This is a genomic window from Telluribacter roseus (assembly GCF_017355915.2).
Lineage (GTDB): Bacteria > Bacteroidota > Bacteroidia > Cytophagales > Spirosomataceae > Telluribacter.
In genome coordinates, this window is the sequence record NZ_JAFEUV020000001.1 from 1 (window position 1) to 115,343 (window position 115,343).

Consider the following 115,343-nt stretch of genomic DNA (forward strand, 5'->3'; position numbering starts at 1 on the left):
AACGTAAGGCCAGCGGATGCTTATTGGGGCCTTCAGGATCAGATCTTGGCCCAGCGGCAAAAAATCAAGCATATGTCAATGCTTAAACGTCGGAAAAATCATATTTTTCAGCAACTCCAAAGAGGATAAAACCTTCTCTTCTCTTTTCACCCGCAGTTGTCCACTTTTCGCTGACGATCTACACCCCACTATCTGTACTCGCAGATTCACTAATTACCTACGTCATGTTCTTTCTTTGTTATATAGAATAGGAGAGAAATTTATCCAACGGTAAGCTACTTAAGAGAAGGAGTTGATTACGAATTATGCATCGCCCCTGTTTTATAAGTTCTTCTATGTACTGAAAGGGGCGCTCTTGGTTAGGACAAGATACCTAATTCTTTGCTACCGCCAGTTTGCAACTGGTGGTACATAATCCTGTAAGCCTTTGACTACACTACTCAGCGGTAACTACTGAAATACTACTATCCTGGAAGGTAGAGATCAATGGATTTGATGGTTTTGCAAGTCACAGACTTGCTTCATTGCCTTAGCCACCAGTTGCAAACTGGCGGCAGCTTAGGTAGCTGAGCGGAGCCAGCTATCTTTCATATTGAGGAGTGTTAGCCTTTCGGCAGCGCCGATATGCTTTATGGCAGGGGAACTACATCTGGAAATGTTACCAGAATTTAGAGTGCTGTATATCTGCCTTCGCCCGAAACCAGTAAGTTTGCCCCGTGAAAAGTGAAACGACACGTATTGATGAGTACCCTTCGCCGCATTGACTACCTGCTGATTGGAATTGGAGCTTTACTAGTATATGGATTAGGCCTATTTCTGCCCATTCTCAATTCGGATCCGGCCTTTAATGCCACCGTAGCTTTGCGTATGTACCAGTCGGGCGATTATGTGAGCCTGATAGACCAGTTTACCCCCTACCTCGATAAACCCCACCTGTCGTTCTGGCTGGCTGCGGCTTCGTTTGAGGTATTTGGGGTATCGGCCTGGGCCTATCGTATGCCCTCCCTTATTGTTTCTATATTGGGTATATATGCTACCTACCGCCTGGGAAGGGAGGCGTATAATAAAGAAGTTGGAAGCCTGGCGGCGGTAGTGCTGGCTACTATGCAGGCGCAGATCCTGGCGAACCATGATGTACGGATGGATGCCCTGCTGACGGGCTTTGTGGCTATCGGGGCCTGGCAACTGTATGAGTACCTGAAGTACGGCCGAATCAGCGGACTGGTATGGGGGGCGGTCATGGCGGGGCTGGCCTTCAATGTAAAGGGCATGGTAGGAGTAGGCGTACTGGGTATTGCCTTCCTGATCGAGGTACTGCACCAGCGGGCGTGGGGGTGGCTTTTCTCCCTCTCAATATTTGCTGCTGTTGTTGCTTTTGCCGTCACCATCAGCCCGGTGCTCTGGGCCTTCTACGTGCAGTTTGATCAGCATCCGGAGCAGGTAATAGCGGGCCGTACCGGCGTGTCGGGCGTGCGCTTCATCCTGTGGGACCAGAACTTCGAACGTATGGCCGGTGGACGTTTTGGTCAGGCCGGTGCCAATGATCCGGTCTTTTTCTTTCATACGCTGCTGTGGGCGGCTTTGCCCTGGCCGCTACTTATCTACGCCGGCTGGATCACCCGTTTCCTGCGGTTCAGGCGGATGGGTGCGCAGGAGTGGCTTACGGGAGGCGGAGCGCTGGCCTGTATGATACTCTTTTCGGTTTCGTCATTTAAGCTTCCCCACTACCTCAATATCCTGTTTCCGCTGATGGCGGTGTGGGTGGCTGGCTGGGTGGTACAGGCCCGGCAGACGAATAATACTAGTCTACTGCGATTTATCAGCTGGACGCAGTTCATAGTACCGGCGCTGATGGTGGTGGTCGCTCTTCTACTAAGCCTGTGGGTATTAAGGCAGGAGGTAGGGCTACTGCAGGTAGTACTTATCGCGCTGGGAGGGGTAGGCCTGGCCTTTTACCTGTATACCATCAAGGATGCTCTCCGGCGGGCGCTGGTGTTTTCGGCGCTGGGGGCGCTGTATGTCAATGCTATTCTGAACGGGCTCATATACCCCGCGCTGGATACTTACCAGGCCGGCAATCAGATAGCGAAGGTGATAAAGCAAAAAGAGGTACCAACCGGCCATGTGTATTTTGCCGAAGGTACCCCCTTATTCTACGATCTTGAGCTGGGTATCGAACGGATCATTCCCTACGTGACGCCGCGGCAGGTACAGGAGCTGCTCCGGAAGAAGCAAGCCGTATGGCTGGTGGTAGCCCCGGAGCGAGCCAGGGCGTACCTGCAGGCAGGAGGCCGGGTCGTGAGCCAGCAGTGCTTCGATGATTTTCACATTACCCGCCTGACGGCTCCCTTCCTCAACCCCGCCACCCGGGCAGGTACCTTAGGTAAGTACTGTCTGGTGGAGCTGAGGCGGTAGGGATTGCTACTTTTGAATTAGTGAAGGGAGGAGAACAACTACTTTCCTCCCTTCCTCCTTTCAACCTTTCCTCCTCCCTACTTGATCATCCCGTACTTGGCCTTGGCCCGGCTGCGCGACATGCCATCAAAGTGCCACCATTCGGTAGGGTTGACGGAGAAGCCGGCCTGGGTCATAGCGCGGCGGAGCAGGGCGCGGTTGGCTACCTGCTGGGTGGTAAGTTTGCCCTCGCGGAGCATCTGCTGTTCGGTGCGGGGGTAGGCCAGCGGGCCAAAGTAGTCGTACTTGGTACCCATGTCGAGGGGCTTTCCGGCCGGGTCGGCTACGGTGAGGTCTACGGCACAGCCAAAGTTATGGATAGAGCCTATCTTGGGATCGGCTACGTACTGCGGCTTTTGTCGCACGGGCATATCCAGCGCATCCCACAGGATGTATTGCACCGAGTTGGGGCGGGCCGCATCGTAGACCAGCAGGCGGTGACCCGGCTTGATTTCGTTCAGCAGCTTATTGGCACGGGCTAGCTTGCGAGCCATATCGGGTTGCATATAGGCGCGGGTCAGGTCGCCGTACACGTCTTTCCCGACAAAGTTATCGGTGGTGGAGTACTTAAGCTCTACCAGTAGCGTCGGATCCACTTTCTGAATATCAACCAGCCCCTGTTCTATCATTTTTTTCTCCAGCTCTGGTATGGTGTCACCGTTTTTACGTATAGGGGTACTAGTGCTGTCGGTGGTATGCTTTTTTGGGCTATCAGTAGCAGGCGCAGTAGTCTGATTTATAGTTTGTTGTTCTTTCGAATGGCTTTGGCAGGCACAGGCTGTCCCCAGCAGTAGGGGTAGGTAAAGGAAGGCCAGAGACTTTAGCATAGAGGTATGATTTGGATTGTTGAATTAGGCACTAAATTTCTTCTGAGAGTACAAGTAAAGCTTCTACTTTTACAAATACTATATATTTATTGGCAAAAATCGGCAAGTTTTGGTTATTATTACTGAATATTTAGTTGATAATAATCACGAACGATGATTGTACAAGAGTGTATACAGAGACTTTAAAAGGCTCGAAGTAGGTCGTTCACACTAATGCACACAGAATGAACAAGATCAGACTCTTACTGGCTGATGATCACCGCGTACTGGTTGAAAGCCTGGCTATGCTGGTGGGAACCATGGATGGAGTGGAAGTAGTAGGAATTGCAAATAACGGGCACGAGGTACTCGAAAAGCTTGAAAAGCAGGAAGTAGAAGTAGTACTCTCAGACCTGCATATGCCCCAGATGGGAGGTATTGACCTGGCGTACCAGGTAAGTAAAAAATTTGCGGATGTAAAGGTACTTCTCCTGACGATGGACGAAGAGCCTGCTATCATTAAAGAGGCACTTAAGGCAGGAGCCAAAGGCTATGTACTGAAGAATGCCTCCCGCTCTGATCTGGAAGAGGCACTGCGAACAATCATGTCCGGCGGGGTATACCTTCACGATCGGATCAGAGAACTGCTGGCTCAGGCAGAGGCCAATGGCAACGGTAATGGCAATGGTCATGATGGTGACGGACTGATAGGTGGCCTTACTACCCGGGAGATAGAGGTAATACGCTATATTATCAATGAAGTACCTACCGCTCAGATCGCGGAGGAGATGTTCATTGCACCGAGTACCGTAGAGACCCACCGACGGAATATCTTCAAGAAACTAAATATACATAGTGTTATTGGCCTTACCCGCTTCGCTATCAAGCACGGCCTGATCAAGTAACCTTCAGGGAATAAATGTGTAGTTTGATGGAGGGTCAACGAATATTTCTTTGTATTTATAATATAATCGATAGGACTGTAGGGGTATGGGGATGTATTTTTTACTATTATTAGTTAATTCGCCCGAAAGTAATTTCTAGTAAAACCTCATCCATCCAACTCCATGAAACACTTTATCCCTCTGGCAGCGTTACTGCTGCTCTGTGCTTGTCTATTTATTGGTTGTAAGAAAAACGGAGATCCGGTGGTACCGGTGGAGACATCCCCCTACATCGGCCTTTGGGCGGGTACTACGAATGCCGGTGACTCTCTGAAATTTACGGTTTCGGATGTACAGGGTAAAATTATGCTGACGGGCTACGATGTAGACGTCAGAATGAAGTACAATGGAAAAGATATAACAATCAAGCAGAAAGAGACTAATTCTGCGGGGTATGCTGAAGTAGTGGATAGTAAGATCAGTTATAAGTTGAATGGGATCGAGATCAATTTCAACTTCACCAGCCCTACTACGCTGGTAGGAGCGTACAGAGGCGAAGTGCCTATGCCTAGCCCAACCGTGATCGAGGGTACGTTTATTGCTAAGAAGAAGTAGCTATAACTACGTATAGTACATAAAAAAGGCCCGGACGCTACACCTCCGGGCCTTTCCTTTTATTATTTCTTTTTGCTGGCTTCTGCCTTGCTGGTTTCTCCCCAGTTGACTCTGAACTTTCCGTCGGTGACGGTGATTTCATCGGTTTCTTTTGTCTTCTTGGTATTGTCATGATCGTGCGGATCACCCGTTACGAGCATACCCCCGCCCGCGGCCGTAATTACCTTTTTTTCCAGGTTAGCCATCAGGCCGTATCCGCTCATGGTAGCCACGGCTCTCTTCTGGTAGTACACGCCTTTCATTTTGGCGTCAAAAGTACCTTCGATGGAGTTATTTGTAACAGAAGTAACAGTGACGGTACCACTCACCGACTCGCCATCATGGAAGCCGTGTCCCATTTTTTTGGTTTCTTCGGTATAGTCTACCAGCGCGTAGCCGTTAGGTAGCTCCTGGGCTTTTTCGTATTTGGATTCCAGCTCGCGCATGGTAAGTACCGGATAGGTACCGGGCTTGAGCTCACCGAAGTAGTACAGTCGGATCCAGAGCTGTACATCAGGGTTAACCTCCATACCGGCAATGGCCAGATAGTTGAAGTCGCTGACGGGGATTTTGAGGCGCTGGGCTTTGGCCTGCCACTCTTTGCCGTTGATGGTAGCCTTAAAGGTGTTGTCGGGTACCTGGGCATACGCTGTGGTACCCAGGAATAATCCTGCTACCAGAATGAAGATGTTTTTCATAGCTATTAGATAATGATTTGGTGGTTATATAACCCGTGTTTCCAGCGAAGTTATGGTTACTTTCAATGGGCTACAACATTCCCGGAGCAAATCTTATCCAGCGGTGTAACTGGCTGATGAGCGGGTAGATAAGTGGATGTTGTGCAGCAGCAGGTAGCTGGTAGTGACCACAAAAAAAGCCCCATCGGTATCTTTATGACCGATGGGGCAATAGAGGGAGCTTACGAAATGACTAGTACCGGTTGATCCTGACTTTGGACAGGCCCGCGTCGTACTTGATGGTGATCTTTCGGGTAGCGGTATCGAAGTTAGGTGAGCGGTAGAGGTTATCTTCTACTTTCTGCAGGTCGTCGAGGTTTCGGATATTCATGGCTCCGTCTATCCTTACTTCACAGCCTGCCGCTTTGGGTACTTCGAGCGTCACCGACGCTACTCCTGATTCTATTTTCACATCCGTATCTGCCTTTTCACCCAGGCGTACATCTACATCAGCTACGCCGGTACTTACCTTCAGAGTTTTTACCTTGTAGTTGCTCAAGTCTATGTCAGCTTTGCCGGCGCCTATACCGATGTCCACGTTCCATACCGGTGCTTCATTCAGGCTCATGGTCACGACATTCTTGACCTTGCCATCCTTGATGTTGATCTGTTCCTGCTCCATCTTGAACTCCACGGTAGCCGTACCATCGGTCTTGTTGCTGCGGATGTTGGAGATAAATCCACCCAGCGACGAACGCGTATCGGCTTCAAAGAGCTTGGCGGTAGTACCTATCAGCTTGAACTCACCGGCTCCACCTTCCAGATTGAAGGTAGCTTCCTGAATAGCGGCATCCATTTCATACTCGTAGTGGTTGGTCTGGGTACGGGTAGGGCGGCTGCGGCGGTCCTCCTCGTAGTCCTGGTCGCTCGAGTCATGATCGTTGTTGTCGTCATGGTCCCAGCGGAAGTCCCAGTTGTTACGATGACGGTCGAAGGCGCGGTCGGTCCGGTACAGGATGCCGCCCAGTACAGCCAGCGCGATCAGCAAGCCGGCCAGGCCGCTGCCGACGCCACTGCGTTCACGCCCGGATACCAGCAGACTGATACCCGCCAGGATGAGCAGCGCCGGCCAGTACCGGAGTACTCCTTCCCAGTCCAGGTCGAGCAGGCCCATGTTGCGGAGGAGCCAGAATACCCCCAGCACCACCAACAGGCCTCCCCATATTATTCCATTTGATCTTCTCATGATAGGTTCAGGTTAGTAATTGGAGTGGGTACTTTTATCCGTACTAAATGTATGGCGAAACAAGAGTAACACTCCCGACACGATCAGGATCACGGGCCAGAAGTACCGGCCAAAATCAATGCTGGAAAGTTCTTCGATCAGAAACATGGAGCCTGCTACAATGAGCATCACGCCCCAGAATGTGTTACGGAAAGTCATGGCTGTTTATCGTTTTTGGTGTTAAAGGTAAATGTATGGGTACCGGGGCAGGAGGTTCGCTACCTCGGTGGAAGTATCAGTAAGTACTAGTTGACCCGTATGGTGGGTTCATCATCGCCGGGGCCCTTGTCCCGGTTCACGTTGGGATCCGTAGGCCAGGTACGATCGCTGGTAGCACTGGACGGTGGCGGAGTTGGAGTTGGGGCCGGAGTGGGAACTACCGGATCAAACGGCTCGGCCGGTGGTGGCGTAATAATGGGCTCGTGATGATCCCGCATGCTTTCCTCGTCCCGCTGGCGCAGCAACAGGTACGCTCCGATGCCGATCAGGGCGGCCGGCCAGAAGTAGTGACGTATGCTGTACCAGATAGGCAGTTCGTCAATAAGCAACACCACGCCCACGGCTACCAGACCGAAGCCCAGGATCTTGGCCGACTGACCGGGCTTGCCCGATGGTGAATCAAAAACGCTGTAGGGTCTTGAAGCATTACCGGGTATGCCACCGGTCGTTTCTCCGGTGGTTGTACCGGTGGTACCCGTACCTGTACCCGTAAAGGTAGTAGTGGTAGTATCGCCCTCAGGTAACGCTACCCACAGGATGATATAGGCTATGATGATCCAGCCGGCATGCGGAGGCAGCAGCAGGGCCAGCACAAAAAGTACTCGAATGATGGCTTTATCAACCCCGAAATAGTCAGCAACACCGGCGGCTACACCGCCCAGTACTGCTTCTCCAGGTATACGACGCAATTTCTTTTCCATGGTATTAGGTTTGGCTATGTTTTAATTTGTATTCAAAGGTAGTAGGTTATGCAAGATACTTCAAGCCGGAACTTTATTATCGGTTCCAGTTGAGGTTGAATGGTAAAATAGTGGGATACTACCTAAATGTCAAATATAGCCGGGCTAATCACCTGGTAGGGCGGAGTGGGAAAAGAAAAGGAGCTGCTGGTGAAGCCGGTAGCGTAAAGGATCAATCTTCCTCGAGGGCTTCCAGAATATCCATCATAGATCCAAAATCCTTATAGCCGGGGCGAATCTCTTCACTACCGCGCAGAGCAACACCTTGTACCGACGTAGTTGACAGCAGATCTTTTACCTCCTGTTCGTCGTTCAGCCCGAAGCCTACCAGGATCGGATACTGGGCAGATAGCTGGTTCAGGAAACCGTTCCATTCGTCGGTAAGTCCGGCATTCTGATCGCTCTCGAGCAGGAAGTAGTCCACCTCAGCCTGGTAGCGGCTCATGAGGGCATCCAGTTCGTCAGCCCCGTAGGTATCTACATTGACCCGGAGCAGCAGGGGCAGTGAAGCCTCACTGCGCAGGTAGGGGAGCAGGTTGGGCTCTTCAACCTGCAGCGCATCTACGGGATACTCTTTCAGGAGCTCAAGCAGCTGCTGAGGCTCCGTCTGCGACGACTCGGCCACGAGCTTAACACCCGCCAGCCACGAGCGTATCTCTTCAAATTTCTTGGGAGCTACATAGTTGGGTGAATCAGCATCCACCGAAAAACCCAGCATATCTACACCCATACCGGCGCAGTAGCGCGCATCGGACAGGTTGGTAACGTTACTTATCTTGACAGTAGTAGAGAGCATTTGTATGTATTTAAAACAGGTACGAGCAGGAGGGACAGATAGAACAAAAACCCTCACCTACTCAGCAAATATCTTTACAAAGCTACACCATCTCCGGCTATTTAGTCAAAGATTCGCCCCGTTATTCGTAACTTTGCAGGCTATTGACAGCAGTACCTGTAGTACGATGAACTTAATCGCTCGGGCCGACTGTTAGTCTCAAACTAGTACTATTTTAATAATACATCCAATCGGGAGGCTTTGAACCTCCGCGGATTATTGACATGAGCAAACACGGACGAATTCTGGTCGCCATGAGTGGCGGCATCGACTCTTCACTGGCGGCGGTAATGCTGCACGAAGAAGGCTACGAGGTCATCGGTATGACCATGAAAACCTGGGACTACGCCAGCAGCGGCGGGACCAAAAAAGAAACAGGTTGCTGTTCCCTCGACTCCATCAACGACGCCCGCAACGTGGCCGTGGAGCTGGGCTTCCCCCACTACATCCTCGACATCCGCAACGAGTTTGGTGACTACGTGATCGATCACTTTACCAGCGAGTACCTAGCCGGACGCACCCCCAATCCTTGTGTATTGTGTAACACGCACATCAAGTGGGACGCGCTGCTGCGCCGCGCCGACCGCCTGGACTGTCAGTACATCGCGACCGGGCACTATGCCAACCTGCGCGAGGAAAACGGACGCCACATAGTATCCAAAGGAGTAGATGTACTCAAAGACCAAAGCTATGTACTCTGGGGGGTATCGCAGGAGAGCCTGAGCCGTACTAAGCTGCCGCTGGGTCATCTGCGCAAGAGCGAGATCCGCGATATGGCGCGTGAGCGCGGCTTTATAGACCTGGTTAATAAATCAGAGAGCTACGAGATCTGCTTTGTGCCCGACAACGACTACCGGGGCTTTCTGCGCCGGCAGGTACCCGGACTGGAAGAGCAGGTAGCGGGCGGAAACTATGTACTGGAAGATGGTACCGTAGTAGGTAAGCACGAAGGGTACCCCTTCTATACCGTAGGGCAGCGTAAAGGCCTGGGTATAGCCCTGGGAAGACCTATATTCGTGACTGAGATTCGTAAGGAAACCAATGAAGTAGTACTTGGGGATATGCCTTCGCTGTACCGCGATGGAATGTACGTCAGCAAGCTCAACCTCCAGAAGTACGCTTCCATCGACCAGCCTCTCGAAACAGTTACCAAAGTGCGTTACAAGCATGAGGGTACCCCAGCGACGGTGATTCAGGAGGAGCCCGATAAAATAAAAGTACTCTTCCACGATGGTGTCAACGGCATTGCCCCCGGACAGGCGGCTGTATTCTACGAAGGCGACGACGTAGTAGGCGGCGGCTGGATCATGAAGAGCTTCCAGCAAACCATAGCCTAAACTACCGGCCCTTCCCCATTGGGGAAGGGCTTTTTTCTTCAATCAGGTTCCAACCAATTTGTCAGGACAAGTATCTTCCTGTAAAATGGACGGAATATATATGAAGAACATAGTTAGGATACTGGCACTGATACTAGCTTTATCAGGCTGTGAAAATGATAAAACACTGGCGCCGGACTGCGTGAAGGCTCAGTACCTCAGGGCTACCGACTCACCCTGCGGCGGTCCTGATAAGGTACTGGTACTGGGTGGAAAGCAGAATATTCATGATCTTTTCCCGGAAACGAGCTGGTCGGACAGCCTCTTCATAACTACTACTGTACCGGAGCAGTACCGCAAGCCGGGGCAGGTGCTGTATTTCAAACCCGAAAAAGCGGCCTCTAAGCTATGTCTGGCTGTATTTATGGCCTATCCCGAAGTAAGGATGTTGAATGTGTCCACTACGTCTTGCCGCTAAGAGGTTTATTCAATTATATACTGCCTGATTGGTGACACTTTCTGAACTTTGTGGTTCTATTAAGGACATTTGAACCCAGATACATGAAGCCTACTGTCACCATAGAATACTGCCCCAAGTGCGGCTGGCTGCTGCGAGCTGCCTGGATGGCACAAGAACTACTCACTACCTTTTCGGAAGATCTCTACGGCGTTACCATCCATCCGGCCGAGGTAGCGGGCCGCTACTCCATCACGCTGGGAGATGAGGTACTCTGGGACCGCAAACGCGAAGGCCGCTTTCCTGAGCCTAAGGAGGTCAAGCAGCTCATCCGCGACCGCATTGACCCCGAGCGTAGCCTGGGCCACAGCGACCGCTAACAGTTCAGCTACCTAAATCCTTCCTTGTGAGGAATCTGATCGCAGGGGCCTTCGTAGCCGATGAAAATATTGATCCAGATGGAGCGGGATAGCCGGAATATAATGGACAGGAGCAGAATAGCCATAATGACTATGCTGACGACCATGGTAGTCGTAGAAAAGTCCCCCAGCAGTACGTTAAGTGCCACCCACACGGATACGAAAAGGGCGGTATTGAGTGCATAGCTCACAAACATGGCTCCAAAGTAGTAACCTGGCTCCGGCTCAAATGACTGCCCGCAGCAGGGACACTTGGGGTGCATCTTCGAAAATTTGCCCGGGCTGAATAGGGTTTTTGGGGGGAACATGTCTCCCTCATGACAGCGTGGACACTTAAAGTTGAATATGCTATATAGTCGAGATTCTTTCCAGGCCATTGTACACTTCTTTTAGTTGTTTAAAAAGCGAAGGTAAAGATTTACCCAACACTTCAAGCCTACCGGCCCACTGTTGCGTGGCGTTGAGCAGTACGCTTGTTAACAAGTTTGATTAAAATCATGCCGAACCTTCACTAAGTAGAATCAATTAGGTAGCTACTCTTTATGTATGCAGTACAAGTTGTTACAGATAGTTTACCTAATGTTAATTACCTATGAAAACAGTTCTTGCTTTACTATTGATGAGTACTCCCTTAATGACCCTGGCGCAAATAAAAAAAGAAGGAGAGGCACCCCGTGTCAAAGTAGCACAGGGTACCCTGGAAGGCATTGATGAGTCAGGGGTGTATACCTTTAAGGGGGTTCCGTTTGCACAGCCTCCGGTAGGGGACCTGCGCTGGAAGGCTCCGCAGCCTCCCAAAGGCTGGCAGGGCGTACGTGAGGCCAAGAAGTTTGGGCCACGGCCTATGCAGCGGGCCGTATTTGGTGATATGAACTTCCGCTCCGACGGCATGAGCGAAGACTGCCTGTACCTCAATGTATGGACGCCCGCCAAGACAGGTAATGAGCGACTGCCGGTGCTGATCTACATCTATGGTGGTGGTCTTATCGCCGGTGACGGTTCGGAGCCCCGCTACGACGGGGAGAGCCTGGCCCGCAAAGGCATTATAACGGTTACGTTGAGCCACCGCCTGAGCGTGTTCGGCTTCATGGCGCATCCCGAGCTGACAAAGGAGTCGCCCAATAAGGCCTCCGGCAACTACGGCTTCATGGACCAGACGGCTGCTATCAAATGGATCAAGGACAATATCGCAGCCTTTGGAGGCGATCCTAATAAGATCACGGTAGCGGGTGAGTCGGCCGGTTCGGTATCGGTGAGTGCGCAGATGGCTTCGCCTATGGCAAAAGGACTGATTACCGGTGCCATTGGTTCCAGCGGATCACTGCTCGGTACTTTGTCGGCTACTACGCTGGCACAGGGTGAAGAGAATGGTGCGAAGTTTATGACCATGGCAGGTGCTAAGTCGCTGGCTGATCTGCGTAAGATGTCGGCCGAGGCGATACTGGAGGTTACGGCCAAACAGGGAGTACCTCGCTTTGCAGCTACCGTGGATGGCTACTATTTCCCAAAGCAACCGCTTGATATATTTACAGCTGGCGAGCAGGCCAAGGTACCTCTGCTGGTAGGCTGGAACTCCGAGGAGATGAACTACCGCTCCATCCTGGGCAAGGAAGAACCAACCGTTGAGAACTACCGCAAGGCCGTGCAGAACCTGTACGCCGCTAACGCCGAAGAAGTACTGAAGCTATATCCCGCTACTACCAACGAAGAGGTTATCAAATCAGCTACTGCTCTGGCGGGTGACCGCTTTACCGGATACAGCAGCTGGAAGTGGGGCGATGTACACGCCCAGACCAGCGGCAAGCCCGTGTTCCGGTACTTCTACACCCGCCCGCGCCCGGTGATGCGTCCCGAAATGGGCGATGCTGTAGCCGGACTGGCCGGAGGCGTGATCCGGGGTGAAGCGGCTCAGGTCAATCGCCCACCGGCTCCTACGGGCGCTGTACACTCGGCAGATATTGAGTATGCCATGGGCAACCTGGCTACCAACCGTGTGTACGACTGGCAGCCCGCCGACTACAAGGTTTCGGAGATATTCCAGCAGCTCTACCTCAACTTTGTCAAGACGGGCAATCCCAACGGGCTGGGAGTACCCAACTGGCCTGCTATCAAGCCTAACCAGGGCTCGTCTATGATTATGATCATTGATGAAAATACCCGACTGGAACAGGATACCACCCGCCCCCGGTTCCAGCTACTGGATAAGCTATCCAGCCGGAAGTAAGGAGTCTATCTTATTGATAAGTGAATAGAGTCATAAAGTATGCGATTAGATGTGTCAGGCTGAGCGCAGTCGAAGCCCTCCTGTATGGACTGGCTTCGACTCCGCTCAGCCTGACAGAAGTTTACAAACTAATTCATTTATCAATAAGTAATATAGGAAGTACCCGGTGCGTAGGTGTCGGGTACTTTTTTTAGGAAAGGATTACCTGTGGGGTCAAACGGTGGTACTGGTACTAATACTTATTACAAATGATTGAAAGACTTTACTTTATCAATGTAATATTTTACAACGAACTCTTGATAAACCCACATATCATTTTCAAGCAAAGAGCTTCTGAGATTTTCTTCTTCATCACTTAGCTGTACTGAGTTTTGATCATTTAGTCGGCCGTTATAACAATGCAAGCGGGCAAACTTAATCTTATTAATTATTTGCCTTTTTCTGTCACTGTCAGGACTATATAGATTAACTGTTTTTTCTATCGTTTTAAATAGGCTCTTAGTATAAAGGAAACAAGCGCCTTCTGCTTCATAAATCTCTTTAAAGTACAAGTAGAGTACTAGTAAAGCCCCTTCTTCTAGCTCGTCCTTATCACTTTGGTTGATTTGTCCATTCAAAAACAAATACTCCCAATAGGGCAAAGTGAGGTGAACGTGGAAGTTTAGGTGACTAGCATATAAGTAACTATAATTCGATAGTTCATGTCTTACAAAACAGAAATCCTTTACTGCCTTTTCAATTTCAAAAAAATTGATTTCTCGTCTTGTTCCATCAATCAAATAGAGCCATAGCTCAGCACTATTAGATGAATATTTATCTTGTTGTCTGTGATTGATCTCCATTGCTCTAACTGCCAAAATCATCTACCCCAATAGAGGCAGGTACCTTTCCTGAATAATGTTGCAGTGGTGCACCGGATGACCAACAATGACAAATCCCAATGCCAGTACCGAAATATCACCTTTGAAGGCTGTCCCTTTCCTCATCAGCATCTCCTCATCAAAGTTCTTGAACATGGATAGGGTAGCGGCGCGAAGTTGCCCCCATTCCTCCAGCAGATCGGGGACTGAGCGTCGGTTGGCCTTAGCATGGCTGGCAAAGAGGTCTTCCTCGAAACCAGGCAGGGTAGTGGCATCGTTACGGGCAAAGCGTAACGCGCGGTAGGTCATGATGCGCTCCGTATCAATGCAGTGCTGCAGGATATCCTTCACCGTCCACTTATCCGGAGCGTAGGTCTTTTCTCCGAGTCGGATGAGCTGGTACGTCTTGACAAACAGGTTCTCCGGGGAGTACTTCTGTAAAGCATCCAGCAGGTCCATTTCGTCAACCAGGTTGATGTACCGGTCAAAGAAAACAGGCAGGGGAGAGATAGCAGACTTATGCATAGTGGAGGTATGGTGTATGTAACTGTTTATTTTGAGATATCAATTTTAACTCTTTTTCCTTTAATTTTCTCGTTTCTGAGTAGCTGCACCACCTGTTTTATTTTTTCTCTCCTGACGGCGACGAAGGAGGTGTGGTCCTGTACCTCTATCAATCCCAGCTCTTCTTTCTTCAGATTTCCCTTTTGGAGGAGCAGCCCCACTATATCTATTTTATTGACTTTATCCTTCTTGCCGGCGCCTATGTACAGGGTACTCCACTCGGTAGGGGGCGGAAGCAGGTCCTGCTCAGGTAGCTCTTCATAGTCCAGTTCCTGAGGCAGATAGGCAGGTACTTCGTCATCAGTCAGGATGAGGTAGGCAGTACCCTTGGCGTGCATCCGGGCGGTGCGGCCGTTGCGGTGGGTAAAAGCTTCCTGACTAGGGGGAAGCTGGTAGTGTATAATATACTCGATCTCGGGAATGTCCAGGCCGCGGGAGGCGAGGTCGGTGGTAATGAGCAGGCGGTGACTGCCATTTCTGAATTTGAGCAAGGCCCGCTCCCGGTCCGGCTGCTCCATGCCTCCGTGAAAGATATCGTGCTCCAGCCCCCTGTTCCATAGTAGCTCGCTGATGCGCTCCACCGCCTCCCGGTGGTTGCAGAACACCAGCGTAGCCTTATTGCCGATTTTACAGATCAGGGAGAACAGCGTCTCGGGTTTTTCGGTGGACTCTGACCGTACGGCTTTGAGCAGCAGATCAGGAGCACTGGTCGTTTCACTGAGGAAGTCCAGCTCCTGGGGATGGTTGATTCCGGTAAATTCCGGGATAGCGCTCATACGGGTAGCGGAGGTAAGTACACGCCGCTGCATACCAGTGAGCTGATTGATGATAAAAGACATATCCTCCTGAAACCCCAGCTCCAGGGCCTTATCAAACTCATCAAGTACCAGCGTATGGATGGTAGACGGATCTATATTCTGGTGGCGGAGGTGGTAGGCAATCCGGCCTGGTGTACCGATCAGCAGGGCGGGGGGCTCTACAAGGCTGTTCTTTTCGATGTAGGTAGGATGGCCCCCGTAGCTACAAAGTACCTTAAATCCGGTACTCATCTGCCGGAATACCTGCTCGATCTGCAGGGCCAGCTCCCGTGAAGGTACCAGTACCAAGGCTTGTACACCGGAGGTACTGGCCAAAAGCCTTTGCAGAACCGGGATCAGAAATGCCAGGGTCTTGCCCGAGCCGGTGGGGGAGAGCAGCACTACGTCATTTTGCTGAGCCGCCCCAATGGCAGCCTGCTGCATGGAGTTAAGGGCTTGTATATTCAGGTTCTCCAGTACCTTCTTTATTGATTCTTCGCTACCAGTCATCTTGATTATTTTTTGAGCCTGCTATGTACGTGCGTAACATCTGATCATTCCGCAGATCCTACAATCACCACAGGCTTTATCCGTAAAGGTAGTGGTTTGTGGCAAGGACGGGAAATGTATTCTTGAACCAGTACCTGGTAGGGTGACTACTGGCAAAGTTTTTTAACTAGTGAGGAGATAAAGAAAACGCACCATTATGCCAGCAGATTCAGTAGTACAACTTTCCCACTTCATGCGGGACAACCAGCTTACCATTTCATTTGCCGAGAGCGCTTCTACCGGTCGATTTGTGTACGATTTTACCAGTGTACCCAATTGTGGTCCTACCGTAAAGGGGAGTATTGTATGCTACGATGTGAGTGTCAAGGAAAGCCTGCTGGGTATTCCCAAGGAGGTCATAGAGCAGTATACGGCCGAATCAGCGGAAGTAACCCAGCACCTGGCCGATAGCCTGAGAGAGCTGATACCCGCCGATATTATCGTAGCCGTTACGGGGCTGGCCTCACCCGGAGGAAGCGAAGCGCCCGATAAGCCCGTAGGTACCATGTTTGTGCACGGGTACATAGGCGACGAGCCTTTCCGCAAGCGGTTTGTGTTTGATGGCGATCCGGATGAGATCATTAAGCAGACCATCGATAGTACGGCTACTTTCCTGCTCGAAAAGGTACAGAACCTTTATGTTTAATGAGGACTCTGGTACGTCCTGCTCTTACCACCAGATAGACGGGGTGAATACGGGAAGAGGCTGTTGTTTGTCAGGACAATAGTTTTGGCTGTGGTACCTCCCAAAGTTGGTGAAAACCTGCTAACTTGCGGGATAAAACTAACGCCAGACCTAACTTCATCTGCATGAAACAAGTGTTTCGCACCCTGGGACTCTTTCTGTTCCTGGGTATGAGTTCTTCCTTTGCCCAAAAGCTTTCGACCCTCACCGTAGAGAAAATCATGCGCGATCCTAAGTCCTGGATCGGTACGTCACCCAGCAATATCTACTGGTCAGAAGATGCTCAGCATATCTACTTCAGCTGGAACCCTGATAAAGCTCTTTCGGACTCCCTGTACAGGTACTCGCTTGCTACCAAAAAAATCACCAAAGTACCTCAGAGCGAGCGGAAGCAACTGCCAACTGCCAGTGGTACCTACAACCGCATGCGTACCCTTAAAGTATACGCTAAGAATGGAGATATCTACCTGCTGGACCGGAAGGGTAATAGCGTCCGCCAGTTAACCAATACCATAGAGGCTGAAAGTAATCCTCTATTCAGCGGCGATGAGCAGAGTGTGATCTTTGAACAGGGCGAAAACCTGTACAGCCTTTCCCTTACTACCGGGCTACTGACACAGCACACGGATTTCAGAGCAGGTAAGAAAAAAGAAGAGCCCAAGTTGAACGAAGAGGAGCAATGGCTGAAGCAGGACCAGTTAACGCAGTTCCAAGTTCTGAAGGAGCGGAAGGAAAAGCGGGATGCGGGCAAAAAGATCAGCGAAGCCGAAAAACCCCACCGCCCTAAAGAGATATACTTGGGCGAAAAGCGGGTAGATAATCCGGTACTTAGCCCCGATGGCCGCTTTGTAACCTACCGGCTGGCGGAGCCGGACAAAAAGGCCAAGCGTACCATAGTACCCAACTACGTGACGGAGTCGGGCTTTACCGAAGATATTCCCGCCCGTACCAAAGTAGGCGCTCCTTTGACCAGTTACGAGTTCTGGGTGTACGATGTCCGGAAAGATACGGCCCGTAAAGTATCTATGAAGCAGATAGCCGGTATATCAGACAAGCCCGATTACCTCAAGGACTACTCTAGGCTGGATTCGGCCTGGAAAAAAGATAAGGAGCGTGATGTACTGGTACATGGCCCTTACTGGTCGGAGGATGGCCGTCAGGCGGTGGTAGTTGTACGCTCACTGGACAACAAAGACCGTTGGATTATGGCGCTTGATCCAGAGAACCTGTCGCTTCGCCTGCTGGATCGTCAGCGCGACGAGGCCTGGATCGGTGGACCGGGCCTGGGTAGTTATCCCATGAGTGCGGGTGAACTTGGCTGGGTCAATAACCAGACCCTATACTTCCAGAGTGAGGCCGATGGCTACTCTCATTTGTATACCATTGATGTAGTAACAGGGCAGAAGAAGCAACTCACCAGGGGAAAGTTCGAAGTACAGAATGTGGTACTATCCAATGATAAGAACTGGTTTTATATCATCACTAATGAAGTACATCCCGGCGAGCAGCATCTGTACAAGATGTCGGTAAATGGTGGAGATCGTACACGCCTGACGCAGGGAACGGGAGCCCATGAGGTAGTGATCTCCCCCGATGAAAACAAACTGGCCGTACGGTACTCCAACAGTACTACTCCCTGGGAGCTGTTTGTGATGGATAATCAGCCTTCGTCCAGGCCTGAGCAGATTACGAAGTCAACTACGGATGAGTTTCGCTCGTATCCCTGGCGGGAGGCCAAGGTCGTTACTTTCAAAGCCGCCGATGGTGCCGATGTATACGGTAGGGTATATGAGCCTAAGAAATCCAACGGTCGGGCCGTGATATTTGTACACGGAGCCGGGTACCTGCAGAACGCCCACAAATGGTGGAGCCAGTACTTTCGGGAGTACATGTTCCACAACCTGCTGACAGACCTGGGCTATACGGTATTGGATATGGACTACCGCGCCAGTGCTGGCTACGGCCGCGACTGGCGGACGGGCATCTACCGCCACATGGGCGGCAAAGACCTCAGCGACCACGTGGATGGTGCCAAATGGCTGGTAAAGAAATACGGGGTGAATCCTAAGAAAATTGGTATTTACGGTGGCTCCTACGGTGGTTTTATTACCCTGATGGCACTCTTTACCGAGCCTGATGTATTTAAAGCCGGTGCCGCTCTTCGCCCTGTTACTGACTGGGCCGCCTACAACCACCCCTACACCGCCAATATCCTTAACGAGCCCCAAGCCGATAGTCTGGCCTACCGCCGCAGCTCTCCTCTCTACCACGCCGCCGGACTCAAAAACCACCTGCTCATCTGCCACGGTATGGTGGATGTAAACGTGCATTTCCAGGATGTGGTGCGACTATCGCAGCGGTTGATCGAGCTAGGGAAGGATAACTGGGAGCTGGCCGTGTACCCTATGGAAGATCATGGCTTTGTGGAGCCATCCTCCTGGACCGATGAGTACAAACGCATCCTTAAGCTATTTGAAGAAAGGCTACGGTAGATTGATCATACTCAGAAAAACAGAAAGCCCGGTGAGAGTGATCTCACCGGGCTTTTTATTTATTATCTACTATATATTAATAATTGGCGTAAGAATAGTCAGGAGTACGACTGGTACGGCTGGCTTCTTTTTTAGCCTTCTGCTTGTCAATCAAGATACCTGTGACAGTACCAGCACCAGCTCCTACGGCTCCACCCAGAATGGCTCCCTGTACCTTTTTCTTAGATACGATAGCACCGGTAGCGGCACCTACCGCACCACCAATAATGGCACCCTTAGCTGGAGTATGCAGACCTTTCTTCTTTTGGGTCTGAGCTACCGGGGCAGTTTTTACCGATGGCTTATACGCATCCGTGCTGGATGAGGTCCGCTCACGGGGTGTCCAGTCATCGTTGACACGCTGAGTTACCTTAGAGTCGCCAGCAACCCGGTTTGATTTTTCGGCTGCGGTGGCTTTGCCAGCTATGGCTACTGACTGCATGGAGTCAATGGCTGCCTGCTTGGCTTTCTGTACATCCAGTTCAGATCTTAGCTTCTGAATCTCAGCTTCGTGCTTAGCTTTGAGCAATTCAGTCTGCATATCTGCAGTGGCTTTATCATTATTTGTGTCCGTTACACCATTACAGGAGAACATCACACTTGCAATTGCTGCTATTACCAATAGATTTTTCATGATTCGTCAGAGTTGGCTCCGTACTCGATCCCGTTTTTGTACGTTAACCAGTATACCGGGTACAGAGCGGTGAAAAATTGGTTATTTGTTAAGCACCTTGTCACACTCATATTAAAAACGAAAGATGCTTAGATTAGGTTCAATTTGTTTAATGAAACTTTATTTATGTTGTGATTTAGCTAACGGTTTGTTTTATTTATTAAAAATTTTAAAATGCCCCGCTATCTAGCTAGCTCACAATTGCCATTCAATCTTTGCTGGCATTAGTTTCTATAAAAACTTCGTTCCAGCTCCTTTTTTCTTGTTTCATGGGGTTTTTGTTGTGTTTCATCAGTTAGATGCTATTCCTGACTACACGTTTAATGCCCATCACAAATTTTTTGTATTTTAATAAGATACGTACATTGACAAGTATGAGTAAACTTGTGGACTTACTGAGATAGAAGTGGTTATCAGAGATAGGGGCTAGACAGTAATTCTGTTTTGGCTTTTTCTGAATATACTGGTAGGAACACCCCATTCGGCTGCTTTTATAGGTAACTACATACCTCATACACGTTGCTACACGAAGCCGTGGTACTCTAATCAGAACACATTCATGAAAAACTGGTATTGGATTGTTGGCCTGACCCTCTGGATAAGCACAAGTCATGCGTTTGCTCAGGAAGCAGCAAAACCTCAGGTCATAGTACTAACGGATATCGAAAATGAACCTGACGATGCCATGTCGCTGGTTCGTTTCCTGTTGTATTCCAGTCAGTTTGATGTAAAGGGGCTGATCGCTACTACTTCTATTCATCAGCGTAATAAGATCGCCGACTGGCGCATTCACCAGATCTTGGAAGCTTACCAGAAAGTACAGCCTAACCTGCTCCTGCACGAGAAAGGCTACCCGACCTATGACTATCTGTGGACAGTAGTAAAAAAGGGACTGCCTGTTTACGGCATGAATGGGGTAGGAGAAGGCAAAGACTCCGACGGCTCAGAGCATATTATCAAAGTAGTAGATGCTACATCCGGTCCTGTGTGGGTGACGGTATGGGGAGGAGCCAACTGCCTGGCTCAGGCGTTGTGGAAAGTAAAGAAGGATCGAAACGCCAGGGATGTAGCTGCCTTTGTCAAAAAACTGCGCGTGTACACGATTTCTGATCAGGATGATACAGGCCCCTGGCTCCGAAGCAACTTTAAGGACTTGTTCTACATAGTAAGTCCGGGTACTACCGAGTTTGGTGTTCATGGCTACTTTTACTCCACCTGGAGCGGAATATCCGGCGAGAAGTTCTACAACTTTGCCTGTGGAGCCGATTCAACACTGGTTACCAATACCTGGGTACACAAAAACATTCAGCAAAATCATGGTCCGCTGGGCGAGCAGTACCCCGAAATTGAATACATCATGGAAGGAGACTCACCTTCGTTTATGTTCTTGATCAACAACGGGCTCAACAGCCCGGAGCACCCCAACTACGGGGGCTGGGGGGGGCGGTATGAGTACTACAAGCCCCTGACCGAGCACTGGTACATACAGGAAGAAACCCGACCTATCTGGACCAATGCCTCAGATAAAGTACTTGGCCTTGACAACCGGTACTATATGGACAACCGGGCCACGATCTGGCGCTGGCGGGAAGCCTACCAGAATGACTTTGCAGCCCGCATGGATTGGTGTATGACACCCTACAGGGAAGCGAATCACCCACCGGTACCCGTCGTAAACAAACCTGCTACTCTTACTGTCAGTGCGGGTGATGTACTGGAGATTGATGCCTCTGCCTCCTCGGATCCTGATGGCAATCCGCTTTCTTTTGAATGGATGCAGTACCTGGAAGCCGGTACCTTGAAAAGACCCCTCAAGCTGGAAGGAGGCAACGAAGCCAAAGTCAGGTTTGTAGTACCGGATGTGAAGGAAGCGCAGACCACGCACCTGATTCTTAAACTCACTGATCAAGGTACTCCCCGCCTCACCCGATATAAGCGGTTAATACTGACAGTTAATCCCAAAAGCTCCAGAAGCGGCTCTTAAAGAATAGGCCTGCCTGTCCCCATACAAGTACTAGATGTTCCTCTTACCTGAGAGGTAGGTAAAAAGAGACGTATACCTGCTTTTGAATCAGAACAATCGAATGTATATCTAAAATTGAATATTCCTTTATGAATCGTCGTCAAGTACTAGCGGGCCTTTCGGCTGCGGCCGGAGCGGCTACCTTACCTCATCTGGCTACTGCCGAGAAGCCCAAACCAGCGGCTCCCTTTACCTACTGCCTCAACATGAGTACCCTGCGGGGACACAAGCTGGGCTTCATGAAAGAAATTGAAGTAGCTTCCAAGGCTGGCTTCCGATCCGTCGAGATCTGGATCAATAGTCTGGAAGATTACCTGAAAGGCGGAGGTACGCTTGCGCAGGCCCGCCGGCACCTGAACGATCACGGCGTAACGGCCGAAGATGCCATTGGATTTGCGCAATGGATAGTCAATGATGACGCCGTACGAGCCAAAGCCCTAGATCAGCTTAAGCGCGAGTCGGAGATGCTGGCCGGGATTGGCTGTAAGCGCATTGCAGCCCCTGCTATGGGAGCCACTCAGGGTGACTACCTGGACCTCAGGAAGGTGGCAGAGCGGTACCGGACTATACTTGAACTGGGCGATCAGACGGGCGTAGTACCTCATCTGGAGCTGTGGGGCTTCTCCAAGAACCTCAGTACCGTTGGAGAGATCCTATTTGTAGCGGCGCAGAGTGGCCATCCGTCGGCTCGGGTACTCATGGATGTATACCACCTACACCGGGGCGGCTCAGGACTGGATAGTGTTAATCTGGTAGGAAAGCCTCTGATCGAGATCTTCCATATGAATGATTATCCATCGACTATTCCGGCCGAAAAACTAACGGATGCTGACCGGGTATATCCGGGAGATGGGGTAGCTCCTCTGGGCAAGCTGTTAAAGTCACTGCGTAATCCTGAGAGACCTGTTATCTTGTCGCTGGAAGTATTCAATCCTACATACTACGCACAGGATGCTCTGCTGGTGGCAAAGACCAGTCTGGCTAAAATGAAGAAAGCAACAGAGGGAATTGTATAAGTGTAGATTTCTATCGGATAGACAGATATAAGTGCATAAAAAAAGCTGATCAGTATTTACTGATCAGCTTTTTTGGTATTTGAGTTAAGAGGTAATCTAGGCCTTGGATTCTTCGGCTGAGCTACGCTCTTCTGTAATTACGTTTACATCTTCGCCATCCTGCTGGTGTTTATCTTCCGCGTGCTTAACAGCTTCCTGATGGATAGCTGCCTCTTCGTTAGAGCGGCGGTTGATATAAGCCTGATAGCTGGTTTCTTTCTCGTACGGACGCTGTCCGATTAGCTTTTCAAGATCACTCTGGAACAGAATCTCTTTCTTCAGTAGCTCCTGAGCAATTTTTTCCAGTGCTTCACGCTTGTCCATCAGCATACCTTTGACATGCTGGTAAGCCGCATCGATCAGTTTGCGTACCTCTTCGTCAATCGCCTCCGAAGTAGACTCCGAGTAAGGCTTTGTGAAGGAGTAGTCAGACTGCTTGGAGTCATAGTACGAAACGTTACCAATACGCTCATTCATACCGTACATAGTTACCATGCTGTAAGCAAGCTTAGTCACTCGCTCAAGGTCACTCAGGGCACCAGTAGATATTTTACCAAATACTACATCCTCAGCGGCACGGCCACCTAATGTCATACACATCTCATCAAAGAGCTGCTCGGTACGGTAGAGGTACTGCTCACGGGGTAGGTACTGCGCATATCCCAGCGCGGCAACACCACGTGGTACGATAGTTACCTTTACCAAGGGGTCAGCGTGCTCCAGGTACCAACCTGCTACAGCATGACCAGCTTCGTGGTAAGCAACAATCTGCTTCTCTTCGGGAGAGATCAGCTTGTTTTTCTTCTCGAGACCACCAATTACACGATCCATCGCATCCTGGAAGTCCTGCATGGTTACCTCATTGCGGTCTCTACGGGCAGCAATCAGGGCCGCTTCGTTACATACGTTGGCTATTTCAGCACCGGCAAAACCAGGTGTCTGAGCGGCCAGTTTCTGCAAATCTACATCCTCGCCCAGTTTAAGTGGCTTAAGGTGTACTTTGAAGATAGCTTCACGACCTACTACATCGGGCTTATCAACCGAAATCTGACGGTCAAAACGACCTGGACGAAGTAGCGCAGAGTCCAGTACATCCGGACGGTTAGTAGCCGCCAGAATGATAATACCAGAGTCTGTGGCAAAACCATCCATCTCCACGAGTAGTGAGTTCAGGGTATTTTCACGCTCATCGTTGGCACCTGGCATAGCACCACGTCCACGCGAACGACCTACGGCATCAATCTCATCGATAAAGATGATACAGGGAGCTTTTTCTTTGGCCTGCTTGAAAAGGTCACGAACCCGGGCAGCACCTACCCCTACGAACATTTCTACGAAGTCAGAACCTGACAGAGAGAAGAATGGAACACCTGCCTCACCGGCTACCGCCTTAGCAAGCAGGGTTTTACCGGTACCCGGAGGGCCTACCAGCAACGCACCCTTAGGAATCTTAGCTCCCAGTTTCTTAAACTTCTCGGGGCTCTTGAGGTAGTCGACAATCTCCTTGATTTCTTCCTTGGCTTCGTCAAGGCCAGCTACGTCATTGAAGGTAATCTTAACCTTGTTTTCGGCATCGAAAAGAGTGGCGCGTGAACGACCTATGTTAAAGATCTGTCCACCGGGACCTACACCTCCTGACATACGACCCAACAGGAAGTACATCACCAGGATCATAATGATAAAGAAGCCCCACGTGCCCAGGAAGCCGGTCCAGTCATTTCGGGTATCGATCTTATACTCTACCTTTTCATTATCCGGAGTCCCCTCCTGCATCTGTTCAAGATCTTTCTTGAACGTCTCTGCTGAGGTAATCTGGAACTGATAGTGCGGGCCAGACTCACCACCAAAGTAGTTGTTTTCCTTCGATATAACCTGATACTTATCTTTCTTCAAGGCATCCGGCTCCAGGGTAACCTCCACCAGCTTATCGTTCACGATGGTTACGCGGGCTACTTCCCCATCAGTTACCATTTTCTCAAAACGCTTCTGGGTAATCTCCCGCAACGTAGACGAGCGATTGAGATAGGTAATCCCCAGGATAGTTGCAATCAGAGCGGCAATTATCCAGCCCTGATACCCCCGCTGAGGACTTTTTGGGTTTAACGGATTTCTTTTGTTATCGTTTTCAGACATTATTTTAGGGCATTAGTACATATAATATTAATGAGAACATATTCCGTACTATGAATGTTCACGCGGAATATATTAAGCAACTGACTCTTCAATGATTGTCAGTTCGGCGTCTCCCCAGAGTTCTTCCAGATCGTAGTACTTACGGCGATCTTTCTTAAAAACATGCGCCACAACATCTACGTAGTCTATTAGTATCCACTCCCGGTTAGTCTTACCTTCCTTATGCCACGGATCGATGCCCGAAGTCTTGTATACTTCTTCCTCAACAGAATCAGCGATGGCGTCAATTTGTGTATCGGAGTTACCCGAGCATATTACAAAATAATCAGCTACTGCATTCTTTACGTTTCTAAGGTCAAGAATAGCGATTTCCTGCGCTTTCTTTTCCATCATTCCTTTCGCCACCAGCTGGCAGAGTTCTTGTGAAGATACTTCTTTATTTTTGCGTTGTTTCATGCGTTAGTGTTACCTGTGAAAAAGATATAAGTGCGTGGCACTTTTTTCCCATTTATAAAAGTAAAAAATAAATCAAAAAAATTGTACGATTCTGTATCTAAAACACTCTTTCTGGGTAAAAAGATTCTTTATCTGCCAACTTGTCATTCTACCAACGACATAGCGGCTGAAATAGTACGTGAGTCTATATTTCCCGAGGGGACTGTTGTCATCACTGATCATCAGACGGCGGGTAGAGGCCAAAGGGGCAACCAGTGGATTACCAGCCAGGGGCAGAACTTTACCTTATCGTTAGTGCTAAGGCCCTCATTCTTACTGGTACACGAGCAGTTTTTGCTGAGCCAGGCAGTGGCATTGGGGGTAAGGGCTTACTTACGGCAGTATACACCTAAGGCACTGGTCAAATGGCCCAATGACTTGTATATAGATGCTGAAAAAGTAGGGGGAATCCTTATCGAAAATGTACTACAGGGTACCTGTATCGCTCACTCGGTGGTAGGTATCGGCCTCAATATCAATCAACAGCAATTTCAGTCGCTACGTTCCACTTCGTTGGGGAAGAGTACAGGAAAAGTTTTCTCACTAAATGAGGAGCTTCCCCAACTTCTGCATTGGGTGGAATCGTACTACCTGCGCCTGCGGGCAGGGCGCAGGCAGGAAATCCGGGATGAGTACCTTCAGTACCTGCTGGGGTTAGAGCAGGAGCGTACCTTCAGGGCCGGAGAAAACGCTTTCTCCGGATGTATAATCGGTATCACAGAAGTAGGAAAGCTTCAGGTACGCTTGGCTGATGGTACAGTGTCCCAGTTTGATGTGAAGGAAATAGAGTGGCTGTGGGAGGGCTAACGCCGCAACATCCACGCCAGGAGTCCGTTGGCAATTGCGCACATGCCAAGCCCCAGCGACTCACGCGCCAGCTCGATGTTCATACTACGCATGCCCATTTCGCCAAACAAGACTCCCTCAAACTGAGCAGGCCATTGTACAATGGCTCCAACCAGGTAGCCTACTGCCAGTATAGCAAATACCCACCACGGCCATAACTCGCGAAGGGCCATGAAGCAGGCTAGGGCTGCAACCGAATAAGTTATAATCCAGATTTCGGAATCGGGATCATTGAACTGAAAATAGGCAAATAGAACGAACAGAATTCCGAAAAATATGGCAATGTACTTCATGTAGGGGTAGGAATAAGAGTGACAATAACGAAATTACTGAAAGTTATTTAGATGAAGCGAGATTGTGGGTTAGGATTTAATTAAATACAAAACTGCGAGCGATTGGACAATCGCTCACAGTTTTGTAAGTACTTTTCCATATTCCTGATTTCTAGCACTCATACCCGTATCATTTGAAACAATGTGCTAGAATGAACGGCTACTCCTGCCCGCAGTACTGAGCAACGGCAGCGGCGGCTTCCTGATAGCCCAGGCGCTGGGCCTGCTTTAAGTTTACGCAAGCCAGGTCTTTTTCATTGGTCTGCCACTGAGCCAGGCCCAGTCCGTAGAACGCCTTCCCAAACTGTGGATCCAGGCCAGTCGCTTTGCGGAGGGCTACGGCTGCTTTGTCATAGGCTCCCTGCCGGTAGTAGGTGTTACCGAGGTTGTACCAGGCCTGGGTGTTCTTGGGGTCGAGCTGGGTGGCTTTCTCAAAATCCTGAATTGCCTGAGGAACCCGGTTCAGCAGAGCCTGTATCTGGCCCCGGTTGAGATGTACATCAGCCGTGTCGGGGGCAAGTTGTATGGCCCGGTCATAATCGGCCAGGGCTGAGTCCAGCTTATTCTGGGAAGTATAAAGCAGGGCCCGGTTGAAGTAAGGCCGGTACAATTTGGGCTCGAGCCGTATGGCCTGTTCGTAATCCAGCAGGGCAGTAGGGTACTCTTTCAGTTCAAAGTAAGCCACGCCCCGTACGTTGAAGGCTTCGGCGTTGGAAGTATTTTTCTCAATGGCTTTATTGAGGTACTCTATGGCTTCGCGGGTTTTACCTTCTTTCATCAGCGACCGTCCCTTTTCGAGGAAGGCATCTGATGACTGCGAACAGGAAATCATTATAAAGAGGGTACTAATAAAAAAAAATAATTGGCGCATGGTAGCTCATTCAAAGTTGGTTGCCACAAAAGTACGACAGAATGATGAGTGAATACTTTTCTCGTTTGGAAAAAGTACTTATCTTTGCATCGGCAAATCGGAACTACCAGCTCCTACTGAATCCCCCAGGTCTTGACCGAAGCAAGGGTAGGTAGTTGTAGCGGTGAGATTCTCGATTTGCCTTTTTTTGTTTCCTTTTGCTTCCCTACATTTGCGGCTATTCGTACAACCATATCCCCAGTTTATTTCATGAAATTTTTTATTGATACTGCCAACCTGCAAGAAATAAAGGAGGCCCAGGCATTGGGTGTCCTTGATGGTGTAACTACTAACCCCTCCCTGATGGCCAAAGAAGGCATCACGGGCAAAAACAACATCATGACCCACTATAAGGCCATCTGTGATATTGTAGAAGGGGATGTAAGTGCTGAGGTGATCTCTACGGATTATGAAGGTATGATCCGCGAAGGGGAAGAACTGATTGAAATAGATGACAAGATCGTGGTAAAGGTACCTATGATCAAAGATGGGGTAAAAGCGCTTAAGTATTTCTCAGGTAAAGGTATCAAAACCAACTGTACCCTGGTATTCTCGGCCGGACAGGCTCTGCTGGCCGCCAAAGCCGGTGCTACCTATGTGTCGCCATTTGTGGGACGTCTTGACGATATCTCAACGGACGGTATGGACCTGATCGAGCAGATCGTGACCATCTACCGTAACTACGGCTACGAAACACAGATACTGGCTGCCTCGGTACGTCACCCGATGCACATCATTCAGTGTGCTCAGTTGGGAGCTGATGTAATGACTGGTCCTCTGAGCGCTATTACTGCCCTGCTGAAGCACCCGCTGACTGATATTGGTCTGGAGAAGTTCCTGGCTGACTATAACAAAGGAAACAGCTAATACCTTATTACGGGACCTGACTTGACCGGGCCTGGGTACAGGCGGCATTATTCTATAATAATCGTATAGCATGAGTTTTTCGACTGAACCTGTCGTAACGCTGGAGCGTGTGGATATATACCAGGGTGAAAAGCTGGTATTGGCTGATGTACACTTCCAGGTTAATAAAGGTGAGTTTGTGTTTTTGATTGGGCGCACAGGTAGTGGCAAAAGTTCATTACTCAAGACACTCTACGCTGATCTGTGGTTACAGACCGGATCGGCTAAGGTGGCAGGGTATGAGCTGCAGAAAATCCGCCGTAATGATATCCCCTTTCTTCGCAGAAAGATCGGTATCGTATTTCAGGATTTTCAGTTGCTCACAGACCGTTCGGTAGAGGAGAACCTGTCTTTTGTACTACGGGCTACGGGCTGGAAAGACAAAGCGGATATATCGCGCCGTATCTCGGAAGTACTGATGCAGGTAGGTCTGAGTACTTCGCCCAAGAAAATGCCGCATCAGCTATCGGGTGGTGAGCAGCAGCGGGTGGTTATAGCTCGTGCTATGCTCAACGAACCGCAGATCCTGATTGCCGATGAACCTACCGGTAACCTGGACCCCGAAGTGGGCGAACAGATTATGCAGGTATTTCAGACGATTAACAACGCTGGTACGGCTATTCTGATGGCGACGCATAACTACGACTTTCTTCGCAATTTTCCCGCTCGAATACTTAAGTGCGAAAATGGAGAGGTAAAAGAAGCCGTTCCCCGCTGATTTAGTATAAGAAATAATAGAAAGAGCGCACCCGAGATTCCGGGTGCGCTCTTTTGCTTTCAAGATAGTTGTCCTTTTTACTTATAGATTTTTATACTATTCCGGTAGCCAGGTTTATTTTCATACCAGTCGGCGCGGATCGAGCCGCTGCTTTGTGCCCACTCGCTGAAGTAGAGGTAGGCATCTGTAATAGGTGTTGCCTCCGCTGGGTAGTTAAATTCCACGGGTAGTTCGATTGCCCACGGCAGGTTGCCAACAGTGCGGTAGTAACGACTGGTGGATGGGTTGGAATTATCCTTACTGGTACCAAAGAGGCTGGTGTTAGCCTTAGCTGTTGGTGCATAATTAGCCAGGTGCACCTCTACCTCCCGCTGGCCATCCACGATGATGAACGGGTTGATCTTCTCCTGACTTACCTTGGCCGGGTCCAGCGGTGTTGTAAAGCGCACGACCAGCTCGAGCTGACCGGGAGTGCCCTGTGGGTTTTCTTTTACCGTATTGAACATCGAGCCGGAGGTACGCTTGATCAGTGGCTCAGGGGTGTCATAAGCGATAATGACCGCCTTGGGCTGGCCGGCTTCGGTCTTGTTAGGAGCCAGTTGCACGTACCCTTTGGTGTGGCTGTACCCCGTGACGCTGGCGACCTCGCTGCTACTGACACCATCGAGCTGGAAGCCGAAGCCATTCTCGTAGGAAGCGCCAATAGCCCGGATGATGATGTTATTTTTTATCTCCACGAGCTTATTAGCGGCGTTGTATACGCGGGTAATGCGGGAGTTGATCACCAGGTCGTTGAAGTCGTAATCACCCTGCGCCGGCCAGAGGTCTTCGAAGCCGTAGGTGGCCCAGCCGGTAGCCGAGGGGTAGTAGGTGTTGTAGGCACGGGTGGGGTCGGTGGGGTAATCATCCTGCGCGTCGGGTACGCCATCTTTATCGGTATCGGCAACTACACTGACCGCGGGAGCGGTGCCGAAGCCTTCAGGATTACAGGAACTGGTAGGTAGGTAATTGCTGCTATTACAGGTAAAGTGGCTACTGCCAATGGAGGACTTGTTGCTTTCTATACCATTCATATCACAATAGGCCACCGCTCCGACCATGGTGGCCGGGGAAGCAATGGTAGAGGTACCTGTTACTTTTATGATTGATCGCACGGAGCCTGTTCCTGTAATGGTACCTTCGTAATTCAGATTTGTGGTACTCAGCATGGCCCCATTGTTACACATCAGATTGGCCTTGCCACTGAGCCAGGTAGTTTTGGCTACTTTGATATAGGAGTTATTGTTGAAAACATTACTTGGGTTGAAATCACCATTAATGACCAGCTTGCAGTTGTTTTCGTTGATGGAGTTTCCTCCTACGTTATAATTTCCTTCTACCAGTATTGAATTGTTGTTGATCAGGTGCCGGTTGTTGGTCAATGATAGCTTTACGGTAAGCTCCCCGTTGTTCAGGTACGTGTTTGTACTGTTATTATTGATAATAAAGTCTCCGTTTACGGTCATCTTACCATAGTTCTCAAAGGAGCCGCCGGTAGAGATATTGCCTGTAAAGGTAAGGGCGTCAGAGTAGTTATGTATGACCGCCGACGGATTATTAAAATTCAGAGCCGATACATTCACCGTTGATCCTTCCAGAAAGTACACGGAGCAGTCGGCGTTTTTTGAAGAACTCAATCCGGTGATGTTAGCGGAGGTGGCACAGATCCTGAGCGTCCCCCCATTCATGGTAATACTACCGCTATAAGTACCTCTGAGGCTGACTACCTCACCGGCATTTACAGTAATGTTGCTCCTGTAGTTGGTAAATGACCGGGTGACTCCCGTCATACAATCGAGGCCTGAGCCTGCCTGTACCCTGAGTGCTACACCAGGAGTGGTAGTTTTGAAATCGGCAGAGACAAATTCGGCTGCCTTTACTTTCCTGACTTCGGAGGCACCAGAGGCACTGATCTTCTCAATGTACAGATCAGTCAGAGGAGCCGGTATCCTGAACTCCAGCTTCAGGGACTGATTGGCCGCTGTCATACCCGAGGCAATCTTCTGCCCGATAGTAGGTAAGTTGTCATACACATTAATGCGGAAGCGTTCTCCGGCAGTGGCGCTATGGCTGACTTCGATATTAAGCTGGATGTCCCGCGTAGAACGGAAGTCAAAGGTTTCGCTAATCCTCAGACTCTGTATCGGGATGGTACTCCCATTGCGGGTGGGGTCCAGGTGTTTTGGGATGCAGCTGTGCAAGGTAGCGGCAAGTAGTACAAGGAGTGTTCGGTAGAGGGCGTTATTCATCCGCGGGCGCATTCATCAGGATTTATCCCACCTAGCTACCGGTGGAGCTACCTGAATAGTAAATAGGAGATTCGTGGTTTAATAAATTATATGAAGGATTCGGTTACGTATCTGCCTGTTCTCAAGCAAAAATGGCGCCATCCTGAACCGGAAAGGCAAGTGAAGAATGAAGGTCCGGCACAAAAAAAAGCAGGTCTTAAAGACCTGCTTTTAGAAATAGGGACATAAACTTTCTACGTCTACTTTGCCTTCATGTGTACAAAAGGAATGATTACCTCTTCCAGCGATACCCCTCCGTGCTGGAAGGTATCACGGTACAGGTTGACGTACTGGTTGTAGTTATTGGGGTAGGCAAAGAAGTAGTCTTCCTTGGTAAATACATAAGCCGTAGATACGTGAGGTTTGGGCAGGAAGAAGCGCTCCGGCTTACGGCAGACAAATACATGGCCGTCGTCAAAGCCAAGGTTCTTTCCGTGCTTGTAGCGCAGGTTGGTGTTGGTTTCGCGGTAACCAATGATCTTCACCGGCTTTTGTACCCGGGTCATACCGTGGTCGGTGGTCAGAATCAGTCTGCCCTTCTTCTCAGCTACCTTGCGGATGAAGTCCAGCAGGGGAGAGTGCTGGAACCACGACCGGGTAATGGAGCGGTAGGCAGCTTCGTCGGGAGCCAGCTCCTTGATCATCTGTACATCGGTACGGGCATGCGAGAGCATATCCACGAAATTGTACACGATGACGTTGAGCTGGTTGTTCAATAGGTTATTGAAGTTATCTACCAGCGATTTACCCTGATTCGTATTCAGAATCTTATTGTAAGAGGCTTTGATGTTCAGCCGGTTATTTTCCAGTTGTTTCTGCAGGAACTCGTTTTCGTAGTTGTTGAGGCCTTCCTCTCCTTCGGGTGTGTTTTCGTCGCTTACCCACCATTGAGGGTGCTTGCGCTCCATTTCGCTGGGCATCATGCCCGAAAAGATCGCATTGCGTGAGTAGCCGGTGGTAGTAGGCAGGATAGAGTAGTAGGCCGACTCCTCTTCGATAGTGAAGTATTCCTGCATGATAGACTGTATTACTTTCCACTGGTCGTAGCGGAAGTTGTCGATGAGCAGGAAGAAAAGCGGCTCGCTGCTGCCCTTCATGTGCGGGAACACCTTCTGCTTCATCAACTGGTGGGACAGCACAGGCTTATCGGCGCGCGGGTCGTTGAGCCAGTCTTCGTACTCCTCTTCAATGAACTTAGCAAAGTTGGCGTTGGCCTCGCTCTTCTGCATGTTGAATACTTCCGCCATACTCTGGTCCTGAGAGGTCTCCAGTTCGAGTTCCCAATAAATCAGCTTTTTATAGATTTCCACCCACTCCTCATGTCCGATGCGGTCCTGGTACTGCATGGCCAGGTTACGAAATTCCTGCTGATAGCTCAGGGTAGTTTTCTCAGTGACGAGGCGCTTGTTATCCAGTATTTTCTTGACCGAAAGGAGTATCTGGTTGGGATTGAGGGGCTTGATGAGGTAATCTGCAATCTTGGCTCCGATAGCATCCTCCATAATATGCTCCTCCTCACTCTTGGTGATCATGACTACCGGTAAGGCCGGGTGCATCTGCTTGATCTGAGCGAGGGTTTCGAGCCCGGTCATACCGGGCATCATCTCGTCCAGAAAAACAATATCAAAGCGCTTTTTATCAACCTGTTCCAGGGCATCAGCTCCACTGTTGACGGGAGTGACCTGATACCCTTTATTGGTCAGGAACATGATATGAGGTTTGAGCAGATCTATTTCGTCATCGGCCCATAATATGTTGTATTGCATGTGAACAGCTGTTAAGGATTCGTTTGGTAGTATATGAGTATTATGTATGATACGGTAATAGCATCTGAACTGATGCAACGTCACAGTTAATTCCTGTTATAGTTGCCAGTATCTATGACGATGGACTTGATCCGGACAAAAATTTCCGTGCCACGCGGTGCAGGTCTTCGGGGGTATCCACACCGTGTGAATCCTCCGGCGTAATTACCGCTTTTATAGTATAACCATTTTCGAGCCATCGGAGTTGTTCGAGAGCCTCAGCTTTTTCGAGTGACGATACAGGAAGCTGCGTAATCTGGGTCAGAATATCCGTCCGGTAGGCGTAGATACCAATGTGTTTGTAGTAGGTATGTTTGCTAAGCCAGTCCGGTTCCGGAAGGCCTCGCATATACGGGATTGGATGCCGGCTGAAATAGAGTACCTGCTGCTGTTTGGTGAGTACGACCTTGGGAGCATTGGGATTAAAGAGCGTCTCTTCGTCCTCAATAACCTTTACCAGCGTAGCCAGCTCGGTATGTCCGTCAAGTACTTCGGCCAGGCGGTCTATCTGGCCGGGATGGATAAAAGGCTCATCACCTTGAATATTGATAACATAGTCGGCTGAGGGATCAATACGCTGTAGTGCTTCAAAGCAGCGGTCGGTACCGCTCTGGTGGTCGGGTGAGGTCATAACGGCCATGCCGCCAAAGCCTTCCACATGGCTGAGGATGCGTTCGTCGTCGGTAGCTACAACGATTTTTTCCAGTTGTGAGGCCTGCGCGGCCTGTTCATACACGCGCCGGATCATGCTCTTGCCATCAATATCAACGAGGGCCTTGGCCGGAAAACGGGTGGAAGCAAAGCGGGCGGGTATGATACCTATTATTTTCACGGTAGTACGTAGTAAGATTTGGGTTGCTCTAAAAAACTTCTAAAATTAATGTATCTTTGTTTATAGCCCAGTAAGGATTTGAGTCGATTAGTAGGAGTCAGATCAGGGAGTACTTTATCTTATAGGAACAACGCTACCGGTAGGTTGTTCAGGGTATGTACTATGGGCCACCACCCGGAATAAATCTGCTGATCGTATTGACAGAGCAATTCTCCCACGTATTTCCCTATGCCATCTGGCGAATCGTACCCCATCCTTCACCGCAGCGCGACGAGTGGGCGGTGGAGTTGCGGGATACTCAACATAAAGAAACGGCTTTTGCTCTGGTAGATCTGGCAGCAGCGGAGCTCCGGTGGCAGGTCAAGCCGGAAGGAACTGACTGGTGGACTACGCTTACCGCTTTTGCGGGGGAGCGGGTGCTGCTGCACAACTACCGCTTTCCGGATATGCCCGAGCCAACGGATCTGCTGGCCGTTTCGACGGGGGAGGGGTTACTGAGTTGGGCGGTTCCCAATCATGTTTTTGTGCGGGCTCTGGATGATACTTACCTGCTGATAGCTACCCGGCAGAACGACAGCGTGCGGTACAAGCAGTGCAACCTGCATACCGGGCAGCTGCTACCGTACCAGGAGGAAGAAAAAATGGATACCGCCGACCAGCCCAACTACCAGGTACCGGTCAGGTATCGGCCACGCGATGTATATTTTAGTACCCTTTCGTCGTTTTTGGATAAAACCGTGAATGTGAAAGAGCCCGTAGTGGTTGATTATCTGGAAGTAAATCCTTATATAGTGTTTTCTTACTACATTTACGAGAAAGAAAAGATAGCACAATACGTATTAATCGTAAACCGGCAGCGAGAGGTGCTTTACCATCAGCGTCTGACCGAGGGGAGAGAGGGAGTGGGTAGGGATACGATGTTTTTGAAGGGAAGTACGCTTGTCTTTTTGCGGAATAATAATGAACTAGTAAGCCTTAAACTTAAACCCTAACATGAAAGATCTGATTCGATTGGCGTTAGTATTGGTATGCTGTTTGTCGGGATGGGAAGCGACCTGGGCAATGGGTACAGCCCGTTCAGCGGAAGCCCGGTTTGACTCAGTAGGAACCGAAACGGTGAATGGGAGAGTGTACATACTGCATAAGGTAAATCCGGGGCAGACTATGTATGCCGTGATGCGCCGCTATAAGACCACGATTCAGGCTATCAAGGATGCCAATCCCGGAATTGAAGATCAATTGAAGTATGATCAGGTAATACGGGTGCCTTACGTGGCGCCTCAAGGGAAGAAACAGGTGGCCAAGGAGGAAGTTAAAGAGCAGAAGCCTAAGGAAGAAAAGGTAGCTGCCGCTACGCCTGAGAAGGCTGCGCCCGCTGCTTCCGGTATTCATAAGGTAGAGGCCGGTCAGACTCTGTATAGTATAGCCGTTAAGAACGGTGTACTTATGGCTGACATTCGCCGGTGGAACAACATGACTTCGGATAATGTTATGCTAGGGCAGGAGCTGATCGTATCCGAAAGTGCTTATCTGGCCCGTCGCCCCAGCGAGGTAGTAACCAATAACGATGTATCGGATTCGGCCCGTGCCAAGGCAGCCGTGCCTCAGAAAGTCGTGAAGCCTGTAGAGGCACCCATGCCTACGGCCCCTATGGCAGGAAAGAAGATGCGCGAAACCGGATTGGCGGAGGTGATTGATACAGATGAAAGTACAAGTAAGTTTCTGGCCTTACACCGTAGCGCTCCCATTGGAACGCTGGTGCAGGTAAAGAATGAGTATAATCAGCAAACCCTTTGGGTAAAAGTAATAGGTCGGATACCTAATACTTCGGTCAACGAAGACATTGTAATAAAGCTCTCGGCCCGTGCCTTTGAGCGGCTTTCACCCGATACCCGTCGGTTCAGGGCCGAAATCAGTTATATAGAATCTAATTAAGAAGTACACCATACTACTCCGAAAAAGCAGAAAACGCTACGGAGATTGCCTCAACAGACACAATGAAACATTCACCCCAGTACAGATCGAAGCGGGAAGAAGAGAGAGCCGCACTTAAGAATACTACAGGCTACAAGGTTTGGAGTGTGATGTTTACGATCATGTACCCCTTTATAGCCATATTTACTTTTCTATTTTCGGGTATTGTAATGTTCTTTTCGGGTATATCGAGGGTACTGGCTTATCTGTTCAGAAGTAATCATGCCAGCCCCCGCAACTAGCCCCGTAACTGCGGCAGTACCGGGGTATATTGCTGAACTGCTTGATAGGAAGTACGAGCAGTACAACCGCCCCGATTTTATCCCCCATGACCCGATCAGTATTCCGCACCGGTTTAGCCTTAAGCAGGATATTGAGATTATGGGCTTCTGGGCTTCTATACTGGCGTGGGGCCAGCGAAAGACCATCATCAATAAGTGTCTGGAGCTGGTTGAGCTGATGGATGGGGCTCCCTACGATTTTATCAGAAATCATCAGGATAGTGATCTGAAGCGGTTTCTGCACTTTAAGCACCGGACGTTCAACGCTACCGATACGCTATACTTCCTCTATTTCTTTCAGGACTTCTACCGGCAGCACGACTCGCTGGAAGAGGCTTTTCTGAGGGGAATGCAGAGTGATGACCAAACCGTCGAGGGAGCCTTGCGGGGCTTTCATGACCTATTCTGTTCATTAGATAATTTCCCCGACCGTACCCGTAAGCACATTGCCACACCAGCCCGAAAGTCATCCTGTAAGCGTTTGAATATGTTTTTGCGCTGGATGGTCCGGCAGGACAACCGGCGCGTGGACTTCGGCATCTGGACGCGTATCAGGCCTGGTCAGCTGGTCTGTCCGTGTGATGTGCACGTGGACCGCGTGGCCCGGCACCTGGGTCTCATCACGCGCCCGCAGACCGACTGGCAAACGGCTATCGAGCTCACAGCTTCACTCCGGCTGCTCGACCCCCAGGATCCGGTAAAGTATGACTTTGCCCTTTTTGGCCTGGGTATCGAGGGATACGTATAACTTCAAACAATAAAATATACAATGGGTTAATGGGGGAACCTAAAAGTCTGCTCCATGAAACCCTATCTTGCCTTTGTTGTTCTGGGGCTTTGTACCCTAAGCTGCTCTTCGTCCTCTACATCACAAAGCAAACAGGCCTCCGACAGTACTGTTTACAGTTACAAAACACCCTCTCCGGATGGTATTGGTAAGGTATACCTAGGAAGGGAAATAGCACGGGTGATGAATTTTGCCGGAGCTGACTGGCTCGAGCGCAACGAGCGCCAGCAGGAGGAAAATACCGAACTGGCCATCCGCGAGTTACCCATTGATAGTAGTAGTGTGGTAGCGGATATTGGTGCAGGTACGGGTTACTACACTTTTCGGATTGCCCCTAGGGTACCTCAGGGTAGGGTGTATGCGGTGGATGTGCAGGAGGAGTCGGTCAGGTTTCTTAAGAGCCGGGCTCGGGAGCTGAATTTTCCAAATGTTGAGGTAGTGCTGGGGGGCGTTAAATCACCTAATCTGCCGAAGGGGGCAGTAGATCTGGCGCTGATGGTAGATGTATACCACGAACTGGAGTACCCACAAGAGATGCTACAGGCGATACGGGAATCACTGAAGCCGAATGGCAGGCTGATTTTACTGGAGTACCGGGCTGAGGATCCGGCCGTACCGATCAAGAGGCTGCATAAGCTAAGTGTAGTGCAAGCTAATAAAGAGTTGAAAGCTAATGGATTTAAACTTGTGCAGCGGGAGGATTTTCTGCCCATCCAGCATTTTCTGGTTTATCAGAAAGTGGAGTGATTTTGGAACTCTTGCTGAATATCAACAAAAAACAGGCGTGAAGCAATCTGCTCCACGCCTGTCGTATTTTATAAATCAAAATTATTACATACTGCCATTCATAAACTCAATCCAGTTGATCGAGAACAGGGGCTTGTCCTTGGCGTTGGGATTCTTGAACACAAAGAACAGATTACGACGACGGTTATCGGCCGGTACTGAAAGTGGTATGTTTGTTTCACCACCAAAATCAGTAGCTATGGCAGTCTGGCCAATAGACGGACCCGTGGGTGAATCAAGACGTACTTCCAGCGTTCCTCCGACAGTCTGAGCACTCGTAGAGATCGCAAACACTTTCAAGTTCTGGATGCCCGTCAGGTCGATGTCATCGTAGCTAATATAGCTACCATCCTTCAAACCTACTACGATTTCACCACCTTCTTCTGGAAGCTTAAACTTGAATACATCCTTACTACCTTCATAGAGGCTAGCCTGTACACGGGCCGGGCGCAGAGCTATTGAGCTCATACCGGTCATGGGACCAATCTGTCCGTTGCCCTTGTCAGTATAGGTAGCTGTAAAGATATATGAACCGTTTTTGGCCTGTGCTTTGGGAACAAAGTTACCCTGCAGAGCCATTTGACTTTCAGCTTTTTTGTCGTTAGCCAGTGACAGGATGTATCTAACCATGTCTTCGGCTTCATCCTGCTTCAGTTGTGGGTGAGCGCTCATAGCCTGCTCGCCCCATACACCACCACCACCTTTGATCACCTTCTCAGATAGTCTCTTAAGGGCGTTGCGGTCACGCTGGTACTTCTTGGCTACTTCCATGTAGGCAGGTCCTACGGATCTCTGATCCAGTGAGTGACAAGCCTTACAGTCGCTAAGCTCGATCAAACGACGACCCGTTGAGAATCCGGTGCCAGTCTGATGTCCCTGAGCCAGTACAGCTTTGTCAAATCCTTCCATAAAGTTAACATTGAACATCACGTCTTCAGTTGGAATCGTACCTTTATCCAGGCTACCATCTTCCTTATCGGTAACTTTTACCTGATACTCTACAGGCTTGTCGGCCCAGTAGAAGGACTTGTTGCCTTTGATAGCGATATCAACCTTAGGTACCTCATTGCCTACCTTGATGATCAGGTTGGTAGTACCGCTGTTGCCGGCGGCGTCAGTTACTTTCAGGGTAGCCGTGTACTCACCAGGCTTAGAGTAGGTGAATTTAGGATTAGCCTGGGTGCTCTTAGGTAGTCCTTTGCCAAAAGTCCACTCATACTTGATGGCGTCACCATCGAAGTCCTTGGATCCTTTTGAAGAGAAAGTCACCGCCAAAGGTGCCGCACCTACTGCCTTGTCCACTTTGGCTTCGGCTACCGGCGGACGGTTACCTGCATTGTACGTGATACGCGACAGACGGGCATCATCATTCTGAGCAAACCAGTTGCTGCCGTATTCCAGCATGTACAGTGATCCATCCTTCGCAAACTGCATATCCATAGGGTGGCTGAAGCTGGCAGTTGGCATGAACTTCTCCATCATTACGAAATCACCTTCCTTGGTCATCGTTACCGGATTGATCCAGTTACGCATCCACTCGTAAGCAAAAAGCTTTCCGTCGTAGTAACGGGGGAATTTCACCTTGCTGTCGGCGTAGTCGTCGTAGTAGTACACCGGACCAGCCATAGCGTTACGACCGCCTTTGCCTACGATAGGACCAAAGTCAGGAGATTCGGCATAAGGATAGTAGATAAATGCCTTCTGAGCTGGTGGTAGCTCTCTCAGACCCGTAATGAGCTTGGATGGGTTGATAGGCTTAGCAGGATCAAAGGCTTTACCGGAAGTACTATCGGCAAAGTTGAAGTCGCGGTAAGGTTTGTTATCACCTACAAACAGAGGCCAGCCGAAGTAACCCGCTTTACGAGCCTGGTTGATCTCGTCGTGTCCACGTGGACCGCGCTTAGGATTATCTTCACCGGCGTCAGGACCTACTTCACCCCAGTAGAGGAAGCCGGTACGCTGGTCAACCGAAATACGGTAAGGGTTACGGTTACCCATTACATAGATTTCGGGACGAGCTCCTTTAGTACCCTGAGGGAACAGGTTACCTGCCGGAATGTCGTAGCCACCATCGGCGCGAGGCTTGATACGCAGGATTTTACCACGCAGGTCATTGGTATTGCTTGATGATTGCAGTGCGCTGTATTTCTCACGGCCCGGCCGCTGATCGATAGGGGCGAAGCCGTTCGAGAAGAATGGGTTGGTGTTATCACCGGTAGAGAGGTACAGGTTACCTTCACGGTCCCAGGCGATAGAACCACCCGTGTGGCAGCAGTCGTTCTGTCCACCGATGCGGTGCTCAGCTACGTTCAGAATCAGCTGCTCGGTATCCATGCGCAGCTTGTTGTTTACATCATCCCACTTCACACGTACCAGGCGGTTGTTGGTATCAGGCTTTACGGCCGAGTAGTACAGGTACACCCAGCTATTGTCTTTGAAGTTAGGGTCAATGTTGATACCCATCAGACCGTACTCACGCTCGAAGTGAACCGGAATGTTGTTGATCGTCTGGGTGCTGTTGGTTTTAGGGTTGTACATCTTCACGGCACCTTTACGCTCGGTAAAGATTACTTTGCCGTTGTCCAGTACTACCAGCTCAGTAGGCTCGTCCAGCTTGTCTACCAGTACAGTTTTGGTGAAGCGGTTTTCTTCGGGGCGTGACTTGGTATAGTCAAGTTTGCCAGCCATTACGTACTGCAGACCACCCATCAGGTGCTTCTTGAACACCGGATCGCTGAAGGTTTCGTCGGCGTGTCCAAAGTTGGTGTAGAAAGCCTTACCACCGTCAAACTCATGGTACCAGGCCATAGGGTGGTCATCACCCATTTTACCTTCTTTGTACGTCTTCTCATCAATCTTCACCAGTACTTTTACGTCCTTATTGAAGTTTTTGAAGTCGTAAAATTCATCCTTTACTTTCCAGCGGTCAGGGAAGTCTTTCATGGACGGGTGATCGCGGTTAACCGCAAAAGCTTCGCCCGTCTGTACGTTGGGGTTACCAGGGTGGCTGGCAAAGTAAGCTCCTGAGAGTTTGTTGTACCAGGGCCACTCGTATTCGGTATCAGTGGCGGCATGAATACCTACATAACCTCCACCAGCCTGTATGTATCTTTCAAATGCAACCTGCTGTTCATCGTTCAGCACATCACCGGTTGTGCTCAGGAAAACTACGGCATTATACTTTTTCAGATTCTGATCAGTAAAAAGAGCGGAGTTCTCGGTAGTATCTACGGCAAATCCATTCTCTTTACCCATCTGCATTATTGCCGCTTTTCCCGTAGGGATAGAAGCGTGACGGAATCCCTGTGTCTTTGAAAACACAAGTACCCGCTTTCCGGGGGAGGCGTTCTGGGCGGCCACATCATACCCGCTTAATGCAAGCAGGCACATGCACATAGCCCATAAGGTCCCCTTTACATACTTTTTAGAAAGGTCACACATTGTTGTTAGGACTGATTAGGTTGGTTTGAAAATCTTCCAAAGTTACTATTCAAAACGTTACGTTTTGTAGAAATCTTGTGATTTTTCAGTGAGTTAAAAAACAAAAAAACTGCCGTTAGTATAAGAACTGCAGGTTCTGGTTCTACTTGCTGTATTTTTTACAGTTACTTTATACGTTCCAGCCGCAGCTGTGGTGCCGAAATACCCTCCGGCGCTACTTCCAGTACATCTTTGTCTAGCTTCAGAATGTTCCAGGCGGTAACGGGTGCACAGTCTACGTAGGGGCAGCTTGCCCAGTCGGTAAAGGCTATCCTGCCGGCGGAGTATGTGTAGGCAGTGGGGCTGCAGGGAATTCGGCAGGGATCGGTAGTCAGGGTGTTGTTCAGGTAGTAGCTGATCTTTCCGTCGGCCTTGAACTCTACCTCTATCTGTTCGTAGTAGGTACCGGCCACCGATGTCCAGGCGGAGTCTTTGGGCTGAATGGCTGTATACTTCCACCGGCCGGCTAGCGGCGTGACCAGCTCCTGAGCCTGGCAGCTTACCAGCACGAAAGCAATCCCGATGATCAATGCAATACGGTACATAGCTGACAAATTAGTTTAGAAACTGTATTCTCGGGTCTTACCCCCCGTTACCTGAACCGTACGATTGATGCAATTGGCGCCACAGTACTGAAATACGTAGTTGCCGTGGTTGAGGTTCATGAATGTAATCTGCTGGGGGCTGCTCGTGACCTCCCCCTCAGAGATTGGTAGTACCGATCCTGCCGTATAAGCCGACTCGGTGTACAGGGCATACCGGACGTTGGAGGCATTGAGCCGGATGAGCAAACCACCTTCCAAGGGTTGAGGGTCAGACTGCTGACAAGCCACAGCACTTGCCAGGAGCATCAGGATACTCAGTGTACTTTCAAAAGACATGTAACTATTACTCTTATAATACGATGATTAGATACTTATACTGTTAACAAAGATCGGATAAAGTACCTATTGGTTGAAAGGAGCCCGAATATTAGTGAAAGAATTAAAGGGAAAGGAATAGAACAACTGCAATGGGGGCCAAAAAAAGGCCAGCTCTGGGAGCTGACCTTAGGTTTATTCATGGATGGATATATAGTCAGATGTTCTTAATTACTTTCGTACCCGGCGGACCGTGAATGGTACACAGATGTTGGCCGGACAACATTCTTCTACTACCACAATAACCGGGCAGCAGCCTTCGGCCGGACAGGTACCCTGCGAAGCGGTATAGGTATATTCGTACGATCCCAGCTCCGTTTCGGTAGCGACATAGGTGTTGCCGGTACCTACCTGCTCGGGCGTTCCGCCCTGTTTTTTACGGAACCATACTACCCCTGTGTACTGCGCCGGAATGGAAAGCTCTACGCTTACTGCCTGTCCTGCGCAAAGCTTGATAGGTACTGTGATACACTGGCGATCGATGTCGTCTTCGCTCTCTACTCCGTTGCCGGGAGTACTATCCACATCTTCCTGGTCCATTTTGGTAATCTCCGCGGTATTGAAGAATACCCCTTCGCCCACCACTCGGGCTACTACTTTAAGGGTAGCAGTATCACCCACGGACAGGCTGGCAAATGTCCATTTGCCCGTAGCAGCGGTGTAGTCGCCGGAGGCAGTGGTGTGACTTACGTACTGCAGGCCTGCGTTGAGTAGGTCCGTTACTTCAATGCCGGTGGCGGTGTATTCGCCTTCGTTCCATACTTTGATAGTAAAGGTTATGTCTTCGCCCTGCATTACGATTCGCTTATTGACTGACTTACTCAAAGCCAGGTCATATACCTTTTCGCAATCAATGACGGTAACCGCTACCGTGTCGGCGCAGCCATTAACGGTGTAGGCAAACTGGTAAGTACCCAGACCGGTAAGACCCGTAACCTTTCCACTGGCATCTACGGCCACGCCCGCAGGCGATCCCACCACGCTCCAGGTACCTGCTCCAGGGCTACCGGTAAGTTGGGTAGTACCAGCGCTTGAGCATATATTGGTAAGATCGGCACCGGCATTGGGCTTAGGCTTGGTAACAAACTGAGGCGCATCGTAGATGGTGCGGCAGCCGGTACCCGTGTTGATGATCATGACAATGCCGCTGAAGTTGGCCGGTACGTACAGCACGGTATCTTTTCCTCCACCGGCTATGCCGCCGAAGGTTTTAACGGCTTCCACCGGCTGGGCCTGCTGGCATTTTCCGTCAGTAGCCCCTTTCGCGAAGTGTATCCGGAACGAACCCGCGGACTCTAAATTGATACGGACAGGTACTTCGGCAGTGCCTTCGCATACCGGTTCGGCCGTAATAGTAGCCTTAGGACTTGGCAGTAGTACGATGGGAGCGCAGGCCTTGGGCTTACAGTTGGCGTCGGGTGGATTATTCAGGATCGCGTAGATATAGCAGGTCATCGCGGTCAGGCGGTTGTTGAAGGTAAGACTGACGCCGGATAGCTGCACCGCTCCGTTGGCATCGGGCTTGGCCGTGCCCAGGTAAGCTCCCCCCTCGTAGGGATTATCAACCGGATTTTCAAAATACACAAACCGGACGGAGTCGGACGTAGTGGTATTGACTTTGACGGTTACGCAGCCGCCGTTACACACCTCACCCGGGGCAACCTCAATATCGCTGATCGTTATGTCACAAGGCGCCTCACAGTCCTTGGTCTTGACAGAGACGGTATCGGCGCAGCCGTTAACGTTATAGGCAAACTGGTAGGTACCTACATTAATCAGCCCCGTCACGTTACCATCGTTATCTACCGCTACGCCCGGAGGGGTACCTACCACGCTCCAGGTACCATTGCCCGAGCTACCGGTAAGTTTGGTGGTACCGGTACTGGTACATACATCTACTATATCAGTACCGGCGCTAGGCCGGGGGGCGCGGGTAAATTGGGGGGCATTGTAGATAGTCCGGCAGCCGGTACCGGTGTTAATGATCATGATAATACCGGTAAAGTCTGCGGGTACGTACAGGGTGGTGTCTCTTCCTCCTCCGGCTATCCCTCCGAAGGTTTTTACGGTACCTGCCGGCTCAGGTTGCTGACAGGTACTATTAGTAGTGCTGGCTGCAAAATGAACCCGGAACGAACCCTTGGAGTGAATCTTGAGGTGAATGGGTACCTGCGTGTCGTTACCGCAGATAGGAGATGCCGAGATCGTAGCTTTAGGGCTGGCTAATACTACTACCGCCTCACCGTCAAAGGGTCGACACGTTGGATCAGAGGGCTTCTCGTCCAGAATGGCGTATACATAGCAGGTCAGAGATACCGTATCGTTGTTATCGGGGAGGCTGATACCCGGAGCATTCAGCGGAAATTCGGCTACCCCTTCGGCATTGGGTTTGGCCTTGCCAATAAAGGTCCCATCTACATACGGGTTATCTGTAGGACTGGCAAAGTAGACGAAGCGTATACTATCGGTGGTATTAGTGTTTACTTTCAGCGTTACGCACTCCTCGTTACAAATCTCGCTTCTGGATATCCAGAGGTTGGTAATGGTAATGCCACAGGCGGCGTCACCGGAGGTACTGAACTGGGCGGTAGAGCCAGATACTTCTACTTTGCCTGCTCGTACTGTCTTTTGGGTACCATTTGAGATGAGGGCAGTGCTAGTATTCGAAGGGTTTGAGTACGAGGAGTTTCCCAAGAGTAGAGCCCCTGCCAAAAAGTAAATAGCAAGTATCCTTCTAAGAACATGTTGGAACGGTACTTTGGAAACAGGTAATGGTTTTTTCATAATGAGCAGGTGGATGTATTAGTGGTAGTAGTAGTATGTGTGCTATACGTGGTTGGTAAGTGCCCAGTAACCCGACCCTGCTATCCTTTATTCACTATGTTACTCGAGATTGTACTTCGAAAAAAGCTGGTTAACTAATATAAATAGTAGTTACAGTATCAGAAATGATACAAGCATGCGCTACTGCCTGTCAGGAGAGACAGCAGTACATCTGATCGAAAAAGAGGAGGTTTATACAGCAGCTATCGTAATATAGGGTGATAGGCTACAACAGCATACTGATCAGACTATTCTAAAGCAAGGATAGTACCAAAGTGTACAAATAGGTACAGTTATAATTAGTCGTCAGATACTAACTGGTTTATTTTTAGTCAGTTTCTATTGAGATAATCTGGCGGGATGTAGCAAGGGGGCGGACGTCAGAAGGAAGATGTACCCTATGTATAGGGGCTTATAGATACCAGCAAAAAAAGTGCCATTTTGGTTAAGGAGGGGCTTAAAAATAAAAGAGTCGCCGGAGGCAAATAGCTCCGGCGACTCTTTCACTAGTACTATATAAAAGGTATTACTCCAGGCCCAGTACCTTGCGGTTGAACGCCTCATCGGCACCTGTACCGGCAAAGTCGTCAAATGCTTTCTCGGTAACCTTGATGATGTGGTCCGCGATGAAAGGAGCACCTTCGGCAGCACCCTGATCAGATGACTTGATGGCGCACTCCCACTCGAGCACGGCCCAGCCGTCGTAGTTGTACTGTGACAGTTTAGAGAAGATGCTTGAGAAGTCAACCTGACCGTCGCCCAATGAGCGGAAACGACCGGCACGATCCACCCAGCCCTGGTAGCCGCTGTACACGCCCTGCTTACCCGAAGGATTGAACTCAGCATCCTTAACGTGGAATGCCTTGATACGCTCATGGTAGAAGTCGATGAACTGCAGGTAGTCGAGCTGCTGTAGTACAAAGTGGCTGGGGTCGTAGTTGATGTTAGCCCGTGGGTGGTTATCTACCGCCTCCAGGAACATCTCAAACGTAACCCCATCGTATAGATCTTCACCGGGGTGTAGCTCGTAGCATACATCAACACCCGCCTCATCAAAAGCATCCAGAATAGGTCTCCAGCGCTGACCGAGTTCTTTGAAAGCCGTCTCGACCAGACCCGCCGGGCGCTGTGGCCAGGGATACAGGAAAGGCCACAGGAGGGCACCCGAGAAGGTAGGGTGTGACTTAAGACCCATGTTCTGGCTGGCCTTGGCAGCCAGCTTCAGCTGCTGTACGGCCCATTCCTGCTGCTCTTTGGGGCTGTTGGCCAGCTCAGCCGGTCCGAATCCGGCAAACATGGATGCGTAGGCCGGGTGTACAGCCACCAGCTGACCGTGCAGGTGCGATGCCAGTTCCGTTACTTCTACACCGATGTCGCTTAATCTTCCTTTCAGATCATCGCAGTAGCCTTTGCTCTCGGCAGCCTGCTTCAGGTCAATGAGGCGGCTATCCCAGGTAGGGATCTGGATACCCTTGTAGCCCAGATCCGCCATGTACTGAGCAATAGTGTCCAGTGAGTTGAAAGGAGCTTCGTCGCCCAGAAATTGAGCCAAAAATATAGCAGGACCTTTGATTGTTTTCATGTTATAGAGCGAATTAGTGAATTAGTGATTGAGTGAAAAACTATCCATTATGAAGAGCCTGTATTACTACGGGATTTGGCCAAAATCTTCAAGAGCTGATAACCTTCATCGAGCAAATCGTGTAGTCGGTGTTCAGGAAGTATGTCTGAAAAAACAAGCATCTCCAGCCAAAAGAGAGATTCATCTAATTCCTCAATTACAATACTTATTTTGGCATAAAACTCATTCTGGCTTCGTGCCCGTCTGACTGCTCTATAATTGGCAGCTGACGAAGACGAAGAGCGAATCAGTTGCTTCCCGAAGTGTTGTGACTCGTATGATGCGGGAAGTGCCCTGAACACCTGTATGCAGCGAAGAGTGAATGTTTTTAAGCGCTGTTCAATACTATCGGCAAATTCACCTTTCGATAAACGTAGCTGTTCCATTCACTCATTCGCTCAATCACTCATTTACTCAATCTCCACCCACGCCTGGTTGCGGTTGCTTTCCAGGATCTTCTCACAAATGAGAAGCTCGCGGTAGCCATCGGCGAAGGTGGGGAAGGTGGGATTCTCAGGCTGCTTGCCGGCTGCGATGGCGGCGTACACTTCCTTAAACATCTGCTTGGAAGTATCAGGGAAGCCTTCGTTATGACCACCGGGGAAGCTGATCACCGAGCGTGCCTCAGGGTGTACCAGCGACGGGTCGCGCATGAGTGTCTCGTTGTAGCCGTCGCGGTTACCGATCCACATTTCGTTAGGTGCCTCGGAGTTCCATGCGAAGGTCTTGCGTGAACCCGCAATCTCCAGTTTCATCTGGTTTTTACGACCGGCTGATACCTGCGATACCGTAATGACGCCGCGGTTGCCGTTGTCAAAGCGGAGCAGTACATTGGCGTGGTCTTCGGTATTGATGGGTACATCGGCATAGTCTTCGGGCTGAAGCATCTTGCCTGAGTAAGTCTCCACCGGCTTTAGAGGCTTCTTACGCGTCTTATGAATGGTATTAAAGTCGGCCATCACGGCTACGGTCTTCAGGCCGGTGATGTACTCAATGATGTCCATCAGGTGAGAGCCAATATCGGCAATAGCGCGTGAGTCACCTGACTTGTCAGGCTCGAGGCGCCAGTTGTAGTCGGTTTCGTAGAACAGCCAGTCCTGCAGGTATGAGCCAATGATTGAGTATACCTCACCCAGGTCACCCCGCTCACGCATTACTTTCATCTGACGGGCCAGCGGGTAGTAGCGCAGGTTGAAGTGTACAGCATTGACAAGGCCTGTCTTAGCGGCTAATTGTACCAGCTCTTCGGCTTCGGCCAGATCCTTAGCCAGTGGTTTTTCGCAAATTACGTGCTTACCAGCTTCCAGTGCGGCCTTAGACTGCGAGTAGTGCAGGAAGTTAGGTGTACAGATATGGATACTCTGGATGTCATCCTGCTTTAGCAGATCTTCAAAGGTGTAGTACCGTTCGATACCCAATCCCTCTGCTTTTTCTTTGGCCAACTCGGCGGTTACTTCGCAAAGAGCAGCTACTTCAACATTGGGTAAGCGGCGGAGAGCTTCAATGTGAGCTGGTCCGATAAAACCAGTACCTACCACACCTACTTTAATTTTGTCCATACTGATTGGTGATTAAAAAAGGATATTTAGTGAAACAGAAATTAATTTACCTTTAAGTAGCTGGTTGGATGAAGCATAATTGGTTTTCAGGACATAAAGGGCGTCCACTTATCGGTTGATTCGCTGGAGGCAATGACCGTATCGATAAACTTCATACCCCGTACACCATCGTGAACGGTGGGGAAGTCGTACAGAGGATCGGGCTGCTCGCCTCTCTGGTAGGCACGCACTGCCATCGCAAAATTACGGTACAGGTTGGCAAACGCCTCAAGGTACCCCTCGGGATGCCCGGCCGGAATGCGGGTATGTACCATGGCCGATTCGGAGAGGTGGCCTATGTTGGTACGGATGATACGTACCCCTTCCTGCGTTTTGTGCACTAAGGTATTGGGCTCCATCTGGTGCCACTGCAGACCTCCGTGCTCACCATAGACCCGGATGTTCAGGTCATTTTCCTCCCCGTTGGCGATCTGGCTGACGTGCATGACCCCTTTGGCACCATTATCAAAGTGCAGCAGTACGTTGCCATCGTCGTCGAGCAGGCGACCTTCTACAAAAATGGTCAGGTCGGCGCACATCTCGGTAATCTTCAGGCCGGTGATGTACTCGGCCAGGTTTTCGGCGTGGGTACCAATGTCGCCCATGCCACCCGCGGCTCCCGAACGGGCCGGGTCAGTACGCCAGGCAGCCTGTTTGTTGCCGGTGCTTTCCAGCAGGGTTGACAGCCAGCCCTGAGGGTACTCAACAATGACTTTACGGATTTTGCCCAGTGCGCCTGCCTGAATCAGGTGACGGGCTTCTTTTACCATGGGATAACCGGTGTAGTTGTGGGTAAGGCAGAACAGCAGGCCGGTCTCATCAACCAGAGCGGCGAGTTCTTCGGCTTCCTGGGTGTTAAGCGCCAGAGGCTTATCACAAACTACATGGAAGCCATTTTCAAGAGCCATCTTGGCCGGTCCGTAGTGAACGTGGTTTGGAGTTACTATACATAGGAAATCCATTCGTTCACCTTCGGGTAGCTCTTTCTCTTTGAGGATCATTTCCTCGTAGTTACCGTATACGCGGTCAGCAGGCAGGTATAGGGCTTCACCAGTCGCTCTTGATTTTTCGGGGCTGGAACTGAACGCTCCGCAGACCAGCTCTATTTCGCCGTCCATAATGGCGGCCCGGCGGTGAACACCCCCAATGAAGGCGTCCATACTACCACCCACCATACCCATGCGAATTTTTCTTGGCATTACTGTTTGGTTTAGGTTTGTGAAAGAAATTACATAAAAAAAAGAGTAGCATTCAGCTCCCTTACTTCTTACAAAGGTAGCAAGTTCAAAAAAATCGCATAATACCTACGATTATTATTAGTAGAAATGACACGTATTTCTTTTTTTTACGAAATTGTTGGACAAATACCTGACTGAATCAGCATTTATAATCCTATCCTAACTAACATCTAACTCTACTATTCTTATGAATCAAAATGTCAATGCAGATCGCCTGTTTCTGGGCAGTTGCTTTGCGCTCATTACCACAGCTTTTTCGTTCGCCATCCGCGCGGGGATTCTACCCCAGCTTGGCGAGGAGTTTGGCCTGAGTGCTGAGCAGCTGGGCTTCATTAATTCCATGTGGTTCTATGGCTTCCCTATAGCTATGATCATAGGAGGCCTTGTTTATCATAGTGTTGGGCCGCGCATTATCATGATGGTGGCCTTCCTTATGCATACACTGGGGATTATCATGACCATTTATTCTGGTGGCTACAACGGCTTGTTGCTTTCTACTCTGTTTATAGGAATTGGAAACGGATGTACCGAGGCCGCCTGTAACCCTATGATCGCTGACGCGTACGCAGGCCAGAAAATGAATAAGATGCTTAGCCGTTTCCACATGTGGTTCCCCGGTGGTATCGTACTAGGTAGCTTGATCTCGTTGGCCATGACCACCATGGGTCTGGGCTGGCAGGCACAAATCTGGATCATTTTGATTCCTACGATCATCTATGCAATTCTGTTCTGGGGTCAGGCTTTCCCCAAAGCCCAGGTGGAAGGTGCTACTTCATTGTCCGAAAATTTTAGAGGAATGGTTAATCCTTTATTTATTTTCATATTCCTCGCCATGGCTCTTACGGCAATTTCTGAGTTCGGACCGCAGCAATGGACAGCCATTATTCTTAGCAAAAGTGGCGCTGAGCCCCTGTTGATTCTTGCCCTGGTAACGGGTCTGATGGCGGTAGGTCGCTTCTTTGGTGGTCCGGTAATTGCTCGTTTCGGACAAACAGGTGTTTTACTGGGCTCAGCTATTTTTACCACCATTGGTATTTATATGTTCAGTAGCGTTACAGGCTCTATGGCGTATGTAGCTGCCATATTATTTGCTTTGGGTGTTTGCTACTTCTGGCCAACTATGTTGGGTTTCGTAGCCGAGAAAGTACCCCTAAGCGGTGCTTTGGGACTATCGTTGGTTGGTGGTATGGGTATGTTCTCTACCGCTATTTTCCAACCCATCATCGGAAGCTGGATCGATAACCACCGCGCTGATATGGCAGCTCAGGGACTGTCAGGTGACGCTTTGGAACTGGCCGCCGGACAAGCTACGCTGTTAAATATGACAACCTTCCCGATTATTCTGATCGTAGCCTTTACTATATTGCTCTTCTGGGTACGTAGCCGTAATGCCAAAGGCAAGCACGGTCTGCCCGAATCAGAAGTATTGCAGCAGCCACAATTGTAAGTAGTCTTATTCTGTAAATAATAAAAGGGGCCGCCTCCACTATGGAGACGGCCCCTTTTATTATGCTTTATTAGGATTTAAACTTTCAGCTAATCCCTAACTATCTAATACCTAACAGCTAACTACCGCATCTTTACTACCGTCACACCAGCGCCGCCGCGATCAGCGTGCTCGTCCTGCATGGAGGCCACGTGGGGGTAAGTGCGCAGGTGCGTACGCACCAGGTTGCGCAGGATACCATCACCCTTGCCGTGCAGGATGCGTATCTCGTCGTAGCCCAGCATCACCGCGTTATTCATGAATTGATCCAGCTCTACGATGGCTTCTTCGCCGCGCTTGCCCCGGATGTCCAGGTTGAAGCTGAAATTCATCATCCGCTCGTTCAGGTCTACGCCGCCGGTAAAGCTCCGGGTTTTCTTCTCGCCGGTTGCCTGCTTATAGGTTTTCTTGGATACCTTTTCGAGCCGGTTGAGCTTTACGTTCGACTTCAGGTCTCCGATGCGTATTTCGGCGTCTTTGCCTTTCAGGGCCAGTACCTCGCCCACGGCCGTTTGTCCGTTGATCCGTACGTAGCTACCTACGGTAATAGCGCCACCTTCGGGCTCGTAATCCACATCAGTATCAGCAACCTCGACAACGGCTTCAGCCTGCAGGTTTTTCTTAGCAAAGCGCTCCAGATCGGTACGTACCACACGGGTGGCTTCCTTCTCGGCCTTGTTTTCTTTGATCTCCCGGATGGTATTCTCGATCCGCTGGTTGGTTTCGGCCAGTAGCGTACGTGCCTTTTGCTTCGCCTCGTTAACGATGCGCTTCTCGTTATTTTCCAACGAGGTCTTAAGAGCAGTATACTCAGCTAGTTGCTGGGCCAGCTTCCGCTCTTTTATTCCCACTTCCAGATTCTTCTCTGCGAATACCCGGCGCTCGATATCCAGTTCTTTCAGCAGCTTTTCGAAATTTACCTGCTGAGTACCCAGTTTCTGCTGAGCCCGCTCTATGACTCCCTTGGGCAAACCAATCTTAGACGCAATCTCGAAGGCGAATGAACTACCCGGCTTGCCGATCTCCAGCTGGTAGAGGGGCTCGAGGTGCTCACCATCGAAGCGCATGGCTCCGTTCACTAATCCCTCCGTCTTATCGGCCAATACTTTCAGGTTGGTGTAGTGCGTGTTGACTACACCGTAAGCACCCGACTGGGTCAGGTCTTCCAGGATGGCTTCGGCAATGGCACCACCCAATCCCGGCTCGGTACCCGTACCAAACTCATCGATCAGGAAGAGGGTACGCTTGTTAGCGCGGGCCAGGAACTGCCGCATGTTGGTCAGGTGGGAGCTGTAGGTACTCAGGTCGTTTTCCAGCGATTGCTCGTCACCAATATCTATGAAGATATTCTGGAAGATACCCATGGTAGAGCCTTCGGCCATAGGTACCAGTAGCCCGCACTGGTACATGTACTGAATCAGTCCGATGGTCTTGAGCGAAACGGACTTACCACCGGCGTTGGGACCCGAGATGATCAGGATGCGCTGCTTCTGATGGAGCTCTACGCTCAGCGGGACTACCTTCTTGCCCTGCTTTTGGAAAGACAGGTGCAGGAGAGGGTGCCGCGCATCGCGCCAGGCCACAAATTGTTTATTTTCAAAATACGGATTAATGGCATCCAGCTGTACTGCCAGCTTCGCCTTGGCCCGTAGGAAGTCCATAAGGCCCAGAAACTGATACGCCTTGTTGAGCTCTGGCAGGTACGGGCGTAGCTGATCCGTCAGTTGGACCAGGATACGGTTAATCTCGCGCCGCTCTTCGTACTCAAGCTCCCGAATAGCATTGTTAGACTCGAATACCTCAGTAGGCTCTATAAATACGGTCTGACCGGTAGCGGATTCATCGTGAATAAAGCCTTTGAGCTTACGCTTGTGCTCGGCGGCAATGGGTATCACCATACGGCCATTCCGGACGGTCAGCGATACATCGTCACCGATCCAGCCGCTGTTTTTGGCGGTACGCAGTATGGAGTCGAGCTTCTTACGCATACCCGACTGCTCGGCGATGAGTTGACGGCGTATACGGGCCAGCTCGGGTGAGGCACTGTCACGTACCTGTCCGCGCTCATCTATTACACGGTCAATGGCTTCGGTCACACTGCGCTCTACCCGGATGGTCTGGGCATATTCACTGAGCAGCGGAAACTCCTCTGGCTCGTGCTTTTCAAAGAAGCGCAGACACTGACGAATGGTATTCAGCGAAATCTTAATATCATAAAATTCGGCCTGGGTCAGCAGCATGCCTTCGATAGCGGCCCGCTGCAGGTAAGGGGTGGCGTCGATGTAGTTCTGCGAAGGAAACTCTTCACCGTACTGCACGATCTGCTTCATCTCGGCAGTCTGGCGCACCAGCTTATCTACCAGCCCGAAGTTGTCAGAAAAACGGATCTTCTCTACAAACTGACGCCCCAGCGGACTTACGCAGGCTTCAAGAAGCCATTCGCGGAGGCGGTCAAAACCTAGTTTTTGTTCTATATTATTGGGATATAGCATCGTATCGTTTGAATGCCTTCTAGAACACCGATTGTATCTCCTGCTTCAGGACTCTCAGCGCGTGCGTAGAAGGTTGTATGTCTTGTTGAATTACTTTTTCAAAAATTTTGCGGGCCAGATCGTTAGCCGGGGCATCGGCTTCTACCTCTCCGGCCGCCTGATTGATCAGCGAAACTACTTCGTTCATGGCCTTTTTGATCTGCTCCCAGGCGTCATTACTCATATATACCTGCTGAGCCAGATTATGATTAAACTCCTCCCGGATCTCACTCAAAAGTACCTGCTGAAAGTCCAGGGCGTTAGTAGCGGAACCCGACAGCCGCACTAACAGGTTATTAGGAGTAATACGTTCCAGAAACAGACACATTCGCTCGTAGGCCTGTAAACGTAACGGAAGTACTAGTTCGCTATTTTTGCTCCGAATATCCCATCTTTGTTTTTCAAATACACTGCGTACTACAGTAGTGATTGTTAAATAAAGACCAAACATAACAATGCCCGCTACCAGAGCAATCGTAAGCAGAGAATACAGTTCCATAAGTTGAGTTTTGTTAGATAAGGTCCCCTTAGCAAAATGCAAAAGTACACTTTTACATAATACATAAAGGTTATACCAACCCGGCTGACCAGTACACACCAAAGTACAGGGTACCAGAGTAGAGATCGGCCAGCGGCCGGGTGGCTTATACCCATTACATACAGTGAATATGCTAGAGAAAAACAATGATTTGGCCGCTCCGGTTCGCATTACCGAGCGGGCCAGGCTTGAAATTGCAGATACCTTGTCCGCCAATAAAATTCCGGATACCTACGGGCTTCGGGTAGGTATGAAGGGAGGCGCATGCAGTGGTACTTTTCTGCTTGGATTCGATACGGCCGGAGCCATGGATCAGGAGTACCAGGTGGATAATGTTAAAGTAATTATTGACCGCCGTCACCTGATGTACGTACTGGGTGTAGTGGTTGATTATGAGGAGGGTAGCTATGGTCGGGGATTTACTGTATATTCGCCCGATAAGGTAAATTTATAGCCGAATCTATTTTTGGCACGATTATCGATAGGGATCGTGGGTCGACATTCCACTACTAACGTTGAAGTACTTTAGAAGATATCCTTTTCTTGCTGCTACTCTGACAGCTCTGGTGCTGGCAGTAGGCTTTTATTTACTGGAAAACGGTACTAAACTGCGAAAAGCGTATCTGGAGTCAGTACAGGAACGGGTTGACGAGCAGGTAGAACTGGCTCAGCAGGATATGCAGCAGGTACTTGACCAGCTCAAAGCCAAAGAGGCTGAGTCGGGAAAGATCAGCTACCTCGAAAGCCACTATCCGTACTACCTGTACCGTAACGGGCGGTTGATTATGTGGTCGGAGCACCGGCTGGTACCCGCGTACCAGGATCTGGTCAGGCATCAGGCGCCAGCCCTGCTTAACATCTCCCAGGGGCAGTACATACTACTTCGCTCTACGGTGGTTCACGGCGGACACCAGTATGACCTTTTCTCCCTCATTGACCTGTATCGTCACTACAAGGCCGAAAATAGTTATCTGAAGTCAGGCTTTAATGCCAGAATATTCTCGGCGGCACCGCGCTCTATCAGCGGTCCACCCTTCACTACCGATGAGGTAGTAGTAGGGGTGGGAGGAAAAGGACTATTTAAGGTCGAAATTCCCGAAACCTCTATCTACTACAGCCAAACCACTTCGCTGGTCACGATTTCGCTGCTGCTGCTTTCGTCGATATTCTTTGCCATACATGTATTCTTCTCGGTCATGCGGCTACGGAGCCGGTACCGCTACGGGCTGGCTTTTGTCTTATTAGCGGGTTATCTGGTGGTGCTACGCAGCCTGATGATAGCCTTTTCCATCCCCTTTGTTTTCTATGGAGGAGAGGTATTCAATCCCGAGTACTACCATGCTTCTACGCTGGTGCCATCGCTGGGCGATATGCTGCTCAATGCCGTCGCAGTGATTCTGCTCCTGTTCTATGTTACCAATACGTACTACCGTACTATCAGCTACCAGTGGCTTATAAACCGGTCCGAGGCAGCCAGGACTTTCTTTTCTTTTCTGATACTGCTGCTCAGCTACGCGCTGTTCTATGGATTTTATCGGGAGTTGGGCAACCTGTACGAGAAGTCCAACTTCTCGCTGGATATTACGCTGAGTATATCATTCAGTTCGCTCAAGATTGCCTGCCTGCTGACTTTTGTGGCCCTGTCAATTATCTATTTTCTGCTGGTGCACCTGTTCATGGGGCTGTTTCTGCGTCTGAACAAGCACGTCATGAAGGGGCTGGTCATTATTGCTGTATGTACCCTTCTGACCTGGATCATCGCCTGGGGGCTTGATATATGGCTGGAGTGGGTATTTCTGGCGCATACGCTGTACCTGTTCCTGCTGTATCTGATGCGGTTGCCCAAGACCTTCTACGGGTTCAGGTACCCTACTACGGTGTACTACTTTCTGGGGGCTATTACCTGCGCCCTGGCGGGTACCTATGTGGTGCATCAGGAAGAAGTGACCAAGGATATCATGAACAAAAAGGAGTTTGGGCAGCAGTTGTTGAACGAAAATGATGCCTATACGGAGTTTCTGCTCAGGAAGACCAATGAGGCTATTGCCGGCGATAGTTCTATCAAAGCCATCCTGAAGAATAAGGCGCTACTGTCGCGGGAGCTGATTCAGCAAAAGATAAAGAGTACGTACCTGGATCAGTACCTGTACAGGTACGACGTAGAGGTAGTATCGTTTGACGCCGAAGGAAATCCTCTGGACCACCAGTCCAGGGCGTATGACCTTGCCCACTACCAGAACCGGTTTCACAAGTCCCATTATTCTACGGACTACAGCGGCATCTACTTCATCAATCAGCCCGACAAAGGTTTTGCGAAGCAGTACATTAGTTTTGTAAAGGTACAGCAGGACTCTGTTCCGCTGGGGCATATAGTACTTGACCTAAAGCAAACTGTAGAGGCACCCAAGAGCTCCTACCCGGAGCTGCTGCTGGACGAGCGTTTTGTGCAGGCCATCGAAACCCGGCAGTACAGCTATGCCATTTATGGCCCCAGGCATCGCAGGGTGTACAGCAGTGGTACCTACAACTACGAAAGCAAATTTCCGCTCTACCTGTTGGGGGAGGAGGTGCTGTATGATAAGGGGGTATCGCTGAATGGCTACCGTCACGTAGGAAAGCTGGGAGCCGGCAACCGCAAGATCGTGATTTCATCCAAGGAGTGGGCCTGGAAGGGGGTACTGGCCAATTTCTCTTTCCTGTACCTGATCCTGGTGGTATTTGTAGCCGTTGTGATAGCCATTCACACCATCAGGCACAGCTTCTCCACCATGAACCTGACGTACTCTACCAAGATACAGGTACTTCTCAATACGGTATTTATATTCCCGCTGCTGATTATCCTGTTCTTTATTCTGCGTATCGTATACAGCAACTACGCCGAAAGCCAGGAGGGGATGTACCTCAATAAGACCTATAACATAGCCTCAAATATCTCTGAGTTTGTAGCGGACTTTCAGGAGGGAAAAATGAGTAAGGCCTATCTGGAACAGAAGGTACAACAGGTCGCCCATGATGCTGACCTGGATATCAATATCTATACTACACAGGGCGGGCTGCTGATGGCCACTAATCCGCTGATGTACCAGTCGGGCTTGCTGTCAAGCTATGTCAATCCCAAGGCTTACCAGCGGATTGTCAATGAGAAAGACAATCTGATGCTGCTCAAAGAGTCGCTGGGCTCCAAAGAATACAATACCGCCTACGTAGGATTGCTATCAGGTAATCAGGAGCTGATAGGGGTGCTGGGGATACCGTATTTTGACTCCAAGCCCGACCTGGATCGCCAGATCATGGATATCGTTGCTTCTATCCTGATTGTATTTACGGCCATGCTGCTGGTGTTTCTAGGAGTATCCTACTTTGCTTCTAATCTGCTGATCAATCCGTTGCGGGTACTTACGCGCAAAATCGGCCGTACCAATCTAAACCAGCTCAATGAACCCATTGACTGGCGCTCCAAGGATGAGATAGGTCTGCTGATCAAACAGTACAACCGCATGCTCGTCAACCTGGAAGAAAACAAGCAGGTACTGTCAGCCAACGAGAAGCAGTCGGCATGGCGCGAAATGGCCAAGCAGGTGGCGCATGAAATCAAAAATCCGCTGACTCCGATGAAGCTGACGCTCCAGCAGCTGCAGCGCACCATTCACCGTGACGACCCCCAGGCGCTCGAAAAAGTAAGCCGGGCGATGGAGTCTATCATCGAGCAGATTGATAACATAGGTCATATAGCCCAGTCGTTTTCGGACATAGCCAAAATGCCGCTCCCCCAGAAGGAGGTATTTGAGGTAACGTCGGTAATTATTAAAGCCTCTGAGCTGTATGCCAATGATAACAAGATTATCCTGTACCGTGATATACAGCCGGGGCCTATCTATATCACCGGAGACCGTAAGCTACTGGGCTCTACCATATCCAACTTAATAATCAATGCCAAGCAATCGGTACCCGAAACCCGCAAAACCATCATCAGCATCAAGCTCTATACGCACGACGATGATTTGCTGATCGAGATCAAGGACAACGGATCGGGTATTCCTAAGAGTATTCGTAATCGGGTATTCCTGCCTAACTTTACAACACGAGCAGGGGGATCTGGATTAGGCCTGGCCATGGCTAAACGCATCGTTGAGCATGCCGGTGGCAACATATGGTTTGAGACAGAAGAAAACTCGGGTACCACGTTCCACCTGTCCATACCCCTCGCCGAGCAATTTAGTCAGAGTCACTCCTGACCGGACTACAAAGAAAATATTCTAGTCTTCTACGGTAACATGCTTCCAGTTTTCACCGGAGCGTATACGATTGAGCTGGGTGTGTGTAATACCAAACTGCTTGGCAATCATCTTGAGGCGATTCTTGTCATTCTTAAGCAGCTTTTTGATCATCTTTACCTTGCTTTCGGTCAGCTTGTAGTTGCGGGTCCGGCGGGGCATTACGCGGTTTTTCAGGGCCGGATTCTCACGATTGTGGTCCGCCATTTCGTCCTTAGTCACCCACTTCAGGTTCTCGTAGTAGTTATTCTGCTTGTTGTAGTCCAGATGAATAACATACTTCTGCTCTGTTTCCTGGCGGTTCACAAAGTACTCCGCTACCAGCTTGTGTACATACCGGTTGATAGTACGACCACCCGTTACCCGAATGTTGAGGGAGCGGTACCCCTGAATCACTGAGCCCTTGATCACACTACCATCTTTAGGGTCGTTCTGAAAGCTTTTTAGACGACCATAATTCGAAACCTCATAGTGTGGAGCCTCCTCAATATCCTCGAAGTTGATCCTCTTCCACACCTCATTCCAGTAGTTGGCGGTTTTCTTTAAATCGTTCATAAGTTAAATAAGAATGGAGTAAACCTGTTTAACATTTCTCCTAACACGTTTAACAAAAATAATGTTTGTTAAATTGTCATAAAAGCTAAATAAATTAATTTATAGACTTTTATGGGGTAAGTAACCGAAGGTACTTGTACAACTTAGGCTATACATAGTTACAGAATGTTATAAGATCCTGTCAGGAATGGCGGTAGAGCCCGCAGAAACTTTTCCTGTTTTGAACTGTTCTATACATACGTTACTACTATAACTTTAGATTTCTTTATATGAAGAAAACACTCATTATTGGAGCCAGTACTAATCCGTCACGCTATGCCTACATAGCCGCGCATCGCCTGAAGGGATATGGACATCCAATAGTACCCCTGGGGCTCAGAGCAGGAGAGGTGGCTGGTGAAAAGATACTGACTGAGAAGGTTGCCTTAGATGATATTGATACCGTAACACTCTACGTAGGTCCTCGCAATCAGCCCGAATATTACGATTATATTCTGTCACTGAAGCCAAAGCGGGTAATTTTTAATCCGGGTACGGAGAATGATGAACTGGAAAACCTGCTTAGGGAAGAAGGGATACAGCCTCTGGAGGCCTGTACGCTGGTCATGCTGTCGATAGGGCAGTACTAGCTAGTAAGTAAATTAGTGATTTGTGAATGAGCGGCCACCGCAGTGGTGAGTGGTGAATGTTATTTGTAGTGCGTCGATACGTGGAAGTACTACGCAAAACAAACTACCATAGGAGTCATGTAGCGATAGGTTCCTTCCATACTTTCTAGTTTAGAGTTGGGTACCTAAGTCGAAAGTCTTAAATCTATCCATTCTTCATTCAGTACTTTCCCTTTATTCTCTCAATCACAATTCGCTCATTCATTTTTGTTTCCCTACCACCTGATCAGCGCGGAGGCCCAGGTGAAGCCACTTCCAAAGGCGGCCAAACACAGCAGATCACCCTCCTTGATGCGTCCCTGCTCCCAGGCTTCGGTCAGTGCAATAGGTATGGAGGCGGCGGTGGTGTTGCCGTAGCGTTGAATGTTATTTACTACCTGCTGCTCTGTTAGTCCCATCTGCTGCCGTACGTATTCGCTGATACGGATATTGGCCTGGTGCGGGACCAGCAGATCAATATCGGCAGGCTGAAGGCCATTGGCCGCCAGAGCTTCTTCTATTACTTCCGAAAAACGCACAACGGCATGCTTGAATACGGCATTGCCATTCATGACTACGTCAAAGCCTCCTTCGTCTATCATTTCTTTGGTTGCGGCCCGGGTAGGACGGCTGCTGCCCGGCTCGCGTACGTACAGGTCTTCGGCGTAGCGGCCATCGGCGTGCAGGTGGGTCGACAGGATGCGGTGATCGGGCGATGAAGTAGCCTGCAGTACGGCGGCTCCGGCCCCATCACCAAAAATAACCGCTACGTTGCGTCCGGCGGTGCTCTTGTCGATCCAGGTAGATTGTATCTCGGAGCCGACTACCAGGGCGGTCCGGTACATGCCCGACCTGATGAACTGATCGGCAATGGACAGGGCATACACAAAGCCGGAACACTGCTCGCGTATGTCGATGACGGGCTTCCCCTCCATCCCCAACTCGCGTTGCATCAGAAAGGCCGAGCCAGGAAAGAAGTAGTCGGGGGTGATGGTGGCGTACACAATAACATCCACCTCGCCGGGAGAGAGCCCGGCCCGATCCAGCGCCTGCCGGGAGGCCGCCGCTGCCATGCTGGCGTTGGTATCTTTGCCGTGGGTGAAGTAACGGCGTTCCCGGATACCGGTTCGCTCCTGTATCCACTCATCGGATGTTTCCATCCACTGCGTGAGGTCCTGGTTCGTGACCACATTCTCCGGTACATAGTAGCCTAGTCCTGTGATACGTGAATAAGTCATGAGCCTGTTAGCGAGTGGGGGAGAAAAATAGATTTAGCCGGTGACGCCGTTATGAGATACCTTAAGCGGGACGAACTTCAAACGTAAACTCTTCCATAATCAGGTTAGCCAGTAGTTTTTCGCAGGCTGTCTTTACCTTGCCTTCGGCCTCAGCGGCATCGGCTGCCTCAAGACGTAGGGTAATGTGTTTTCCGATGCGTACATCTGCCACCTGATCGATACCGAGGTTATGAAGTCCCAGTTTTACGGCCTTTCCCTGAGGGTCAAGGATTTCCTTCATCGGCATAATGTTGATATCAGCAATAAATTCCATGTGTATTATAGTACGTTATTGGTTAGTACCCGAAGGCAAACGAAAGCGCAAAATTGCAATAAATTGTGCCTAATACCAATTAGGATTTACTATTATTCGTGAACATAAGTACCAATGAGAGGAGTACATAGAGGCCGACGATCAGCGGAACGGCCAGAATACCCAGCCCCAGTAGCAGGGCCAGTGAAACAGCCAGGAAGGAGAACCTGACTTCGTTGCCCTTCCAGCCGAACGATTTGAACTTCAGGGCAAACAGCGGGATCTCGGCCACCAGCAGGTACGACATCACTGCCGTAAAAATCAGAAGCGTAGTAGTATTGACAATGATTGGGCGCCAGGTCTCTTCGTGATAACGGGCAATAAAAGGCAGTGAGGCAATGAGCAAGGCGTTGGCCGGCGTAGGTACCCCTATAAACTGATCGCTCTGGCGGGGGTCAATGTTGAACTTGGCGAGCCGGAGCGCCGAGAATACCGCAATGAACAGGGCCAGGTAGGCCTTCCACATACCCGTCAGATCGGGGATGCTCTCCATGAGCAACTGGTAAATGATGATAGAGGGTAGTACCCCAAAGGTAGTCATATCGGCCAGTGAGTCCAGCTCTTTGCCAATGGGTGAGGTGACGTTGAGGAGACGCGCTACAAACCCGTCCAGAAAATCAAAAACGGCCGCTACCCCGATAAGGGCGCAGGAGAGGAGCAGGTTGTTATGGAATGCTTCAATGATACCAATGCCTCCGCATACAAGGTTGGCACAGGTAAGGGCATTGGGGATGTGACGCTTCATGGAGAGTTGAGCAGAAAAGTGAAGTGTATATAGTGTCGTGTACTAGCTGTTCAGGAAGGGATTATACTTTTTCTCATAGCCAATGGTGGTGGGCTCCATGTGGCCGGCATATACGGTGTAATCGTCAGCCAATGTAAACAGCTTGGTACGGATACTGCGGAGCAGGGTGTTATGGTCGCCACCCGGTAGGTCGGTACGACCGATACTCTGCCTGAACAGTACATCTCCTCCGATCACAAAGCGCTGTTCGTGGTTGACAAAGGCCACGTGACCGGGGGCGTGTCCTGGTACGTGCAGGATTTCCAGAGTTGAATTGCCAAAGGTAACGGTTTGGCCTTCCTCCAGATAGTGCTCTATCTCCGGCTCGTCAAATCCGGCAAATCCATAGTTCGGAGCGTACGCTTTGACCGCTTTGAGCAGGGGCTCGTCTATAGCATGAAGGCTGAAAGGAATACCATATTTCCTTTTCAGAAAGGCTATACCCAGCACATGATCAATATGAGCGTGGGTGTTGATGATAGCTACCGGTTTGAGACCATTGGCTTCTATATAACTAATGAGCTCATCGTGCTCCTGCCGTTCGTAGTTACCCGGATCTATGAAAACAGCCTCACCCGTTTCATCATAGAGCACATAGGTATTCTCAGCAAAGGGATTGAATGTAAAAGATTCTATCTGGATCATAGGTCGTAGGCGATGTTAGTAGTGGGGCGAAGTTAAGAAACAGTTTGGAAACAGAGTTCGGGTAGGACAGTATTCGTAGTAATGATCCTATATATTAATCAGTAGCGCCACTTCAACCTTACAGGAGCAAGGTTAAAGTGGCGCTATGGCTTTGATTATAGTATATGGGTATCCTCTTCCGGCCTTATACTACCACCGGATTACGGAATACAGCCGCTACTACGCTGTCCTTCTCGGGCATCTCGTTGGCATCGTATAGGTACACCTTACCTTTCATCAGTACCGTCTTAACGGCGGCTTCGGTCAGTAGGTCTGTATTTTCGGGAGTGGCAGCCCGCTGGATCTGCAGTTCATAGCGCTGCTCATCAAAGTGGCCCCACAACGAAGCGTCCTTCCGCAGGAACAGCGTATCTACCTGACCGGTAAGTGCGGCTAGTATGATCTTCTCGGTATCCGAAGCCGCGAAATCACCTGCCTTCAGATTATGATACTGCTCAATGGCCTTTTCTTCCTGTTGCTTAAACTTAGGCTCCATGATAGCCAGGGCTTTCTGATGGAGTCCTTTGATGTCGTTTGGATTGTCACTACTGAAGTTTCCGGTTATAACCTGATCTTCGTAGCGGTTGTAGTGTGCAGTTGATCTATAAATAGGAATCAGGTACTCTACCCCCGCGAATATGACCGGAACCTGCTCTACTTTGAATCTATTTTCCAGAGCGCGGGTCAGCATAATGAACCACTGGTGTATCTGCTCTTTGGCTTCATCATCACCCGATTGTCCATGAAATACACCCCCCTCTACTGAACTGTTGCCAGCACTCCCACTACCTCGGCCTGTTTGAAAACGACGCTGCACAGTACTCTCTTTTTCGATCTCGATATACTGCAGGTAATCATTGACGCTCCTGGGTATATCTACCCCCAGATCCACATCCGTGATCGAGTGAGGAGTCACTTCATATAATCTCGTGTCTTCAAGATCCAGATTCATGATATAAAACCGGCCCGTCTGATTAAACAGAGGAAGCAATGGGCGTAACATCAGCCCCTTGCCTACGTGGAATGACGGCTCATCTACCTTGAGAGGAAATTTGAACACATGGTTAGTACGGGGAGTGAGAAAGAAAGCCAGCATTTCGGACGAATAGTGCCAGAAGCTATCGTTGTCCAGCAGGGCAAATCCCGGCTGTAGGTATTGATTCACCTCGTCTGGCTCCATACCGTACAGATTGACAAGCTGCTGACGAGCAGCCTGAAGCTGATTCTTGAAGTGGATCTTATCCTGCTGAAAGTTATCAGTCGACTGCCTTCTGGTGGGCGAGTATATCGTCACACTATGCTGTACCTTACTGGTCGCCAGTTCGTTAAGTTGATCTATGGTGAATAATTCCATGGTAGTTAGTTAAAAGGTTTAAGACGTATTAAATTCTGCAGCCTGCGGCAAGCAATTTGTATATATACAATTGATAAGATTGTTCCAACTGCCTGAGCGTGGTGTAAAATGTACCTAGTAAGCTGATTATGGGGTGATTATAAAACAAGAAATGATGGTTGGCAGTATGAGGCGTGGGGACAAAAAGCCACGTTTGAGGAAAATTTTTCAATAAATCTAAAACGGTTTGTAGAGATGGTTTGTGAGATTAAAGTAAGTGTAATCAAATATTTTAGCCATGAATAGAATAGAGCAGTTGGAGAATATCAAGTTGGATATTCGAACGGTAGATGTGGAACCCGACGCAGAGACTATTAGTAAAGTACGTAACGAATTAAAAAAACTGATGCGCCTGTATGGTAGTATCGTTGGGGCAGATGTTTTCCTGAAAGAATTAAGTGAGACCAGACAAAACAATAAGCTGGCACGCATGCGGGTAGGTATACCTGGCAGGGACTTAATTGCGGAGGCCTCCTCCTCTTCCTGGGCAACAGCTCTCTCAATGGTGAGCGATATGCTGCGCAATCAGATCATGAATCGTTACCGGAAATAGATAGAACCGGCATATATCCACACATATATAAGAGCCCTGCTTTACGAAGCGGGGCTCTTTTGGTTATAAAAGGGCCAGACCTACCTTTGTATTAATATCACAGTGCTTCAATTTTTTACTTTTCATTATGCGCGTATCTCTCCTGATTGTATCACTGGCCGGATGTATTCTCCTGAGTAGTCTGTTTCTGAGCTTCCGTTCTACTACCAAACCCTCCCGGCCCAACGTGGTCCTGATCTTTGCCGACGATCTGGGGTATGGCGATATCGGTAGCTACGGAGCCACGCAGTACTACACGCCCCATCTGGACAAGATGGCTAACGAAGGGATGCGCTTCACCAACTTCCTGGTGGCGCAGGCGGTATGCAGTGCTTCACGGGCGGCCCTGCTCACCGGCTGCTATCCCAACCGGATCGGTATCTCGGGAGCCTACGATCATACGGCCAAGGTCGGGATCAATCCGGATGAGGAGACCATGGCGGAGCTGTTCAAACAAGCCGGGTACCGTACTGCTATCTTTGGCAAGTGGCACCTCGGGCACCACCGGGAGTTCCTGCCCCTGCAGCATGGCTTCGATGAGTACGTAGGACTGCCGTACTCCAACGACATGTGGCCGATGACCTTCGACAATAAGCCCGCCCCGGCCGGGCACCAACGCCTGTACTACCCGGTACTGCCCTTCATAGAGGGCAACGATAAGGTACGCGAAATCACTACCCCTCAGCATCAGGACCAACTGACGACACTGTACACGGAGCGGGCGGTCAGGTTTATCAGACAAAACAAGAATATGCCTTTCTTCCTGTACCTGCCCCACGCCATGCCGCACGTACCGCTGGGGGTATCGGACAAATTCAGAGGGAAGAGTGAGCAGGGACTGTACGGGGATGTGATCCAGGAGATGGACTGGTCGGTAGGGCAGGTACTGAAGGCGCTCAAAGACAACGGCCTTGACAAAAATACCATTGTGATATTTACGAGTGACAACGGACCGTGGCTCAACTACGGAAACCACGCCGGCAACACGGGCGGACTCAGGGAAGGGAAAGGCGCCAGCTTCGAAGGCGGACACCGCGTACCCTGTATAATCCGATGGCCGGGAGTAGTACCTGCCGGAGTGGTGACGGACCGAATGGCTTCCACGATTGACCTCCTACCGACGCTTGTAAGCGTGTGTGGGGCGCCGGTTCCCCACAAAAAAATCGACGGTGTAGATATTAGTGCTATCCTGAAAGGCGACCGAAATGCCTCACCCCGGAAGCATTTTTACTACTACTATCGGAAGAATTCACTGGAAGCCGTGCGTCGTGAAAACTGGAAGCTGGTACTGGATCATCCGGGCCGTACCTACGAAGGTTTTGCACCTGGGAATGATGGTTTTCCGGGTAAAACAAACGAGCAAAAACCTGTAAAAACGGCTTTATATGATCTCAGGCGCGATCCGGGCGAGCGGTACGATGTACAGGAAACCTATCCTGAAATTATAAAAGAACTTATGGCTCTGGCCGAGGAAGCCCGTGCTGATTTGGGGGATGATCTGCAAAAAAGGGAGGGAAAGAACCGCCGTCCCATTGGTCAAATTCAATAATGACATTATGGCTGAGCTAAGTAAGTAGAATATGAAATTCTGGCACACACTGAGGGGGCTTTAGGTCCATGTCGTAAACTGGTATAGTGTTTTTATCCATAGGAGTATAGATGTTAGATTATCCAGAAACGACGTACGACCATGAAAGATAAGATGAAAATACCTCAGGAAGTACTGATGAATATAGATTTCATAAATACTGTCAACGGAGGAATGAGCCAGGCAACTGTGCAGATTGAGAGTGGAGCTGAAGGCTACCTCGTGATGGTAAAAGCACCGGGAATTGAGGCCGAGGACTTACAGGTAGAGATCATAAAGAACAAATTAATGGTATACCACCTGCTGCCCATCTTCGCTCAGGATCCCGAGTCAAACAGCGAGTATCGCTCTATCCGATTCATCAGCAATTTAACGATCCCTAATGATGTGGATCTGGAAAGCATAGCAGCTCATTATGATGAAACACTGCATCATTTGGTAATACATTTACCTTACAACCAGCTGCACCAAGGTTTTCACCGAAAGGTGGATATTGAGCGCTGGAAGTAATCAATTACATAATTTACTACTCACAAAAATGCCGAAGCAAGAGCTGCTTCGGCATTTTTGTTTTTAAGCTGATGGGGCAGGCTACGTACCTAGTGGGGCTCGGGATACTGCAGGTAGTCGTGGAAGTTAGCCTCGTAGCTGATGCGGCTGAGCGGCTTTACAACTCTGGCGTTGCTGTGGGCCCAGAGCAAAAACGAAGTAATATCCAGGTAGCGCGCTGACTTCAGCGGGAACAGGTTATCTCCCTCGCGCAGAGCGTTGACCAGCAGCACTACCGTGATGTCGTTGGGGGCTTTGATCCAGGCACTGCGGAAGCCCTGCGCTTTGCCATTTCCGGATGATATGTACCACCAGCCATCATGGTAGCTAAACCGCCCATCGGGGGTGAGGGCGCTATAACTACCATAGCCATTGGTAAGCAGCTGCTCTTTCAGAGCAGCCGGGAGTACCGACTCTTCGGAAGTTGAAAGTACCTTGGCGTAGATAGTAGCCGCTTCCCGTGCCGAAAGATAAAAACCATAAGCACCCGCCGTGGAGGCAAAATTACCGGGGACGAATCCGCGGGTACCTGAGTAGGGGTAGTCATAGCCGTACGTAGGACTCTGGGCTGAACCAGTAAGCAGCAGCGGGGTGGATATACCAGCCTTCTCGATGATATTCTTACGTAGATACTCCTCGTAGAGTTGTTGAGTACGGGTGTCGTCAATCTGGTCGTTGCCGGTGAATTGGTACCCCAGCAAAGCCGGAATAAGTATCCTGAGCAAACCAAAATTGGCATTCTGGTAGCAGTGGTTGCCGTAGTGCTGTAGCTGTACCCCCTTTGCTACGATTGCCTTCAGGCCGTACCAGTAGTTTTCGGTATAGGCTCCATTGCGGCAGTTGTTTTGCAGGCCTATGATACCACTGCGGTGCGTCAGCAGATCATGGAAGGTAACCTTTTCCAGATTAAGCCCCTGTTGCCATCCGTCCGGTAAGTACTTGCTAATAGGATCGGCAGGCTTAATACCTTTTTCCGCAGCCAGTTTCAGAAAGGCCATAGCTGTCAGCGTCTTGGTCATACTAGCCACATGCATTTTGGTATCTACATTAAACGGAATAGCCCCAGCCGATTCAACGGAACGTGATTGAAGTCCACCGCCACCGGATGCTACCATTTCACCCTTTTCGAAAATAGCATAGCTATATCCAAAATCACGGCCTTTAAGGGAGTCGTCCAGGGTAGCCGCCAGCCGTAAAGCCAGTCCGGGCTGGGTCTGGAAAGTAGTAACCGGCCCATAGGCCAGGCCATCTTCGTTTTCGATGTAGGCCCGTATGTAGTAAGTCTTGTTGGCGGTAAGGTTAGTAAGGGTACTTTGGTAGGTAAAGGGTAGAGCGGTAATAGCTTTGCTCCATTCCGACTTAGGATCACTGATGGTTGGCTCCGGATTTTCGTCCGACCAAACATGCCCATAGCGCTTTATTTGTCCGGGGCCATCATCGGTAAGAGTGGTAGTGGCAGTTGCAGAGACATCAAGCCGCTGACTGACTGTAGTAGAATCGGTAAGAGTCAAGTCTTCGACCGGTGTAGGCTCCACTACACAACTACCTACTAGTGTACCAACTAATAGTAGTATAAGAAAGACACGGGCAGATATAGCATGCATAATGGTAGTGGGTAGATACTTATAAAGTGGTAAGGTGCCTTTTATACTGAATAAGTTGAATATCTAAGGTACATATCTACTAAAAAACCTTCAAGGCGGGCCCTGAAGGTTTTTTAGTAGGTGGAAGTTTTATTAGCTAACGGTACCGCCGTTCCAGACGTCTTTGCCCGGTTGTACGAAGGCAAGGCTACCGTCTTTATCCTCAGCCATCAGAATCATCCCCTGCGACTCCATGCCCATCATCTTGCGGGGAGCGAGGTTGGCCAGGTACAGTACCTTCTTGCCTACTATCTCCTCGGGTTTGAAGTGTTCGGATATACCACTTAGTACGGTACGCTGCTCACTACCGATGTCTACTTTCAGCTTGAGTAGCTTCTTGCTCTTAGGTACACTCTCAGCCTCAAGGATGGTAGCTACCCTGATATCCAGCTTGGCAAAATCATCGTACTGTATTTCGGCTTTTACTTCGGGTACTTCTTTTCCCTCGGCAGCGGCGGCTAATTCATTCATGCGTTTGGCTTCGTGTAGTTTTTGTACTTGTTTTTCTATAACGGGGTCTTCCAGCTTCTCAAACAGAAGACTCGCTTCAGTGATGGGATGTCCCTCGGCTAGCAGGTCGCTCTTACCGGCATCGCTCCAGCGGAAGGCCGCCCCCTTATTCAGCTGATCGTTCTCGGCTCCCAACTGCTTACGTAGCTTCTCAGCCGTAAACGGCATGATAGGCTCGGAAACAATGGCGAGGGAAGCGGTGATCTGCAGAGCTATGTTCAAGATGGTACCTACCCGGGCCGGATCGGTCTTGATCACGTGCCAGGGCTGCGTGTCGGCCAGGTACTTGTTGCCCAGGCGGGCCAGGTCCATGATCAGCGCCAGCGCCTCACGGAAGCGGTAGTTTTCCATAGCTTCGCCAATGCGGGCCGGGAAGGCCGCCAGCTCAGCCAGTACCGCCTGGTCCTGCTCGGTCAGCTCGCCAAGGGCGGGTACTTTACCATCGCAGAACTTGTGCGTCAGTACCACGGCCCGGTTTACAAAGTTACCGTAGATACCCACCAGCTCGCTGTTGTTGCGGGTTTGGAAGTCCTTCCACGTAAACTCGCTGTCCTTGGTTTCGGGAGCGTTGGCCGTAAGTACATAGCGCAGTACATCCTGCTTGCCGGGGAACTCCTCGAGGTACTCGTGCAGCCATACGGCCCAGTTGCGGGAAGTTGATATCTTGTCGCCTTCCAGGTTCATAAACTCGTTGGCGGGTACGTTGTCGGGCAGAATGAAGCTGCCTTCGGCCAACAGCGTAGCCGGGAATATGATACAGTGGAATACGATATTGTCTTTTCCAATAAAGTGTACCAGCTTGCTGTCTTCCTGCTTCCACCACTGCTCCCAGCCTTCGTCGGTACCATTTTTCTGGATGAGCCAGTCCTTGGTAGCCGATATATACCCGATAGGCGCCTCAAACCATACATAAAGTACCTTACCCTCGGTATCGGGTAGGGGTACCTGTATTCCCCAATCCAGGTCGCGGGTCATAGCACGAGGCTTCAGACCTTCTTTCAGCCACGATTGCACCTGTCCCGCTACGTTACTTTTCCACTCAGGATGGCTGTTAACGTAGGCCTCTACCTGGGATTGCATCTGATCGAGGGGCAGGAACCAATTCTTCGTAGACTTCATCACCGGCTTAGCACCCGACAGCATCGAACGTGGCTCTTTCAGTTCCAGCGGACTGAGCGACGAGCCGCAACGCTCGCACTGGTCGCCGTAGGCGTTGGGGTTGGCACATACCGGACAGGTACCTACTATATAGCGGTCGGCCAGGAACTGCTGAGCCGTTTCATCATAGTACTGCTCGGTTACCTCTTCTACAAATACACCTTTATCATAAAGATCCTTGAATATCTCCTGCGAGGTCTGGTGGTGTATGGGCTTACTGGTACGTGAGTATACATCAAAGGATATACCCAGGTCGGCAAACGACTTGTTGATCTGGTCATAGTACTTATCTACCACCTGCTGGGGCGTCATACCTTCTTTCTTGGCCCGGATGGTGATGGGTACTCCGTGCTCATCGGTACCACTGATAAAAGCTACATCCTCACCTTTGGAGCGCAGGTACCTTACATAGGTATCAGCCGGTATATAGCATCCGGCCAGGTGACCTATGTGGATAGGGCCATTCGCGTAGATCAGAGCCGCCGTAACGGTATATCGTTTGGGGTTGGTAATGGGCATTGTATAATATATGAAATAGTGAAAACCAGGTATTTATAACTACTACTAAGTACTGGCTACTGTTTTGGAGTCAGCCAGGTCAGGTCATGAAGCTTTTTTTATTACGGCTACAAAATTAGCAAAAAGGGCTCTGCATTGCTGCTTTACGACCAGTTACCTTACCGTTGGTACATTTTATTTTACCTTTTGTAAAGTTTACTTTACATATTGTATTATTTACTTTACCTTTGAATCGTTGATTTATTTGTATCACACTTTAATCTATTAGCCATGAAAACAAAAAACCTCTTACCCCACGCCTGGAAGCCCTTCGGCTGGGTTTTGCTCTGTATCTCTATCCTGCCGGGAGTATGGATGCTGATTGATGATTCCAGCTTTCCGCTGAGTCTGGCAGTACAGGTTCCCTGGCCTTTTGCTACGGAAGGTTCCGGCCCTTTCGCGAACATTGATTTGCTGGTTCATAAAGACGGTACCATTACGCTGCAACTGGTGGATGAACTACTAGCCTTAGGGACTATTGCTGGTCTGATGATCGTTGGGTTTTCGCGCCTGAAGGTAGAGGACGAGCGCATTGCACAGCTGCGTCTGGAATCCTTACAATGGGCTATCTATGGCAATACCCTGGTCCTGGTGCTGTGTATCCTGTTTGTGCACGGGCTGGCATTTATCAATGTTATGGTTTACAACATGTTTACGCCGTTGCTCATCTTTGTGCTGCGCTTCCACTGGCTGCTGTCCATAGCACCAGCCCTGGAAGCCCGGCGGGAAAGGAGGCTGGCATGAGAAACCGCATCCGCATCGAAAGGGCCATTCTGAATATCACCCAGGCCGATCTGGCTGAGCGTGTGCAGGTGTCCCGGCAAACGATCAATGCCATCGAAGCCGAAAAGTACTCGCCCTCCCTGGCGCTGGGCATGAAGATAGCCCGGGTATTCAATAAGCCGGTGGAGGAGGTTTTTGAGCTGGAAGAAGGAGATTTGTAAAGGGGCCGGCCAGGTAGCTACTACCTGGCCGGTTTGCTATTCTGTATATTTATCCGAAGTTTTGTGGCGGGCTACCTTTTGGATTGCTAGGTGCAATACCCGAACTTTGGCTGCGTACATTTCGTTGTCTATACATGAATATCCTAATTACCGGAGCTACCGGACTAGTAGGCAGTGCCGTTGCCAGGCGACTTATTCAGGAAGGGCATACGGTGCGGGCTCTGCATCGGGCCGGATCGGACCGGAGTCTGCTACGGGAGGTAGAAGACCGGGTCCAGTGGGTCGAGGGGGATATTCTGGATATCTACTCCCTGGAACAAGCCATTCAAGATACTGACTATGTAGTACATGCCGCGGCGGTGGTCTCCTTTGTACCCCGTGACCAGGATGCTATGTACAAGGTCAATGTGGAAGGTACTGCCAACGTAGTCAATACCTGCCTTAAGCTGGGCGTCCGCAAACTCTGCCAGATTAGCAGCGTAGCCGCGCTGGGTCGGCCAGATCTGCGCAAAGTCGGAGGCGGGCATGATATTGTTATTACTGAAGATCAACGGTGGGAGGAGTCTCCAACCAATACCCACTACGCCAAAACCAAGTACCTGTCCGAACTGGAAGTGTGGCGCGGTGTAGCGGAAGGGCTGAAGGCGGTAATCGTAAATCCGTCGCTGGTACTGGGCGAAGGAGACTGGGACCGGAGCAGTACGAGGCTGTTCAGGTACGTGTACGAGGAGAAGCCCTTTTATACCGAAGGCCTGATGAATTACGTTGATGTATTGGATGTGGCTGAGGCAGTATACCGGCTCCTATTTTCGGATATTACCGCTGAGCGGTTTGTACTTAGTGCCGGCAGCATGACCTATCAGGAGTTATTCAATAAGGTAGCTACAGCTTTCGGTAAGAAGAAACCTACCATACGGGTAAGTTCAGCCATGACAGCCATTATCTGGCGCTTTGAGGCGCTACGCTCCTGGCTTACAGGCAGTAACCCACTTATCACAAAAGAAAGTGCAAAGTCGGCTACCCACCGGTTTAAGTACAATAGTCAGAAGGTACAAAATGCTATCGGACTGACTTTCAGAACCTCCGATGAGACCATCCGCAGGGTCTGTGAAAGTTTTAGTAAAGGGATTTGATAATAGGATTATTATCATTATCTTTCTACTACAGTATATATGATTTAAGTACTCTTGTACTTACTACTCTAACCACAATTAGTGTACATGGAGCAAGATTTTGAGGAAAGAAAAGATTTTATGAAAGAGACATTGCTTCGCTTCGAGCACATGCTGAAAACTGAGGCTAATGAGTTCTTCGACCTGGATACATACGAACAAGTTGCTGAACATTATTTAGATAAGGGTGATTGGGAGAAAGCGTTCAAAGCCTGTGAGTTAGGGTTAGAAAATTATCCGTATTCTCTGGATCTGATGCTCAATAAAGCCCAGCTGCTCTCCAACCGCGGAGAGTTTGAAGGGGCGCTGGAACTACTCGAAAGAGCCCGGCTTTTTCATCCCGGTGACGTCGAGATTCCGTTCATGCAGGGGACTATCTACAACCTGATGGGGGAGTACGAAACGTCGATCAACATCCTGGAAGCCATGCTGGATACTGCCGATGAAAAGGACGATATCTACTTCCAGATTGGACAATCCTACCAGAACTGGGGTAAGTATACAGAGGCCATCGAAAACTACAAGCTTTCGATCCAGCTCAACCTGCAGAATGAGCACGCCCTCTACGAGCTGGCTCACTGTCTGGACCTGATCGGCGAGCTTGAGAGTCATCTGGAGTTCTATAATAAGCTCATTGACATAGATCCGTACTCGCACCACGCGTGGTACAACCTGGGTATAGCTTATAGTAAGCTGGAGCGTTACGAAGATGCCGTGGAGGCGTATGATTACGCGACCATCATCAAAGTAGACTTTGCTTCGGCTTTCTTCAACCTGGGTAATTCGTACATGAACCTTGAGCAGTACGAAAGCGCCCGCGATGCCTACGAGAAAGCCATTGAGCTGGAAGGAGAGCAGCCCGAAACCTGCTGCTGCCTGGCCAATAGCCTGGAAAAGCTGGGAGAGTTTGAAAAAGCGATCCGCCAGTACCGCAAGGCCGTAAAGATGGATAGTGACTGGGATGACGGCTGGTTTGGACTAGGCTTGTGTATGGCCGAACTGGGCCGCTGGCACGAGGCCATTGGTTTCTTCCGTAAAGCCCTCCAGATCTCCGAGCTAAACCCTGACTACTGGATGGCCCTGGCCGAAACCGAGTACAAGCTGGGCAACGTAGTATCGGCCTTTGAAGCTTTTGAGAAATCTGCCGAAATAGAGCCGTCCAATCCGGAAGTATGGCTGAAATGGTCACTGGTACTATTCGACCAGGGTAACTACGGGCGGGCCTGTGACTTGCTGGCGGCCGCCGTGGACGAGATGCCCGAGGAACCGGACCTGTACTACCGCTCGGCGGTGTACCTGATCCACGCGGGTGAGTACCGGGAGGCCCTTCTGAATCTGGAAATAGGCCTTACGCTTGACTACGACCGGCACGTGCAGCTGTTTGACTTCTTTCCCGAGCTGGAAAAGCAAAAAGCCCTGTACCGGATCATTGAGCAGTACCGAACCAAGAATCTATAAATAGCAAAGCCCGTCGGAGACCGACGGGCTTTTTTTATGACCGGGGCAGCACGCTCAGGAGCTGTGAGAGTTGTATATCCAAGGCACAGCGGAAGTGCCCTTCGGGGCAAGCTTTGTGCCCGTGCAGACCGCAGGGGCGGCAGTGGAGGGGCTCCTGTTTCTCGACCACATGCGACTCATCCGATAGCGGCCCAAAGCCAAACTCAGGTACCGTGGAGCAGTACACCGCACAGACAGGCGCATTCATAGCTGAACTGATGTGCATCGGAGCCGAATCATTTACATAGTTCATAGCAGCCCCTTCCATCAGGGCCGCCGATTCCAGAAACGATAGCTGACCACACAGATTAGTGGCCAAATCTTTCCGTCCGGACTCGTTAATAATACCTTCAGCTAATGATTTATCATCCGGGCTTCCCAGCAGGTATACTTTATAATGATCGGGTAGATTGCGGATGAGCTGAGCCCAACGCTCAGCCGGGTACTGCTTGGTGTACCACACCGATGCCGGAGCTATGCATACATACGGCTGCTCCTGGTATTGTTTCACTTTTTCATAATCACCGAATGAGGGGTACAGGCGAGGCTTGGCTACTGGGCCATCTACATGCTGTCTGATCAGCTCCTGATTGCGATCTACCTCATGAAAACCCTTTATGATGCGGTGGGGGACCTTTTCGGTGAATAGGAATGAAAAAGGATTTTTGTCAAACCCGGTACGTACCCTGGCCCCCGAAAAGGCCGTCAGAAATCCGGTGGAGCCAAAGCGCTGTAGGTTGATCAGCCAATCGTACCGCTGCCCGCGGATCTGACCCAGGAGTTGCAGCAGGCTCTTGTATTTTCCTTCCTTTTTTTTCCAGATAAGTACCTGATTGAGGTAGGGGTGCTGGTAGAAAAGTCCTTCGTTTCCTTCGCGTACGAGCAGGTCTATTTGTGCAGTAGGATAGGTACCGTGCAGTTTTTCAAGTAAAGAGGTAGCCAGTATGACGTCACCTATAAAGGCAGTCTGTATGACCAGAATTCGCTGTGGAGTCATTGGGTAAATAGGTATCAGACAAAATTCCGTATTTTTGCCCTTACCACCGAAAATTATCGGATGTGATTTTGTGTTATTAAAGAATGAAGAGAAATATAAGCCGTAAAAAGGTAGGTAATTTACACACCGAAGCAACCCTCACGGAAGAGTATCAGCTACATACGCTTCCTAACGGAATTCGTATTGCACACAAACAAGTACCCTATACCCAAATCGCTCATTGTGGTATTATGCTCGACATTGGCAGCCGCGACGAGCAGCCTCACCAGCAGGGCCTGGCGCACTTTTGGGAGCACATGGCTTTCAAAGGTACCGAGAAGCGCCGCTCTCATCATATCATCAACCGCCTCGAAACCGTTGGCGGTGAATTGAATGCTTACACGACCAAAGAAAAGATCTGCTTCCACGCCTCGGTACTGGACGAGCACTTTGATAAAGCACTCGATTTGCTGGCCGATATCGCTTTTCATTCCGTATTTCCGGAGAAGCAGATTGAGCGGGAGCGTAATGTGATCCTGGAAGAAATGTCCATGTACTACGATTCACCCGAGGATGCCATCCAGGACGACTTCGACCAGCTACTGTTCCCTAACCATTCGTTGGGTAGTAATATCCTTGGAACGGCCGAAACGGTTCGCTCTTTCGGGAGTAATGACCTGCGGCAGTTTATCAGTGATAACCTGGATACGGAGCGTATCGTGGTGGCGTCGGTAAGCCGACTGCCTTTCTCCAAAGTAGTACGTACCGCTGAGAAGTACCTGGCTGATATTCCCGCCAAAAAGACCGACCGGGTACGCGTAGCTCCCCATCTGTATGCGCCCGAGCGGCAGGAGGTGGTACGATCCATTACGCAGGCCCAGTGTGCCATGGGGCGTCCTTCGTACGCCCTGACTGATGAGCGTCGCTTGCCCTTCTTTATGTTGGTAAATCTGTTGGGAGGCCCCGGTATGAACTCCCGTTTTAATATGGCCTTACGTGAGCGCTACGGCTTTGTATACTCTATTGAGGCCAACTATACCCCTTACCTGGATACGGGCTTCCTGGGTATCTATTTCGGTACCGAACAGAAGCAACTCAACCGCAGTATATCGCTTATTCATAAAGAACTGCGCCGCCTGCGCGAGCAGCCACTGACTACCACGCAGCTCCACCATACCAAGGTGCAGCTGATGGGGCAACTGGCCATGTCGGAGGAGAGCAACATGAGCTTTATGCTGATGATGGCCAAAAGCCTGCTGGATACTGGTAAAGTAGATACACTACCGGAAATATTTGAAGAGATTCGCCAGGTTACGGCCCAGCAGTTACTGGAGCTGGCGCAGGATATGTTTGACGAAAGCCAGTTTAGCTACCTGACCTTCCTGCCGGAGGAGTAGCCTGATGAATTCTGACCAGGTCGCCGGTGCGATTAGTTAATTCTGAGTTCTGAATAGATTTAAACTAGAGCTTATCAAATACAAATATTCACACATAGTAGTTTTTGAAGCTATAAAAAAGGGGAGCGCAGCCATAGGCCGCGCTCCCCTTTTGATTATATATAGGTAAAAAGCTAATTACTAATAGCTAACACCTAACAGCTATATTAGCTTTTCTTCTTAGCTGGAGCTGCCTTCGTTGACTTAGGAGCAAGTGAGTTGATCCATACAGCCAGTTTCATAGCGTCGTCCTTTGGAACCTGAGTCATGGGAGCCATTGGAGGATAACCAGGCCAGTTGGCAGGCTCAGGCTTGTAGATAAGCTCTACAATCCGCTCGTTTTTATAGCCTTTCTTGGCTACATCTACATAAGCAGGACCTACCAGCTTGGTGTCGGCACGGTGACAGGCAAAGCAAGTGTACTTAGTAAGCAACGCATTGATGTCATCAGGTACTTTAACTTGTGCATTTGCTGAGCTGGTGCCCATAAGAGTAGCAACCACAGTTGCCAACAAAAATCCAAAGCGTTTTTTCATGAGAATAGATAAAGAGAAAATTATTACAACTGTACTAACCAAAAGACGGAACAAAAGTAAACAAGTACTCGGATTTACGGAATTCTACTTCTCCCTTTTTAGAAGGAAATACTAAAATTGTCGTGTTGACACTACTTTTGATTATAGATGAATGATCAGCGAATCAATGCTAATCAGGTTCTATAACGAACAAAGCAACTATATCTTTTACTCAATAATTATTTTATTATCTGCTGTACCGGGCTCATTGGCCTTGCCTTCATCTGGTATCCATATGACCCGCAGTACTTTGCTGCTTACCCCCAGATCAGCAAAGAAATGCTGCCAGTGGAGCTGCCGCGCTGACAGGTGGTCGGTAGGGGATTTTACTTCCACGAAGGCATAGCCTTCATCATCCCACACCAGCAGGTCGGGGAAGCCGCGGGTATTCTCCCGCAGATTTGAGGCCATCTCCAGTAGGATCGCGTGCAGCTGCGTAGGCCTTACCAGCTCTACAACATTCAGTACGGCTTCCAGTAGTTCGGGGTACCATCCCACGAGTACATTGGTCGTACCATACTTTTCCAGGTAGGTTTTCTGAACGGTATCCCGGATCACCTCTTTACTCCCGAGCTCCATAATCCGGGCCTTGAGCATACTATGCCGCTTGAAGTAGAAGTCGGGCAGAAAGAAGTCCGACGGAACACGCTGCAGGGGGTGGTGGATAGCCTGCACGTTGGTATCATAAATGATATCCCAGAATAAGAGGCCAAACAGGGCCCGCCAAGGCTCATTTTCACTGAATAAGGCATTATGTCCGCGCTCCCGATAGTACTCAATCACGCCCCGCTCAACCTGGTAGCGGTAGGCAATCGGGATGTGAACGGCTTCGGCGGCCTGCAGGGCCTGCGTCGTCCGGCGGGTAGAGCGTTTCTTTTTGTTCAGAATCTTTTCCCGGAAGTCCAGGGCAAAGAAACGCTCGTCGGCATTTTGCGGATGGGCCATCATGTCGTCGCACAGGGCCAGGGCTTCCTCCACATCTCCCATGCGGTGTAGCAGTCGGGCCCGTCGCTCGCGGGAGGGGGCGTGATCGGTCAGCTGGTATACCGCCAGGGCTTGCTCTGGTAGTTTTTTACGCTCCAGCCAGGCGCCCACCCTGAGTACCAGCTGACGGTAAGAGGGAAGAGCTACCAGACTCAGGTCATCGGGCAGTCCTCCCTGCCAGTTCATAAACCAGTCGTAGATTTCCTCGGGTGGTAGCTCATCTTTAAGCTCATGGAAAGTCTCTTTGGTGAGCGATACCATCAGCTTGTCGTCGGCATCCTTACGGGTGGCAAAGCGTACCGACAGCTGATCTTCGTCAAACGACTGAAAGCGTACATGGCCCAGGTCCCGCACCACAAACTCCGTCATATTGGCATGACGATTCCCGAAGAAGAGAAACTTCATCATCATGACCTCTATCTCATAACCTACCTTCACGATGGGTTCGAGAGCGTCAACGGCTTCATAAAGTACCTTGAAGGAGTACTCGTGCAGGAGCCAGCGCATCAGGTCCTGCTTGAGTATGCTCTTGGGTGGCATAATCACGGGTGCCAGCGACTGGGTAATAAGTAGGAGCTCGGGCTTGCTGAACAGGTTAAGTACCTCCGGGGCCCGGTGGGCGTGCTGTTCTGAAAGTACTTCGGCAAAGCCGTTTTCAATCAGTTCCGTAAGGGCATCGGGTATATCGCAGATCTCGGTATAAGCCAGTGTATTTACTCTGAAGAACGCGCCCCTGCGGTTGCTGAACCGGATAAAAAGGCAACGGGCATCTTCGGATAAGGCATTGTATGCACGCAGGAATTCCTTCTCCTCCTTGTTCAGGATATGGCCGTACATTTTCTGCACGAAATCCAGGACAAAGCCAAAGTATTCGAGGTAGTACTTGGGAGGTAATTCGGTACGCGCCTGCTCGCTGCTGCTCACGGAGTATCGGGACTAGTTATGGGTGGATTAGGGGGCACTTTATCTAAAGATAAAACGGTAAAGAGCCCGGTAGAGTTCATGATTAATTACTATCAAGAAAATAGAATCATTGGTAGTAAAAATTGTAATAAATATGGCTAATTAGCTAATTGGCCGTATCTTAGATAGTGTTTTTAAAGAATTGGTTTACATTTGTTTTCGTTCAAAAACAAATTACCTACCCTATGAGAACACTTGACTCTTACGACTTTTCTGGAAAAAAGGCCCTCGTTCGGGTTGACTTCAACGTACCTCTCAATGAGAAATTTGAGATTACGGATGACACCCGTATCAAGGCTACTGTTCCAACCATAACTAAAATACTGAACGATGGTGGGGCCTGTATTCTGATGTCACACCTGGGACGCCCCAAGCACGGACCTACCGAAAAGTACTCCCTGAAGCACCTGGTTACGCCTCTGTCTCTGATCTTTGGTCGTACGGTTAAGTTCGCGGACGACTGTATCGGTGATAAGGCAGCTGAGCTGGCGGCTGGTCTGCAGCCCGGCGAGATCCTGTTGCTGGAAAACCTGCGCTTCTACAAGGAAGAAGAAAAAGGTAACGAAGAGTTTGCTCAGAAACTGGCCAAACTGGGAGATGTGTGGGTAATGGATGCCTTTGGTACGGCTCACCGCGCTCACGCTTCCACGGCAGTAATCGGACAGTACTTCCAGGATAAAGTGTGTGGCTACGTAATGCAGGCCGAGCTGGACAACGCCCAGCGTATCCTTGAGCATGCCGAGCGTCCGTTTACGGCTATCATGGGTGGTGCCAAGATCTCGGATAAGATTCTGATCATTGAGCGTCTGCTCGATAACGTAGACAACCTCATCATTGGTGGTGGTATGTCGTATACATTCTCTAAAGCGCAGGGTGGTAAAATTGGGAAGTCACTACTCGAAGCCGATAAGCAGAACCTGACCCTTGAGATTCTAGAGAAGGCAAAGGCCAAAGGCGTGAATATCATCCTGCCGGTTGATACGGTTATTGCTGATGACTTCAGCAATGATGCCAACCGCCAGACCGTGAAAGCGGGTCAGATACCTGACGAATGGGAAGGTCTGGACATTGGGCCTGAATCAGTGAAACTATTTAAAGACATTGTAGCTAACTCTAAGACTATCCTCTGGAACGGTCCTATGGGTGTATTTGAGTTCCCTAACTTTGCCGTAGGTACCAACGCCATTGCAGAGGCCGTTGTAAAGGCTACCGAAGAGAACGATGCATTCTCCCTGATTGGTGGTGGTGACTCGGCATCGGCGGTAAATAACGCTGGCTACGGTGACCGCGTGAGCTACGTATCAACCGGTGGTGGTGCACTTCTGGAATACATGGAAGGTAAAGAACTTCCCGGTGTAGCGGCCCTTAATGCCTAATCAGGCCAACTGGCTGTATTAAAATACAATAGGGTAAAAAGAGAGAGCAGGATGTAGGTCTTGCTCTCTCTTTTTTGTAGACCAATAAAAAATCCACTCCTCAATACGGGAGTGGATTTTCATTTTCTTAACCTAAACTAATCGTATGAATAAAGCCAACTTTCGCCGACTGATACTCCAAATTTTATTAATTATTTGTCTGAACGCGCTGCTGCAGTTCATCCGAGCCCGTTTTGCGCTGGCGGGCACCTTTCACATTCTGGTTACCAAAGCGGTAGGTAAATGTGGCGCGGATCTGACGGCTAGGCCATCTTGATTGTACTGTTAGATTGATATCTCTAAAATCAGCTACCCCTTTGAACTTGTTGGTCCAGAAGACGTCATTGACGTTCAGACGCAGAGTACCTTTCTTATCAAGTACTGTCTTTTGCAGACCCAGGTTGAGCATCCCCTGTGGATTCGCCACAAAGAATCCGTACACGCTGCGGCTGTTGTACCAGCCAGATACCTCGGCTGACCAGCCTTTAGGCAGACGGAATTGGTTGTTGGCGTAAGCATTCCAGCTGATCTGTTCTACGTCGAAGAGCTCATTCTGGTAGTAGGTCTGGTAGCGGTTGTACACACCGGTAAAGTTGGTCTGTAAGGTCCACCACTTGGTTACAGGTATCGGTGCCGATATAGTCAGGCTCAGGTTGTCCTGGTTGTCCAGGTTTTCGGTAGTGACGAAAGTCTTGTTCTCCGCTGCGATCAATCTTGGTACTTCCCGTACGATTACATCCTTGATGCGGCTATACGCCAAGCTGGTATTCAGGAAGCTCTTAAAGGTATGAGTCAGCTGGAATGAGTGGGTATACTGTGGTTTCAGGTTGGGGTTACCACGCTGGAAGGTATACGGGTCCAGGTAGAACTCAAACGGGTTGAGTGACTGATAGTCGGGGCGGTCGATGCGACGGCTGTACGACAGGTTCAGGACGTTGCTGCTATCCAGCTGGCGTGATATAAATACGCTCGGGAACAGGTTGACGTAGTTGCGGTCACGGACATCATTCAGGGTAACCGAATTACCAATCGAATGAGTATGCTCGGCCCGCAGACCTAGCTGGTACTGTGTCTTGGCGTTGATCTTTCCGCTCAGGTTGGCGTAGGCCGCATTGATATTCTCTGAGTACTTAAAGTGGTTGGTACGGGTAGGGTCCAGCGTCCAGTCGTCCAGCTTCTGCTCGAATTTCATATTATTATCCGAAGCCACATAGCTTGATTTCAAACCGGTTTCAAATTTGGCTTTGCCTACTGATTGAGTATAATCAAGTTTTGCCACCCCGATATTGATATCCGAAGGCATTCCGTTGCGTACCAGCTCAGGAGTACCTGATGGTTCGCCACCAGGGGTGAAGTAGCGGGTATCCAGCAGGTTGTTACTGTTGCCGTTATAATTTACATAGTCAGCATCGAAGGTCAGTTCTCTGCCCTTGTCGTCAAACTGGTGCTTCAGGTTAACATTGGCGCTGATGTTATTCATCTTCGAGCCACTCTGCGTTATGGTCTGGTACGTTTGGCGCAGGCTCTTGTCGCCATTCAGAATGCGGGTGTTGGTTTCGCCCCGGGGCGTAGTCCAGTCGTTATGGAAGCCGGATACCAGGGCACCTATGGTCGTCTTTTTAGTAATAAAGTAGTCTATACCAGCTCTGACACTGTAGTTCTGTGAGCTGTTGCGGCGGTAGGTTTTCTGATCAAATATCGTAACGTTGTCGTTGTAGGGGATTTCACGGTAAATATCGTTTGTATTAAACCCGTTGCCTTTGTAGGCATTGACCGTTGCAAAAGTACTGATCTTGCCTTCACGGTGGTTCAGTGAGAGCGAACCATTACCACGACCATACTTGTCGCCTACAACACCTCCGCCTACCGTGAAGGTACCGTTGGTACCGAAGTTCTTATTACGCTTAAACTTGATGTTGATGATACCCGAGTTACCTACGGCATCATACTTGGACGACGGATTAGTAATCAGTTCAATCTTTTCAATATTATCGCTGGGCGTGTTACGCAGCAGGGTCATCAGCTCCTGCTGAGATAGGAAGGTCTGCTTGCCGTCGATCTGCACGATTACCCCGTCTTTACCGCGTAGTTGCAGGCGCTCATTCTGCTGGTCTACCGTAATGCCGGGAGCCCGTTCCAGTACTTCCAGGGCCGTAGCACCGGCGGATACGATACTGTTTTCTACGTTCACCACCGTGCGGTCGATCTGCTGCTCTATGAAAGGCTTCTTGGCTACTACATTTACCTCTTTCAGATTCTGTACATCCGTAGTAAGCGTAATAGTCGAGAGCTGAATGGATTCACCAGCTACCACAAACGGTTGGCTGTATACTTTCTGGTACCCCACCATGGAGACCAGCGTCAGGTAGCGACCTGCTTCGATCTGCTCGATTACGTATTTACCATCTACATCGGTGGTGGTGCCTTTGGCCAGCGTAGAGTCCTTTGCTTTAAGGAGCAGTACATTCACGAAAGGGAAGGCCTGCTGTTTTTCGTCAAGTACGGAGCCTGACACCTGTCCTCTTACACCCGTCTGGGCTGATACAGGTGTCCCGGGAAGTAAGACGGCAGCGACTGCCGCCGCGGCAAATAGTTTGGTAAAGAATGATTTCATGGCTAACAGATGTTATACTAGGTTGCTTATCTTAATTGTAAAACTACATGGCAAAGATAAGTACTTTGTATAGCATAGAACCTTTCATTACACGAAAGGCAAATAAATGGTATGAGCGGAACAGGTGGCTACCGGGGTAGACTTTGATCGTCGCTTAATAGATGTAAAGGGAATAAAGAATGTTGCACCGTAAAAGAAAAAAAATTTGAATGGTGGATAATAGATGTTGAATGGAACCTGCTGCCCCAGTGGGACTGCCCCAGTGGAGCTGCCCCAGTGGAGCTGCCCCAGTGGAGCTGCCAGAGTAAACAAGACGAGCGTTTTTTGGGTAGTACTATTAAAATTAAGAGGGGTAGGTATGGTAAATGGGGGTGCTGTTCTATCTTGCCTACATAACAAAGTATGACACCAGTACATATGATTAACCAGCTTTACGATACTTCCCTGAGTCTGCTGACCGACCTGTACCAGCTTACCATGGCCTATGGCTACTTCAAATCTGGCAAAGCCGAACAGGAGGCGGTATTTAACCTCTATTTCAGAAAGCATCCTTTTCAAGGAGGGTTTACGGTAGCCTGTGGACTGAGCAGTGTGATTGACTACCTTAATGATTACCGTATCTCCGACAGTGACCTCACCTATCTGGGCTCCCTGACGGGCAGTGATGGGAAGCCGCTCTTTACGCAGGATTTTCTGGAGTACCTGCGCAACATGGAGTTCCGGTGTGATGTCGAAGCCGTACCCGAGGGTACTGTAGTATTTCCGAACGAGCCCCTGCTCCGGATCAAAGGCCCTATCCTGCAGTGCCAGCTACTGGAAACGCCCCTCCTGAACCTGATCAACTTCCAGACGCTAATCGCAACCAAAGCGGCCCGGATGCGCCTGGTAGCGGAGAAAGATCTCCTGCTTGAATTTGGTCTGCGCCGCGCCCAGGGACCCGATGGAGGTATGACCGCCAGCCGGGCCGCTTATATAGGCGGCTTTGATGCTACCTCCAATGTACTGGCCGGCAAGCTGTATGGTATACCCGTGCGCGGTACGCATGCGCATAGCTGGGTCATGTCGTTTGAGAGTGAGCTGGAATCCTTTGAGACCTATGCGCAGATGATGCCTAATAATGTTACCCTGCTGGTAGATACCTATGATACCATACAAGGGGTAAAGAACTCGATCAAAGTAGGAGAGCAACTCAGGGCGCGAGGCTATGACCTGGGAGGGATCAGGCTCGATTCGGGCGATCTGGCTTATCTGAGTATTGAAGCCCGTAAGCTGTTGGACGAAGCAGGATTTACCAATACCAATATTGTAGCCAGCAATGATCTGGATGAGCATATTATGGCGAGCCTGAAAAATCAGGGAGCTAAGATCAACGTATGGGGGGTAGGTACCAAGCTGGTGACGGCCTATGACCAGCCGGCCCTGGGTGGGGTGTACAAGCTGTCGGCGATCTGTACTAAAGAAAATGTATGGGAGTACAAGCTTAAGCTTTCGGAGCAAGCCGTAAAGGTATCGACGCCCGGTATTCAGCAGGTACGGCGCTACTGCGAAAATGGCAGCTACATAGCCGATATGATCTTCAATGAAGAAACACCACCACCCGCTGAGCCTACGATGGTAGACCCCTACGACTTCACCCGTCGCAGTACCTTTGCTTCTTCGCTCTCCTACGAGGACCTGCTGGTGCCCGTATTTCGGCAGGGTAAGCTGGTGTATGACCTGCCCGGTGTGGAGGAGGCCCGCAAGCGGGTCATGCACCAATTGGCTTCGTTCCACGGAGGGATCAAGCGTTTTGTCAATCCGCATACGTTTCCGGTGGGGCTGGAGCGTCAACTGTTTGATCTGAAGACCGACCTGATCTTCCAGCTGCGTTCACCCAAAAAGGTAGTCGTCAATGAATAAGGGGGGCACAGGTAAGGCTGCTGTTATCGGAGCGGGTATCGCTGGTATAGCCACTTCCATACGTCTGGCGGTACAAGGCTATCAGGTGGAGCTATATGAGGCCAATGGGTACCCCGGTGGTAAGCTGTCCAGCTTTGAGCTGGGAGGGTACCGCTTCGATGCCGGTCCTTCGCTGTTTACCATGCCGCATCTGGTGGATGAGCTATTTAAGGTGGCGGGTAAAGATCCTAAGGAGTACTTTCAGTACATCCGTCTGCCCGAAACCTGCCGGTACTTCTACGAAGATGGGACCCGGTTTACGGCTCACGCCGAGCCCGAGAAGCTGGCTCAGGAAATTGAAACCCATCTGGGAGAGCCGGCAGAACATGTACTGGCGCACCTGCGCGACAGCGCCGTCAAATTCGAAGTGACCGAGAAGCTTTTCCTGCACCGGTCACTGCACAAGGTGAGTACCTACTTTAATCAGGATGCCCTGAAAGGCTACCTCAACCTGCACCGGCTGGATGCCTTTCGCTCCATGAACAAGGCCAACAGCAGTCGTTTCAAGGACCCACGGGTAGTACAGCTCTTCAACCGCTACGCTACCTACAACGGCTCTGATCCTTATCAGACACCCGCTACCATGAATATCATCCCACACCTGGAGTACAACATCGGTGCTTTCTTCCCACGGGGTGGAATGGTAGCCATTACCAATAGTCTGGTCAAGCTAGCTGAGGACCTGGGCGTCAATTTTTACTTCAATAGTCCGGTGCAGGAAGTGGTTACGCAGGAGAAGAGGGTAGTAGGTATCAGGATCAACGACGTGCTGAAACCGTATGATGTGGTAGTTAGTAACATGGATGTGGTCAATACCTTTCGGAAGCTACTACCCAAAGCCCCGCAGCCGGAGCGAATCCTGCGGCAGCCCAAGTCCAGTTCAGCCCTGATCTTCTATTGGGGGATCAAAAAGAGCTTTGCAGAGCTGGGGCTGCACAACATCTTCTTCAGTAGCGACTATCCTACGGAGTTCAACCACCTCTTTCAGCAGAAGACGATTTACCACGATCCCACGGTTTACATCAACATCACTTCCAAGTACGAGCCGGGGGATGCCCCAGTAGGAGGTGAAAACTGGTTCGTGATGGTCAACGCTCCCGCCAATGACGGCCAGGACTGGGACGCCCTGATAGATCAGACCCGCCAGAACATCATCAAAAAGCTCAGTCGTCTGCTGGGACAAGATATAGGACAGCTCATCGAATGCGAAGCCATCCTGGATCCACGCCTGATTGAATCCCGTACGTCCAGCTCACAGGGGGCCTTGTACGGCAACAGCTCCAATAACCGCTTCGCCGCCTTCCTGCGCCATGCCAATTTCTCCACCCAATTCAATAACCTCTACTTCGTAGGCGGAAGCGTTCATCCGGGGGGCGGAATTCCTCTTTGCCTGCTATCGGCCAAGATTGTGGGCGACCTGGTGAGGTAGAGAGGAGGAAAGCAGGAAAGGTTAGAAAGAGAGAGTGCGTAGTACATAGCGTTCTGCTCATTCTTGAGTCAGGGCCAGCGAATAACCTTCCGCCAGATGTAAGCTCCCCAGGAGTTGTACGGAATGAACTTCTCTGTTGGTTGACAAAGTGATGGTATGTCCGGCGCTGATAGTTACAGAGTTGAGGCTGGTAGGTACCTTCCCGCATGACCATACCGTTGCATCATTCCAGTCTCCAGATTTGACCGTGTACATATTCGTACAAGTGGGGCTCGGTAGTCTGCCCAGCATAGTACTGCCGCCGGCGTCGGCCGTCTGACTATGGCTATCAAAACTGACAGTACCATTAAACCATCCATTTACATACACATTACCTGCTTTGTCTACGCCAGGCTTGTATCCAATATCAGTGCCACTACCACCTGCCTGCTTCACCCATACCAGGGTACCCTGCGGATCATACTGAGCTATAAACATATCTTTGTCTCCATTACTTGTCAGTGACTGCTCCCCAAATCGGGCTGTTTCCTGAAAGTACCCGGTCACGTAGCTATTGCCCGCTTCATCCACGACAATACCTCTGCCTTGTTCACCCTCTCTTCCACCGGACTGACTGACCCAGACGGCCGTACCATCAGCAGCATATTTAACAATAAAGGCATCATTATCTCCAAACCGACCTATATTACCAAATGAGACATTACCATAAAACTCTCCTGTTGTAAAGCAGTTTCCCTGGTTGTCGGTGGCAATGCCGAAGCCAATTCCGTGTCCATAGCGGCCTGTTTCTACTTTGCGCCATTGCAGGTTGCCGTCCTTATCGTGTTTGGCTACCAGTATGCCATGGTGTCCATCTGTGTAAAGAGTGACTAATGAGCCAACAGCGTAGCTATTTCCGGCTTTATCGACAGCTATATCATAAAAGGTATTACGCGTTGTATGATAGGGCAGCGTCATGTCACGGAAGGTACGGGACCAGAGTAGCTGCCCGCCGGAGGAGTACTTTGCCAGGTAGGCATAATCCTTTGGGTGTTCATCAACAATACTGATACGACCCGCCAGGTAGCTGTTCCCTTCAGTGTCTACTCCAATACTGAAGATCTCATCAGAGCTACTTTGCCCTCCCGATGTAGCCCATTGGATTTCCCGGCTGGCATTCATCTTCATAACAAAGTAATCAACACTGTTGCTGTTACTTGTGATCGTAGTGGTACCAAAAGTAGCTTCACCCTGGAAGGTACCTGTAAGGTATATATTACCAGATTCATCCACGGTTATCCCGTACCCTTTTTCCTCACCGGTACCATTACTGACCTGGTGAGCCCACTGAACTCCACCGGCCGCATCGTAGCAAACGAGCAGTATATCGGAGGAGGCTCCATGGCTGGTAAATTGCGATGTTCCTACTTGTACCGTTCCGGTGAAGGAGCCCAGCCAGTAGGTGATACCCGCGGCGTTGGTAAATATATGCCGACCCGGGGTAGTTTCAGCTCCTGCTACCTTGTTTGCCCACATCCATTCAGGATTGGACTGAGCTATTACCAGAGGGGGAGTTGTGAGAGCCAGCGAGCCCAATAAGCACAGTAGTAGAAGACTTTTCATGCAGAAGTTTATAATGGTGGATGAATATATAATGGCTATGAAAATACTATAATTTTTTAACTTTATAGTACTATCGGTCACAAAAATAAAAGCCTTACTTTTTTGATATGGCTATGTCAGCCGGTAGACTCTGGGCAATAGCAGGCGGCCAAGATAGTCGGCGATCTGGTAAGAAAGGAGGAAGGCAGGAAAGGGGTTGAAAGAGAGAGTGCGTAGCCAACTTCTGATAGACTACGCACTTCCAAGTAGCAGCAGATTTACTCAATCACCCGGAACAGGCGTTCCCAGCGCACTTTGTTCCAGATGTTGGCCGGTACGGGATCAATGGACATCCATACAAATACCGCTTTGCCTACAATATGGTCTTCCGGTACGAAGCCCCAGTAGCGGGAGTCGTCCGAATTGTGGCGGTTGTCGCCCATCATGAAGTAGTAGTCCTGCTTGAAGGTATAGCTGGTAATGGGCTTTCCATCGAGTTGAATAGCAGTGGCTGATATTTCCACGGCTTTATTCCCCTCGTACCGCTGGATTATAGGGCCATACAAGGCAATGGTCTGGGCATTTATCAGAATGGTCATTCCTTTTTGAGGAACGGTCAGCGGTCCAAAGTTATCCCGGTTCCAGCCCCATACTGCACCTCCGTAGATACCCTCGGCAGCCACACCCAGCTGTTTGGTCGTCAATTCCACCCCCTTCACCCAATCCAGTTTTTTTAATTGAGCAACAACCTCAGGCGTTGTATTGACCCAGTACCCCTGCAGGGTAGTCGAGTTCTTCGCCTCATCATACACCTCAATCGGCTGCCAGTTTATGAAAGGGCCTTCGGGTGACTTATAGTCGTTTACTATGTTGTATTTTCTGAAAAAGCGCTCGCCAAGTACCTCCGTCGTCCTGACGAAGTAGGTAGTTTGTGCTCGGGCCGGAACAGAAAACCCTTTGCCATTGATAAATACCTGCTCTTGTCTGATCTCCAGCTTATCGCCCGGTATCCCAATGCATCGCTTGATGACATTGGTCCGTAGGTCAGTAGGATAATCAGGTTCGCCTGGTTTGGGCGGGGGAAAATTGAATACTACCACATCACCGTTTTTTACCTTAGAAAAACCGGGCAGACGAAACGCAGGTAGTTGAATGGTTGAACTGTATGAAGGTATATCCGTTCCCCAGATTTTCTGATGAGTCAGAGGTACCTGTAGTGGGGTTTGGGGCGTGCGGATGCCGTAGTGGAGTTTGCTGACAAATAAGTAGTCACCTACCATCAGGCTGCCCTCCATGGATGGGGTAGGAATAGCGTAAGCCTCAAACGTGAGGAAGCGAATCAGGGTGGCGGCTATGACTGCGAATAGTATGGAGTCAGCCCATTCGCGCAGCGGAGATTTTTTGGGGCGGAAGGAGGTTTCTTTGGTTTTGGTTGTCTTCTTGAACATGGCTGGATGGTAAGGTTGATTACAGCTGGAAGAATAGAGTGCATAAGTAAGGTACCTGTTCCAGGGATCCTACGATTTCTTGATGAGGGCGTTCTATTACCCTTTCACCACAAAAAATTTGCTGTTATACGGTAAACTGCCGTCAAAGAGGCTTTTAATAAATAGTCATATATAATTAGATATTTTACTCCAAACCAATATGGAAAGACGCGCTGCGTTGAAAAGCATGGCTATGTCAGCCGCTGGTCTGCTGGTACTACCAGCCTGGGCCAATGGCTGGAATAAAACATCTGTAGTCATTGACCAGCCGGTACTTTCGGGACGACAGCAGGCTGTACTGGCCGAGGTAGTGGATACGCTGATTCCGGCTTCGGATACACCGGGGGCGAAGGAGCTGCGGGTGCAGGACTTTATTCAGAAGATGATCGAAGACTGCTATGAGGCAGACGTTCAGAAAAAGGTGGCTCTCGGGCTGGATTCGCTGGATACTATGGCCAGGCAAACCTACGGTAAGGACTATGCAGCCTGTGAGCCTGCCCAGCGCCGCGAGCTGCTGCTGAAAGTACAGGCGCTGGAAGATAAAGAACAGAAGGAATACTACAACCTGCTCAAACAACTCACTATCCAGGGCTATACTACTTCCGAATACGTGATGGTCAACCACTATAAGTACACCATGATGCCCGGCCACTACTACGGCTGTGTACCGGTGAGTCAATGAGCGAAAGAGTGAATGAGTGATTGAGTGAATCAGTGAAAGTCAGGCGAGGCACCGTGCTACGATCACTCCTATACTCATAAATAATTCCTAATTCGATATTCAGAATTCAGAAATTTAATACATGTCATACTTCAACATAGATAGTCAGAAAGCGAATACCTACGATGCGATTGTCATCGGGTCGGGCATTAGTGGGGGCTGGGCGGCCAAGGAGCTTTGCGAGAAGGGGCTCAAAACGCTGGTACTTGAGCGGGGGCGCGATGTAAAGCACGTCACCGACTACCCCACGGCGAATCTGAATCCCTGGGAGTTTGGTCACCGGGGCCAGGTACCTCTGGAAATTCGTAAGCAGAATCCGGTGAACAGCCGTGGGGGCTTGTACAGTGAGGCGACCCTGCACTTTGCGATCAAGGACGATGAGCAGCCCTTCGTGGAAGATAAGCCCTTCCGCTGGACCCGTGGGTACCACGTAGGTGGTAAGTCGCTGCTGTGGGCGCGCCAGACCCAGCGCTGGAGCCAGTACGACTTTGATGGTCCGGCCCGCGATGGCTTTGCGGTGGAGTGGCCCATCAGCTACAATGATATTGCCCCCTGGTATAGCTACGTCGAGAAGTTTGCCGGTATATCGGGTAATAAAGATGGGCTACCCAACCTGCCCGACGGGGAGTTTCTGCCCGCCTTCGAGATGAACTGCGTCGAGACGCACCTGCAGGGTGTCATCGCCAAAAACTACAAAGACCGTCACCTCATACAGGGACGCTGCGCGCATATCACCGATCCAAAGCCGATTCACCACGAGCAGGGGCGCGCCAAGTGCCAGCACCGAACCCTGTGCGTACGCGGCTGTCCGCTGGGCGGGTACTTCAGTAGCAACGCGTCTACCTTACCCTGGGCAGAGAAGACCGGCAACATGACCCTGCGTCCGCACTCGGTAGTACACTCAATCATCTACGATGAGAAGAAGGGGAAAGCTACCGGTGTACGCGTGGTAGATGCCAATACCAACCAGATGATTGAGTTCCACGCTAAGATTATCTTTGTGAATGGCTCCGCTCTGAACAGCAACCTCATCCTGCTCAACTCCATCTCCAGCCGCTTCCCCAACGGGCTCGGTAACGATAGTGGGGTACTGGGCAAGTACATAGCCTGGCACAACTACCGCGCCCGCATATCAGCCGAGTACGATGGCCTCCAGGATAAAACCACCGACGGACGTACACCCAACCACAGCTACTTCCCCCGCTTCCGCAACGTATTTAAGCAGGAGACCGACTTCCTGCGCGGCTACGCGGCGGGCTTTGGCGGAGGCAGGGCTACCGTGCAGGATCGGGATGGCGTAGGGCTCGATCTGAAAGAAAGCCTGCTGCACACCCGATTGGGCAACTGGCGGGTAAGCTCGTGGATGATGGGTGAAGTTATACCCAAAGAAACTAACTTTGTCCGCCTCGACCCGAATCTGAAGGACAAGTACGGCATCCCGCAGCTACGTATTTCAGCCGACTGGGACGACAACGACGAGAAGATGATCAGGGACTACCACGAGCAGTTTACGGAGATGTTTACGCTGGCGGGCTTTACCAATATCAAGGCTGTTGACTCACACGCGGCTCCGGGAGCGGACATTCACGAAATGGGTGGTGTACGTATGGGCAAAGACTCCCGGACATCCATGCTGAACAAGTGGAACCAGCTGCACGCCGTACCGAACGTGTTTGTGACGGATGGGGCCTGTATGACCTCTACCTCTACCCAAAACCCGTCGCTGACCTACATGGCGCTCACCGCCCGGGCGGCCGACTATGCAGTCAGAGAAATGAAAAAGAAGAACCTATAAGTACAGTAACTATTTTAACCTTTTATAAAGTACGTATATGAAAAAAGTAATGTTGGCACTGGGTATGGCTCTGCTAATGGCAGGAGGCTACAACCAGGCGCAGGCCCAGAAATCTAAAAAACCTCTTTATACGGCCCCATTAGGAGCTCAGGCCTATACTTACCGATTCAGTTGGCCACACGGCGTGGAGGCCACTCTTGATTCGATCAAGGCGCTGGGCATTACCGAACTGGAAGCCGGAGCGCCTAAGGGCTACACCGAGGAGCAGTTCCGTAAGCTGGCTAATGATCGTGGTATAAGCATACCGGGCACTGGAGCCGGGTACGAGCAGATTGTAAAGGATCCTATGAGTGTGGTCCAGAAAGCCAAAGCCCTGGGATCTAAGTACGTGATGGTAGCCTGGATTCCTCACGAAAGAAACAACTTCAACATCGAGAATGCCAAGAAGGCCGTTGAGGACTTCAACCGCGTTGGTAAGATCCTGAAAGAAAATGGCCTGACCTTTGCTTTTCACAACCACGGCTACGAGTTCAAACCCTACGGCAATGGTACTCTCTATGACTACATCGTCGAGAATACCAACCCTGAGTACGTATCCCTCGAGCTGGATATACTGTGGGCGGTACACCCGGGTGCTGATCCGGTAAAGCTGCTGAATAAGTACGGCAATCGCTACAAACTCATGCACCTCAAGGACCTGAAAAAAGGGGTGAAGGGTGACTTCTCAGGAGGTACGCCTATCACTAACGATGTGGCACTGGGTACCGGTCAGATTGATATTCCGGCCATACTCAAAGCGGCTAAGAAAGCCGGTGTAGAGCACTACTTCATCGAAGACGAAAGCCCTATCCAGACCCAGCAGGTACCCCAGACCATTGCTTATCTGAAAAGCCTGAAAGAGTAACCACTCTCAACATAGCTGAGCATTAATCGGCTACGTACTATCCAATGTACGTAGCCGATTTTTTAGTGTCTTGTAGTTACTAAAAGTGGCCTTACTGCTTTCATAATGAATATGTTACTGGCTGGCTGATGAGGCTGAAAAATCAGCATGATATTTGCATGAAGTTAGGAGTTCTATGAAAATAGAATTATGCAGAGAAAATATTTGACTTTGCTCAAAGCTACCTCTATCTAACTTGATGAAAGCACACTTCATTCTTTATCTTGTCCTATTGCTGAGCGGTAGTCTGGCTACCGCTCAGGATTCTCCTGTTCCCTTCAAGTACTTCACTACCAATGATGGTCTATCCCAGAGCAATGTCACCTGTATCCTACAGGACAGCCGCGGGTTTATGTGGTTTGGTACCCAGGATGGACTCAATCAGTTTGATGGCTACACGTTCAGGGTCTATCGCAATGTGCCTTACCAGTCGCGTAGCCTGAGCCACAGCTTTATCCGGGCACTGTTCGAAGACCGGGAGGGGCGAATCTGGATAGGTACTGAAGATGGAGGGCTCAATCTGTATGACCGGACTACTGACAGCTTCACACAGTTCAAGAACAAGCCGGGTGATAAGTCGAGCCTGAGCCACAATAAGGTAACGGCTATTACACAGGATAAGCAGGGGCGGCTCTGGATAGGTACGTTTGGAGGAGGTCTTAACCTGTTCAATCCCCAGTCCCGCACTTTTACCCAATTCGGTAATGATGCGAAGGATCCGCGCAGCCAGAGCTACAAGTATGTGAATAATTTACATATAGATGCAAAGGGCCGGATATGGATCGCTACGTATGGTGGAGGACTCAAACGGTTTGATCCGTCGAAGAAAAGCTTCGTGCACTACGAGCATAATCCGGCCGATGCCCAGTCCATCAGTTTCAATGATATCACAGATCTCTATGAAGATTCAAAGGGGAGGTTTTGGGTAGCTACCGAAGGGGGAGGCCTCAACCTGATGAACCGGGAGCAGGGTACCTTTGTGCGCTATCAGCACAACAAGTCCAACCCCAACAGCATCAGTCATAACGATGTCATTGCGCTGCAGGAAGATAAGGACGGTAACCTGTGGGTAGGTACCCGCAACGGCGGGATCAGCGTGCTGCACAAAGACCTGAAAACCTTATCCCACCATCCCTACGACGAAAAAGTTGTGGGTAGCCTTAACAATGGATCTATTTACTCATTATACCTGGACAGAAGAGGGAATATGTGGGTCGGGACCTACAGCGGCGGGGTCAACTTTATGGATCGTGAGCCCCAGAAGTTCAAAAAGTACGTACACAACAAGAACAACCCGAATAGCCTTACTAACAACAATGTTCTTACGGTTTTTGAAGACAGCAGGGAGCAGCTCTGGATTGGTACCGACGGGGGCGGACTGAATATCTATAACAAGACAACCGGGAAATTTACCCACTACCTGCATAGTACCAGCCCTACCAGCATTGGGAGCAACTATGTTCTGCACATCTATGAAGATAAGGACAAAAACATCTGGGCCGGAAACTACAAGGGCGGCCTCAATCTGGTACAGAATGGTCAGTTTCATAACATAGATCTGGGAAGCGAAAAGCAGGTCAGTGTGCACCAGATCGTTGAGGACCAAAGCGGGAATCTGTGGCTGGCCACCTCCGGCGATGGCCTGATACGCTATAATAAGAAAAGTAAGGCCGTAACTTCCTATAAGCATGACTCCAAAAAACGTGGGACTCTCAGTCGGAATGTGATTCTGGCTTTGGCCGTTGACCGAAAAGGAAACCTGTGGATTGGTACTGAGGGAGGTGGACTTAATCTATACCGTCCCGGGAGTGATAACTTTACGACCTACCACCACGATGACAGGGTACCTACCAGCCTGAGCAATAACCTGGTCAATACCATTTTTGAAGATTCAAAGGGGCGCCTGTGGCTGGGTACCTACGACGACCTGAACCTCTTTGACCCCAAGACGGGTACCTGTACCATCTTCAGCGAGAAGGAGGGACTTCCCAACCACGTTATACAGGCCATTCAGGAGGATGCTCACGGTATCTTGTGGATAAGTACCAACAAGGGAGTTTCCCGGTTTGACCCCAGCTCCAGATCTTTCCGCAACTATGGCATCAGTGATGGACTTCAGGGCAACTCATTTAATCGTAATGCCAGCTTCAGGAATAAGCGGGGTGAAATATACTTTGGCGGGCTGAATGGCCTGAACAGCTTCCACCCCGATAGTCTGAAGGATAATCAATTTGTACCTCCTGTCTATTTCACCGATCTTACTATATTCAATAAATCCGTCAGTGTCGGTGAAGAAGGTGTACTGGAGCAGCACATTACCGAAGCCAAAGGAATTACCCTTTCGTATCAACAATCGGTATTTTCACTTGAATTTGCCGCCCTCAATTACAGCCAGTCGGAGAAAAACCAGTACGCCTACAAGCTGGAAGGCTTCGACGAGCGCTGGAACCATGTAGGTGGAAAGCGTATGGTTACCTACACCAATCTGGACCCCGGTGAGTACACATTACGGGTAAAAGCGTCTAATAACGACGGAGTATGGAATCCTACGGGAGCTTCTCTTAAGATCACTATCACTCCTCCGTTCTGGCAGACCTGGTGGTTCAGGACGTTGCTGGTTCTCCTTATTATAGGAGGTGCGGTTGCGTATTATCAACTCCGGATGAATGCTGTCAGAGCGCAGAAGCTACAGCTGGAGCGCCAGGTGAGGGAACGTACTACCGAAGTGATGCGACAGAAGGAGGAGCTACAGGCACAAGCTACCCACCTGCGGATACTCAACAATGAGCTGGACGTCCAGCGAAAGTATGAGCAGCAGGCGCGGGAGGAGGCCGAGCGCGCCAATAGAGCCAAGAGCGTGTTCCTGGCTACGATGAGCCACGAGATCCGTACGCCTATGAATGGGGTACTGGGTATGACCTCGCTGCTGCAGGAAACAACCCTGACCACCGAGCAGCGCGAGTTTGCCGATACCATCAAGCAGTGCGGTGTGAACCTGATGGGCGTCATCAACGACATCCTTGACTTCTCCAAGATCGAGTCGGGTAATATGGAGCTGGATGAGCAGGAGATGGACCTGCGCATCTGTATAGAAGAGGTACTTGATCTTTTTGCCACCAAGGCGGCCCAGCTGGGGCTGGACCTGGTGTATCAGATCGATTCCAAGGTACCGGTTCATATCGTTGGCGATAGCCTGCGCCTCCGCCAGATCCTGATCAACCTCGTCGGGAATGCCATCAAGTTTACCCCAAAGGGCGAAATATTCGTAGGAGTAGAACTGCGTAGCCTCACCAACGCCCGGGAGCTGGATCTGGCCTTCCAGGTGCGCGATACAGGTATAGGTATTCCTGAGGATAAGCTCCACCGCCTGTTCAAGGCGTTCTCGCAGGTAGACTCTTCAACTACCCGTAAATACGGAGGTACCGGCCTGGGGCTGGCTATCAGCGAGCGTCTGGTCAATCTGATGGGAGGTGAGATAGCGGTAGCCAGTGAGGAGGGCAAGGGTACCACCTTCTTCTTCAATATTCACTGCACCGCTGCTAACGAAACCAAGCGCCAGTACATAGTATTCAATACCAACGGCAACGAAGGCAAGCGGGTACTGGTGGTTGATGACAACCAGACCAACCTTACCATCCTGAGGTCGCAACTGGAGCAGTGGAAGCTGGTGCCCGTGCTGGCCTCTTCGGGGCAGGAGGCGCTGGATCTGCTCGCGGTATCCTCCCCGTTCCAGCTGGTCATAAGCGATATGCAGATGCCCGGTATGGACGGCGTGGAGCTGGCGCGTGCCATCAAGGGTCAACAGCCCCAGCTTCCGATTATTCTGCTGAGCTCCATTGGGGACGAATCCCGCAAATCCTACCCGGACTTGTTTGCGGCTATTATGACCAAGCCGGTCAAGCAGCAGCAACTCAGTAAGATGGTACAGATGGTGCTAAGGTCGCAGGACGCCGACCCGTTGACGCCGACCCCGCAGCCACCGGCTCTTGTACTGTCAGATTCATTCGCCAAGCAGCATCCGCTCAGTATACTTATCGCCGAAGACAACCTCTTTAATCAGAGGTTGGCTATTCATATCCTGAAAAAGCTTGGCTATGAGTCGGATCTGGCCCAAAACGGACTGGAGGTACTGGAGATGCTGAAAAAACGGTACTATGAGGTAATCCTGATGGATATACAGATGCCCGAGATGGACGGACTGGAGGCTACCCAGCTCATCCGGCAAAACTTTGAGAAGCAGCCGGTGATCATAGCCATGACGGCCAATGCCCTCCAGGGCGACCGGGAGATGTGCCTGAAAGCCGGCATGGACCTGTACGTTTCGAAGCCCATCCTACTCGATGAGCTGAAAAATGCCCTGCAGCAGGCGGCAGCGGTTACCCGGCAAAAGTCGGAGCCATCTACTACCTGATGCCGGGAAACGCCCGTACCTGGTAGCTATTGTAGACATTCCTGTTTACCTTGGGGCGTACTAGTACTTATAAGTTTATGAAAAGTGCCGTTTTTAACTGGAGTGGAGGAAAGGATTCGGCTCTGGCTCTCCACCAGGTCCTGAACGAAAAGCAGTATTCGGTCGAGTGCCTGCTTACGTCGGTCAATGAACATTACGATCGGGTAAGTATGCATGGCGTACGTACCGAGCTGCTCGAAGCCCAGGCCAGTAGTATAGGGCTACCGCTCCGGAAGCTGCTCCTGCCCGAGATGCCCTCCATGGAGGTATACAACCAGGTAGTAGGGGAGAGGCTGGCAGAGCTAAAGAGCAGGGGGATTGATTACTCTGTCTACGGAGATATCTTTCTGGAAGATCTGCGAGCATACCGCGAAGAACAACTGGCGCAGGTACCGATGCAGGCGGTGTTTCCGATCTGGGGGCGTAATACCCGCGAGCTCCTGCAGACCTTTATCAACGAAGGCTACAAGGCAGTGATCGTATGTATTAATGAGAAGTACCTGGACGCTTCGTATGCCGGACGACTACTGGATCAGGATTTCCTGAATAGCTTACCGGCCGGTGTAGACCCCTGCGGCGAAAACGGCGAGTACCATACCTTCGTTTTTGACGGACCTATCTTCAAGCAGCCCGTGCCGTTCAAGTTGGGCGAAGTAGTGTACCGCAACTACCAGCCCGTATCTCAGTCCGATGATGACAACTGTGGCGTTAGTACTCCGGCCAACTACGATACTGGTTTCTACTTCCGGGACCTGCTACCCGCCTGAACCTTATTAAAACCTATCTTTCATACCGGCCGGTACTAAGGCATACAAGGCCTTTTGCAGCCCGGTGAGTTCGCTTGGCGGGCGGTTGTGATCAAAAGAAGGTGAAGAGAAGGTACCACCGGCAGTTTCAACAACCAGCTGGCTCTGCAGGGCGGCATCTACCTGGTGCCGGGTACCTCCTGAGCTAAATTCAGCTAGTTTTTTCACCGGTAATCCCTGTACCTGCTTCGTCAGCGCTTGCCAGGTCTGGGTGGGGGTAGTAGTCCTGCTGGTATCTTCATTCACCACTACTACCGTATGGGCAGGTGTTACGTGTATACTTCGGTAGGTACCACGCGTTCGTTCGGTCAGCTGTATGCTCCTGACATCCGTCTCCTGGGTACAGGCTACCGGCGAAAGACCTGTCATAAGTACCAGGCTGATAAGAAGGTGAGTTAAATCCATCATAATTAGAAAAAGCCCCTCCTTGCGGAGGGGCCGGTAGGGTATTTATTATGGTGTAACTGTTACAAAATTTCGGCGGGCACCGTCGGAGGCAAACAGCGCGCGGGTCCGGGTCTTCTGGCCGGATGTAAACATGTACATGCAGGCATCATTGGTGTAGTCCATGTAGTTCATGGTCATGTTGCTGGTGCTGCATTTAATGGTCGGGTACGACGGGCAACCATAGTTGGGGCTGTCGGACATCGGAGTATCGGCTACGTAGTCATCTACACCGCAACCACCGTCACCCCATATGTGGCGCAGGTTCAGCCAGTGGCCTACCTCATGCGTGGCAGTACGTCCCAGATCGTAAGGGGCCGACAGATAGTAGCTCTTGCCAGTTTCGCTTTTTCCAAAGTAGTTGGGGCCAATGACTACGCCGTCTGTACTGGCTGAGCCACCCGGAAACTGCGCGTAGCCCAGGATACCTCCTCCGATGTTACACACCCAGATGTTAAGATAGCCGGGTACAGCATCGGAGCCTCCCTTGCGGGAGTACTTCATGTCGTCACGCGTGCCCCATGATGTTTTGGACGAAGCCTTCCGTACGGTATTTGCTGTATTCCACGTAAATTGGATATCCAGGCTAGACGTAGTCCCACTGAATTCGCTGGGCGTTTTGCTGATATCACTGTTGGTCTTGTTAAAATCAGCATTCAGTACATTAATCTGTGATTGAATCTGTGCATCGCTGATATTTTGCACACTGGTGTTATAGATCACGTGTATGTATACAGGAATAGTGACCGTACCCGTGTAAGGCGTAGACGTGCCGCCGTCGCCACCGGTACCGCCACCGGGCTTGCCGGTACCGGCTCCGTTCTTCTGGTTGGAAGCGAACCGCTGCGTCTGCGCTTCGATGGCTTCCAGCTTTTTGGCCAGTCCCGGATTTTCCTTGATCTTTTCCTCAAGTACTTTCATGGTAGCACATTTGTCGTCGTTACCCTGGCCGCTCAGCCGGGCCGAAACGGATTTATCGGGCAGGGTCGCCTCGTTTTCGAACTGATTTTCGGAGCAGGCCAGCACCATGGTCATGGAGACAGCCGCAAAGAGAACATTGTAAATAGGTTTCATCGGTTTTCGGGGTATGTTGTCTTAGCAATTAAAGAAAATAAACGCTGGATTACTAGCGACTAGTTAATGACTTAGTGAACGGTTTTAGACCAACGGTCAATATATGTCCCCGTGTAGAAACTATTGAATCAGAATGTACTTCGCAGTACAGGAGTAGCAGTAAAATCCCGCCGAAGTCTTTCTATATTTAGCCGAAATCTTAAAACCAGATGTATTACTATGAATGAGTCAGTACAACAGTCCCAGCCCCAGTATTACCACCAGATCGACCAGGCAACCCGGGAGTCCGGCTTCACGATGGCTTCAGATATCCAAACCTGTTCACTGCTACGTACCCTCGCCAGTGCCAAACCCGGAGGTAGTTTTCTTGAACTGGGGACGGGTACCGGCTTATCTACCTCCTGGATCCTCGACGGCATGGATCAGGAGTCGCATCTGGTATCGGTGGATAATGATGAGGGAGTACTACAGGTAGCTACTACCTACCTGGGGGCTGACCCGCGTCTGGAGCTGGTATGTGCGGATGGAGGAGAATGGCTGGCCGCCAACGGGGAGAGCAAGTACGATTATATCTTTGCGGACACCTGGCATGGCAAGTACCTGATGCTGGATGAGGCACTTTCGATGCTGAAAAAAGGAGGTATGTATATAATTGATGATATGCTGCCCCAGCCTAACTGGCCGGAAGGGCACCAGGAAAAAGCCCATCGATTGGTAGCTACCCTGGACGCGCACCCTGATGTATGGGTTACCAAGCAGCACTGGGCGACGGGAATTATCATAGCCGTAAAAAAATAGTTTTTGAAACGTACGGTCCCTGTTGACAACCTGCTACTGGCATTCTATTTTTGTTAGGCAAACATATCTATAACCTATAAAACAAGTTAACTACTATGGGAAAAGGTGATAAGAAAAGCAGAAAAGGAAAGTTGTGGAGAGGTACGTATGGCAACAAGAGACGACGCAAAAACAATAATAAGCCTAAGGGCAAAAGAGAGCCTAAATAAAGAAGGGGACCCGATAAGGGTCCCTTTTTTGTTGGATGGCGGCGAGCTAAAATGGCTTGGTTATTGCTTGCGAAGCTTAGGGTATAGTAACTGAAAATATATTTAGGATGAAAATAGGACACTCGCGGATACTGTTGTTGCTTCTTCTGATAGGTATAGAGGTACAGGCGCAGCAGCTACCACAGAGTAGTTTGTTTTCGTTGAACCCGTTTCTGGTCAACCCGGCTTTTTCTGGCGTCAATGACTTCACCGATGTTCGCCTAAGCTACCGCCGCCAGTGGCTCGGACTTGACGATGCCCCTTCAACTGCGTCCATGACGGCACACCTGCCCGTAGGGTACAGTCAAAAAGCTATTCACGGAGTACATTCACCCCGGTACGCGCATAATCAGGCCAGCTACAACCTGTCACCACCTGCCGGTACCTGGCGCTGGGGCGCTGGCGTGCAGTTCCTGAGCGATCAGGCCGGACCTACCTCTCGCCATATGGCTCTGGCTACCGGAGCCGCTCATGTAAGCCTGGGCAATCAGTGGCTGTTGTCGGCCGGGCTGGGGCTGGGAGCTCTCCAGTACACCCTTCGTTTCGATCGTATTCAGACCACGACTCCGGATCCACTGCTACCCGCCGGCAATGTTTCGCGGGTACGGCCGCTGGTGTCGGCCGGTATGCTCATTCGTCGCCAGAATTTCATGGCTGGAGCTTCGGTACTTGCCCCCAATGCTCCCAGACTTGATTATGCAACCTCCTCCGGATCGGTAGCTAACCGGATAGTACCCCATTACTACCTGACTACTTCCTATCGGATAGAGGTGGGGGATGAGGTGGCGGTGCTACCGCAGGTATGGATCAAGGCTGCCGGACCCGCTCCGGTATCTTTTGATGCCCAACTCCGGCTCCAGTACACCGATCGCCTGTGGGCGGGGGTACAGTACCGGCAGGGCGAGAGCCTGGGCGCGCAGCTGGGCCTGGCGCTATCCGACCTGCTCAGTGTAGGCTATGCCTATGAGTACCCTTACTCGATGGTGCGGCTCGCCACTACTGGTAGCCACGAGCTCATGCTGGCCTTCAGATTCAACAACCGCGGGTACATCTACAACCCGCCGATGGGCTGGTAGGTAAGCCTCCCGGTTATTATAAAGGTACCTGTCCGGTATAATTTTGTATTATTGTAGTTACTGGACAACCCCCACCCCACGAATGGATACTTCTTTACTGATTATAATGCTGAGTAGCTCCGTACTGATTTCGTACGGATTTGACCTGGTGAGCAGTCGTACCAAATTACCCTCCGTAGTATTACTTCTGGCTACCGGTGTGGCCATCCGGCAGGCAACCGACTACCTGGGAGTGGCCATTCCCTATGTCAACGTGATACTTCCTACCCTGGGTACCCTGGGGCTGATCCTGATTGTACTCGAGGGAGGGCTTGATCTGGAGCTGAGCGGCGGTAAGCACAAGTTTATACTGCGTACGCTGGCGGCTGCACTACTGGGGATACTGCTGTGTATGTTTGCCATAGCCGGTATATTCTACATCCTGCTGGGGGATAGTTTTTATAATGCCATGGTAACGGCTACGCCCTTTGCGGTGATCAGTAGTGCAGTAGCTATTCCGAGCGTGAGAGGGCTCGACACCATGCGGCGTGAATTTGTGGTGTATGAGTCGTCGCTGTCGGATATACTGGGGCTTATGCTGTTCAATATCCTGGTAATACCGTCCGGATCGGGCTGGGATACGGCGCTGCAGTTTGTTTACAGTACAGTACTGGTGATTGTTATTTCGGTTATATGCTGTTTTGTACTGCTGTACCTGATTAGCCGTATTACGCACCACGTCAAGTACCTCCCCATCATTTCTGCGTTGTTTATCGTATACGCGGTCGGGAAAATGTACCACCTGTCGTCCCTGCTGGCCATACTGGTATTCGGACTTTTCATTAATAATACCGAGCTGTTTGTGCGGGGGCGGCTGAAAGATTACCTTAAGAATGATCTTTTTGAGCATGAACTGCAGCAGTTCAAGCACCTGACGGCCGAGAGCGCCTTTGTCATCCGCACATTCTTCTTCCTGATATTTGGATACGCGACCAACATCTCCGAGCTGGCCGACATCGACGCCTGGATTGTCAGTATCCTGCTGCTCCTGTCCATCATAGGTACCCGTTACATCTCCCTCAAAGCCACGCTGAAAGGCGACCTCAAGCCCATACTGTACGTAGCTCCCCGGGGGCTGGTGACGGTACTGTTGTTCCTAAGTATTCCCCCGCAGTACCTGGTAGTGGGTTTCAGAGACGGTATCCTAATGCTAACCGTCATACTTACGTCGCTGGTGATGATGGTGGCGGTAGTGAGCTACCGGCAGCGCCACGAGGAGGGGTCAGAAAATATACCTTAGGAACGCCCAGAAAGGCCGCTTGCGGAGGTAGTCTGGTCTTCGCTCGTTTGTGAAGGCTTCCCGCTCAAAAGATATAAATCGGTAGGCGAGGTGGTGGTTGCGGAAATATAACAGCAGAATGAGATACTCGAGTACATACCAGATATAGAAAGGAATAATGAGCATCTCCAGTTGCTGCCGAAGGTGAATCCGCTCATGGTTGATCAGTGTAGGAGTACATTTTCGGCGTCTTACCAGAATGAGCGGAAAAAGAGCCATGCCTTCTACCCAAAGAAAAGGTATGTGCAGTATAAAACCTCGTAACTTCATCTCGCGGATTGTGTCTTAGTTGTACCTAACAGCTAACATCTGTCGGCTAAAGTTATAATTCTATACCACGTCCTGTTATTTCCGGGCCAGTCCCCTCATATAGCGGACATGTACCTGCCCGGTTTGTAATCTGGAAATGGGCACTCCCCGTATCAGTAAAGGTAGCTATTGTATCTCTTTGTATGGATGATCCCAGATTAAGTACTGCGTCTGATAGTCAATACTACCTCTGCTTCCATACCACCAAACCCCAAGCTGATATGAAACACCTTGTTTATGTGATGAGCGTACTCCTCTGCCTAACGGGAGTACCTGCCCTGGCCCAGGAACCGGCCAATGCCAATGAGGTAGTTGAGAAGTACCTTACAGCCATCGGAGGACGTACCAGGCTTAAGGCTATTCAGGATATTACGACCACTGCTACGGCCGACATGCAGGGACGAACCATGGAAATGGAGGCCAAGTACAAGATGCCCAACAAGTTCAGGCAGGCCAGCTATGTGATGGGCAACGAGATGGGTGGTACCGTGTATGATGGTAACAAACTTTTGCGTAACATGCGGGGTCAGGAGCAGGTAAAAGAAGGAAAGGAGGCCTTTCAGGAGTACCTGCAGAACCACCCCTTTCCGGAGCTGTATTACGACTCACTGGGCGTAGAGAAAAAGCTGGTGGGCAAAGAATCCGTAGATGGCAGGGATGCTTATAAGGTAGAGTACACGGCCGGCGGACGTACCTGGCAGGATTACTTTGATGTAAGCTCTGGATTGAAAGTGAGACGTACGGCTACCGTAGAAACTCCACGGGGCAAGTCAGACGTAGCGATCACGTATGAGGACTATAAAGAGGTCAATGGAATCAAGTACCCCTTTAAGCGTAGTCAGAAGTCAGGCCAGTTTGAAATGGTTATGGAGACCCAGTCAATCAAGATCAACAAGGGAATTGATGACAAGCAGTTCCGAATCAAATAAGCCGTACGGGTCCACTTTATACTAGAAGAGGCCGGCACATGGTGCCGGCCTCTATGCTTGTAAGGCTTTTAGTAAGGGTTTATCGGGTAATATCAAGTACCTCAAACTCCATCATGCCGGCGGGTACCTGTATCGTGGCTACTTCGCCTACTTTCTTACCCAGGAGGCCTTTGCCAATGGGAGAGCCCACCGATATCTTACCCAGCTTCAGGTCGGCTTCTTCTTCGGATACCAGGGTGTAGCTGATCTCGGCTCCGTTGCGACGGTTCTTTATCTTCACCGTTGAAAGCACGGCTACCTGTGAAGTGTCAATAGAAGACTCATCAATCACCCGGGCGTTGGACAGGATTTCTTCCAGCTTGGCGATCTTCATTTCGAGCATACCCTGAGCATCCTTGGCGGCATCGTACTCCGCATTCTCGCTCAAGTCACCCTTATCACGGGCTTCGGCTATTTGCCGGGCTATTTCGGAGCGACCTTTGGTCTTCATGTCGTTGAGCTCAGCTTTCAACTTATTAAGACCTTCCTCCGTGTAGTAAGAAATTTTTCCCATGGGTCAGATATTCTTTTATAATTTCTTGTTGGTTTAGATTTCAGGGGGACTAAAAAAACAAAAAAGAACGGCTGCCGACCGTTCTACAAGAGTAATTGTACCTCGTAGGTGCGCCTGTCAAGGCTCTTTGGTTCGGTTGCCGTATCGGAAAATTTGCTTCATAGTCCCAGTAAGGATGACAAAAATAGCAATATTTGTGAATCCTAACAAGTACAATTTATTAAATGACGTATTACCATGGCAGCACCCCTACGAATCATTTTCATGGGTACACCCGATTTTGCAGTGCCTAGTCTGCGGGCTCTGGTGGAACATAATCATCATGTAGTAGCGGTTATTACTGCGCCTGACCGACCCTCAGGTCGGGGCCTCAAACTGACTCCTTCTCCCGTAAAACAATATGCCGTCGAACAGGGTATTGCGGTACTTCAGCCCGAGAAGCTGAAAGATCCGGCGTTCCTGGAGCAACTGCGGGAGTTGCGGGCCGACCTGCAGATCGTGGTGGCCTTCCGGATGCTCCCCGAGGTAGTGTGGGCCATGCCTCCGCGGGGTACTTTCAACCTGCACGCCTCGCTGCTGCCCCAGTACCGGGGAGCCGCACCGATCAATTGGGCCATCATCAACGGCGAAACCGAAACAGGAGTAACTACCTTCTTTTTAGAGAAAGAGATTGATACGGGCAAGATTATATTTCAGGAGAAAGAGGCCATCTCACCCGACGATACCGCCGGTACCCTGTACGAGCGCCTGATGCACAAAGGGGCGGAGCTTGTTGTGCGTACCGTAGAGGCTATTGCCGAGGGCAACTACCCCCAGGAGCCGCAGCCTGAGGGGGCTGAGCTCAAAGCCGCTCCCAAGATATTCAAAGAAACCTGTGAGATAGACTGGAACCGTACGACTGGTGAAATCAGAAACTTTGTGCGGGGACTGGCCCCTTATCCCGCCGCCTGGACCTCCCTGAACGGAAGCTTCTGTAAAATATTTTCTGTTAGCCGAGCTGAACATGATAGTACGAATGGGCAACCGGGAGAGTACTATACTGATAATAAGAAGTACCTGTATATGCGGGCTGCTGATGGATGGTTGTCTATAGACGAGCTACAGCTGGAGGGCAAGCGGCGCATGAGTACCGAAGAGCTGCTGCGGGGTATGAAGTTCAGCTGATTAGCAAGCCAATACCTGTCTGTTGATGGCTTTGATGTTATACATTTTAATTTAGAGGTTAATGATTGTTTCTTTTATAGTGGCGGTGTCAGAAAATGGGGTAATAGGTACTGATAATCAGTTGCCCTGGCGACTACCCGACGACCTGAAACGGTTTAAGCGCCTGACCATGGGAAGCCCGATGATCATGGGCCGCAAAACCTATGATTCGATCGGGAAGCCACTACCCGGCCGCACGACTATTATTCTCACCCGCAGCAGGGATTATCAGGCCGAAGGGGTAGAAGTGGTACATTCGCTCGATGATGCGCTGAAATTGGCAAGATCTTTGAGTAAAGAAGAAGTGTTCGTCATTGGAGGAGGAGAGATCTTCAATCAGGCCATGGCACTGGCTGGTCGAATCTACCTGACCCAGGTACTTACCCACATCGAGGGAGACACCTTTTTTACCATACCAAATCCGGAGCAATGGAATGAAACGTATCGTGAGTTTCACTCTGCCGATGAAAGACATGATTATTCCTTCATTTTTTTGGATTTGGAACGTAAAAATCTTCCTGCGACGTTATAATTATATAATTATACCCTATCTGTGAGAGAGAGTAATGCTATGAGTACTAAATGTAATACACTGCTTGATACGCTAAGTCTTGAGCTGACTACCCCTATTGTAGATGACCGTCCTGTATATATAACCGGTAATTTTTGTAACTGGGCTCCTGGGGATGAGAAGTTTATGATGCAGAGAGTCGCTGCGGGACGTTATATATTTCATTTTGCAAAAGAGGAGGTTTTACCATCTGTAGTCGAGTATAAGTATACCCGTGGTAGCTGGGATCAGGTGGAGCTGGATACGAATGGAAATCCGTCCGTTAACCGGGTTACCGATAAGAAAAAGGGATGGCTGCAGGACTTTGTGCCTCGTTGGGGAGCTAATAAAGCCGTAACCCCTACCGATTACAGTCCGATTGTAGAAGTACTGGCCGATGATTTTGCCGGTTCCAAGCCTCAGGCACGTCGCCGTATCCGGGTGATTCTGCCTTACAACTACTTTGCCGATACCAACCGTCGCTATCCTGTTATGTACATCAGCGATGCGCATAACCTGTTTGGAGAAGATCTGACACAGAGTGTCTCGACGGTTGAGCGTAAGATGAAGGAGCTGGCCTCTCGTGGCAAGGGAGATATCATCATAGTAACGATCGATAACCTGGATTCGGAGCAGGTACATGAGTTTTCGCCCTATGATAATCCTGGTCTGGGAAAAGGGCAGGGAACTATGCTCCTACGGTTCCTGATGAATACCCTCAAGCCGAAGATCGACTCCCTGTATCGTACCCTCTCCGACCGCAAGAATACCGGTATTGGTGGTAGCGCGATGGGTGGTTTGCTGAGCGCCTACGCTGGTGTCATGTACCCTGATATTTTTGGCCGTTTAATGATATTTTCGCCCTCGCTGTGGGTATCCGAAAAGATATTCTATGATGCCTTCCATTTCTTTGAGCCGTATCCGACCCGGGTATATCTGTACGCCGGAGAGGAAGGTGAAGAAGAAGAGGTACCCTCTGTAAAGCGCCTCAGCGATACACTGGTACAGCAGGGATACGGCTACAAGCACGTACAGGTGACGCTTACAATGGACAAAGAAGGCGATGACCGTGAGCGCTGGGCTGAACAATTTCCCAAAGCCCTCGAGTGGTTGTACTTCGAATAGTAAATACTGATCTACTTAATAAATAAAGCCCCGCTTCTGCGGGGCTTTCTTTATTAGTACCTTTATGATATGAATCGATCTTATAAGATATACTGGCTGAGGTCGCGGTTCTGGGAAAGCGAAGAGAGCTTCTCTTTGACCATCTCCTGCGTAACCACCAGGTGGGCGTTAGCACCGATCACATCGGGTACATCAAACATGAAGTCGTTGAGCAGGGTACTCATGACCGTCTGCAGGCGACGGGCTCCGATGTTTTCTACCTCACTATTCACTTCAAACGCGATGCGGGCGATTTCGCGCAGGGCTTCATCCTGAAAGTGCAGATCTACCTGCTCGGCGCGCATCATAGCTTCGTACTGCTTGGTCAGCGCGTTTTTGGGTGCTTTCAGGATCTGGTAAAAATCGTCCTGCGTCAGGCTCTGCAGCTCCACCCGGATCGGAAAACGACCCTGCAGCTCTGGTATCAGATCCGACGGCTTGGCTACGTGGAAGGCACCGGCCGCGATAAACAGGATATGATCGGTATTGATCACGCCATACTTGGTATTGACAGCGCTACCTTCCACAATGGGGAGAAGGTCACGCTGTACGCCCTCACGGCTTACGTCCGGACCACTGCCTCCCGAGCGGTTGGCGGCTACCTTATCAATCTCATCAATAAATATGATTCCGAGGTTTTCGGCCTTCTGGATCGCCTCTTCCTTTACTTCATCCATGTCGATGAGCTTGGAGGCTTCTTCTTCAAGGAGTAGTTTTTTGGCTTCCTCTACCGTTACCCGGCGTTTTTTGCCGCGGCGGGGCATCATGTTGCCGATCATCTCCTGGATGTTCATCATGGATACGTCGTCCACCGCGCCACCGATCATACCTATATTAGGCGACTGATTCTGCTGTACTTCGATTTCGATCTTGCGGCTGTCGAGCTCGCCGTTCCGGATCTTCTCACGGAAGCGCTCGCGGGTACGCTGGTTCAGTTCGTGGTCGTCGTCGGGGATACGATCCCGGTTTTTATCATTCATGCTCTCGAAGCCTACGCCCACATTATTAGGTGAATGCATGGGAGGAATCAGTGTGTCCAGAATGATGTCTTCAACGATCTGCTCAGCTTTTATTTTAACTTCTTCCTTCTTCTGGGCTTTAACCATGCTCACGGCCTGCTCTACCAGGTCACGCACCATGCTTTCTACGTCACGGCCTACGTACCCTACTTCGGTAAATTTGGAAGCTTCTACTTTAATAAAGGGAGCATCGGCAATCTTGGCCAGTCGGCGGGCTATTTCGGTTTTACCTACCCCCGTAGCCCCAATCATCAGTATATTATTGGGCACGATTTCGCGCTGTATATCACTCGGGCTATTCATCCGACGCCAGCGGTTTCTGAGTGCTATGGCTACATTGCGCTTGGCGTCATGCTGGCCTATAATGTATTGATCAAGTTCAGAAACGATTTGTCTAGGGGTTAGTTGATCTAAGTGTTCGGTCATATCTGGTTTGTAGTAGTACTATTAGTAGCAAAGTGGCAGTAATGAAACTTTGGGTTACAAAGGGTGCTAGTCTCCTAGGTATATCTCTAAATACCTGCCTATTGTTTAGAAACGCCAAAAGTACCTTCCGCGTTTGGTTATTTATTCTTTTTTCAAATCTATATTGAAAGATAGGGTATTAGTTCCAAGTCCGGGAACGTACTGGGCACGCCCGTAGCTGATGCCAAACCGGCTCACCCGCAGCCACGCCCCGAACGTTACACCGGCCAGTCCGCCCGCATTCTGCAGGTGTAGTTCCTGACGGCGCAGGTGATCATAGCCTACCATGAGTCTGAACCGGGGGTGAATCAGGATCTCGGCCCCGGCTGAGAGGTGGCGCAGGAGCTTTTCGGGAATAGCTACCCGGCGGGGTACCCGGTTGCCATTGGCATCAAAGGAGTAGAAAAGAGCCGGATCATTATAAACCATGTCAAAGCGATACAGATGGTGTGCCGTTACCGAAAAGCGGAGCGGCATGTAGGTTGGCTTGAAGGTAACTCCGGCTCGCACGTCAAAAGGGAGGGGGGGAGGAGCACCTCCACCGTAATTCTGTCGCACAAAACCCATATTCTTGACTACAAACCCTGCTGTAAGGTCATGATCCGGATGCCTGAATACCGCCCCCCAGTCCAGAGCGAGTCCCCACAGTTGATAGCTCTCAATGCCCGATCCCAGCCATTTCAGCGACCCACCCAGTGTAATGTTGCCCCGGGTGTGCCCATAGCCTACGGTCACGGCATAGTCAGCTGCTCTGAACTCGCCCGTAGGGGTACCCGTCGGGTCGGTCTGGGTCATGGTGCCGTAGTGAAAGTACTGTACTCCGGCGGCCCAGGTTCCGCCGGTCCGGGGGAGGGAGTGGGCGTAGGCGAGGTTGACAAAGCGGGTATCGGCCAGGTGGGGCATCAGGCTCAGGGACAGCTGCTGATGCGAGCTGCTATCCAGCAGGGCCGGGTTGTGCATAAAGAGCAAAGGGTCAGAGCCCGGTAGCGTCAAGTGGTAGCTGCCCAGGGCGGAGCTACGGCCCTGGGTGGGGAGCTGCAGGAAAGAGAGTCCGGTACGTCCACCGGTGGGTTGAGCCTGTACCCCGGCCGCCAGCCCCAGCAGAAGAGCAGTGGTTATGACAGTGGCTTTCAGGTACCGGACTATGGGCTTCATGCAAAAATTTCTTGATTACGTAAAATAGACTGTATATTTATACGCCTCAAGGTAACAAAAATAGACATAACGTTTGGATTACATGGAATCAACGACTGGTACTACGCGTAAAACGGATATTCTGAATAGAAAAAATGCCGAAGCCCTGCTGGGTGGTGGCAAAGAGCGCATTGAATCGCAGCATAAGAAAGGCAAGCTGACCGCCAGGGAGCGTCTGGAACTGCTTCTGGACGAAGGCTCCTTTGAAGAGATTGGTAAGTTTGTGATGCACCGCTCCAAAGACTTCGGGCTGGACAAGGAGCACTACCTGGGCGATGGCGTAGTGACCGGATACGGTACTGTCGGAGGGAGGCTGGTGTATGTGTTTGCGCAGGACTTTACCGTTTTTGGAGGATCGCTCTCCGAAACCCACGCCGAAAAGATCTGTAAAATGATGGATCTGGCCATGAAAAACGGAGCCCCCATCATTGGCCTGAACGACTCGGGTGGGGCCCGAATCCAGGAGGGGGTACTCTCGCTGGCGGGCTATGCGGATATTTTCTACCGCAATACCCTGGCCTCCGGGGTTATTCCTCAGATATCGGCCATTATGGGCCCTTGTGCCGGTGGAGCCGTGTATTCTCCCGCCATTACGGATTTTATCATGATGGTGGAGCAGACCAGCTATATGTTTGTAACGGGCCCTAACGTGGTCAAGACGGTGACGCACGAGGACGTGACCTCTGAAGAGCTCGGCGGTGCCATGACTCACGCTACCAAGTCAGGAGTCACGCACTTTGTAGCCGCCAATGAAGTGCAGTGCATTGAGTACCTCAAGCAGCTGCTGAGCTACATCCCTCAGAACTGCGAGGACGAGCCCCCCATGCTGCCCTACGAATCGGGCGATGAGAAACGTCCCGGCCTGAATACCATCGTTCCTGACAATGCGAATCAGCCCTACGACATGCGGGAGATTATTGAGGAACTGACGGACGAGGGGAGCTTTTTTGAGGTACATAAGTACTTTGCTGAGAATATAGTAGTGGGCTTCGCCCGACTGGCGGGACGTAGCATTGGTATCGTGGCTAATCAGCCGGCGGTACTGGCGGGGGTACTGGATATCAATGCCAGCCAGAAGGCCGCCCGCTTTGTCCGCTTCTGCGATAGCTTCAACATCCCGCTGCTGGTACTGGAAGACGTACCAGGCTTCCTGCCCGGTACCGATCAGGAATGGAACGCCATTATCACCAACGGCGCCAAGCTACTCTACGCCTTCTGCGAAGCTACCGTACCTCGCGTGACGGTCATTACCCGCAAAGCCTACGGTGGTGCCTACGACGTGATGAACTCCAAGCACATCGGAGCGGACATGAACTACGCCTGGCCTTCGGCCGAGATTGCCGTAATGGGAGCCAGCGGAGCCGCCGAGATTATATTCAAACGAGAAATTGCCCAGGCGGAGGACCCACAGGCCAAGCTGCAGGAGAAGATTCAGGAGTATACCGATAAGTTTGCGAACCCGTTCCGGGCGGCGCACCGGGGGTATATTGATGAGGTGATATATCCGGAGCAAACCCGCGAGAAGCTCATCCGGGCCTTCAAGATGCTGGAGAATAAAGCCGCATCCCTGCCCCGTAAGAAACACGGTAACATTCCACTCTAATCCTTTATACTACTAGTAGCCAATGGCCACTGCTACCAGCACAGCCGAACATACCGGAGTGCCTCATAAGAGCACTTCTGATAATAATCCCAATGGCAAAGAAGCTATTGAAGTGCGCCTCAATAGAGGCGCATTTTATCGTTGGGGACCCTTCCTGATCCTGCCGGTCCGGTTTGTTCTGGCTGCCTTACTACAATGGGCAGTATGGCAACTTTTCTATTCTGCTGAGGAAAATGGTTTCGAGCAGGCTGGTCAGTGGTTTACGGTGTATGGAACTCTTATTGATCTGGGCTGCCTGGCGCTTATTCTGAGGTTTATCCGGCCCGAAAGGCTTCGGCTTATTGATCTGGTAAACTTTGACCGGGAGAGGCTGTGGAAAGAGGTCCGGGAAGGCTTTGGGTATTTACTTGTGCTTCTGGTAGTAGGTCTGGTGGGAGGTGGCATAGCCGGTTACCTGATCTTCGGTGGTCCTGCCCCTAATCCGCTGGGTCAGTTACCCACAGCAGGAGCCTTATACAGTATCCTGGTCTGGCCTATTATCTGGGGTGTCACCGAAGAGCTTACCTATTTCGGTTATGCCTTTCCCCGGCTGCAGGTACTGACCCGGAATACCTGGTTGGCTGGTGCACTGGTAGCATTTTTCTTTGCTCTTCAGCATGTAGCTTTGCCACTGAGGTACGATGTTGACTTTATGTTATACCGCTTTTTCTCCTCCCTGCCGGTAGCCCTGGTTATATTGCCACTATACCTGCGAACCCGAAGGCTATTTCCTTTTATTGTAGCGCACTGGGTAGTGGATTGTCTGTCGGCCGTACTGGCAAATTACGTACCTATGTAGTCCAATCTTTTCAAATCACAAAGTTAACTATCAATGTCCGATAAAAAAGCGCGCTTTCGTCAGCAGTACCCTGTTGCCTTTTTCCTGGATAAAGATCAGCCCGACGAACTGACGTACTTTCTGCAGGACCGGGGCTGGATAGAGCCCTACGAGACGGTACTATCGGTGAGCAAGCCCGGCGAAGGCAATATGAACTATGTACTGCGGGTAAAGACCGAAGCTCAGACATTCATCATAAAGCAGGCGCGCCCCTGGGTGGAGAAGTACCCGCAGATAGGCGCTCCGGTGGAGCGGGTGGAGGTAGAGGCGCAGTTTTACCGGCTGGTGACCCGGGTACCGGAGTTACGGCCGTTTGTACCGGTTCTGCTTGGCTTTGACGGTGGGAGTTTTATCCTGATGATGCAGGACCTGGGCATTGCCTCTGACTATACCGAGATCTATCGCTCCGCTGAGCCTGTTACCCCCGCCGACCTTGTAGACCTGCTGCGGTTTCTTTCGGGCCTGCACGCTATGGAGCCAGCCCCAGATCAGTTTCCGGCAAATCAGTCGCTCAAAAAGCTGAACCACGAACATATATTCAGGTACCCCTACCTCCCGGACAATGGGCTGGATCTGAATACCGTGCAGGAGGGCCTGGCGGAGATAGCCGTTGCCTATAAGCAGGATGAGGAGCTGAAACTAAGAGTCGAAGAACTGGGGCAGGTATATCTGTCAACCGGTACTACCCTCATCCACGGGGACTACTATCCGGGCAGCTGGCTGAAAACAGCAGGCGGACCAAGAGTAATCGATCCTGAGTTTGCGTACCTGGGGCGGGCGGAGTTTGACCTGGGCGTGCTGGTAGCGCACCTGATGATGGCCCGTACTCCCGATACGACCATCCGAATGGCTCTGGACATGTACCAGCGCCCGGAGTACTTTGATCCGGCACTGTTTCATGGTTTTTGCGGAGCGGAGGTTATTCGCCGATTGATCGGGCTGGCTCAGCTACCTCTGGACCTGACCCTGGACGAGAAGGCGGAGCTGCTGGCCTGGGCGCGTGAGCTGGTACTGCAGCCCGAGGCCGGAAACATTTTTTCGGATGCGAAGTAGTTATGAAAAGGTGGTAGAAGAAGCAGAGGGGCCACGGTAATAAGAGCTCTTTTTCAAATCAAGCCTATTTTAATAACTTGCAATCCAACCCAAACCAGTAAAAGTGAATAGAACCTATGAGTGATCAAAGCAGAGAATTTCTTTATAAGTACCTTAATAATGCCTCCCCGACCGGTTTTGAAGTGACGGGGCAGCAGATATGGCTGGACTACCTCAAGCCATACATTGACGAACAAATCATAGATGTATACGGTACCGCCGTGGGCGTAATCAACCCCGGCCAGCCGTACAAGGTAGTGATTGAGGCACACTCCGACGAGATATCGTGGTTTGTGAACTACATCAGTGAAGATGGTTATATCCATGTACGCCGTAACGGTGGTTCCGACGCGGCTATTGCTCCTTCCATGCGGGTAAACCTGCATACAGCTAAGGGAGTAGTACCGGGTGTATTTGGCTGGCCGGCTATTCACGTACGTGATATCAGCAAAGACCAGGTGCCCAAAGTACATGACCTGTTCATCGATGTGGGAGCTACCAAAAAAGACGAAGTACTCGAGATGGGTATCCACGTGGGTACGGTAGTGACCTTTGCCGATGGCCTTACCGAAATGAACAATCGCTACTACGTAGGTCGTGCGCTCGACAACCGCATCGGTGGGTATATGATAGCAGAGGTGGCCCGTATGCTCAAAGAGAATAATGTGCAGCTGCCTTACACGCTGTACGTGGTGAATGCCGTACAGGAAGAGATCGGCCTCCGCGGTGCCGAGATGATCGTGCGTCGTCTCCGTCCTGACCTGGCCATCTGTACCGACGTAACGCACGATACGCAGTCGCCGATGTACAACAAGAAGGAGCAGGGAGATCTGAAGTGTGGTAACGGACCCGTAATCTGCTACGGGCCTGCGGTACAGAACAACGTACGCGAAATGCTTATCCGGGTAGCCGAGGAAAAACAGATTCCATTCCAGCGCCAGGCGGTAAGCCGCTCAACCGGTACTGATACCGACTCATTTGCCTACGCTACCGAAGGGGTAGCCTCGGCGCTGATATCGTTGCCGCTCAAGTACATGCATACTACCGTAGAAACCGTGCACAAAGATGATGTACAGAATGTGATCAAACTGATGTACGAGAC

General features: G+C 50.3%; 99 protein-coding genes (1 of these 99 running past the window's edge). 51 read left to right on the forward strand and 48 right to left on the reverse strand.

Annotated features, from left to right (window positions below; translation table 11 throughout):
- Window positions 1-741 precede the first annotated feature (741 nt).
- A complete protein-coding gene (locus JTN23_RS00005) occupies window positions 742-2,415 on the forward strand; it encodes an ArnT family glycosyltransferase (RefSeq protein WP_247231258.1) in 1,674 nt (557 codons plus the stop codon).
- Between the two features lie 77 nt (window positions 2,416-2,492).
- Here JTN23_RS00005 and JTN23_RS00010 read toward each other — a convergent pair whose 3' ends face one another.
- Window positions 2,493-3,083: a M15 family metallopeptidase gene (locus tag JTN23_RS00010; protein ID WP_247232322.1), complete on the reverse strand. Its 591-nt coding sequence runs from the start codon at window positions 3,081-3,083 to the stop codon at window positions 2,493-2,495.
- A gap of 422 nt (window positions 3,084-3,505) precedes the next feature.
- Between JTN23_RS00010 and JTN23_RS00015 the strand changes: the two genes are divergently transcribed.
- Window positions 3,506-4,165, forward strand: a complete 660-nt coding sequence (locus JTN23_RS00015; protein ID WP_247231260.1) for a response regulator transcription factor — start codon at window positions 3,506-3,508, stop codon at window positions 4,163-4,165.
- A gap of 162 nt (window positions 4,166-4,327) precedes the next feature.
- A complete protein-coding gene (locus JTN23_RS00020) occupies window positions 4,328-4,759 on the forward strand; it encodes a hypothetical protein (RefSeq protein WP_247231261.1) in 432 nt (143 codons plus the stop codon).
- Window positions 4,760-4,821: 62 nt separating this feature from the next.
- Here the strand turns inward: JTN23_RS00020 and JTN23_RS00025 are convergent, their stop codons facing one another.
- From JTN23_RS00025 to JTN23_RS00045, 5 genes are all read right to left on the reverse strand, one after another.
- The gene (locus tag JTN23_RS00025) at window positions 4,822-5,496 is read right to left on the reverse strand and encodes a hypothetical protein (protein ID WP_247231263.1); all 675 of its coding nucleotides are present in this window, start codon (window positions 5,494-5,496) and stop codon (window positions 4,822-4,824) included.
- A gap of 232 nt (window positions 5,497-5,728) precedes the next feature.
- A complete protein-coding gene (locus tag JTN23_RS00030; RefSeq protein ID WP_247231265.1) occupies window positions 5,729-6,721 on the reverse strand; it encodes a toast rack family protein in 993 nt (330 codons plus the stop codon).
- A 12-nt stretch (window positions 6,722-6,733) separates the two neighbouring features.
- Complete coding sequence (locus tag JTN23_RS00035) at window positions 6,734-6,919, reverse strand: LiaI-LiaF-like domain-containing protein (RefSeq protein WP_247231267.1); 186 nt, start codon at window positions 6,917-6,919, stop codon at window positions 6,734-6,736.
- Window positions 6,920-7,005: 86 nt separating this feature from the next.
- Window positions 7,006-7,680: a PspC domain-containing protein gene (locus JTN23_RS00040; protein ID WP_247231269.1), complete on the reverse strand. Its 675-nt coding sequence runs from the start codon at window positions 7,678-7,680 to the stop codon at window positions 7,006-7,008.
- Between the two features lie 211 nt (window positions 7,681-7,891).
- A complete protein-coding gene (locus JTN23_RS00045; protein WP_247231271.1) occupies window positions 7,892-8,515 on the reverse strand; it encodes a hypothetical protein in 624 nt (207 codons plus the stop codon).
- A 263-nt stretch (window positions 8,516-8,778) separates the two neighbouring features.
- Between JTN23_RS00045 and mnmA the strand changes: the two genes are divergently transcribed.
- The 3 genes from mnmA to JTN23_RS00060 all read left to right on the forward strand — a co-directional run bounded on the left by mnmA (window position 8,779) and on the right by JTN23_RS00060 (window position 10,707).
- Window positions 8,779-9,891 carry a tRNA 2-thiouridine(34) synthase MnmA gene (mnmA, locus tag JTN23_RS00050; protein WP_247231273.1) on the forward strand — a complete coding sequence of 371 codons (1,113 nt, stop codon included), beginning with the start codon at window positions 8,779-8,781 and terminating at the stop codon, window positions 9,889-9,891.
- Between the two features lie 100 nt (window positions 9,892-9,991).
- A complete protein-coding gene (locus tag JTN23_RS00055; RefSeq protein WP_247231275.1) occupies window positions 9,992-10,348 on the forward strand; it encodes a hypothetical protein in 357 nt (118 codons plus the stop codon).
- A gap of 83 nt (window positions 10,349-10,431) precedes the next feature.
- Complete coding sequence (locus JTN23_RS00060) at window positions 10,432-10,707, forward strand: Rdx family protein (RefSeq protein ID WP_247231277.1); 276 nt, start codon at window positions 10,432-10,434, stop codon at window positions 10,705-10,707.
- Between the two features lie 8 nt (window positions 10,708-10,715).
- Here JTN23_RS00060 and JTN23_RS00065 read toward each other — a convergent pair whose 3' ends face one another.
- Window positions 10,716-11,054, reverse strand: coding sequence for a DUF983 domain-containing protein (locus JTN23_RS00065; RefSeq protein ID WP_247231279.1), 339 nt, complete (start codon window positions 11,052-11,054; stop codon window positions 10,716-10,718).
- 284 nt (window positions 11,055-11,338) lie between these two features.
- Between JTN23_RS00065 and JTN23_RS00070 the strand changes: the two genes are divergently transcribed.
- Window positions 11,339-12,970, forward strand: a complete 1,632-nt coding sequence (locus JTN23_RS00070) for a carboxylesterase/lipase family protein (RefSeq protein WP_247231281.1) — start codon at window positions 11,339-11,341, stop codon at window positions 12,968-12,970.
- A gap of 242 nt (window positions 12,971-13,212) precedes the next feature.
- Here the strand turns inward: JTN23_RS00070 and JTN23_RS00075 are convergent, their stop codons facing one another.
- Genes JTN23_RS00075 through JTN23_RS00085 form a run of 3 tightly spaced genes read right to left on the reverse strand, consistent with a single transcriptional unit; the run spans window position 13,213 to window position 15,701 of the window.
- On the reverse strand, window positions 13,213-13,812 hold the full coding sequence (locus tag JTN23_RS00075; RefSeq protein WP_247231283.1) for a hypothetical protein: 600 nt from the start codon (window positions 13,810-13,812) through the stop codon (window positions 13,213-13,215).
- A gap of 21 nt (window positions 13,813-13,833) precedes the next feature.
- Complete coding sequence (locus tag JTN23_RS00080) at window positions 13,834-14,355, reverse strand: DinB family protein (protein WP_247231285.1); 522 nt, start codon at window positions 14,353-14,355, stop codon at window positions 13,834-13,836.
- 26 nt (window positions 14,356-14,381) lie between these two features.
- Window positions 14,382-15,701: a DEAD/DEAH box helicase gene (locus tag JTN23_RS00085; protein ID WP_247231287.1), complete on the reverse strand. Its 1,320-nt coding sequence runs from the start codon at window positions 15,699-15,701 to the stop codon at window positions 14,382-14,384.
- Between the two features lie 196 nt (window positions 15,702-15,897).
- Between JTN23_RS00085 and JTN23_RS00090 the strand changes: the two genes are divergently transcribed.
- A complete protein-coding gene (locus JTN23_RS00090; protein ID WP_247231290.1) occupies window positions 15,898-16,386 on the forward strand; it encodes a CinA family protein in 489 nt (162 codons plus the stop codon).
- Between the two features lie 164 nt (window positions 16,387-16,550).
- Window positions 16,551-18,917, forward strand: coding sequence for a S9 family peptidase (locus JTN23_RS00095; RefSeq protein WP_247231292.1), 2,367 nt, complete (start codon window positions 16,551-16,553; stop codon window positions 18,915-18,917).
- Window positions 18,918-18,993: 76 nt separating this feature from the next.
- On the opposite strand, the gene JTN23_RS00100 is transcribed toward JTN23_RS00095, so the two are convergent.
- Entirely contained in the window at window positions 18,994-19,590 is a 597-nt protein-coding gene (locus tag JTN23_RS00100) for a YMGG-like glycine zipper-containing protein (RefSeq protein WP_247231294.1), read from the reverse strand.
- Between the two features lie 598 nt (window positions 19,591-20,188).
- On the opposite strand from JTN23_RS00100, the gene JTN23_RS00105 reads away from it, so the two are divergent.
- Entirely contained in the window at window positions 20,189-21,613 is a 1,425-nt protein-coding gene (locus tag JTN23_RS00105; protein ID WP_247231296.1) for a DUF1593 domain-containing protein, read from the forward strand.
- A 128-nt stretch (window positions 21,614-21,741) separates the two neighbouring features.
- Window positions 21,742-22,668, forward strand: a complete 927-nt coding sequence (locus tag JTN23_RS00110; protein ID WP_247231298.1) for a sugar phosphate isomerase/epimerase family protein — start codon at window positions 21,742-21,744, stop codon at window positions 22,666-22,668.
- Between the two features lie 96 nt (window positions 22,669-22,764).
- On the opposite strand, the gene ftsH is transcribed toward JTN23_RS00110, so the two are convergent.
- Window positions 22,765-24,840 (reverse strand): ATP-dependent zinc metalloprotease FtsH, encoded by a 2,076-nt coding sequence (ftsH, locus tag JTN23_RS00115; RefSeq protein ID WP_247231300.1) that lies wholly within the window; start codon window positions 24,838-24,840, stop codon window positions 22,765-22,767.
- Window positions 24,841-24,912: 72 nt separating this feature from the next.
- On the reverse strand, window positions 24,913-25,296 hold the full coding sequence (rsfS, locus tag JTN23_RS00120; protein WP_247231303.1) for a ribosome silencing factor: 384 nt from the start codon (window positions 25,294-25,296) through the stop codon (window positions 24,913-24,915).
- A gap of 81 nt (window positions 25,297-25,377) precedes the next feature.
- Between rsfS and JTN23_RS00125 the strand changes: the two genes are divergently transcribed.
- The gene (locus tag JTN23_RS00125) at window positions 25,378-26,142 is read left to right on the forward strand and encodes a biotin--[acetyl-CoA-carboxylase] ligase (RefSeq protein WP_247231305.1); all 765 of its coding nucleotides are present in this window, start codon (window positions 25,378-25,380) and stop codon (window positions 26,140-26,142) included.
- Here the strand turns inward: JTN23_RS00125 and JTN23_RS00130 are convergent.
- The gene (locus JTN23_RS00130) at window positions 26,139-26,474 is read right to left on the reverse strand and encodes a transmembrane 220 family protein (RefSeq protein WP_247231307.1); all 336 of its coding nucleotides are present in this window, start codon (window positions 26,472-26,474) and stop codon (window positions 26,139-26,141) included. The two genes, JTN23_RS00125 and JTN23_RS00130, sit on opposite strands and share 4 nt — an antisense overlap.
- Before the next feature lie 199 nt (window positions 26,475-26,673).
- Window positions 26,674-27,345 (reverse strand): tetratricopeptide repeat protein, encoded by a 672-nt coding sequence (locus JTN23_RS00135; RefSeq protein WP_247231309.1) that lies wholly within the window; start codon window positions 27,343-27,345, stop codon window positions 26,674-26,676.
- A gap of 288 nt (window positions 27,346-27,633) precedes the next feature.
- On the opposite strand from JTN23_RS00135, the gene fsa reads away from it, so the two are divergent.
- Both fsa and JTN23_RS00145 read left to right on the forward strand, forming a co-directional pair.
- Window positions 27,634-28,290: a fructose-6-phosphate aldolase gene (fsa, locus tag JTN23_RS00140; protein WP_247231311.1), complete on the forward strand. Its 657-nt coding sequence runs from the start codon at window positions 27,634-27,636 to the stop codon at window positions 28,288-28,290.
- Window positions 28,291-28,360: 70 nt separating this feature from the next.
- Entirely contained in the window at window positions 28,361-29,047 is a 687-nt protein-coding gene (locus tag JTN23_RS00145) for a cell division ATP-binding protein FtsE (protein WP_247231313.1), read from the forward strand.
- A gap of 77 nt (window positions 29,048-29,124) precedes the next feature.
- Here JTN23_RS00145 and JTN23_RS00150 read toward each other — a convergent pair whose 3' ends face one another.
- The 3 genes from JTN23_RS00150 to kdsB all read right to left on the reverse strand — a co-directional run bounded on the left by JTN23_RS00150 (window position 29,125) and on the right by kdsB (window position 34,011).
- Complete coding sequence (locus tag JTN23_RS00150; protein WP_247231315.1) at window positions 29,125-31,287, reverse strand: LruC domain-containing protein; 2,163 nt, start codon at window positions 31,285-31,287, stop codon at window positions 29,125-29,127.
- A 287-nt stretch (window positions 31,288-31,574) separates the two neighbouring features.
- Window positions 31,575-33,140: a T9SS response regulator signal transducer PorX gene (gene porX / locus JTN23_RS00155; RefSeq protein WP_247231317.1), complete on the reverse strand. Its 1,566-nt coding sequence runs from the start codon at window positions 33,138-33,140 to the stop codon at window positions 31,575-31,577.
- Window positions 33,141-33,252: 112 nt separating this feature from the next.
- On the reverse strand, window positions 33,253-34,011 hold the full coding sequence (gene kdsB / locus JTN23_RS00160) for a 3-deoxy-manno-octulosonate cytidylyltransferase (protein WP_247231320.1): 759 nt from the start codon (window positions 34,009-34,011) through the stop codon (window positions 33,253-33,255).
- Window positions 34,012-34,208: 197 nt separating this feature from the next.
- On the opposite strand from kdsB, the gene JTN23_RS00165 reads away from it, so the two are divergent.
- From JTN23_RS00165 to JTN23_RS00185, 5 genes are all read left to right on the forward strand, one after another.
- On the forward strand, window positions 34,209-35,003 hold the full coding sequence (locus JTN23_RS00165) for a DUF4905 domain-containing protein (RefSeq protein WP_247231322.1): 795 nt from the start codon (window positions 34,209-34,211) through the stop codon (window positions 35,001-35,003).
- A 1-nt stretch (window position 35,004) separates the two neighbouring features.
- On the forward strand, window positions 35,005-35,946 hold the full coding sequence (locus JTN23_RS00170) for a LysM peptidoglycan-binding domain-containing protein (RefSeq protein WP_247231324.1): 942 nt from the start codon (window positions 35,005-35,007) through the stop codon (window positions 35,944-35,946).
- 62 nt (window positions 35,947-36,008) lie between these two features.
- Complete coding sequence (locus JTN23_RS00175; RefSeq protein WP_247231326.1) at window positions 36,009-36,227, forward strand: hypothetical protein; 219 nt, start codon at window positions 36,009-36,011, stop codon at window positions 36,225-36,227.
- Complete coding sequence (locus JTN23_RS00180; protein ID WP_247231328.1) at window positions 36,208-37,014, forward strand: TIGR02757 family protein; 807 nt, start codon at window positions 36,208-36,210, stop codon at window positions 37,012-37,014. Before JTN23_RS00175 ends, JTN23_RS00180 begins: the two co-directional genes overlap by 20 nt.
- A gap of 222 nt (window positions 37,015-37,236) precedes the next feature.
- Window positions 37,237-37,800, forward strand: coding sequence for a class I SAM-dependent methyltransferase (locus tag JTN23_RS00185; protein WP_247231329.1), 564 nt, complete (start codon window positions 37,237-37,239; stop codon window positions 37,798-37,800).
- An 84-nt stretch (window positions 37,801-37,884) separates the two neighbouring features.
- On the opposite strand, the gene JTN23_RS00190 is transcribed toward JTN23_RS00185, so the two are convergent.
- From JTN23_RS00190 to JTN23_RS00225, 8 genes are all read right to left on the reverse strand, one after another.
- A complete protein-coding gene (locus tag JTN23_RS00190; protein WP_409049420.1) occupies window positions 37,885-41,280 on the reverse strand; it encodes a ThuA domain-containing protein in 3,396 nt (1,131 codons plus the stop codon).
- A 164-nt stretch (window positions 41,281-41,444) separates the two neighbouring features.
- Window positions 41,445-41,864 carry a hypothetical protein gene (locus JTN23_RS00195; RefSeq protein ID WP_247231331.1) on the reverse strand — a complete coding sequence of 140 codons (420 nt, stop codon included), beginning with the start codon at window positions 41,862-41,864 and terminating at the stop codon, window positions 41,445-41,447.
- Between the two features lie 15 nt (window positions 41,865-41,879).
- Entirely contained in the window at window positions 41,880-42,200 is a 321-nt protein-coding gene (locus JTN23_RS00200) for a hypothetical protein (RefSeq protein WP_247231333.1), read from the reverse strand.
- 210 nt (window positions 42,201-42,410) lie between these two features.
- Window positions 42,411-44,933 carry a DUF11 domain-containing protein gene (locus tag JTN23_RS00205; protein WP_247231335.1) on the reverse strand — a complete coding sequence of 841 codons (2,523 nt, stop codon included), beginning with the start codon at window positions 44,931-44,933 and terminating at the stop codon, window positions 42,411-42,413.
- A gap of 655 nt (window positions 44,934-45,588) precedes the next feature.
- A complete protein-coding gene (locus tag JTN23_RS00210; RefSeq protein ID WP_247231337.1) occupies window positions 45,589-46,644 on the reverse strand; it encodes a sugar phosphate isomerase/epimerase family protein in 1,056 nt (351 codons plus the stop codon).
- Window positions 46,645-46,691: 47 nt separating this feature from the next.
- Window positions 46,692-47,069: a four helix bundle protein gene (locus JTN23_RS00215; RefSeq protein ID WP_247231339.1), complete on the reverse strand. Its 378-nt coding sequence runs from the start codon at window positions 47,067-47,069 to the stop codon at window positions 46,692-46,694.
- A gap of 24 nt (window positions 47,070-47,093) precedes the next feature.
- A complete protein-coding gene (locus JTN23_RS00220; protein WP_247231341.1) occupies window positions 47,094-48,242 on the reverse strand; it encodes a Gfo/Idh/MocA family protein in 1,149 nt (382 codons plus the stop codon).
- Between the two features lie 86 nt (window positions 48,243-48,328).
- Window positions 48,329-49,462, reverse strand: a complete 1,134-nt coding sequence (locus tag JTN23_RS00225) for a Gfo/Idh/MocA family protein (protein WP_247232324.1) — start codon at window positions 49,460-49,462, stop codon at window positions 48,329-48,331.
- Between the two features lie 244 nt (window positions 49,463-49,706).
- On the opposite strand from JTN23_RS00225, the gene JTN23_RS00230 reads away from it, so the two are divergent.
- Window positions 49,707-50,966: an MFS transporter gene (locus tag JTN23_RS00230; protein WP_247231343.1), complete on the forward strand. Its 1,260-nt coding sequence runs from the start codon at window positions 49,707-49,709 to the stop codon at window positions 50,964-50,966.
- A gap of 122 nt (window positions 50,967-51,088) precedes the next feature.
- On the opposite strand, the gene JTN23_RS00235 is transcribed toward JTN23_RS00230, so the two are convergent.
- Window positions 51,089-53,497, reverse strand: a complete 2,409-nt coding sequence (locus JTN23_RS00235; RefSeq protein WP_247231345.1) for an endonuclease MutS2 — start codon at window positions 53,495-53,497, stop codon at window positions 51,089-51,091.
- A gap of 19 nt (window positions 53,498-53,516) precedes the next feature.
- On the reverse strand, window positions 53,517-54,035 hold the full coding sequence (locus JTN23_RS00240; RefSeq protein WP_247231347.1) for a DUF7935 family protein: 519 nt from the start codon (window positions 54,033-54,035) through the stop codon (window positions 53,517-53,519).
- Window positions 54,036-54,204: 169 nt separating this feature from the next.
- On the opposite strand from JTN23_RS00240, the gene JTN23_RS00245 reads away from it, so the two are divergent.
- Window positions 54,205-54,528 carry a HesB/IscA family protein gene (locus JTN23_RS00245; RefSeq protein ID WP_247231349.1) on the forward strand — a complete coding sequence of 108 codons (324 nt, stop codon included), beginning with the start codon at window positions 54,205-54,207 and terminating at the stop codon, window positions 54,526-54,528.
- 61 nt (window positions 54,529-54,589) lie between these two features.
- Window positions 54,590-58,309 (forward strand): sensor histidine kinase, encoded by a 3,720-nt coding sequence (locus JTN23_RS00250; RefSeq protein WP_247231351.1) that lies wholly within the window; start codon window positions 54,590-54,592, stop codon window positions 58,307-58,309.
- Between the two features lie 21 nt (window positions 58,310-58,330).
- On the opposite strand, the gene JTN23_RS00255 is transcribed toward JTN23_RS00250, so the two are convergent.
- Entirely contained in the window at window positions 58,331-58,903 is a 573-nt protein-coding gene (locus JTN23_RS00255) for an HNH endonuclease (RefSeq protein WP_247231353.1), read from the reverse strand.
- Window positions 58,904-59,172: 269 nt separating this feature from the next.
- On the opposite strand from JTN23_RS00255, the gene JTN23_RS00260 reads away from it, so the two are divergent.
- The gene (locus JTN23_RS00260) at window positions 59,173-59,532 is read left to right on the forward strand and encodes a CoA-binding protein (protein ID WP_247231355.1); all 360 of its coding nucleotides are present in this window, start codon (window positions 59,173-59,175) and stop codon (window positions 59,530-59,532) included.
- A gap of 254 nt (window positions 59,533-59,786) precedes the next feature.
- Here the strand turns inward: JTN23_RS00260 and JTN23_RS00265 are convergent, their stop codons facing one another.
- From JTN23_RS00265 to JTN23_RS00285, 5 genes are all read right to left on the reverse strand, one after another.
- Window positions 59,787-60,788 (reverse strand): 3-oxoacyl-ACP synthase III family protein, encoded by a 1,002-nt coding sequence (locus tag JTN23_RS00265; RefSeq protein ID WP_247231357.1) that lies wholly within the window; start codon window positions 60,786-60,788, stop codon window positions 59,787-59,789.
- Between the two features lie 61 nt (window positions 60,789-60,849).
- Entirely contained in the window at window positions 60,850-61,101 is a 252-nt protein-coding gene (gene purS, locus JTN23_RS00270) for a phosphoribosylformylglycinamidine synthase subunit PurS (protein WP_207505253.1), read from the reverse strand.
- 79 nt (window positions 61,102-61,180) lie between these two features.
- On the reverse strand, window positions 61,181-61,885 hold the full coding sequence (gene pssA / locus JTN23_RS00275) for a CDP-diacylglycerol--serine O-phosphatidyltransferase (protein WP_247231359.1): 705 nt from the start codon (window positions 61,883-61,885) through the stop codon (window positions 61,181-61,183).
- 42 nt (window positions 61,886-61,927) lie between these two features.
- Entirely contained in the window at window positions 61,928-62,569 is a 642-nt protein-coding gene (locus JTN23_RS00280) for an MBL fold metallo-hydrolase (RefSeq protein ID WP_247231361.1), read from the reverse strand.
- Between the two features lie 184 nt (window positions 62,570-62,753).
- Window positions 62,754-63,962: a baeRF7 domain-containing protein gene (locus JTN23_RS00285; protein ID WP_247231363.1), complete on the reverse strand. Its 1,209-nt coding sequence runs from the start codon at window positions 63,960-63,962 to the stop codon at window positions 62,754-62,756.
- A gap of 277 nt (window positions 63,963-64,239) precedes the next feature.
- Here JTN23_RS00285 and JTN23_RS00290 point away from each other — a divergent pair, with 277 nt between their 5' ends.
- The 3 genes from JTN23_RS00290 to JTN23_RS00300 all read left to right on the forward strand — a co-directional run bounded on the left by JTN23_RS00290 (window position 64,240) and on the right by JTN23_RS00300 (window position 66,691).
- Complete coding sequence (locus JTN23_RS00290; RefSeq protein ID WP_247231366.1) at window positions 64,240-64,554, forward strand: HPF/RaiA family ribosome-associated protein; 315 nt, start codon at window positions 64,240-64,242, stop codon at window positions 64,552-64,554.
- A gap of 127 nt (window positions 64,555-64,681) precedes the next feature.
- Window positions 64,682-66,142, forward strand: a complete 1,461-nt coding sequence (locus JTN23_RS00295) for a sulfatase family protein (RefSeq protein WP_247231368.1) — start codon at window positions 64,682-64,684, stop codon at window positions 66,140-66,142.
- A 141-nt stretch (window positions 66,143-66,283) separates the two neighbouring features.
- On the forward strand, window positions 66,284-66,691 hold the full coding sequence (locus JTN23_RS00300; protein WP_247231370.1) for an Hsp20/alpha crystallin family protein: 408 nt from the start codon (window positions 66,284-66,286) through the stop codon (window positions 66,689-66,691).
- 89 nt (window positions 66,692-66,780) lie between these two features.
- Here the strand turns inward: JTN23_RS00300 and JTN23_RS00305 are convergent, their stop codons facing one another.
- Both JTN23_RS00305 and metG read right to left on the reverse strand, forming a co-directional pair.
- Window positions 66,781-68,334, reverse strand: a complete 1,554-nt coding sequence (locus JTN23_RS00305) for a serine hydrolase domain-containing protein (protein WP_247231372.1) — start codon at window positions 68,332-68,334, stop codon at window positions 66,781-66,783.
- A gap of 132 nt (window positions 68,335-68,466) precedes the next feature.
- The gene (gene metG, locus JTN23_RS00310; RefSeq protein WP_247231375.1) at window positions 68,467-70,560 is read right to left on the reverse strand and encodes a methionine--tRNA ligase; all 2,094 of its coding nucleotides are present in this window, start codon (window positions 70,558-70,560) and stop codon (window positions 68,467-68,469) included.
- 270 nt (window positions 70,561-70,830) lie between these two features.
- On the opposite strand from metG, the gene JTN23_RS00315 reads away from it, so the two are divergent.
- From JTN23_RS00315 to JTN23_RS00330, 4 genes are all read left to right on the forward strand, one after another.
- Entirely contained in the window at window positions 70,831-71,343 is a 513-nt protein-coding gene (locus JTN23_RS00315) for a hypothetical protein (RefSeq protein WP_247231377.1), read from the forward strand.
- On the forward strand, window positions 71,340-71,543 hold the full coding sequence (locus JTN23_RS00320; RefSeq protein WP_247231379.1) for a helix-turn-helix transcriptional regulator: 204 nt from the start codon (window positions 71,340-71,342) through the stop codon (window positions 71,541-71,543). Before JTN23_RS00315 ends, JTN23_RS00320 begins: the two co-directional genes overlap by 4 nt.
- Window positions 71,544-71,677: 134 nt before the next feature.
- Window positions 71,678-72,676, forward strand: coding sequence for an SDR family NAD(P)-dependent oxidoreductase (locus JTN23_RS00325; RefSeq protein WP_247231381.1), 999 nt, complete (start codon window positions 71,678-71,680; stop codon window positions 72,674-72,676).
- A gap of 87 nt (window positions 72,677-72,763) precedes the next feature.
- A complete protein-coding gene (locus JTN23_RS00330; RefSeq protein ID WP_247231383.1) occupies window positions 72,764-74,173 on the forward strand; it encodes a tetratricopeptide repeat protein in 1,410 nt (469 codons plus the stop codon).
- A 34-nt stretch (window positions 74,174-74,207) separates the two neighbouring features.
- Here the strand turns inward: JTN23_RS00330 and JTN23_RS00335 are convergent, their stop codons facing one another.
- The gene (locus JTN23_RS00335; protein WP_247231385.1) at window positions 74,208-75,209 is read right to left on the reverse strand and encodes a glycosyltransferase family 9 protein; all 1,002 of its coding nucleotides are present in this window, start codon (window positions 75,207-75,209) and stop codon (window positions 74,208-74,210) included.
- An 83-nt stretch (window positions 75,210-75,292) separates the two neighbouring features.
- Here JTN23_RS00335 and JTN23_RS00340 point away from each other — a divergent pair, with 83 nt between their 5' ends.
- The gene (locus JTN23_RS00340) at window positions 75,293-76,585 is read left to right on the forward strand and encodes a M16 family metallopeptidase (RefSeq protein WP_247231387.1); all 1,293 of its coding nucleotides are present in this window, start codon (window positions 75,293-75,295) and stop codon (window positions 76,583-76,585) included.
- Window positions 76,586-76,791: 206 nt separating this feature from the next.
- Here JTN23_RS00340 and JTN23_RS00345 read toward each other — a convergent pair whose 3' ends face one another.
- Entirely contained in the window at window positions 76,792-77,160 is a 369-nt protein-coding gene (locus JTN23_RS00345; protein ID WP_247231389.1) for a c-type cytochrome, read from the reverse strand.
- A gap of 207 nt (window positions 77,161-77,367) precedes the next feature.
- Window positions 77,368-79,107 (reverse strand): VRR-NUC domain-containing protein, encoded by a 1,740-nt coding sequence (locus JTN23_RS00350; protein ID WP_247231391.1) that lies wholly within the window; start codon window positions 79,105-79,107, stop codon window positions 77,368-77,370.
- A 224-nt stretch (window positions 79,108-79,331) separates the two neighbouring features.
- On the opposite strand from JTN23_RS00350, the gene JTN23_RS00355 reads away from it, so the two are divergent.
- Window positions 79,332-80,522, forward strand: coding sequence for a phosphoglycerate kinase (locus JTN23_RS00355; RefSeq protein WP_247231393.1), 1,191 nt, complete (start codon window positions 79,332-79,334; stop codon window positions 80,520-80,522).
- A gap of 187 nt (window positions 80,523-80,709) precedes the next feature.
- Here the strand turns inward: JTN23_RS00355 and JTN23_RS00360 are convergent, their stop codons facing one another.
- Complete coding sequence (locus tag JTN23_RS00360; RefSeq protein ID WP_247231395.1) at window positions 80,710-83,175, reverse strand: TonB-dependent receptor; 2,466 nt, start codon at window positions 83,173-83,175, stop codon at window positions 80,710-80,712.
- 417 nt (window positions 83,176-83,592) lie between these two features.
- Between JTN23_RS00360 and JTN23_RS00365 the strand changes: the two genes are divergently transcribed.
- The gene (locus JTN23_RS00365; protein ID WP_247232325.1) at window positions 83,593-85,074 is read left to right on the forward strand and encodes a nicotinate phosphoribosyltransferase; all 1,482 of its coding nucleotides are present in this window, start codon (window positions 83,593-83,595) and stop codon (window positions 85,072-85,074) included.
- Window positions 85,067-86,542 (forward strand): 1-hydroxycarotenoid 3,4-desaturase CrtD, encoded by a 1,476-nt coding sequence (gene crtD / locus JTN23_RS00370; RefSeq protein ID WP_247231397.1) that lies wholly within the window; start codon window positions 85,067-85,069, stop codon window positions 86,540-86,542. Before JTN23_RS00365 ends, crtD begins: the two co-directional genes overlap by 8 nt.
- A gap of 57 nt (window positions 86,543-86,599) precedes the next feature.
- Here crtD and JTN23_RS00375 read toward each other — a convergent pair whose 3' ends face one another.
- The gene (locus JTN23_RS00375; protein WP_247231399.1) at window positions 86,600-88,144 is read right to left on the reverse strand and encodes an SBBP repeat-containing protein; all 1,545 of its coding nucleotides are present in this window, start codon (window positions 88,142-88,144) and stop codon (window positions 86,600-86,602) included.
- A 257-nt stretch (window positions 88,145-88,401) separates the two neighbouring features.
- Window positions 88,402-89,571 carry a signal peptidase I gene (gene lepB / locus JTN23_RS00380; RefSeq protein WP_247231401.1) on the reverse strand — a complete coding sequence of 390 codons (1,170 nt, stop codon included), beginning with the start codon at window positions 89,569-89,571 and terminating at the stop codon, window positions 88,402-88,404.
- Between the two features lie 199 nt (window positions 89,572-89,770).
- Between lepB and JTN23_RS00385 the strand changes: the two genes are divergently transcribed.
- From JTN23_RS00385 to JTN23_RS00405, 5 genes are all read left to right on the forward strand, one after another.
- Window positions 89,771-90,292, forward strand: coding sequence for a gluconate 2-dehydrogenase subunit 3 family protein (locus JTN23_RS00385; RefSeq protein ID WP_247231403.1), 522 nt, complete (start codon window positions 89,771-89,773; stop codon window positions 90,290-90,292).
- Between the two features lie 121 nt (window positions 90,293-90,413).
- Complete coding sequence (locus JTN23_RS00390; protein ID WP_247231405.1) at window positions 90,414-92,126, forward strand: GMC oxidoreductase; 1,713 nt, start codon at window positions 90,414-90,416, stop codon at window positions 92,124-92,126.
- Window positions 92,127-92,163: 37 nt separating this feature from the next.
- Window positions 92,164-93,030, forward strand: a complete 867-nt coding sequence (locus tag JTN23_RS00395) for a sugar phosphate isomerase/epimerase family protein (protein WP_247231407.1) — start codon at window positions 92,164-92,166, stop codon at window positions 93,028-93,030.
- A 238-nt stretch (window positions 93,031-93,268) separates the two neighbouring features.
- The gene (locus JTN23_RS00400) at window positions 93,269-97,480 is read left to right on the forward strand and encodes a hybrid sensor histidine kinase/response regulator (protein WP_247231410.1); all 4,212 of its coding nucleotides are present in this window, start codon (window positions 93,269-93,271) and stop codon (window positions 97,478-97,480) included.
- A gap of 77 nt (window positions 97,481-97,557) precedes the next feature.
- Window positions 97,558-98,286, forward strand: a complete 729-nt coding sequence (locus JTN23_RS00405; RefSeq protein WP_247231411.1) for a Dph6-related ATP pyrophosphatase — start codon at window positions 97,558-97,560, stop codon at window positions 98,284-98,286.
- 6 nt (window positions 98,287-98,292) lie between these two features.
- On the opposite strand, the gene JTN23_RS00410 is transcribed toward JTN23_RS00405, so the two are convergent.
- Both JTN23_RS00410 and JTN23_RS00415 read right to left on the reverse strand, forming a co-directional pair.
- Entirely contained in the window at window positions 98,293-98,733 is a 441-nt protein-coding gene (locus JTN23_RS00410) for a hypothetical protein (RefSeq protein WP_247231413.1), read from the reverse strand.
- A gap of 45 nt (window positions 98,734-98,778) precedes the next feature.
- Window positions 98,779-99,843, reverse strand: a complete 1,065-nt coding sequence (locus JTN23_RS00415; protein WP_247231415.1) for a zinc metalloprotease — start codon at window positions 99,841-99,843, stop codon at window positions 98,779-98,781.
- Window positions 99,844-100,062: 219 nt separating this feature from the next.
- On the opposite strand from JTN23_RS00415, the gene JTN23_RS00420 reads away from it, so the two are divergent.
- The 4 genes from JTN23_RS00420 to JTN23_RS00435 all read left to right on the forward strand — a co-directional run bounded on the left by JTN23_RS00420 (window position 100,063) and on the right by JTN23_RS00435 (window position 103,244).
- Window positions 100,063-100,641 (forward strand): O-methyltransferase, encoded by a 579-nt coding sequence (locus JTN23_RS00420; RefSeq protein WP_247231417.1) that lies wholly within the window; start codon window positions 100,063-100,065, stop codon window positions 100,639-100,641.
- A gap of 95 nt (window positions 100,642-100,736) precedes the next feature.
- Entirely contained in the window at window positions 100,737-100,850 is a 114-nt protein-coding gene (locus JTN23_RS00425; protein ID WP_247231419.1) for a 30S ribosomal protein THX, read from the forward strand.
- A 107-nt stretch (window positions 100,851-100,957) separates the two neighbouring features.
- Window positions 100,958-101,965, forward strand: coding sequence for a PorP/SprF family type IX secretion system membrane protein (locus JTN23_RS00430; protein ID WP_247231421.1), 1,008 nt, complete (start codon window positions 100,958-100,960; stop codon window positions 101,963-101,965).
- A gap of 82 nt (window positions 101,966-102,047) precedes the next feature.
- Window positions 102,048-103,244: a cation:proton antiporter gene (locus tag JTN23_RS00435; RefSeq protein ID WP_247231424.1), complete on the forward strand. Its 1,197-nt coding sequence runs from the start codon at window positions 102,048-102,050 to the stop codon at window positions 103,242-103,244.
- On the opposite strand, the gene JTN23_RS00440 is transcribed toward JTN23_RS00435, so the two are convergent.
- Window positions 103,227-103,553 (reverse strand): hypothetical protein, encoded by a 327-nt coding sequence (locus tag JTN23_RS00440; RefSeq protein ID WP_247231426.1) that lies wholly within the window; start codon window positions 103,551-103,553, stop codon window positions 103,227-103,229. The two genes, JTN23_RS00435 and JTN23_RS00440, sit on opposite strands and share 18 nt — an antisense overlap.
- Before the next feature lie 260 nt (window positions 103,554-103,813).
- Between JTN23_RS00440 and JTN23_RS00445 the strand changes: the two genes are divergently transcribed.
- Window positions 103,814-104,521, forward strand: a complete 708-nt coding sequence (locus JTN23_RS00445) for a LolA-like protein (protein WP_247231428.1) — start codon at window positions 103,814-103,816, stop codon at window positions 104,519-104,521.
- Window positions 104,522-104,600: 79 nt separating this feature from the next.
- Here JTN23_RS00445 and greA read toward each other — a convergent pair whose 3' ends face one another.
- Window positions 104,601-105,074 carry a transcription elongation factor GreA gene (gene greA / locus JTN23_RS00450; RefSeq protein ID WP_247231430.1) on the reverse strand — a complete coding sequence of 158 codons (474 nt, stop codon included), beginning with the start codon at window positions 105,072-105,074 and terminating at the stop codon, window positions 104,601-104,603.
- A gap of 237 nt (window positions 105,075-105,311) precedes the next feature.
- Here greA and fmt point away from each other — a divergent pair, with 237 nt between their 5' ends.
- The 3 genes from fmt to JTN23_RS00465 all read left to right on the forward strand — a co-directional run bounded on the left by fmt (window position 105,312) and on the right by JTN23_RS00465 (window position 107,952).
- A complete protein-coding gene (gene fmt / locus JTN23_RS00455; protein WP_262918379.1) occupies window positions 105,312-106,238 on the forward strand; it encodes a methionyl-tRNA formyltransferase in 927 nt (308 codons plus the stop codon).
- Between the two features lie 61 nt (window positions 106,239-106,299).
- On the forward strand, window positions 106,300-106,809 hold the full coding sequence (locus JTN23_RS00460; protein WP_247231431.1) for a dihydrofolate reductase: 510 nt from the start codon (window positions 106,300-106,302) through the stop codon (window positions 106,807-106,809).
- A gap of 39 nt (window positions 106,810-106,848) precedes the next feature.
- Window positions 106,849-107,952, forward strand: coding sequence for an alpha/beta hydrolase-fold protein (locus JTN23_RS00465; RefSeq protein WP_247231433.1), 1,104 nt, complete (start codon window positions 106,849-106,851; stop codon window positions 107,950-107,952).
- 80 nt (window positions 107,953-108,032) lie between these two features.
- Here JTN23_RS00465 and hslU read toward each other — a convergent pair whose 3' ends face one another.
- Window positions 108,033-109,436, reverse strand: coding sequence for an ATP-dependent protease ATPase subunit HslU (gene hslU / locus JTN23_RS00470; protein ID WP_247231435.1), 1,404 nt, complete (start codon window positions 109,434-109,436; stop codon window positions 108,033-108,035).
- A 141-nt stretch (window positions 109,437-109,577) separates the two neighbouring features.
- Complete coding sequence (porQ, locus tag JTN23_RS00475) at window positions 109,578-110,630, reverse strand: type IX secretion system protein PorQ (RefSeq protein ID WP_247231437.1); 1,053 nt, start codon at window positions 110,628-110,630, stop codon at window positions 109,578-109,580.
- Between the two features lie 82 nt (window positions 110,631-110,712).
- Between porQ and JTN23_RS00480 the strand changes: the two genes are divergently transcribed.
- The 4 genes from JTN23_RS00480 to JTN23_RS00495 form a co-directional block, all read left to right on the forward strand.
- On the forward strand, window positions 110,713-112,272 hold the full coding sequence (locus JTN23_RS00480) for an acyl-CoA carboxylase subunit beta (RefSeq protein ID WP_247231439.1): 1,560 nt from the start codon (window positions 110,713-110,715) through the stop codon (window positions 112,270-112,272).
- A gap of 22 nt (window positions 112,273-112,294) precedes the next feature.
- Entirely contained in the window at window positions 112,295-113,110 is an 816-nt protein-coding gene (locus JTN23_RS00485) for a CPBP family intramembrane glutamic endopeptidase (protein ID WP_247231441.1), read from the forward strand.
- 33 nt (window positions 113,111-113,143) lie between these two features.
- Window positions 113,144-114,202, forward strand: a complete 1,059-nt coding sequence (locus tag JTN23_RS00490) for a phosphotransferase (protein WP_247231443.1) — start codon at window positions 113,144-113,146, stop codon at window positions 114,200-114,202.
- Window positions 114,203-114,318: 116 nt separating this feature from the next.
- Window positions 114,319-115,343: the 5' portion of a M42 family metallopeptidase gene (locus JTN23_RS00495; RefSeq protein WP_247231445.1), read on the forward strand. It continues 46 nt past the right edge of the window; the window shows 1,025 of its 1,071 coding nt (coding positions 1-1,025); it begins with the start codon at window positions 114,319-114,321; its stop codon lies off the right edge, out of view.

Bases quoted from the DNA above. Each gene is read 5' to 3' on its own strand.
- JTN23_RS00005 (WP_247231258.1), top strand. From the start codon at position 742: ATGAGTACCCTTCGCCGCATTGACTACCTGCTGATTGGAATTGGAGCT.
- JTN23_RS00010 (WP_247232322.1), bottom strand. From the start codon at position 3,083: ATGATAGAACAGGGGCTGGTTGATATTCAGAAAGTGGATCCGACGCTA.
- JTN23_RS00015 (WP_247231260.1), top strand. From the start codon at position 3,506: ATGAACAAGATCAGACTCTTACTGGCTGATGATCACCGCGTACTGGTT.
- JTN23_RS00020 (WP_247231261.1), top strand. From the start codon at position 4,328: ATGAAACACTTTATCCCTCTGGCAGCGTTACTGCTGCTCTGTGCTTGT.
- JTN23_RS00025 (WP_247231263.1), bottom strand. From the start codon at position 5,496: ATGAAAAACATCTTCATTCTGGTAGCAGGATTATTCCTGGGTACCACA.
- JTN23_RS00030 (WP_247231265.1), bottom strand. From the start codon at position 6,721: ATGAGAAGATCAAATGGAATAATATGGGGAGGCCTGTTGGTGGTGCTG.
- JTN23_RS00035 (WP_247231267.1), bottom strand. From the start codon at position 6,919: ATGACTTTCCGTAACACATTCTGGGGCGTGATGCTCATTGTAGCAGGC.
- JTN23_RS00040 (WP_247231269.1), bottom strand. From the start codon at position 7,680: ATGGAAAAGAAATTGCGTCGTATACCTGGAGAAGCAGTACTGGGCGGT.
- JTN23_RS00045 (WP_247231271.1), bottom strand. From the start codon at position 8,515: ATGCTCTCTACTACTGTCAAGATAAGTAACGTTACCAACCTGTCCGAT.
- mnmA (WP_247231273.1), top strand. From the start codon at position 8,779: ATGAGCAAACACGGACGAATTCTGGTCGCCATGAGTGGCGGCATCGAC.
- JTN23_RS00055 (WP_247231275.1), top strand. From the start codon at position 9,992: ATGAAGAACATAGTTAGGATACTGGCACTGATACTAGCTTTATCAGGC.
- JTN23_RS00060 (WP_247231277.1), top strand. From the start codon at position 10,432: ATGAAGCCTACTGTCACCATAGAATACTGCCCCAAGTGCGGCTGGCTG.
- JTN23_RS00065 (WP_247231279.1), bottom strand. From the start codon at position 11,054: ATGTTCCCCCCAAAAACCCTATTCAGCCCGGGCAAATTTTCGAAGATG.
- JTN23_RS00070 (WP_247231281.1), top strand. From the start codon at position 11,339: ATGAAAACAGTTCTTGCTTTACTATTGATGAGTACTCCCTTAATGACC.
- JTN23_RS00075 (WP_247231283.1), bottom strand. From the start codon at position 13,812: ATGGAGATCAATCACAGACAACAAGATAAATATTCATCTAATAGTGCT.
- JTN23_RS00080 (WP_247231285.1), bottom strand. From the start codon at position 14,355: ATGCATAAGTCTGCTATCTCTCCCCTGCCTGTTTTCTTTGACCGGTAC.
- JTN23_RS00085 (WP_247231287.1), bottom strand. From the start codon at position 15,701: ATGACTGGTAGCGAAGAATCAATAAAGAAGGTACTGGAGAACCTGAAT.
- JTN23_RS00090 (WP_247231290.1), top strand. From the start codon at position 15,898: ATGCCAGCAGATTCAGTAGTACAACTTTCCCACTTCATGCGGGACAAC.
- JTN23_RS00095 (WP_247231292.1), top strand. From the start codon at position 16,551: ATGAAACAAGTGTTTCGCACCCTGGGACTCTTTCTGTTCCTGGGTATG.
- JTN23_RS00100 (WP_247231294.1), bottom strand. From the start codon at position 19,590: ATGAAAAATCTATTGGTAATAGCAGCAATTGCAAGTGTGATGTTCTCC.
- JTN23_RS00105 (WP_247231296.1), top strand. From the start codon at position 20,189: ATGAAAAACTGGTATTGGATTGTTGGCCTGACCCTCTGGATAAGCACA.
- JTN23_RS00110 (WP_247231298.1), top strand. From the start codon at position 21,742: ATGAATCGTCGTCAAGTACTAGCGGGCCTTTCGGCTGCGGCCGGAGCG.
- ftsH (WP_247231300.1), bottom strand. From the start codon at position 24,840: ATGTCTGAAAACGATAACAAAAGAAATCCGTTAAACCCAAAAAGTCCT.
- rsfS (WP_247231303.1), bottom strand. From the start codon at position 25,296: ATGAAACAACGCAAAAATAAAGAAGTATCTTCACAAGAACTCTGCCAG.
- JTN23_RS00130 (WP_247231307.1), bottom strand. From the start codon at position 26,474: ATGAAGTACATTGCCATATTTTTCGGAATTCTGTTCGTTCTATTTGCC.
- JTN23_RS00135 (WP_247231309.1), bottom strand. From the start codon at position 27,345: ATGATTTCCTGTTCGCAGTCATCAGATGCCTTCCTCGAAAAGGGACGG.
- fsa (WP_247231311.1), top strand. From the start codon at position 27,634: ATGAAATTTTTTATTGATACTGCCAACCTGCAAGAAATAAAGGAGGCC.
- JTN23_RS00145 (WP_247231313.1), top strand. From the start codon at position 28,361: ATGAGTTTTTCGACTGAACCTGTCGTAACGCTGGAGCGTGTGGATATA.
- porX (WP_247231317.1), bottom strand. From the start codon at position 33,140: ATGCAATACAACATATTATGGGCCGATGACGAAATAGATCTGCTCAAA.
- JTN23_RS00170 (WP_247231324.1), top strand. From the start codon at position 35,005: ATGAAAGATCTGATTCGATTGGCGTTAGTATTGGTATGCTGTTTGTCG.
- JTN23_RS00175 (WP_247231326.1), top strand. From the start codon at position 36,009: ATGAAACATTCACCCCAGTACAGATCGAAGCGGGAAGAAGAGAGAGCC.
- JTN23_RS00180 (WP_247231328.1), top strand. From the start codon at position 36,208: ATGCCAGCCCCCGCAACTAGCCCCGTAACTGCGGCAGTACCGGGGTAT.
- JTN23_RS00185 (WP_247231329.1), top strand. From the start codon at position 37,237: ATGAATTTTGCCGGAGCTGACTGGCTCGAGCGCAACGAGCGCCAGCAG.
- JTN23_RS00190 (WP_409049420.1), bottom strand. From the start codon at position 41,280: ATGTGTGACCTTTCTAAAAAGTATGTAAAGGGGACCTTATGGGCTATG.
- JTN23_RS00195 (WP_247231331.1), bottom strand. From the start codon at position 41,864: ATGTACCGTATTGCATTGATCATCGGGATTGCTTTCGTGCTGGTAAGC.
- JTN23_RS00200 (WP_247231333.1), bottom strand. From the start codon at position 42,200: ATGTCTTTTGAAAGTACACTGAGTATCCTGATGCTCCTGGCAAGTGCT.
- JTN23_RS00210 (WP_247231337.1), bottom strand. From the start codon at position 46,644: ATGAAAACAATCAAAGGTCCTGCTATATTTTTGGCTCAATTTCTGGGC.
- JTN23_RS00215 (WP_247231339.1), bottom strand. From the start codon at position 47,069: ATGGAACAGCTACGTTTATCGAAAGGTGAATTTGCCGATAGTATTGAA.
- JTN23_RS00220 (WP_247231341.1), bottom strand. From the start codon at position 48,242: ATGGACAAAATTAAAGTAGGTGTGGTAGGTACTGGTTTTATCGGACCA.
- JTN23_RS00225 (WP_247232324.1), bottom strand. From the start codon at position 49,462: ATGGGTATGGTGGGTGGTAGTATGGACGCCTTCATTGGGGGTGTTCAC.
- JTN23_RS00230 (WP_247231343.1), top strand. From the start codon at position 49,707: ATGAATCAAAATGTCAATGCAGATCGCCTGTTTCTGGGCAGTTGCTTT.
- JTN23_RS00235 (WP_247231345.1), bottom strand. From the start codon at position 53,497: ATGCTATATCCCAATAATATAGAACAAAAACTAGGTTTTGACCGCCTC.
- JTN23_RS00240 (WP_247231347.1), bottom strand. From the start codon at position 54,035: ATGGAACTGTATTCTCTGCTTACGATTGCTCTGGTAGCGGGCATTGTT.
- JTN23_RS00245 (WP_247231349.1), top strand. From the start codon at position 54,205: ATGCTAGAGAAAAACAATGATTTGGCCGCTCCGGTTCGCATTACCGAG.
- JTN23_RS00255 (WP_247231353.1), bottom strand. From the start codon at position 58,903: ATGAACGATTTAAAGAAAACCGCCAACTACTGGAATGAGGTGTGGAAG.
- JTN23_RS00260 (WP_247231355.1), top strand. From the start codon at position 59,173: ATGAAGAAAACACTCATTATTGGAGCCAGTACTAATCCGTCACGCTAT.
- JTN23_RS00265 (WP_247231357.1), bottom strand. From the start codon at position 60,788: ATGACTTATTCACGTATCACAGGACTAGGCTACTATGTACCGGAGAAT.
- purS (WP_207505253.1), bottom strand. From the start codon at position 61,101: ATGGAATTTATTGCTGATATCAACATTATGCCGATGAAGGAAATCCTT.
- pssA (WP_247231359.1), bottom strand. From the start codon at position 61,885: ATGAAGCGTCACATCCCCAATGCCCTTACCTGTGCCAACCTTGTATGC.
- JTN23_RS00280 (WP_247231361.1), bottom strand. From the start codon at position 62,569: ATGATCCAGATAGAATCTTTTACATTCAATCCCTTTGCTGAGAATACC.
- JTN23_RS00285 (WP_247231363.1), bottom strand. From the start codon at position 63,962: ATGGAATTATTCACCATAGATCAACTTAACGAACTGGCGACCAGTAAG.
- JTN23_RS00290 (WP_247231366.1), top strand. From the start codon at position 64,240: ATGAATAGAATAGAGCAGTTGGAGAATATCAAGTTGGATATTCGAACG.
- JTN23_RS00295 (WP_247231368.1), top strand. From the start codon at position 64,682: ATGCGCGTATCTCTCCTGATTGTATCACTGGCCGGATGTATTCTCCTG.
- JTN23_RS00300 (WP_247231370.1), top strand. From the start codon at position 66,284: ATGAAAGATAAGATGAAAATACCTCAGGAAGTACTGATGAATATAGAT.
- JTN23_RS00305 (WP_247231372.1), bottom strand. From the start codon at position 68,334: ATGCATGCTATATCTGCCCGTGTCTTTCTTATACTACTATTAGTTGGT.
- metG (WP_247231375.1), bottom strand. From the start codon at position 70,560: ATGCCCATTACCAACCCCAAACGATATACCGTTACGGCGGCTCTGATC.
- JTN23_RS00315 (WP_247231377.1), top strand. From the start codon at position 70,831: ATGAAAACAAAAAACCTCTTACCCCACGCCTGGAAGCCCTTCGGCTGG.
- JTN23_RS00320 (WP_247231379.1), top strand. From the start codon at position 71,340: ATGAGAAACCGCATCCGCATCGAAAGGGCCATTCTGAATATCACCCAG.
- JTN23_RS00325 (WP_247231381.1), top strand. From the start codon at position 71,678: ATGAATATCCTAATTACCGGAGCTACCGGACTAGTAGGCAGTGCCGTT.
- JTN23_RS00330 (WP_247231383.1), top strand. From the start codon at position 72,764: ATGGAGCAAGATTTTGAGGAAAGAAAAGATTTTATGAAAGAGACATTG.
- JTN23_RS00335 (WP_247231385.1), bottom strand. From the start codon at position 75,209: ATGACTCCACAGCGAATTCTGGTCATACAGACTGCCTTTATAGGTGAC.
- JTN23_RS00340 (WP_247231387.1), top strand. From the start codon at position 75,293: ATGAAGAGAAATATAAGCCGTAAAAAGGTAGGTAATTTACACACCGAA.
- JTN23_RS00345 (WP_247231389.1), bottom strand. From the start codon at position 77,160: ATGAAAAAACGCTTTGGATTTTTGTTGGCAACTGTGGTTGCTACTCTT.
- JTN23_RS00355 (WP_247231393.1), top strand. From the start codon at position 79,332: ATGAGAACACTTGACTCTTACGACTTTTCTGGAAAAAAGGCCCTCGTT.
- JTN23_RS00360 (WP_247231395.1), bottom strand. From the start codon at position 83,175: ATGAAATCATTCTTTACCAAACTATTTGCCGCGGCGGCAGTCGCTGCC.
- JTN23_RS00365 (WP_247232325.1), top strand. From the start codon at position 83,593: ATGATTAACCAGCTTTACGATACTTCCCTGAGTCTGCTGACCGACCTG.
- crtD (WP_247231397.1), top strand. From the start codon at position 85,067: ATGAATAAGGGGGGCACAGGTAAGGCTGCTGTTATCGGAGCGGGTATC.
- JTN23_RS00375 (WP_247231399.1), bottom strand. From the start codon at position 88,144: ATGAAAAGTCTTCTACTACTGTGCTTATTGGGCTCGCTGGCTCTCACA.
- lepB (WP_247231401.1), bottom strand. From the start codon at position 89,571: ATGTTCAAGAAGACAACCAAAACCAAAGAAACCTCCTTCCGCCCCAAA.
- JTN23_RS00385 (WP_247231403.1), top strand. From the start codon at position 89,771: ATGGAAAGACGCGCTGCGTTGAAAAGCATGGCTATGTCAGCCGCTGGT.
- JTN23_RS00390 (WP_247231405.1), top strand. From the start codon at position 90,414: ATGTCATACTTCAACATAGATAGTCAGAAAGCGAATACCTACGATGCG.
- JTN23_RS00395 (WP_247231407.1), top strand. From the start codon at position 92,164: ATGAAAAAAGTAATGTTGGCACTGGGTATGGCTCTGCTAATGGCAGGA.
- JTN23_RS00400 (WP_247231410.1), top strand. From the start codon at position 93,269: ATGAAAGCACACTTCATTCTTTATCTTGTCCTATTGCTGAGCGGTAGT.
- JTN23_RS00405 (WP_247231411.1), top strand. From the start codon at position 97,558: ATGAAAAGTGCCGTTTTTAACTGGAGTGGAGGAAAGGATTCGGCTCTG.
- JTN23_RS00410 (WP_247231413.1), bottom strand. From the start codon at position 98,733: ATGATGGATTTAACTCACCTTCTTATCAGCCTGGTACTTATGACAGGT.
- JTN23_RS00415 (WP_247231415.1), bottom strand. From the start codon at position 99,843: ATGAAACCTATTTACAATGTTCTCTTTGCGGCTGTCTCCATGACCATG.
- JTN23_RS00420 (WP_247231417.1), top strand. From the start codon at position 100,063: ATGAATGAGTCAGTACAACAGTCCCAGCCCCAGTATTACCACCAGATC.
- JTN23_RS00425 (WP_247231419.1), top strand. From the start codon at position 100,737: ATGGGAAAAGGTGATAAGAAAAGCAGAAAAGGAAAGTTGTGGAGAGGT.
- JTN23_RS00430 (WP_247231421.1), top strand. From the start codon at position 100,958: ATGAAAATAGGACACTCGCGGATACTGTTGTTGCTTCTTCTGATAGGT.
- JTN23_RS00435 (WP_247231424.1), top strand. From the start codon at position 102,048: ATGGATACTTCTTTACTGATTATAATGCTGAGTAGCTCCGTACTGATT.
- JTN23_RS00440 (WP_247231426.1), bottom strand. From the start codon at position 103,553: ATGAAGTTACGAGGTTTTATACTGCACATACCTTTTCTTTGGGTAGAA.
- JTN23_RS00445 (WP_247231428.1), top strand. From the start codon at position 103,814: ATGAAACACCTTGTTTATGTGATGAGCGTACTCCTCTGCCTAACGGGA.
- greA (WP_247231430.1), bottom strand. From the start codon at position 105,074: ATGGGAAAAATTTCTTACTACACGGAGGAAGGTCTTAATAAGTTGAAA.
- fmt (WP_262918379.1), top strand. From the start codon at position 105,312: ATGGCAGCACCCCTACGAATCATTTTCATGGGTACACCCGATTTTGCA.
- JTN23_RS00460 (WP_247231431.1), top strand. From the start codon at position 106,300: ATGATTGTTTCTTTTATAGTGGCGGTGTCAGAAAATGGGGTAATAGGT.
- JTN23_RS00465 (WP_247231433.1), top strand. From the start codon at position 106,849: ATGAGTACTAAATGTAATACACTGCTTGATACGCTAAGTCTTGAGCTG.
- hslU (WP_247231435.1), bottom strand. From the start codon at position 109,436: ATGACCGAACACTTAGATCAACTAACCCCTAGACAAATCGTTTCTGAA.
- porQ (WP_247231437.1), bottom strand. From the start codon at position 110,630: ATGAAGCCCATAGTCCGGTACCTGAAAGCCACTGTCATAACCACTGCT.
- JTN23_RS00480 (WP_247231439.1), top strand. From the start codon at position 110,713: ATGGAATCAACGACTGGTACTACGCGTAAAACGGATATTCTGAATAGA.
- JTN23_RS00485 (WP_247231441.1), top strand. From the start codon at position 112,295: ATGGCCACTGCTACCAGCACAGCCGAACATACCGGAGTGCCTCATAAG.
- JTN23_RS00490 (WP_247231443.1), top strand. From the start codon at position 113,144: ATGTCCGATAAAAAAGCGCGCTTTCGTCAGCAGTACCCTGTTGCCTTT.